The following is a 115,343-nucleotide window of genomic DNA, read 5'->3' on the forward strand; positions in this document are numbered from 1 at the left end:
CTTCTCGATACTTTTTTGGCTTAACACTAACCTCTTTCAAAACAAATCCTTTCAAGCCAAAAACACTCGAAGAGACGATTGTTATCATAATCGCATAAAGTCATCAAATCCATAGCCGTCAGTTCGAGTGATTTTTAAAGCGAATAAAATCTTTATTTTATAAAAAATCCCAACCGCTTTAAAAATTGTATCGAGAACCGTTGTGCATCCAAAACTTCTCGATACTTTTTTGGCTTAACACTAACCTCTTTCAAAACAAATCCTTTCAAGCCAAAAACACTCGAAGAGACGATTGTTATCATAATCGCATAAAGTCATCAAATCCATAGCCTGCCCTGAGTTTTTATCGAAGGGTCAGTTCGAGTGATTTTTAAAAATTGCGATTAGCTATTCTAAAAAATGGTATCGAGAACAATCGAAGAGGCGGATTCTGTAACTTTAAACTTTTGACCTTAGACTTTAGACTTCAAACAAACAGCTAAACTTTCCTTATATTCCGGAACACTAACCCCATACACCCGCTTAATTTTACTTTTATCCAATAAAGAAAAGGCAGGACGCTTTGCAGGTGTTGGATAAGCCGATGAAGGAATACCGTTCACTTCACAAGTATACCCTCCAATTTCTTTAATCGTTAACGCAAATTCATACCAGCTAATTTCCCCTTCATTCGAATAATTATAGATCCCAGGAATCCACTCTGGTGCTGTAACGATAGTCATCATAGCCTGAGCTAAATCGGCTGCATAGGTCGGAGAACCAATCTGATCATTGACCACACTGATACTTTCTCGTTCCTGCAACAATCGTTGCATGGTTTTTACAAAATTGTTTCCAAACCTACTGTAAACCCATGAGGTTCTAATGATAATGGCATCAGGATTTGCTTCTAAACAAGCCAACTCACCCGCTCTTTTACTGGCGCCGTATACATTGATGGGTTGCGTTATAGCCTCCTCGGTCAATGCAACGGATGAGGTACCGTCAAAAACATAATCGGTTGAAATGTGAATTAGTTTTACCGCATTATCTTTGGCATATTGAGCAATAATGGCGACCGCTAAATGATTAATTTTATCCGCAAGATCGTGTTCGGTTTCCGCTTTATCTACAGCAGTATAAGCGCCACAATTTAAAATAATATTAGGATGAATCGCCTCCAACTGGTTCTGTAAAACCTCCAAATTATCCAATGAAACTTGGGTTCTATCCGCAAATATCCATTCAAATTGAGAACAAGTACGGGACAACACTTTCAATTCCGAACCCAATTGTCCGGTAGCTCCTGTTACTAAGATTTTTTTCATTTTTTTTATTTTTCCCCCTCGAAACACTAAATCGCAAGGTTTATTTTAAACTTAAGAAGGAATATTTTTAAGAAGTGTCTCTCTACTTCGCTCGAGATGAACAGTGGAATGGGGATTAGTGAATAAACTACATAAAACTAATAACCGATAACCATCAAAAGACAACTCACAATCAAAAACCTTTGCATTCTTTGCGCCACCTTTGTGAACTTTGCGATTAAATTAAAAATCCCTGACTACAGAAAGTAATAATTAATATGACTGTCCGTAACTAATACCAATCAATTATTCCAGCCACGAATTACACGAATTACCCCGAATTTCTATTTTAATTTTTAAAAAATTGGTGAAAATTAGTGTAATTCGTGGCTAACTTTTTTAAAAATATTTCTCTTTAGTAAATTTAGTCCGCTTAGCGGACAGTCATCATAATTAATACAAAAAGCCAAACAACCATAATGGGATTTTGTTCTGAAAGCCATACTCAATATCGTCTGAGGCGATAAAGGAATTTTCAATACCTTCAATTTGTTTTCTGGATTTATCCTTTCCGCCTATTTCGAAAACATACTTCTCATTTATCAAAAAATCACCCTTGTCAGAATACATGATTTTATGGGTATACCCGAGCTGATTTGCGAAAAATGTTTCTCTTATATTTCCAGTATTAGCAGCACTCGAAGTTAAAGCATACATCAAATTTGAGTTTTCCAAATACACTTTAAGCGGTTTCTGTAGTTTACTAATACCACCCGACTCTTTAAACAAGTTGATAGTAAGACCAATTTCAGCCAAATAATGAAAATACAAAAGCAAAGTACTCCTAGCAATTCCAATTTTTTCACTCAATTTACTCACATTAGGGATAAAAGGTACCGATTCGGAAATAATAAGCAACAATTGCTTTATTTTATGAACATAAGCCAAATCCAAACCTCGCAACAAAGGCAACTCAATTTCAAGCATCATATTAATAACCTCTTCCAAACGAGGCACGTACAAATCTAATTCTTCTTTATAAAAAGGGTAGTACCCCTGCTTGAGATAAGTATCAAAATATTGCAATGGTTTTACCTTGGCATTAATCAAAGTCGATTCTTTTGAGTGATTACTCAAAATAGACCCTAAAGTCAATTTATCAAAATGTTGTCCAGTTTCAATACTAAGATATTCACGAAACGAAAGCCCTTGCATGGTATAAGTAATAGCCCTGCGACTCAAATCAGCTCTAGCGTTCAATATTTGCAACAAAGAAGACCCTGTAAACACGACTTTTAGCATCGGGTAATCATCATAGATATTTTTCAACTCCTGCGACCAGTTGTCATATCTATGTACCTCATCTAAGAAAAGATACTCACCCCCTTTTTTTACAAAATCATCCGCTAAATCGACCAGTGTGTTATTGCTAAACCAAATTGAATCCAAAGACACATACAATGTCTTATCTAACACCTTCGTCAGATTCATTTTAATATGCTGCAAGAGCATTGTTGTTTTTCCAACACCTCTTGCCCCTTTAACCCCTATTAATCTTGCGTTCCAATTAATATCACTCCCCAAACTCCTAACGAAATCCGTTGAAGTAAGACTTAATTTAAAACGAAATTTCTCAACTAACTCTTCCATATTGTTTTGTTTACAATACAAAAATACTTATTTTTGTTCAGCAGACAATACAAAAAAAACTTTATTTTGTTCTATCAACAATACAAAATAATAAATTATTGTTCAATCTATCTAACAAAGCATGACTATTCAGGTTCGTTTTACCACTAAGAAATCAAATAATATTGCCGCAAAGTCTCAAAGACACAAAGAAAAATAACACTACGCTTTGCGTCTTTGCTCCTTTGCGAGAAAATAATACAAAATAAATTTTGCCTTTGAACTTAATCAGACATCATGATATAGAGTACAAAAACACTTGAAAATTCATTATACACTATACAATATTCGAATTATTTTATACACCCCAATAGACAAACTCTAAAATCTAAATTCTAAATTCTGAAATCTAAAACTCCCAGTCTATTTCATCAAACCCCGGCAATATTAAATCCTTTTCAGAAACAATCACCTCCTCCGGATGCACCCGCCAATCAATAGCCAAAATACGGTCATCATAACGAATGCCTCTTTCGCTCTCCTTATGATACAATTGATCTACTTTATATAGCACCGAGGCAGTTTCGCTTAAAACCGAGAAACCGTGTGCAAAACCATGCGGCACCATCAATTGCTTTTTATTTTCGGCACTTAATCCCACACTTACATGTTGCCCGTAAGTAAGCGAATCTTTACGCAAATCGACGGCCACATCCAGGATTTCCCCTTCCAAGACCCGAACCAATTTCGCCTGGGCAAAAGGATTAATCTGCAAATGCAAGCCACGAATCACCCCTCTTTTAGAAAAAGACTGATTATCCTGTATAAATTGATAATTGATACCATTCTCCAGGAATTTCGCCTGATTGTAGGCCTCAAAAAAATACCCACGTGAATCCTCAAATACGGTGGGGTTGATGATAACTAAATCTTGGATTGCTGTTTTTTCAATGGTCATGTTAATTATATATTATGACTGTCCGCTAAGCGGACTAAATTTACAAAAGAGAAATATTTTTAAAAAAGTTAGCCACGAATTACACTAATTTTCACCAATTTTTTAAAAATTAAAATAGAAATTCGGGGTAATTCGTGTAATTCGTGGCTGGAATAATTGATTGGTATTAGTTACGGACAGTCATATTATTTTTTATGACTGTCCGTAATGCGGACTAAAATCATTTCGAATACAATTTTCGTCGTTTGTACATTTATAAAGCATAAATAGTAGCCCACAGATTGTACAGATTATACCGATTTACACGGATTTTTTTACTCGGTGAATCAAACTGTTTATTTAAATCTGTGCAAAATCCGTTCAATCCGTGTTATCTGTGTGTCCTATTTTATCCTTTGGAACATATTGCGGACTGTCATATTATTTTTTTAGCCACTAATTTTCACAAATTTCACGAATTAGTGTTTAATTTTTCTTTTAAGGATAAAAATTCGTGACAAATTCGTGAAATTTGTGGCTAAATTTTTCTTTAGTATTATTTACGGATAGTCATATTATATCTTTTCAAGATTTATAATTTATTCAATTCGAAAATGAATATTAAATAGCTATTCCCAAGCTGTATCTTTTATCTCATCGTACACTTTTTGGATTCCTTCAGCCAAAGAAATTTTAGCCTTCCATCCCAAACCATTTAATTTACTCACATCCATCAATTTACGAGGAGTTCCGTCTGGTTTAGAAGTATCTGTTACGATATCCCCTTCAAAACCCACCACTTCTTTAACTAATCGAGCCAAATCCAAAATAGAAATATCTTCTCCGATTCCAATATTAACCAATCCCGCTTCATTATAATTTTCCATCAGGAACAAACAGGCTTCGGCCAAATCATCGGCATGTAGAAATTCTCTTTTCGGACTACCAGTCCCCCAAATGGTTACGGATGCATCCCCATTACGCTTGGCCATGATAAACTTTCGCAACATCGCCGGCAACACATGAGAAGTAGTAAGATCATAATTATCATTGGGTCCATATAGATTCGTAGGCATTACGGAGATAAAATTACAACCATATTGATCTCTATACCCATCGCACATTTTAATTCCGGCTATTTTGGCTATCGCATAAGGTTCGTTGGTTGGTTCCAAAAGCCCCGTCAACAAATAATCTTCCTTTAAAGGCTGTGGAGCCATTTTGGGATAAATACAGGAAGAACCAAGGAACATCAATTTCTTAACGTTATTGACATAGGCTTGATGGATCACATTATTCTGAATCATCAAATTCTCATAAATAAAATCCGCTCTATAAGTATTGTTAGCTATAATTCCCCCAACCTTAGCAGCTGCCAAAAACACGTAATCCGGTTTTTCCTTAGTAAAAAAATCAGTCACTACCTGTTGATTCCGTAAATCCAATTCAGCAGAAGTACGCAACAGAAAATTGGTATATCCCTCAGCCTGCAAAGCTCTCAAAATAGCAGACCCCACCATACCCCGATGACCCGCTATATATATTTTATCTTGTTTGTTCATGTCTGTTGAACTATATCTTTAAAATTTCTATTTTTTATTTTTATCTTGCAAAACCTCTTTTGCATTCAATCCTGTTACAACTTTTTTACCTGTTCTAGCTTCCAATTCTTGGAGAGCCACTTTGGCAACATTACCTCCTTGTTGAGCGACTTTTTTACTTTCCTCAAACGTTTCTGGATTTACGGCTTGCGAAATATCTTTAGTAGAAGCCTCCGCAAGCATATTCAAAATCAATTCCGTATTAGTTCACCCCGTTTGATAATTCTTTAATCGCTCTTTTATGTATCTTTTGCCCCATGATGTTTTTAGATATTTTTCTCTATGTGTTGCATCTTGCTGATTTAGACATCCTTCAAAATAAACCAATTTTAGCGGCATTCTATTTTTTGTAGAATTCACCTTACCCGAATTATGCTGACGAAGCCTCTCTTCTAAATCACTTGTATAACCCGTATAAAACATCCCGTCTTTCTCCGATTGTAAAATATAAATATAAAAGTACATCTTTAACATTTTAAGTCCACAAATATCTAACGGGGTCAATATTATCTCTCAGGTTTTCTTTTTTCAATCCCTTCAAAATTTTATACTCTTTAGTAGTTTTATCTGACCATGCCTTGGAAATGATATCGGTCAGTGTGGCAAATTGCATTCCTTCTTTTAATCCTCTGCTTTTCCACTCATCAGTCAGTTCTTTGCGTATTTCAATACTTTTCAGCCGCTGATTAATCCAATTTTCAGAATACCCTAATTGCAAATATTGCTCTAACGCACGGTCGATAGTTAATTCTGGATCTTGCATCTCGTCCAAGCGTTCCGAAGCTATTTGTGCCAGCCAAAGTTTGAACGGTTCCGCCTTTGGCGAAGGTATGGATTGTATCAGCCTAAAAAGTTGTTCGGTATCCGCAACATCTGTTTTATAATATTTCCCATCCGAAGATTTCATTTTCAGTTGTACGATAGTATCGTACAACTGACTTCCCTCTTTAGAAAGTTTCTTTTTTAAATCCGACCAATACCTTTTGGGAATAGAACTACCAGTCAAAACCTCAATAGCATCCACAATTGAGAAATACCATTTTTCTTGTTCTGCATCCCAAAGAGTCCTTACTTTTTTGTCTTCAAACAACTGCAATGCTTGGCATTTTGTCATAACCGAAAATTTAAAATTTTACATTTACAAAGTATGATGGTCAAATATATTGGTTTACTATTATGATTCTACTATGATTAGTATGAATTTCTTTACGCCCCCGATTACTGATAGTTATCGATACAAACTTTCGAAGCAATGACAAGCCAAACTTGAAAACTGTGACTGATCACTCGAAAACTGATCACTGAACACTTTCTCCTATTTACTCAAACTGATTCTTAATAAAATAACCCGCTTCTTTTAACATTTTTTCTTTTTGGAAATGCTCCACATCCGAGGCCATCATTTCTTTGACTAACATAGGCAAATCATATTTAGGTTTCCAGCCTAATTTGGTATTCGATTTCGTTGGATCACCAATTAACAAATCTACTTCGGTTGGGCGGAAATAGGCAGCATCAACGGCCACCACTTCTTTTCCTATTTCAATTTGATAATCAGGATTGGAACAAGAAACCACATATCCTTTTTCATCCACTCCTTCTCCTTTAAATTCGATAGCAATACCAACCTCAGAAAATGACATCCGCACAAAATCACGAACGGTAGTAGTAACACCGGTAGCAATAACATAATCTTCCGGCTCCTCTTGTTGCAAAATCAACCACATCGCTTCAACATAATCTTTGGCATGTCCCCAGTCACGGCGTGCATCCAGGTTTCCTAGAAACAAATTATCTTGTAATCCTAATGCCATTTTAGATACCGCTCTAGTAATTTTTCGAGTTACAAAAGTTTCTCCTCGCAACGGACTTTCATGATTGAACAAGATTCCATTACAAGCAAACATACCATAAGCTTCCCTATAATTTACCGTGATCCAATACGCATACATTTTGGCAACAGCATAAGGCGAACGAGGGTAAAAAGGAGTAGTTTCTGATTGTGGAACCGCTTGAACCAAACCGTACAACTCTGATGTGGAAGCCTGATAAATCTTTGTTTTCTTAGTTAAATTCAAAATACGCATCGCTTCCAACAAACGTAATGTACCAATACCATCCGCATTAGCGGTATATTCCGGGGTATCAAAACTTACTTTTACATGGCTCATGGCTCCCAAATTATAAATCTCATCCGGTTGAACTTCTTGAATGATACGAATTAAGTTCGTAGAATCACTCAAATCACCGTAATGCAATTTAAAACGTACATTTTTTTCATGCGGATCTTGGTACAAATGATCAATACGATCTGTATTAAACAAAGAACTACGACGTTTGATGCCATGTACTTCATATCCTTTTTTCAATAATAAATCAGCTAGATAGGCACCATCTTGTCCTGTAATTCCTGTTATAAGGGCTATTTTCATTTTTATGATTTTAATATATGTGTTTTATTATGTCTATTTTAATTCGTACAACAAGTAAAATTTATTTCTGTATTTGAAAAGAATGAATTGTTTTTAGTAAACCTTCTCTCGCTGATATGGGAAGTTGTTTTTTTAATTCCTTTTTAATTTTATCATTACTCACCACATAATTCTCTGTTAATTTCTGTAATCGTTCTGAATTTAGAGGCAAATACAAATAATCTCCCAATTTAGCTATTGATTTAACAAAAGAAGACTTAATATTCCAAATGCTACTTTTTTTATCTAAACTCGTTCCAAGTAATTGAATCAATTCATTGGTTGATAACGACTCATCATCTGCAACATGATAAACTCCAGACGGTATCGTTTTGTTATCTAATAACTCTTTAATGAGAAAACAAAGGTTTTCTATACTCAAAAAAGAACGCTGATTATGGAAAGCTCCCAAGGGCCATGGCACTCCTTTGACAACTAACTGATACAATAAATTCAAATTTCCTTTATTTCCAGGACCATGAATCATACAAGGTCTTAGGATATAAACTCTTTTTCCTTGTGGTAATTCCTGAGATAAAATATACTGTTCTGCTTGCTGTTTGGCTATCCCATAATGAGTTTTAGGATTAGGGACAACATCTTCCGTTAGTATTTCACCCACAGTATCTGCAACAGCTTTCACGGTACTCATAAATATAAAAACAGAAGCTTTAGATATTAAGAAAGAATCAAACAATTGTTTCGTCAATTCAAAATTAGCTTCGTAATAATCTGTTGGATGATTTACCTTTTTCAAATCGTGCGCTTTGCCTGCCAAATGAATTATCGCATCTGCTTTAAAATCAAACTGCTGGTTGGAAATATAACGCACACTCATAGCGTTCCAATCATATGAGTCTTTTAAATACTCGTGAAGATTAGTTCCTACAAAACCAGAAGCACCAGTAATTATAATTTTATTTCGCATTAATTTTTATATAAACTTAAATATGCTTCTGACATTTTCTCTCTGGCAAACAATTTCACACGTTCTAAAGAATTTGAAGAAAAATGTTCATATAATGGTTTATCGCTAATTATTTTTTCTATCGCCAATTTTAAACCTGCTGTATTTTTGGGTTCAACTGTAATTCCAGAATAATTATTTAAAGAAACGAAAGGAACTCCTGAATCTAAATTTGTATTAATAACTGGTAACCCATTTGCCATTGCTTCCAATTGTACTACGCCGAAAGCTTCCGCTTCATTAATAGATGGTAAAATAAACAAATCAGAAGAACTATAGATTTCGGTTAATTTTTCGTCGCTTGCGTTCGTAATAAAACAAACTTTATCCTTTATATTTAATACATTTACTAATTCTTCTAAATTAGACTGTTCTTCTCCATTGCCAACAATTGTCAATTTTACATCTAGAGTCTCGATTGCCTTTATTAAATACTCAACCCCTTTATATTTTCTTAATTTACCTACAAAAAGCAATTGAAAACATCTATTTTCAGGATATTTTTTACTTTCATATAAGGAATATTTTGAATCAAAACTTAATGGAATAACTTTAACTTTATGCTGATATTTTTTTAAGATATCTGACGCTTCTAAAAGTTGGGGTGATGTTACAATAATTGCATCAGCTCTTTCTAATAATTTTTCAATCATTGGATTGTAAATATGTTCTATCCAACTCCATCTGGAATTTCTAATATTTGCATGCCATGTAATTATAAATTTTTTATTACCAATTTTTTTCAAATACCTTAATAAAGTGAACTCCATGGTTGGAAAAGGATAATGATGGTGTATAACATCATTATCTTTTATTAATTTCTTTAATGACGGATATCTTAAATTTAAAGGTTGGCTTTTTAGGTAAAAAGGTGTCGCTTCTTTCACAACAACAATCCTGTTAAATAGCTTTGTTTCTTTACTAAAATTTCTTAGATGATTGTTAGAATAAACGGTAAAATTAGATTCATCTGAAATCTCAACTACACCTTCAACTATATTTTTCACAACTGATTCCATCCCACCCTGACATGGATCGTAATATTTAACTATTTGAAGAATTTTCATATATAATTTTTACTCAACTGTTTTTGCTTTCTAATTAAATTAATGATTTCCTAAATATAATTTTTTATAAAAATTAATTAACATGAAACTATTTTTTACCCAAACATTTTTTAGGATAATTCATAGTTTCAATATTTTGACAATATAGAAGCTTAAATTACAAAAAAGAGTTTTCAAAAGTTGAATCTACGGAAATAAATGTGCTTGTTTGTTCATATCTAATTAGTGATGCCAGATAAAAAATGTTTGAATTGAAAGACCCAACACAAACAGGAGCTTTTCTTAACATCTCCAATTCATATAGAAAAAAATAATAAGAATCTATTTTAGTATCTATTTCTAAATCATTGAAATCAGCTTGTAAATACCCCTCTTGATTAGGATTAGCAAATGAGCGTATATCTGCATTAGGGTAAAACACTTCTAATCTTTCTTTTATTAATTTGAAATACGAATAAGTATCCGTCATCACATAAATCTTAACATTCGTTTTATCAATTTTTTTTAATTCATCTAAACAAATATCTAAATAATTATCAACTAGCGCTGGCTTAACACCCTGACTTAAAGACTCTTCAATTTTGTCACCACCCCGTATTTGTATAGATAAGTTTGGTTGAAAATCTTGACACTTAAAATCTTGTTCAAATTTCTTAAAAACATCTTTTATTTCAAAATTATACTTCCAACAAACCTTCATTGAATTTTCAGCATATTTAATATAATTGGAAGAAAAAAAAGAATTTATCTCTGAATCTAGATTAAAATTTTTTATAAAAAAACCTGACTTCATTCCAGTTAAATAACAAAATGAATACAAAACTTTTTCTCTTCTAGTGTACTTCCCAAATAGATTAAATTTTACCAAAGATTTGAAATTTTCTACAGGAATAGTTATAATTATATTTGTTCTTTGAATAAAATCAGGAAGCTCAATTACAGAAAAAAGATTAAATTCTTTCCCAATCGAATTATTTCTATCTTGTAGAATAAGGTTATAATTATTTTGGTGGCAAAACATCGCCGACTTCAAATAATTAACAATATTACTTCCAAAGCCCCATTCCCTCGTGCAAAAATATTTATTCTTTACGGACATGTTTTTATTATATTAGTTTTTTGATTTACTATTTAAAACATCAATATATAGGGATTCTGTCTTTCTGCACATGGATTCAGATGAAAACGATATCCTATGAAAATTTTTTGTATTCTCCGAAAAATTTAAATAATTCACATCCTCAAATACGGATAGTAAATATTTAACTGCTTCGTTAATATCTCCAATAGTATATAAGAATCCCGTTTCGCCTGACTTAACCAAATCTATATTCCCTATAACCTTAGTAGCCACAACTGGCAATCCAACAGCCATTGATTCCAAAATTGCCATTGATAGACCTTCCCATCTGGCTGTAGAAAGATAAACATCCGCAGCAGCAAAATAATTTAAAGGATCCGGAACATTCCCAACAAATAGAACATTACTTATTCCTGTAGTTTTACAAAAAAACTCACAGTGACTCTTTTCTTCTCCTTCTCCTAAAATAACAAAAGTAAACTCAGGTAATTTGTCCGCTATTTTACAAAACTCAATAGTGTTTTTTTGAAAATCAAATCTGGAAGCAGTAATAATAACTTTTTCTAAAGTCCAATTCATTTGTTCCCTTTTTTCAGCTCTCCATTCAGATTTTTGATCAGCTAAAATAACCTTCGTGCCATTATTTATAATATGACCAGGTATATTAGACCAAATTTTTAATTGCTGTGCATATTCAAACTCCGTTTTCGACACATAAACAATAGCATTAATTAAAAAACTAAACAATCGTTCAAATTGAATGTAAATTTTATTTATTAAACCTATTTCAATTTTTTGATTTATTCCGTGTGGAGTATGAACAACAGGAATCCGAATAAAGATGCTCAGTAATCTACAATAAAATCCGGCTCCTTTGCCATGCCCATGCAATAAATCAATCTTATTAGTTTTAATATAATTATAAGCCGAAATAAGATAACTGATACTAAATTTACGATGTGGCAATAGAACAACCCTATTAGATGTTATTTTAAGAAATTTTCCATAATAAGATCCTCTTTCGGGACAAGCAATATGTGATTCAAATTCCAAAGGCATTCCTGACATTAATTGAAAGATATGTTCAGGCCCCCCTCCAATTTCACTAGATATTGTTAAGTGCAGTATTTTTTTCAATGGATAATTTATTTTGTTTTTTTATAGCGAAAGAAATAATGAGAACCATTAATGGATAAGCAAACATAGAAAAATAATTACTCCCACCAATGGCATTACCAAGTAATATAACAATACTGATTGAATAAATTTTATATTTATAATCATAATAGATCGACTTAATTAATATCCAAATAGATCCTAATAATAATATTAATCCTCCTTGCATAAATGAATTCACAATAAAACTTTCATAAAACCCTTCCCCTGTTGCAGCTGATAAAGAGGCCGAGCTTAATCCAAAACCTAAAAAAAAAGATTCAGGATTCTCCAACATAATTTGCACCGAATTAGAATACAGAATCAACCTTTTACCAGCTGAGCCATCTAATTCCCCTTCATTAGCAGTGAATGATTTCAAAAAAACTATATAACTTAGTAATATTAATAATATTATTGCAAAAATTGCTGATATTTTTTTAACATTAATTTTTTTAGCATAAACAATAACTATAGATAAAATTGATGCTCTTGATGTAGTACCTATTGCACTTAACATAAAAACAATCTTTTTGTAGTTTGAACCCATAACCGAAGGTATACATAAAATCAAAGCCAACATATAGCCAATTGGTACTTGTGATGATGCAGCTCCTTCAGGCTCAAAAGGAGATCTTATCCTATAAGAATCTGAACCATAAAAAAAGTTAATTATATCGAATGGATTTACTAAAATATTTAATATTATCCTTGTTATACTGAGAAAAAAAAATGTTAAATATAGAATAATAACAACTTTTAATATTTTTTGCATTTGGAAATATTCAAAACCTGTGAAACTAAGAGCCGCAACTACAAATAATAATGTTCTACCCCCAATTAAAAAACCTTCAATATCATTCTTTATGAGATAAAAAATACCTAAAAAAAATAAAAAAAAGGCAAAAAATAAATCCGCGAAAAAAATTCGTAAAATTATTCTATTTATTTTATATCGGTAACAAATTAATAACAATGCTGCAATTTCCTGAATCCCTACATTAAATCCTCCTACAGATATTTTAGGAAGTAACCAACCACAAATAAATGATATTGATATAAAATTTTTTACCCCTTCTAAAGAAATACTAAAATGCTCGTTTTTATACATTCGAAAAATAAAGTAAAAAAATATTAAAATTTCAAGATATTAACACAAAAAAATCATGATATTGATTTGAGATTACCCCCAAATTATAGCTATCATATACTTGTTTAGAAAAATCAATTTTGAAATTTTCATTTGAGGAATTTAATTTTAAATCTAATGCTTCAATTAATGTCGCTTCATCATATACAATCGAACCAAATCGTCCATTTTCTAAAACCTCATAAGCAACTTGAAAATTAAAACTTATCACTGGTTTCAAAAGAAACAAAGACTCTATGAGAACTAAACCAAATCCTTCAAATTTAGATGGATGTATCAATAAATTGGATTTTGAAATAAATTTATACGGATTTAAATCATAGCCAATTAATAACACATTTTCATTTAAAGAATATTCGTTTATTTTATATTGCAAATTATTTTTTTCATTTCCATCCCCAATAATAAGAAGCACCAAATTATTTTCAATTAAATAGTTTTTGAGCGATTGAATTAAAAAACCATGGTTTTTTAAAATTTCAAGTCTTCCTATTGTCACAATATATCTTCTTGTAGCTATGAATTCATTTACTTTTAAAGGTAAAGGTTCCTTTGATAATAATCTTATAGAATCAAAATCTATCGGATTATAAATCACATGGCATTTATTACTTCTAATTTTGAATTTATTTATTAAATCATCTTTACTTGTCTCTGAAACACAAACAATTAAATCTGCATAATTATATAAAAATTTAATTAAAAATTCAGTTATCTTAAAACTGTAATGTCTTAATGTTTTTATATAATAACTGGTAATACTATGTTCAACAATAATCAATTTAAATGAAGACAGAATTTTGAGCAATAAACAATGAATATTTGCATGAGTAAGATGTGAAACAACAAGTTCAATTTTATTTTCCTGAATAACTTTCTTAATATTATGAAGGCGAATGAAAATATTCCTTCCTGAATCAACATGTAGAATTGATATTTTACTATCAATTTCCCTTATCCAAGATGAATGAGTTGCATCGGTAATTAAAAAATAGTTATCTTTCTGATTTAATGACAACTGCTTAAGTAAATTAATAATTACCTTTTCGGCTCCGCCAACATTTAATATTGGAATATAAAAAGCAATTCTCATTTTCTTAAACATTTCTTTATAGTTAATAAATTATTTAAAGAGAATCTAATGTGTAATAAATTACAAAACATAAATAAAATTATCCATGAAAAAATATATTTCTTTGTTCGTTTCAAAATCATCCTTAAAAACAATTGACTTCTTCTGAATTTACCAATATTATTCAACTTAATTGCCTGAATCAACATCAATTTGAAATAGCTATATTTAAAACTATCCCAATATAATTCCTTGTTTTTTTTTGCATAATCTTCATAAAGTGAAATACAATCTGAAATTTTATAATTTTCTTTTATCTCAAGAAAAGTACCTTGTTGATTATGTGTCCTATAATTAATTAAACGTTCATTAACAATATATAAATCACCTCTTTGTAATATCTCAAACCACATTCCATAATCCGCAGAAGATTTATATTTGCTATTGAACTTAGAATTATCCTTATAATATTTTGACCTTGTCATGATACTTGGTGTAATCAAAAAAAATGGTCTTTGTGATAATATTTCTGAAAAGACAAGGGTAAAAGGAAGTGATTTCTTTTTTTCGAAGTTTTTTGGTAAAATAAAAGTTGAAAGTACATTATCATTATCATCTATACTATTCCCCATTGTCGACACCATACTAATATTTGAAGCATTTTCTAATACAGTAACTGATTTTTCAACTATTTCAGGTTCATACATGTCATCTGCATGATATAAAGCAACATATTTGCCATTGGCCAATTCTATCAGTCGACTCATATTATTTAGTGCCCCGATATTTTCGGTGTTCTGTTTAATCTTCCAATTCAAACGCCCATTGTAAGCCTGTAATAATTGAAAAGTATTATCTGTAGAAAAATTATCAGAAATGATTACTTCAATATTTTTATAGGTCTGGTTAATAACGGTAGAAAGCATTTTGTCGATATACTTTTCACTATTATAGGTTGGTATACAAATTGAAACTAATGGTAATTCATTCATCATGTTAATTAAATTATTGCATCTTAAATAATTGGAATATGTCTTTAAACAATTTTTTATTCAATAAGAATTGAAATAAAAGAAATAATGATATATATATAAATACAATTAATATCTTCCAAAATAATCTATATTCATTAGCGTTTAATAAATATAAACTAAGAAGCATTATCACATAAAAAAAAAGACTAATAATAAATTTATTTAAAGGAAAAGAAAGCTCAAGTTTTTTATTTTTATTTATTAAAAAAGGTAAAAAAACTAAAGGTCCCGATATCGAACCAATCAATGTCCCAAGAGCCACGCCTTCTGCTCCTAGAATTTGCACAAAAAAAACAGACAATAACAGATTGACAATAGCCTCTATAACTGTCACATACACTAGCCCTTTGACCAAATTTAAACTTGTAAGCAAGTTAAACATGACACCAACATAAGCTAAAACTAGCCCATAAGCTCCTAAAACAAAATACAAATGAGAGCCTGCATAGAGTTTGTAATCTCCCAACCACAAAAAAATAATATCCCTCGCAAATAACCAACCTACTAACCAAACACAAATAGCAATAAATGGAATGACAATAATATTAAAATTAAAAAAGTTTTGTAATTTACCCCAATCCTTCTGACCGAAAAATTTTCCATAATAAGGTATAAACACTCCATAAATCAGACCAAAAGTCATATACGCAAAAGAAAACAATCTAAAAGCAGTTGAATAAATTGCTACTTCTTGAAATCCCAAAAACTTTGAAATAATAATATTATCAGTATTCCAAACAATTATAGCTCCCATTCCAGAAGCAAACAGTGCAAGTCCAGGTCTATAAATCGCTCTAGCCTCTATTGGTTTTGGTGATTTTTGGCAATTCTTGATTCCTAAAATTTTTAAGGCATTTAAAAAACTAACACTATTAAGGATTAATAAAAGAATTCCAGATAAAACAGCAAGAAATATTAGATTTTGCTTAAAATAAACCAATGCCAGAAGTGATAGAAAAGTAATGAAAATTGTAAGAAATTCATAAATTTTTGCTACATATATTTTATTATCAGCAATAAATGCAGCACTTGATATCTGAAAAGGAATCCTCAAAATAAAGAAGACTATAAGTATTAAACTTGAAGTCTTCATTTCATAAGTAAGGCTATTCAACCAAGAAGTTAAATGTAATATTGTAAAAAAAGAAATTAAACTAAATAAAAATAATACAAAACAAATTAATAGTAAAATTTTAAATCCTTTTATTAAAATATCACATTTTTCAATATAATTATCGGATTGGCACATCAAATTAGTTACAGCAGTTGGTATACCAAAGTTTGCCATAGTTAGAAAATTAACAAAGGTTTGCAATACAATCCAAACACCATATCGTTCTACTCCTAAATAATGTAATGCAATAGGTATGTACATTATATTCATAAATACCGATAAAACTATATGTGCATATGATGACCCAATATTTATGAAAACATTTTTAAACTGCATTATTTTCTCTTTAAAGTATTTCTTTGCTCATAAATATATTGACATAACCAACGAGGAGATACTAAAGCAGGAAAATCAATTATCCAAAATGAAGGGAAAGATCTATAACAGGAAATAAAATCAAAAATTAAATTTAAATTAACTTTAAGACCTTTAGCTTTAGCTTTTATAATCTCTTTTGGATAACTACTCTTGATTATCAATTTAGCCTCTTTTTGAACTTTTTTAGAATAATTAAGTTGATTCATATTTCTAAACAATTTAATCAAATTAAGCATAACAACTAAACTACTCCCTTTTGAATCCCAACTTTTATTCAGACTTGCAGAGCGCGGGTTTTCATCTATTAATTTATTTTTAATTACTATGGATTCGAAACTATTTACAATATTCATTATAACCCCAAAATGTATCCATCCTGAATCAAAAAAAGAAGACGGATTACTATTTAGCCAAGTTTCGCGTTTTATAATATTTGAAGAAACTCCTCCTGACTGAAATTTAGAATCAATCAAAAAATTTTCTCCATTATAGAAATTATATTCATTATTTAATTCTTGATTACCTCCAACATGAATCAATGCTACTTTCGGATTAGTTTCTATTAAATTTATAATTTTATTAATTGCGCTTTCTGACGTTATTATATCATCTGCAGCAATTGTCCATACATATTTTCCGGAAGCCTTTAGAAAGATATTTTGTAAATTTCTATCGTATCCAACATTTTCGATATTTTTTAAATATTTCACAAAAGAAAATCCTTTTACGATTTCTGTAGTTTTATCCGTAGAACAGTTGTCACTAACTATGATTTCAACTCTATCTTCTATCTCTTTTGGAACATGAATTGACTTAATTGTATCTTCAATAAATGCTTCTCCATTATAGACTGGAATACCAATAGTTAATATAATTTTATTCTCTATCATAACTATTATTAACTGTTATTATTTCATCTAGAATACCCTTAAGAAGGGTATTTGAAAAATTATTATTACTAAACTGATTATCAATTTTACTGTCTATAAATTTTTGAATATTTGTTAAATATTTTTGATAATCTTGTTCTGACATTGACTTTATATATAAATAGACATCCTCAAAAGAATCAAAATCTCTTCTATCAATAAAACAATCATTCGGAATATATTTATCTATATTATCCGCACCTAAATAGATAGGTACACACCCTGCAAAAAAAGAATCAAATATTTTCTCTGTTATATATCCTGGTATATCTTTTACATTTTCATAACATAATGAGAATGAATATTTCTTCAATACAGCATTTTTCCTTAGAACACTCCCTTTATATGTCCTATATTGTTTGTTAAATATCTTAAGAGGTATTTTTAATTTATTTACCACTCTTTCAAGCAAAGAATTTCCAAGTACAAAAAAATCCCATCCTAAACCATAAAAGTCAAATTCTTCAGGGTGATTTTTTTCCATATAGTTAATTACATTTTTTCTTGAGCTATAAAGTTCATTTGAAAAATTAGAATTTTTATTCCCCGATATTAAAGTCATTAATTTTTTACTCTCTTTAAGGGAAAAAGGAATATTTATTGGGAAATTGAAAGAATAATTAATTTTAATATATTTATTGTCGTTCGTCCCTAACAATTCGTCACTCCATGTAAATACTTTTTTAAATTTACTATGATTAGAAATCATATAATTTTCAGGCATAATAATAGGGCTTTCCAAAGTAATTAAAAACAAGGGTTTACCTGATTTAACTGATTCTATATAGAACGGATCAGATTGCTTAGGCAACTCAACAAATACTATAGCATCTATTTCATTGAATTGAATATTAAATGAAGTACAAACAAAGATTTCTTTTTCTTTTGCCTTTTCTGCAATACTTAAAAAAGGAGATAATAAATCATCTCCTATTTCAGCATTTGATTTTTTAAACAATAAATTATCATCATTATATTTATCATAATAACTATGGAAAACTATTTTCATACTAAGCGTTTAAATATCCCCTAATCACATTGGCAATATAATCATAATGCGTTTCATTCAATCCTGGCCATACGCCCAACCAAAATGATTGGTTCATAATGATATCAGTATTAGTCAAATCACCCACTACTCGATGTTCGATATTCGCATAAGCGGGTTGTCTCAATAAGTTACCTCCAAACAACAAACGTGTTCCGATTTTATTTTTCTCCAAATGTTGTACCAACATGTGACGGTCGGCAGCATCGCCTTCTCTCAACGTCAACAAGAATCCAAACCATGACGGATCAGAATTTGGTGTTGGTTCCGGCAAGATAAATACATCTTCAAATTCTTTCATACGTTCGTATAAAGCAGCGTAGTTCTCTCTTCGTCTTTGTACAAATCCATCTATCTTTTTGATTTGCGATACTCCAAATGCCGCTTGCATGTCGGTCACTTTTAAGTTAAAACCAATATGAGAATAGGTATATTTATGATCATATCCATAAGGCAATGTTCCTAATTGTTGCCCAAAACGACAGCCACAAGTATTGTCTTTCCCTGGTTCACAATAGCAGTCACGACCCCAGTCACGGAAACTTTCGGCAAGCTTTGATAATACTGGATTATTGATTAAGACCGCTCCTCCTTCACCCATAGTGATGTGGTGAGCAGGATAAAAAGAAAAAGTAGAAATATCTCCAAAAGTCCCTGTTTTTTGTCCTTTGTAAGTCGCTCCAAGTGAATCACAATCGTCTTCCACAACCCAAAGATTGTATTTTTTAGCCACCCGCATCACTTCATCCAAATCAAAAGGATTTCCCAAAGAATGAGCAATCATAATGGCTTTCGTTTTAGGACCAACAGCCGCTTCCAACATATCCGCTTTTACGTTATGAGTTGCAATATCAACATCAATAAAAACAGGAATCGCCCCAAATTGGATAATCGGGTTAATCGTAGTAGGAAAACCTGCCGCAACCGTAATTACCTCATCGCCTGGTTTGATGGCACGTTCTCCTAATTTTGGAGAAGTTAAAGCATAAAAAGCAACCAAGTTCGCTGATGATCCTGAATTCACCAATAAGGCTCTATGAGCTCCAAAATAGTGGGCAAAATCTTCTTCAAATTTATTGGCAAAACGACCTGCTGTTAACCAACCATCTAAGGCGGCATCAACTCCCATTAAAATATCCTCTTCATCTAATACCTTACCTGTAACAGGAATGTAATTTTCTCCAGCAATAATGACTTGTGTCGATTTCTTTTTTGCTATTTCTCTTAAACTATTTAGGAGAGTAGCGTCTGTTAAGTTTTGTAACATCTAAATTTGTTTTTTAATAGTATTTTTAAATAAATTAAGTCGCTTCCATTGCAATTGGTTTTGCAAAAGGTTCCATTTCTGTAATGGGCCTTCCAAAAGCAATTTTAGGATAGGTGTTGGTATGTGGATCTATCATTACCTGCAACAACTGTGGCTTAGTACAATTATCATCGTTCCACAACCACTCTACTGCATTTGTAATTTCATCAGGATTTTCTATAGTCATTGCATCGATACCATAAGCAATGGCAACTTTAGCAAAATCAGGTGCATCATAGCCCCAATAAGTGGATTGGTAACGGGATTCAAAATAACTGTCTTGAAATTGTCTTATCATTCCCAAGGTCTTGTTGTTTAAAACTACAATCTTGACAGGAAGTTTATTCCGTACTATTGTTTGTAATTCCTGAATATTAATTTGCATACATCCGTCTCCAATAAGAACTACAACTGGCTCTTTGTTCAACGCAATACTGGCACCAATTCCTGCTGGCAATGAAAACCCCATTGCTCCCATACCTCCAGAGGTTAAAAAATGCTGATTTTTATTTAATTCTAATGATTGTGCCGCCCACATTTGATGGCTTCCAACATCTGCTAAATAGGCTCTTGCTTTTTTAGATTGACTAGAAAGCGAATGCATAAAAACATTTGGATTAATTCCCTTAGGGGTAAGTTCTTTGGTATCTGGCCAAGTTTGTTTTAAATCATTAATATGATTCATCCAGGAATTAGGCAAATCAAAAGAGACATTTGCAGTACATTCCTGAAATTTAGTAAAGAACACATTAAGATCCGTTACAATTGCTTTGCAGCCCTTAACACGATTATTTATTTCCGCTTTTTCACAGTCGATATGAAAAATCTTTCTGTCTTCAATAAATTTTGTATCGGCACCCGTTTGTCTGATATCTAATCTACTTCCTAAAACGATTAACAAATCACATTCCCCAAAAGCGATATTTGCCCATCTGTTGCCATAACTTCCAATAAAACCAACACGTTGCATATGATTAAAAGGAATAGTATCTAATCCAAGTAGCGTAGTAATAACTGGAACTTTAGTCTGTTCAAGAAACAGGTCAAATTGTTTTTGACATTGACTTGCTTTTATGCCCCTGCCTGCCAACACAAGCGGTCTTTTGGCTTGTTTGATGTCTTGTATTAAATTTTCTAAAACTATTGAATCAATCGCTTCTTCTGTGATTATATCCGTTTGAAAAAACTCCGGTTCTATTTGGATGCGTTGTACATCCATCGGAATATCTATAAGAACGGGACCAGGTCTTCCTTCTAAAGCGATTGCAAAAGCTTTTTCAAAAATGGCTGGAATATCATTGGGTTCGCTAATATGGAAACAAGCTTTCGTAATAGGCATTGCCATGGAAACAATATCAGTTTCTTGGAATCCCAATTGTCGTATTCCCCTGTCTCCTTTTAACTCGTGCCTATTTACTTGTCCTGTAATGAAAATAGCCGGAGTCGAATCAAAATAACAGCTGCCAATTCCTGTCAGCAAGTTCGTGGCACCCGGACCAGATGTCGCTAATGCTATTCCCGGCAGACCAGTTACTCTTGCATATCCTTCTGCAGCGAAAGCAGCTGCTTGTTCGTGATGCATCGTGATAATATTAATATCTGTTTTTTGATTCAATGAATCGAGTATATGTGTTATCATACCTCCCGATAACTCAAAAATACTTTGAATTCCTTTTTTTTTCAAAAATTCAGCTATAAAATCGGATACTTTCATTAGAATTTTATTTTTTTAAATAATAGTTTAAAGTATCCTGTAAAGCAATACTATAATCTGTAAATTCAATTTTACCTATTTGTGATGATATCTTTGTTATGTCTCCTTCGATATGCATGGATTGATTAGCACGGTAATCTAGTGCTCCAAAATTCAAAATATAATCCGGATTAATATGGTTTCTTATATCTTCTATCAAAGACTTGATAGTTCTAATTTCATTAGATGAGATATTATAAATACCAGATTGAACAGATGCAACAATAATTTTATTAATTATCACCGCAAAATCTTTAACATAGAGATAAGCGTATTTCTGCTTTCCTGAAGTAAAATCTTTCTGACTATCGACTTTCATTGATTGAATCAAAGACGGAATAAGCCAGCTTTCATTTTCTTTTTCGCCGAATAAAGAGAATAATCTTAACCAAATCCAGTCTATTTCGTTTATTTTACAAAAAGTCTTTAAAATTTCCAGACAAGCTAACTTAACACTCCCATAAGCAACCAAAGCCTCTGCAATATGATTTTCGTTAATTTTTCCGTTAATTTTTCCGTATTCTGCTTGTGACCCTAAAAAGATGAATTTACCAACACCAACTTCTTTAGCAATATCTAAAAGTTCGACCAAAAATGGAATATTTTTAGTTTGCTGGATCCAATTATCTCTTTCATTCGATTCAACACCAATCCAAGCTCCATGAATAATTGTATCAAATGAGCATTCAATTAATTGTTTTTTATAAAGCCCATCCTCATCAATATCAATCCATTGAATTTTATCTTTAAAACCATCACAACGCCAGATATCTGATTTTTTTCTCTTTAGCCCTATAACTTGAATATTATTTTTGATTAAATTTTCAGCTATATGAGATCCTAAAAATCCTGTAATACCAGTTATTAATACTTTATGCATTTAAATAATCAGTTATTTGCAACAATGTAAATTGATTAATTCCATTTTTATTTTTGACAAATTCACTATACCAGTCCATTGTCATTGAAACTGCCATTTTTGCATTCATTTTAGGTAGCCATTTCAATTCGGAAATGGCTTTACTAATATCCAGTTTCAATAGTCCAGCTTCATGTGGTTGTCCTTCTTCTTTTTCGACAATATACTCGCCTTTTCCCCAACTATGAATTGCTAGTTTTAGCATCTCTTCAACCGAAAGTGCATCGGATAGGTGTGGTCCAAAATTATAAGCTTGGCTAAATTTAATAGGCTCTGAAGCTAAATTCGCTCCCAACAATAAATACCCAATAACAGGCTCTAAAACATGCTGCCATGGTCTAACGGAGTTTGGATTCCGTATCACAACGGGATTTTCAGCAGCAAATGCTTTAGCAATATCTGGAATTAAACGGTCTTGTGACCAATCTCCGCCGCCAATAACATTTCCAGCTCTTGCTACCGCAATAGCTTTATTATGTGCTGCGTATGTTTTTATATTAAAAAAAGAATTACGGTACGAATCAATCACCAATTCAGCACAAGCTTTACTGGCGCTATAGGGATCATACCCCCCTAATCTGTCGTTTTCTCTATAAGGATATATCCATTCATTGTTATGATATACTTTATCAGTAGTAATTAGAACTACTGTACAAGGTTTTACTAATAAACGAACTCCATCTAAAACATTTGCCGTTCCAATAACATTGACTTCAAACGTTTCTGCAGGAATTCCATAAGACAAACGCACCAAAGGTTGAGCCGCCAAATGAAAAACAAAATCAGGCTGAAAACTGACAATTGCTTCTTCTAAACTTTTTTTATCTCTTAAATCGGCTATAACCGAAGTACATATTGCTTCTCCGTCAATCAAGTGAAACAAATCGTTTTTGGTTTGTGGCGCTAAGGCATAGCCTTTAACTTCTGCTCCTAAAAGCGATAATGTTTTTAACATCCAAGCGCCTTTAAAACCAGTATGTCCCGTTAAAAAAACTTTTTTTCCTTGGTAAGTTTGTTTTAGCTTATTAAATATTGCTTTTTCTACCATGTTTTCCACTTTGCATTACCAGAATTCCATAAAGCCTCTAACTCTACCCTATCTCTTAAGGCATCCATACATTTCCAAAACCCATGATGCTTGTAAGCTGCCAATTGTTGGTCTTGGGCAATGGCTCCTAATGGTTCTTTTTCCCATTGAGTGTCTTCCACATTCCCTTCAAGGTATTTAAAAATTCCTGGCTCCAAAACAAAGAAACCTCCATTAATCCACATTCCATCACCTGTCGGTTTTTCTACAAAACTATCGACTTCACCTTGGGGTTTAATTTCTAAATTACCAAAACGTCCCGGAACTTGTACACTAGTTAAAGTAGCCAATCTACCATGCGATTTATGAAATTTAAGTAATTCTAATAAATCAATATCAGCGACACCATCACCGTAAGTCAACATGAAAGTTTCGTCTTTAACATATTTTTGAATACGTTTTAGTCTTCCAGCCGTATTAGTATACAAACCAGTATCTATCAAAGTTACTTTGAAAGATTCTGTTTCCGAATAATGAACATTGATGTTATTATTGGCCAATTCAATAGTAACATCCGAATTGTGTAAATAATAGTTATAAAAATATTCTTTGATATAGGTCGCTTTATAACCCAAACAAATAACGAATTCATTGTATCCGTGCTGCTCATACATTTTTAGAATATGCCATAAAATAGGTTTACCACCAACTTCTACCATAGGTTTAGGTCTAGCTTCTGTTTCTTCCATAAGGCGAGTTCCAAAACCACCTGCAAAAATTACTACTTTCATATTTTTTTTGTATTTGTATATCGTATTTTATAAACTAAGTTTTAGAACTGCTAATTCCCTATTTCCACATAAACATTATCTGTCAAGGGATAACTACAACACAATAAATAGTCTTCTTTTTCCAAATCATCCCGATCTTTAGCCAATCCTATCATGCGCATTTTTCCTTCTTTCAATTTTCCTTTGCAGGTATTACAGCTCCCGGTTTGACACGAATAAGGCAATTCGATTCCGGCATCCAAAGCCGATTCTAAAACACTTTTCCCTTTTAGTACTTCAACTAAAGTATCGTTTCCTTGAAAACGAATGTTAACGTGCTGCGTAAGTATATCCTCAAAATCCTTTGGATCTTTTACCAATTCGAAATCTTCTGAAAAAATAGTTGCCTTGGGACATTCTAAAACAGCCAAAGCTTCTTTTATCGTGTTTTTTAAATCAACTGGACCGCAAATATAATGAGCCGTTTTTTCAATAGCTACATCTTTAAGTAAATTAAGTATGAACTCTTGGTTAATTCGACCACTTTTTACAAAATGATGCTTTTCGTCATGAGTGTATTGCGTATGAAAATGCCAAACTTTTAGTCGACTTGTATATTGCACAAGTAATTGATTAATTGTATCCAAAAATATAGTCGATTCAAAATTTTTATTTCCATAGATTAGATTCACTTGAACCAATGGATTTGAAATCAAAACTTCCTTAATTATCGATATCAACGGTGTTATTCCACTACCCACACCCCAAAAATAAATTTCGTTAATAGATTCGTCATTCGTATGTACAAAATCACCCATAGGTTCCATCACTTCTACTATGTCACCAACTTGTATGCTATCATGCACATAATTAGAAAAAACACCCTCAGGAACTCGTTTTATAGTTGTTTCTAAAAAAGCATCTGCCGAAGGAGCAGAAGAAAAAGAATAAGGTCTTGTATATTTTCTCCCGTTAATTCGGAAAGACAACGTCAGATACTGCCCCGCTTGATATTTGATTTTGCGCAAACCTGGCTGTTTGAAACAAAGCGTTATGGTATCTTGTGTTTCTTTTTTAACATCGTGAACTTTTAAAGTATAATTTTTCATTCTATAAAACAAATTACGATATTCTGTTATATCATCTTTAATATCCGTCTCACAATCAAACCAAATACCACTAAAAAACCCGCTAAAAACCCACCTAATACTAAGCCTTTTGCTTTCCCAAATTTTTCTTTCGCCAAAGGCAAAATAGGTCGGTCAATTACTTGAATCAACGGCGTTTCCTTACGCAAAGTAACTTTAGCTAATTCCGTTTGTTTGACTAACTCGGTCAAAATCGCCGTATTCGCCTGTACATCGACCTGTCTGCGGGCAGAAGGAGCACGACGTACATTTAATGCTGGATTCAAATTAAAAGTATTGTCATTGGCAACCGCCACACCCGTAATGGCTCCGTTGAGTTCACGACGAATAGAATCTGTTTGTCGTTCCAGAATATCCATATTCTCGCGCGCTTTCTTACTTTTGGTAGCGACATAAAAATCAGACACTTCTTTAACTAGGGCTTCAGTAAAATATTTGGCAAACAATTCATCAGTAGAATTAACATCTATAGTAATAATGGCTATTTTTTTATCTTTTTGCCCCACAGCCAATCCTGTTTTTGACAAATCTTGATATATCGCACCCAAGATACTGTCATGTACTCTGGTAAAATACTTGCGCTTGGTATCCGGTAAAAACTGGATAGCCTTAAATTTTGGTTTATCGTTCCATTTGTCTCTCCAACCATTATTCTGAATATACATTTCAGCCAAAGAAATAATCTTGTCATTGAAAGTAACAGGACTCAACAAAGTTTGCTCCACCATAGCGCGGGACTTGAACAACTCCGTCAAATTGGATCCGGTAAAGACACTACCTCCCCCTCCGCCAAGGTCAATACCAAACGAACTTGCCAAACCCAATGCACCTCCTAATCCACCACCTTTTTCGTCTTCTAAGGCAAAGGATAATGTAGCGGTATACACCGGTTTTTTACTAAAAGAATACATTAACCCTAAAGCAGCTCCTATTATTCCTGCCAGTACAATTATTTTCCATTTCGAAAGTAAATAAGCGAACCATGCTGCCGCTTTGTCTATTAATTCCTTTAGGGATATTTCGTCGTTTTGATTTTGTTCGTTCATTGTATCAAGATTTTACGCTTGTATTTAGTTTATTATGAGGCATTCTGTTTAAAAACGGTTATTAATAATAACCTGCTGTCTATTACTTCTTTTCGATTCTAAAACTTCAAAATTCAACTCCGGATAACTCAATGTCATTAAGTTAAGAGGTTTTACAAGTCACTTCGAGTGATTTTGAATAGTAATGCGATAGCTTTACTATTCAAAATAGTATCGAGAAGTCTTTAATATCAAAAGGTTCTCGATACTTTGTATAAATTTTCTATCGCAAATTTTTTCTCTCCCGAAGCGTCGGGACGAACTGACGAATCCTTAACTTAATAACATTGCCAGATAGCTATCGGGACGTTAATCATCATTCAACATTCAAAAAATAGTTGTCGGTTTTCTGTAGCTCTTCCCTCCCGACACTTCGGGATTGAGAGTCCCGAAGAGCTTCGGGATAGGGGTGTGTTTTAACATTTCAAAAAAAAATCAAAATCCATAAAACCTAGAACAGTAATGTAAAACCTCGTCCTTTTGGTGGTTTATTCATATCCTCAAACTTTTGAATTTCGGCTGTAAGCAGCCTTGCATATTCATTGGTCATAAATGCTTTGAAAATTTCAATATCGTCTTGTTCACGAGTCGCTATCAAAACTTCAATGTATTCCGCTTTTGACTCATTATGAACAATCGCAAGAGGCAAACCATAATAGGCTTGTATATAATTCATTAACAACCTTGATGTCCTGCCATTGCCATCATAAAAGGGATGTATGCTTACCAAATTAAAATGAGCCACAAAAGAAAGATGCAATTGCTCTAAAATTGATATGGGTTGTTGCATTTGCCCCTGAATGGCTTGTGCCATTTTTTGGGTAAGAGCCGCTACTTTATCAAAATTAGGGAAATAACTGGAGCCTGCTGTCACATTTCCTTTTCTAAAGGCACCAGTACTAGCATCAATTGTTCCAAAAATAGTATTGTAAATTCGCGCCGTATTTTTAACTACAGATGAATTAATCTCTTGTATCAATTCAGTAGAAACAACTCTTTTTGTTTTTGCTTCCTGTAAAGTAAATAACAAAGCGGCATAATGATCCGTAACCATCAAACTGTCCTGCAAAGGTTTCCCTTTGGGTGTAAGTCCATCCGATAACAAAACTTGGGTTTCCACTTCGGTCAAAGTAGAACCTTCAATCTTGGTGGAATGATGCACAATTGAAATATGATTAAACTTTTCATGGTCTATCACCTCATCAATTGCTAACGCTTTGTATCTATTGACTAATTGTACTAAATCCATTGTCTGTTTTCGTCTATTTTATGTGATACTAATGTAATCAACTATAACTATTTTGGTTGTCGAAGAACTGTAAACTGTAAACTGCGACTGAACACTGTAAACTGCTATCTGTAAAGCTATCTGAAATCTGCTATCTGCCATCAGTTGTCGGCTACTTCAATTGTTCTAAAAAAGGAGCTATTGGTAGCTGCAACTTGGAGAAAGCAAACCATTTCTTTCCTAAGTCTTTTAAGGAAGCACCTATATGATAGAGTACTTCATTATCAATGACAATAAATCGATCATGTGCCTTTTTGAACACTTCAATGGTTATCGGGGCATACTGTTGGTTGTGTTTATCCAAGTCCAATTGCAAAGGGAGCTCTATTTTATGCGTATATATCGTGGCGTCTACTTTTGGCGCTCTTTTTGAAAGCAGTACCAATACACTTTCATCACAATAATTATCTACCAGAATAATAGATTTTTTGGCCGATTTAATAATCTTGGCTATAAGTTCATAAGCATCAAAAATTTGTCCATCATAGAAAATGCCCTGATTAGGAGGCAAGTTTGTTTTTAGGATTAAATCGAACTCATTATTCTTTATTTCAAGCGAATTCACTTTTTTCTCTAATACTTCCATTCTATGGCCAATAGCGTATCCTTTTAGGAGATAGTCTTTTAATATCGCATTCGCCCAAATACGAAATTGCGTTCCGCGTTGCGACTTTATTCGATAAACAACCGAAATAATCACGTCGAGATTGTATATTTTAGTTTTATATTTTTTCCCATCTGCAGCAGTTGTCAAGGAATACTTGACAACTGAATCTTCTTGCAATTCCCCTTCTTTGAAAATATTATATGACTGTCCGGTACTTGTACCAAGCTACATCTTATGAATAAATTTAGCTGTCTTGTCATTTCGACGAAGGAGAAATCACATAACGAGAGCAACTAATGAGATTTCTCCTTCGTCGAAATGACAAAATTAATTACATTGGTATTAGTAACGGACAGTCATAAAATATTATTAATGTGTAAACTAATATTTTGTTTAGTAGCTTAAAACAGATCTACCATAAGCATTTGTGTTAGCCATACTGTTTCGTCTTCAATCCGAACGGCAATGTGGCTTGAAAGTGTATCCGATTGATATAAAATGATTTCGTTGGTATTCATTAAAATTCGGTTGTCGGTTCTCCGTTTTCGGTTAATTTTCGTCACTTCGAGTGATTTTATAAAATAGCGACAGCTTTTTTATAAAATTGTATCGAGAAGTCGGTTATCCGTTTTTCTGTTATCTGTTATCGAGTAACTGTATATAGTATTCTGTAAACTGTAAACTGCGACTGAACACTGATCACTGATTACTGAACACTGATTACTGAACACTGATCACTGAATACTAATCACTATTACCTGATTAAAGCGATGACTATTCCCGCCAAACTCGCCAAAACCCCTGCAATACTGACGAACTCACCTGTACTCATCTTTTTGACCTCTGGTTTTTCCGGTACTATAATTTGTGATCCTGGGGTCACTTTAGGATACGTTCTTATAAATAAGAAAGAACCCGCTACATCCGCTTTACCATTTGGATAAATAATATAGGCTTTTTTCTTCCACCCTTTGGCATCCACCCCACCAACAGCATTCAAATAATAATTAAATCCTTTCCCTTTAGTATAAGGAATCTCAGAAGTCAACAATACATTTCCCGCCACTTTTACGCCTTCATTGTAAGCAGCCACTTCAATTTCATCACCAGGAAATAGGGTCACATTGGTATTACTCTCCGGATTTTTAACAATGGCCTTCCAATCTACCGGTATGGTCGCAAATTTTAAATCTTCTTTTAATTTTTTGGTTAATTTGTTTTGAATACTGTCTTTTTTACCCAAATTCAAATTCACATTTTCCAACGCTTCAATTTGTTTGGCTTGAATGGGTCTCTTGATTTTTACCCCTTCTATATTCGCCACAGCAGTCAAACCGCCTGCTCTTTGGACAATATCATATACTTTATCTTTCTTGTTGGCCAAAACATATTTCCCTGCATAATGCACTGCTCCGCTTATTACTACCATTTCCGGCTTGTCATAGATGGCCATTTTACGAATATTCACTACATCAAAAGGCTGCAACTCAAAGTTTTTTAATTGTTCATTGTTGGCTGCCGTAATTTCGATATTGAACAGTTGCGCTTTATTGGGATTTGCATCATCTATTTCTTCCGATTTGATCATTCGGGCTACCTCCACTCTTTTGGAAGCCGAACCGGTCAAGCCGCCTGCCTGAACCAATAAATCATTCAAAGTAAGATTCTCATGATACTCATAAACCCCCGGATTTTTAATTTCACCGTCAATCGTTATTTTATACTCTTCCACGAAATCTAAAATTGAATACACCGTTACGACGTCTTCTTTATGCAATGCAACATCCGCTTCCAGATCCCCTTCTAAGGCTTTAGCCAAATTCACATTGACGATTTCCGTAGTCAAATCAGGTTTTAATCGTATAATCCTGGCTCTATTGCTATACGCATCTTCTTTTAACCCATCCGCTTTTGCAATCAGATCGGAAATGCGCATGCCTTCATAAAAGGAGTAGGTATCCGGTCTGAAAACCGCACCGTCAATTTTGATTCGGTTTTCAAAGCGGTTCAATATTTTCGACACACGGAACACATCCCCTGACAAAGGCTTATATGTGTTAAATTCTGCCTGTTTTACATCCCGAACTTTAAATTCTTTGTCTGTTTTTTGCAATACATTTACTGATGCCGTGTAAGCAAATTCATTGAACCCTGACGCAAAAGCTAATAAATCAGAAAATGTTTCCCCCTTCTTCATCTCAAAAATCCCGGGACGTTTTACCTGCCCTTCAAGAGTGACTCTTTGATTGTAAGCGGGGATTCGAATGACATCATTATCCTTTAAACCCACATTATCCGATTGATTCCCATTGACAAGGAAGCGATAAATATCAATGTTTTTGTATACTTTATTATCTCTCAACAACTCTATATTTCTATAACTGCCATTCTTCCCGGGGCCTCCACCTAAAAATAAGGCATTATAAACCGTTGCCAAAGAAGATATCGAATAATTACCCGGTTGTTTACTGCCTATTATAGTCACTCTAATGGTTCTGATACGGCTCAAAGTTACTGCGACTTGAGATTGCCCCGATCCTACCGTACTATATACCTTTGCAATGGCTCCTTTTATTTTTTGGGTAGCGGCTTCAATCGTCATTCCCGAAACCGGAATCTGTCCCACATATTGAATGGTTACTTTACCCTCTGTCGATACCGGCACACTGGCATTAAATTCTTGCACCCCATACACGCTAATTTGCAATTCATCACCCGGTCCCAAGACATAATTTACAGGCGTGGCTAATTTCAAATTGGGCTCAAAATTCAACGTAGGATTATCAAACAGTTCTGATCCGAAAATCAAGGCATTTAGGGTATCTTTTACTTTAGTGTTGACAATTTTTTCTTGTTTTCTGGTTAGCTCTTCCGATCCTTCACCTTTCGAGTCATCTTTTTCACCACCCGCCGAACCATTTTTTATTCCTCCCAAACGGATTTTCAATTTAGCAAACTCGGCCGCAGGCATTCCTTTTGCCAATGCCATTGGTTCCGCTTGTTCAATGGTTACATTATTAGCTTCTAACTGCGTTTTTATTTTTGCAATTTCATTATCTGATAAATAATCCACTTTTAAGGTAGTCAAATCATTGCTTTTTAACAAGTCCTGCGCTACTGTATTGGAAGATTGAAAAAGAGCAAACAACAATAAAAGGGTAGTAATTATTTTTCTCATAAGTAATGTATATTGTATTTTATGAATGTCCGCTAAGCGGACTATAGTTTTTTTAGCCACGAATTCCACAAATTTGACACTAATTTTCATATTGAAATAAAAAATCAAACACTAATTCGTGTCAAATTTGTGGAATTCGTGGCGAAATTCTTCTTTGGTATTATTTACGGATAGTCATATTGTATTTTTTAATTCGAATGTCTTTTTTAATTCGAATGTACTTTTAAAAACGTCAGTTCGAGTGTTTTTTGTGGAGTAAAACGCAACAAAAAATGTATCGAGAACCGTTTTAATTCTAATTTTCGTCAGTTCGAGTAATTTTCTCCCGAAGCCTCGGGAAGAAAATTGTATCGAGAACAAGAAAATTAGAATTAAAAACTAATTACACTCAACGGATTACATTAGTTATTTTTTAATTAAAAAAACCAAAAGAATGCAGCATTTTTATGGCTTCGCCGTGGTAAGTCCCATTGGGGTCACCAGATTTTATTACCGACTGCAAATCTATGTCAAAAGGTTTAATCAACAAATTTATTAAACGCTAAAATCACATCCGATGATCTGTATTATTTTATTTTTACTGTAACAGGTCTGGATTCTCTCTCTCCAACTGATTATAAATATTCTTAACATCTTGAGAATTCTCTTTTTGCAGAATCAAATTAGCGGTTTCCGTAGAAACGAAAATGGTATTTTTTAGTCCAACAAAAGCAGTATAATTATTGGTGCCAATAACCATATTCCCATTATTATCAACGGGATGTCCAGTGGAAACCAGATAATCATAGACGGACTCAAAAGAACCTAAATCAGACCAATCGAATGTGGAAGAAACAACCTTAATTTTTTTACTTCGTTCCATAACAGCATAATCGATGCTTATAGAAGGTATTTCCAGCGAAAGGGCTAAATCTAAATTCCCATTGACATTACTGTCCCAAGCTATTTTGGATTTTTCGTATACTTCAGGTTTAAACGCTTTTAATTCTTCCAAAAACACTCCTGCTTTGAAGCAAAACATGCCGCTGTTCCAAAGAAAATTTCCTTTGGCAATAAAATCCTTTGCCGTAACTTGGTTTGGTTTTTCCCGAAAAGAAAGCACATCATCCCCTTTGCGTTCAATATACCCATAACCGGTTTCAGGCTTCGTAGGAATAATTCCGAAAGTCACAATATAGCCTTTTGAAGCTTTATCTATCGCTTCCTTTATCGCTTCTTCATATTGCTCCATTGCATCAATAATATGATCCGATGGTGTGACAATTAAAATAGCATCCGGATCAGAAGCAAAAGCAGCAAAAGCTATTGCAGCAGCCGTATTTCTGGGGGTTGATTCTATTATGTCTATATAGGGAGTACTTGATTTATCCATCACTTTTCTGCTCAGGTGGCAATTATCAATATTGCCTACTACCATAATTTTGTCCGCTATACTACGATTGCGTTCCACAGTCATTTCAAACAACGACTTACCATCAAATAAATCGAGATACTGTTTGGGTTGGCTTTTTCGTGATAATGGCCATAACCGGCTACCTACTCCACCGGTAAGAATCACATGTGTAATTGAAGGTTTATTTTCCATGCTTTATTTTTAAATCTTTGCTATGTATGCTTTTTTGATTCTATACAATTTATAATCTCCCATCAACTGCATCACCCAAAATCCCTTTTACGTCATACAGCAAGCTATTAGTATTTTGTACTAACGACAAATTGATCTCTAAAAATTGGTTATGTGCCACTCCTAAAACTACCGCATCAAATTTTTGATTCGGCAATATATTGATGGTTATTAAACCATATTCTTTTTCAACCTCAACAGGATTAGCTAAGGGATCGTATGTAGTTACTGTAATTCCATAATCCGTTAAAGCAGCGATGACATCCACAATTTTTGTATTGCGAACATCGGGACAATTCTCTTTGAAAGTGATTCCAAGCATCAGGAGCGTAGCGCCATTAACAGAAATTCCTTTTTTAATCATCCCCTTGACCACTTGTGAAGCCACATAATCACCCATGCTGTCGTTCAATCGTCTTCCTGCCAAAATAATTTCAGGATGATAGCCAAATTCTTGGGCGCGTTGGGCTAAATAGTAAGGATCTACCCCGATACAATGCCCGCCAACCAATCCCGGTTTAAAAGGCAAAAAATTCCATTTGGTTCTTGCTGCTTCCAAAACGGCATGGGTATCAATATTCATTAAATTGAATATTTTAGCCAATTCGTTTACAAAAGCAATATTGATATCGCGTTGTGAGTTTTCAATTACTTTGGCGGCTTCGGCAACTTTTATCGAAGGCGCTAAGTGTGTTCCTGCAGTAATGACTGATTGATATAACTCATTTACTTTTTGTCCAATTTCTGGTGTAGAGCCTGAAGTCACTTTTAAAATCTTCTCTACGGTGTGTTCCTTGTCTCCCGGATTAATTCTTTCAGGTGAATAACCTGCAAAAAAATCAACATTGAATTGTAAGCCGGAGACCTTTTCCAATACCGGCACGCATTCCTCTTCGGTTACACCGGGATAGACAGTAGATTCATAAATTACAATATCTCCTTTTTTCAAAACACTTCCTATCGTTTCGCTCGACTTGTATAAAGGAGTCAAATCAGGACGATTATTTTTATCCACCGGAGTGGGAACGGTTACGATGTAATAGTTACAGTCCGCTATATCAGCTAAAACTGAAGTACAATACAACCCAATGGCATCACCGGGTTTTTCCAGCAATACGTTTTGCAATACTTCGTCGGTTACTTCAAATGTGGTATCAGTACCGGATTGCAAGGAAGCGACTCTGGTCTGATTGATATCAAATCCTACAACAGCATATTTCGTGGCAAATAACCGAGCCAGTGGCAAACCCACATAACCCAAACCAACAACTGCTATTTTTATATTTGACCTCATTTATTAAACCAATTTTAATCAACTATCGTTAATTTCAATCCACCGCTTCGCGATTCCAACTCACAGAAATGAGTCGAAATCGGGATAATTTTTGTGTGCAAATATAGTCACAATAAACTATTCTTTCTAAAATTTTAAGCCATCTGGAATCTCAAAATACGAATAACAAGAATAAAAAACAGGTAATCAACTAATAGTCAATTAAAAAAAGGAAATGAACGGCCTGTTTTCTTTAAAAAATCACCTAATTTAGTGATGCCAAAAATGCTAAAAAAGAGGTATTCTAAGCAATAATACCATTTACGTTTAGAATTTACTGGAGTATATTTCTATAAATTTGTCATTGCTTCGTCGGACACGAGCGATCAATGTCATTAAGTTAAGGATTCGTCAGTTCGTCCCGACGCTTCGGGAGAGTAATAATTTGCGATAGAAAATTTTTACGAAGTATCGAGAACCCTTACGTTTTGAAGGCTTCTCGATACAATTTTAAACATTAAAGCTATCGCATTAATGTTCAAAATTACTCGAAGTGACGGTTGAAACAGCTTAACTTAATGACATTGCACGAGCGATAGCGAACTGGCGAAGCAATGACAAACAGACGGCTTATTTATTCCAGTAAAAACAAACTTAAAATGGTATTACAGGAACGCATTCCCCTCTTGAGAGTCCCGAGGCTTCGGGTTAGAGGTGTGTTTTATCATAACACCTTTAGAACTTTAGAACATCCTATATAAAGACAAAATCATTCAATTTACCTATACGCATTCCCCTCTTGAGAGCTACCGTCTGGACACAAATATTCAGACGAAATTTTAGCCGCGAATTTCACTAATTTTCACGAATTAATTAGAGTAAATTAGTGAAATTCGTGGCTGTCTTTTTTATAATATCATAAAATCTCTGCAAATCTTTTTAATCTGTGTCCTATTTTAAACCTGTGTCCAGACGGTAGCTCTTGAGAGTCCCGAGGCTTCGGGTTAGAGGTGTGTTTTATCATAACACCTTTAGAACTTTAGAACATCCTATATAAAGACAAAATCATTCAATTTACCTATACGCATTCCCCTCTTGAGAGCTACCGTCTGGACACAAATATTCAGACGAAATTTTAGCCACGAATTTCACTAATTTTCACGAATTAATTAGAGTAAATTAGTGAAATTCGTGGCTGTCTTTTTTATAATATCATAAAATCTCTGCAAATCTTTTTAATCTGTGTCCTATTTTAAACTTGTGTCCAGACGGTAGCTCTTGAGAGTCCCGAGGCTTCGGGATAGGGTGTGTATTTATTTGTATTTCATTTTCAAGACACATCCCAATGATTCCAAAACAAGTACATAATGGGTGTTATTTACTTCTTGAACAATGGCCGTCTGCGTTGAAAACGGCCCTGAATCCAATGCTATCTTGTCACCAACCTGAAACGGAACTACTGAAACTTCACAACTATCGGGTCCATCCAGTCCTTTCTTAATGATATTAATTTCCTCATCCCTCACAATTGCAGGTTTCCCCAGCCAAAATAAATAACGCACTACACCAACTGACTGAAACACTAAATTTCGGTCAGTGTCTGGTAATTGAACAAAAACATAAGAATTAAAAAGTGGCACTTCCACCTTTTTTTTTCGATCAGACCATTGACGTACTACAGTAATCAAAGGACAGTAGCATTCTATTCCAAACTTTTTTAATTGTTCCGCTACTTTTTTCTCCCATTTAGGCTTTGTATAAACGACATACCAATTCATCTTACGTGTTGTATTAAAATAAAAAGATGACCCTTTATTTATTTGTACTTTCTTTTGAGTATTGTTTATAAAAAACAATAATGTACATGTAGATTCTTAAATCAATTATTATTATAACCCGTTGAGGTGTAATTATTAAAAACGTCAATTCGAGTGTTTTTTGTGCAGTAAAACGGAACAAAAAATGTATCGAGAATCGTTTTTAATGAAATTTTTCTTGTTCTCGATACGATTTTCTATCGAAAATCACTCGAACTGACGAAAAATTATCATCAAAAACTAATTACACCCAACGGGTTATTATACTATAAATGTATCCTTACTTATGAGCCTATCCCCTGATAAACAAACCCAATCGCTTCCAGAGCCGGACCATCAAGGATGTTTCTTCCATCAAAGACAAACGCTGGTTTTTGCATGGAATCATATATTTTTTGCCAGTCATACTGAACGAATTCATCCCACTCAGTAAGTATCGCTATAGCATGTGCGGCTGCACAGGCTTCATAAGGATCATCAAACGACATAATACGATCTGAATTGGTTGAGGCCGCTCTGGTTTCCAAATAATTTAAATCCGCCAGCACTTTCTTTCTGGACACTTTAGGATCGTATACCGCAATTTTCGCATGCTCGTTTATCAAATCATCGGCAACATAAATGGCTGCCGATTCACGGGTATCATTAGTATCTTTTTTGAAAGCCCAACCCAGAAAGCATATTTTTTTATCAGAAACGGTATTGTAAAGTGTTTGAACGATATTATTGGAGAAACGCCTCTTTTGATGATCATTCATTATAATTACCTGTTCCCAGTAATCGGCCACTTCGTTCAATCCATACGATTTTGCAATGTAAACCAAATTCAATATGTCTTTTTGAAAACAAGAACCCCCAAATCCAACCGATGCTTTCAGGAATTTCGGTCCTATTCTGCTATCCATTCCTATGGCCTTGGCCACTTCATTTACGTCAGCGCCTGTTTTTTCACAAAGCTCTGACATCGCATTAATAGAAGAAATTCGTTGTGCTAAAAAGGCATTGGCAGTTAATTTTGATAATTCTGACGACCATACATTAGTGGTCAATATTTTATCTGCAGTAACCCAATTCGAATAAACGCCAACAAGTGCTTGTATCGCTTTTTGTCCTTCTTCCGAAGGATCTCCACCGATTAGTATTCGATCCGGATTCAATAAATCCTGAACTGCAGTTCCTTCTGCCAGAAACTCCGGGTTAGAAAGAATTTGAAACTGAACCCCATTACCGGTATGGTCCAGAATACTTTTAATAGCTTCAGCAGTTCGTACCGGAAGTGTTGATTTCTCAACAACTATTTTATTGTCTTTTGCCACATTGGCGATTTGCCTGGCACACAATTCAATATATTTTAAATCAGCAGCCATCCCTTTTCCTTTACCATAGGTCTTTGTAGGCGTATTTACGGATATAAAAATGATTTGAGCCTCATCTATTGCTTTTTCCACATCGGTGGAGAAAAACAGATTTCTTCCTCTGGCTTCTGCAACAATTTTATCTAATCCAGGTTCATAAATGGGAATATTGTCTATATTTTCATCGTTCCAAGCCGCTATGCGTTCTTCATTCAGGTCAACTACAGTAACTTGTATTTGTGGACATTTTTGGGCAATAACTGCCATTGTGGGGCCACCAACATATCCAGCGCCGATGCAACAAATTTTTGTGATTTTCATTTTATAATTTTCAATTCGCAAATATACTTTATTTCATCAACCTCCTTTTTCCAAAAAAAGGTTTTTTATTTAAGATTATCCCAATACCAATTAATCGCTTCTTTCAAACCTGCTTGCATGGAATATTTTGGGTTATACCCCAATAATGCTTTCGCCTTATCAATACTTGCTAAAGAATGTGGAATATCACCCGCTCTATTCGGTCCATATTCTACTGCAACATTCGCTATCCTTTGATCATATTCAGACAAAAATTCTTTCAAATAATCAACCAGATTGTTTAACGTATTTCGATCCCCATAGGCTGTATTATAAACAGTGTTGACTGCTTCAGGATTTTTTGCCAGCATCGCCAACTCGTTCATTTGAATCACATTATCAATATAGGTGAAATCACGGGAATAGTTTCCGTCACCATTTATTTTTGGACTTTCCAATTGCATGAGTTGCATTACAAATTTTGGAATAACTGCCGCATAGGCCCCATTAGGATCTTGCTTTCTTCCAAAAACATTAAAATAGCGCAGCCCGATAGTTTCCAGACCATACGTTCTGCTAAAATTTTCTGCATACAATTCGTTTACATACTTTGTTATTGCATAAGGAGAGAGTGGTTTCCCAATTACGGCTTCTACTTTTGGCAATCCAACGGAATCCCCGTAAGTCGAGGAACTGGCCGCATATATGAATCGTTTTACTTTGGCATCACGAGAAGCCACGAGCATGTTTAAAAAACCAGAAACATTGACATCATTGGTAGTAACCGGATCAATTATAGAACGTGGTACGGAACCTAAAGCTGCCTGATGCAGCACATAATCTACTCCCTTTACCGCATTTTGACAATCAGTGGCATTACGAATGTCTCCTTCGATTACACGAAAATTCGGATTATTGATAAAATCCTTTAAATTATGTCGGTATCCTGTCGCAAAATTATCCAAACAAACCACGTCATGTCCTTTAGACAAAAAATATTCGCAAAGATTAGAACCTATGAATCCTGCACCTCCAGTAATTAATATGGTACTTTTTATTTCCTCTATCATCTTTTTTAATTTAGAACAATCAATTACTTCGTTTGTTTTTTACGAAATTTATCCACTACTTTTTCAAAAATATTTTTGGGCCTGTCCTCTTCATGATACCCACTGGAATAGGTTCCGTATCCGTAACCATAACCATATCCGTACCCGTAACCTGCACCGTATTTAGCTTTATTCTCAAACCCGTTCAAAATAATACTGGTGTTATTCAACTCTCCGCGCTTCACTCTGTTGTTCAGCAGCGTAATCATTTCTTTTTTAGTAAAATTCTGTCTCACAATATATAAAGTAACATCACAATACTGGGCTAATTCCAGGGCATCGGATACCAAACCAACTGGCGGTGTATCCAATATAATATAATCGTATTTCTTCTTTAATTCATCAATTAACTCTTTCATTCCCTCGCTCATAATCATCTCAGCCGGATTAGGGGGAACTGGCCCGGAGAGAATAACATCCAGAAAAGGAATGTGAGTGTGATTTATGATTTCATCAACTGTTTTATGCTTAATCAGATAATTTACAACTCCAACTTCATTGGACAAATTAAATTCAGTGAACAGCTTAGGTTTTCTTAAATCAAGACCAATTACTACTGTCTTTTTCTCGCTTAACGCAAATACTGTTGCAATATTTACAGAACAAAATGTTTTCCCTTCACCACTCACCGATGACGTTATCATTAGTGTCTTGGCTCCGCCCACATTTTGCTGTTTATATAAAAACTGAAGTGAAGAGCGAATGGCTCTAAAGGATTCAGATAAAGCCGATTTAGGTTTGTCATATACTGCTAAATTAGTGTCATCTTTACTCAGTCCAACGACTCCTATTAAAGGGATTTGTGTCAGCTTACTGATATCCTCCGTATTTTGAATCGAATTATTGACAAAGAAAATGGCAAATACAAAAAGTAACGGAAACAATATCCCCAGAAACAATGCCAACACATAATTTACGGATGTTTTTGGTCCAATAAGCCCACCACCAACATCCTTTGCCGGGTCGATAAAATGAATATCTGACAAATTTGCTGCTTTAACAATATCGGCTTCACTTCTTTTTTGAAGAAATGTGCTATAAATATTGTCGCTTAAATCATATTTTCTTTTAATTTTTATTAACTCTTGCTGGTCTTCCGGAAGTTGTTTTATAGTGCTTTCCGTTTCATTAATTTTACTGCTAACCATTGCTAAATCATACTGCAAAGAGGCTTTTGCCGTTGCTATGTTTTCTAACAGCACTTTTTTAACAGCTTCCATCTGATTGTCAAAATCCTTGAATATCTTGTCACTTTTTACCGCATAAGCCATTTCAGATCTTTGGGTAGACAAAGCAATCAATTTTGAAACATTTACAACAACATTAGGATCTTCAATCCCAGCCACTGATGGCGCTGGAAGTTTAGAATAGTCAACACTATTCTTTAAGTATGCTTTTAATGAATTATAATAGGCCAGTTTACGCGTAACTTCGTCTTTCTTGACATCAAACTCCAGAATCTTATCCGAAAACTTAGCTCCGCCCTCTTCTATATCATAGATGTTTTTATCTTTTCTAAATGATTTCAGTTCATTTCCTGTTTCCTTTAGTTGGGATTCCATTGTAACCAATGTGCTGTCTATAAACGCAATGGTATTAGTTGCAAATTGATTTTTGCTGTCCAATTGTCTTTTTATAAGCATTTTTACAGTCGAATTCAAATATTCAACCATTCTCGCTTTATTAGTTCCTTGCATACCCAAGGTAATTATAGACCCCCCTTTATCATCTGATTTAACATTTATCCCTTTGTATGAAGATACTGTCCCGTCAAAATCATTAAACCGTACAAAATATTCATTCCCTTTATAAAAACCTGGATTGTCTTTTATTTGCAATTTCCAATTTAAAAAAGGTAATGCTACCTGCTCTCCTACGGTATATCTTTTTACAAAATCACCCGTTTCAACAGCAGTATTGCTGTATGAATTATTAGAATACGTTATTAATGGCGCCTTTTGATTTGCAAAAGGAATTCTGATTTCATATACATTTTCACTCAAAAATTTAATCCTAATCAGATTTCCTGCTAATTGACCTTTTGATTTATCAATAGTTACATAGAAAGGAACAGCACCATAGGCATCTTCAAGAGTGTATTTTCCCTGAACTAAATAGTTAATATAATATTGCAGCTTATCAACAACCAACTCATTATGAGATCTGGATTGCAACGTAGTTGAAATGGTTTGAACCTGATCTGAAGTTCCACCCCAATTAAAAACCAAACTGGTATTAGAGGTAAAAAGAGGATTACTTTCTTCCTTTACAGAAATAAGCGTTTCCATACCGTAAATTTTTGCTTTACGAATATTTACTTGATAGGCAATCGTGAAAGTGATTAATAAGCTCAGCAAAAACCATTTCCAATAACTTCCGATTTTTATCAAGAATCCCTTAAAGTCAAAACTTACTTGGTTTTCAAAAATCGAAAAATCTTTTATATCTAACATTTTTTGAATTCTGTTTTAGTTTTTTAATAGTAAATAGGTAGTTGTTGCCAATGATAACAGTGTAATAATGGTTCCCAGCGATTCTATTCCTGTTTTTCCGGTTCCCCAAGTTTTTTGTTTGAGTGGTTTTACATAGATATAATCATTTGGTTGCAAATAATAATAAGGCGATTGCATCACATTTATGTCTGTAAGGTCTAAATCCTGCATTTGAACTCCAGTGGGCGTTTTTCTCATGACAGTAACCGCTTTTCTGTTTCCGGTTATAGTAATATCTCCCGAATTTGCAACAGCTTCCATGATAGTTACATGTTCTTGAAATAAAGTTTTAGTTCCTGTACTCCCCACTTCTCCATTGATAGTATATCGGAAACCCGCTAATTTTACGGTCACAAAAATATTAGCTTCGGTATTGAAATATTCCGCTAATAATTGCTTCTCAATTCTGACTCTTATTTCATCCAGGGTGTAACCAATAACATTTAACTCTCCCAAAACCGGAACTCTGACATTCCCATGATCATCCACCGTAAAACCATCAAAATACAATCCTGACTCTGATTTACCCCCAGAAACACCTTCATTTGTAGGGCTAAAAATAGCTGCTAATTTTGGATCTATTGCTTTTATGGTGATACTCAAAACATCATTAGTTTGCAATCTGTAAGGCTTTGATTCCACTGCAGAAATAGAAGTTCCTTCTTGTGAGTTATTCTTTTTCTGAAGATAAATTAAATCCTGGGTTGGAATACAAGAAGAAACCATCACACTAATAATTAGCAACAAATAGAGTACAGATTTGCTCATTTTCAATATTTTTAAAGACAAATATAGCTTTTCATTTACGATTTAAAAAGCATCGCTATTCATTAAATGGATTAATTATTTTTAAAAGACTTTTCAAAAGGAACTCTTTGCAATATACTTCTTCCCAAGGTAACTTCATCAGCATATTCCAGTTCATCACCCACCGAAATTCCTCTCGCAATTGTCGATATAATTATTTCGCAATCAGCGATTTGTTTGTAGATATAAAAATTAGTGGTGTCGCCTTCCATGGTGGAGCTTAAAGCAAAAATGATTTCGTTTACGCTTCCTGATTTTACTTTTTCGACCAATGTAGTAATATTTAACTGACTGGGTCCAACGCCGTCAATAGGCGAAATTTTACCTCCCAAAACATGATAAATTCCTCTAAATTGACCTGTATTTTCGATAGCCATTACGTCGCGGATATCTTCTACGATACAAATGATTTGGTGGTTTCTGCTTTTGTTGGCACAAATTTCACACAGCACACTATCCGAAATATTATGACAACTGTTGCAATACTTAATATCTTCCCGCATAGCGACCAAAGCCTGCGACAAAAAACCCGTTTGTTCTTTGGGCTGTTTCAATAAATGCAACACCAATCGCAGCGCCGTTCGTTTACCAATTCCCGGCAACTGAGACATTTCATTGACTGCTTTTTCTATTAATTTAGAAGAAAATTCCATAAATGCAAATGTAGTAATTTGTTTATTTGTTTATTCGGTTAAATGGTTAAACGAATAAAACAGTTAATCAAATAAAACGATTAAACAAAAAATCGTATTTTAGACACTTTAAACTCGAAAAATGACCCCCAGCACCATTCTACTACTTATAATCGTTTATTTTGGAATTTTATTTTACATCTCTCATGCTGTAAGCAAAAAAGACAGTGGAAATGATGCGTTTTTTAAAGCCAATAAAAACTCAAGATGGTATTTGGTAGCCTTTGGGATGATTGGAACGGCACTTTCCGGAGTGACTTTTATTTCGGTTCCGGGAGAAGTGGGCGCACCAAGCGGCGAACAATTTAAGTATTTCCAGTTTGTCTTAGGAAATGCTATTGGTTTTGTCATTATTGCAAAAGTGCTGTTGCCATTGTATTATCGAATGAATTTGACTTCGATTTATGGTTATATCGAACAGCGGTTGGGAATTTATTCCTACAAAACAGCAGCGACTATTTTTCTAATCAGCAGAACGATTGGTTCTTCCTTTAGATTGTATCTGGTTGTGATCGTTTTGCAACGTTATGTTTTTGATTTTTATGGAATCCCGTTTGCTTTTACGGTTTTGATTTCGCTGGCTTTAATATTTGCTTACACGTATCGAGGTGGATTAAAAACCATTATTATTACAGATACTTTACAAACCTTTTTCTTAGTTTCTTCTGTCTTTTTAACGATTTTCTTTATTTGCAGCAGTTTAAATCTGAATATTTTTGAAGCTTTTGAGGAAGTAAAAAACAGCAATTATTCTAAAGTATTCTTCTTTGACGATTTTGTATCGAGTAAATTTCATTTTGTGAAACAGATTCTTGGAGGAATTTTTGTAACCATTGCCATGGTAGGTCTCGATCAGGATTTAATGCAGAAAAACCTGAGTTGTAAGAACATTGGCGAAGCCCAAAAAAACATGTTTACTTTCACTGGAATATTTGTACTTATCAATATCTTTTTCCTTAGCGTGGGTGCTTTACTTTATATTTATGCCAATAAAAACGGAATTGAAGTGCCAACCGATTTAGTTACCGGAAAACCCAGAACCGATTTACTTTTCCCAGAAATTGCTTTTCATCATTTGGCATTAATCCCTTCGGTTATTTTCTTGTTGGGATTGACAGCGGCTACCTTTGCCACAACAGATTCCGCCTTAACGGCACTTACGACTTCGTTTTGTGTTGATTTTTTAGGAATGGATAAAGCAGAAAATGTAAACAAACCAAATATAGTACGAACCAGACATTTTGTTCACATTGCCTTTTCGTTTTTGATGTTTCTGGTAATTGTTTTCTTTAATGCGATCAATGACAGCTCTGTAGTAGGAATGATTTTTAGGGTTGCTTCCTATACGTATGGTCCGCTTTTAGGGTTGTATTGTTTTGGATTGTTTTTAAAGTCAAAGACTGTTAAAGACAAATTTGTTCCTATAATTTGTTTCTTATCTCCTGCTGTAACTTTCCTTATCAGCGAAAATTCGAAAGCATTGTTTTTTGGATATGTATTCGACAACGAACTGATTATCGTAAACGGACTAATCACTTTTCTTGGATTGTTATTGATTAGCAAGAACGCCACTTCAACAACGCGGTTTTAGATTTTTAGCCCATCCCGAAGTTTCGGGAGGCAGCGGCATCCTTTCCCGTCCTGAACTTGTTTCAGGATCCTGAAACAAGTTCAGGACGGGAAAGATATAGCGAACAGCTGACACGAGCGAAGCGAACTGACGAAGTAAATAGCTCCAAAAAAACTAATATTGATTGGTTGCCAACATAACCAGCGTACACCCTATCTCGACTTTGATATCATTTAATTTCAACAATTGAAAGAACTCCGGATTCTCAGTACCCGGATTAAAAATAACACGTTTTGGTTGTGCCTCAACGATATAATTGTAGTAATCACGCTGACGTAAAGGATTTAAATAAAGAGTAACTGTATCGATATTTTTTAATGGAATAGCTTTAGTTTGGATTTTTATTCCTGCCACTTCACCTGCATTTTGACCTATGGCAAGAACCGAATGCCCTTTATTAACCAATTTTTCAATTGCTAAAAAAGAATATCTGCTCGGTTTTGTTGAAGCTCCAAGAACCAGCGTTTTTTTATTTTTTATCATTTTATGTAATTATATTTTGCAAAAGTAATCAAAAAGGTTCATGAGTTTAGCAATTATTAGGTTTAGTTACAAAAGCAATCAAAACAATATCCTAACATTTGCACCTTTCATAGCGCAAAAAAAAAGAGTATTTTTGCAGCATTAAATCAGAATAACATGGATCTTTTTATTTACCTGTTTGTTGCCCTTTTTTCAGTATTAAACCCTATTGGAACGGTTCCTATATTTGTTGGTCTCACGCAAGACGACACTAAACTGGAGCGTTCCAGAATTTCTTTATGGACTGCGATAAATGTTTTTGCGATACTGATAATCTCCTTTTTTATAGGACAATATGTTTTGATATTTTTTGGCATCAGCATTGACGCGCTTCGAATTGCAGGGGGAATAATCATTGTGAGTTCCGGATTTTCATTGCTTTCAGGGAAGTTCAATAAAAAAAGAGGCATTAATAAAAAAGTGGAAACCGATGCCCAAAAAAGAAATGATATTGCCTTGACACCTCTCGCGATTCCTATGCTTGCGGGTCCCGGGTCCATTTCTTTACTTATCGCATTTTATCAGGAACACAACGCAACCAGCGATATTATCATATCTTCACTGGCCATTCTTGCTATCGCTATTGCTATTTTTATTATTCTTAGAAGCGCCCATTATTTAGCAAAAATACTTGGAGCATCCGGAATAGTTGCAATATCGAGAATCGTTGGTTTTATCGTAATTGCAATTGGAATTCAATATATTGTTAGTGCTATTATCAATATTATTAAAGGCAATTTAATATAAATACAACATTTTTTTAACTCTGACAAGGCTGAGAACCTTGTCAGAGTTAAAAAATTAATTTTTAGGCAAGAAAATTTCTGCCATCATACATCTGGCACTTCCACCGCCACAAGCCTCGATAGTATCCAAACTGGAACTTAAAATTTCAGCGTGTTTTTCCAGTTGTTCAATCTGTTTTGGCGTTAGACTTTGATGTGCAGCTGCACTCATAACCAAATATCTTTTATCATTTGCGCCACGAACTTCAAGCATATTTCCTGCAAAATTGTTCATTTGGGCTTCGGTAATCAGAATGATTTCTTTTCCGTTTTCTTTTAGATTCTCCAAAACCATTTTGCGTTCTTTTTTATCATCGATGCAATCCGCACAAATCACCGCAAAAGTTTCTCCCACGCACATCATTACATTCGTGTGATAAATCAGTTTTCGCTCCGAATCGACTGTTTGAAAAGCTTCAAAAATTACGGGTGCATAATCAAAATCTTCACAGAATTCGATAAACAATTCTTCATCAGCTCTGGGAGATAAAGCACAATACGCTTTCGCATTGGCTCTGTCCAGAACTAAACTCCCTGTTCCTTCCAAGAAAAAACCATCTTCCTCAGCCGATGTGTAATCCATTATATTATTGATTACAAAACGGTTGTCTTCCAGAATATCCAAAATATCTTCACGACGTTCCTGACGACGGTTTTCGGCAAACATAGGATACAATGCTACATCCCCGTTTTCGTGAAAAGAAACCCAATTGTTTGGAAAAATGCTATCCGGTGTATCTGGATTTGAAGTGTCGTCAACAACTGTAACGTCAACACCAACTGCTCTTAATTTCTCAACAAAAGCATCAAATTCTTGTTGCGCTTTGGCATTTACGGTTGCCGGCAAAAGTCCGTCTAATACTTTTTGGTAATAATTGTTTACTGCCGTTTGTTCGTTCATTCGAAACGCCACCGGGCGAATCATCAATATGGAATTTGTTGTCTGTTTCATTTTTTATTTATTTTTTTGCAGAGACGCATAGCAGTGCGTCTCTAAAGTAAATTTAATCTCTAATTAAAGGTAAGGTAGAACATCGCAATAATCCTTCTTGTTTTGCAATTTCCGCATAGGGTATTTCTTCCACTACAAAATCATTGGCTCGCAACCAATTGTTTAATCTGGTAAAGTTTTTTTCGGAAACAACAACATTCGTATCTATGGAAAAAACATTAGAATTCATATGATACATTTCGTTTCTTGTAATGTGAAACAAGTTTTCTTTTCCAAAAAGATTCACAAGAAACATGTAATCTGCTTCTTCGCGGAATCCACTTTTGTAAATAATTCCTTTATCATTACCAACAGGCTGAAAACAACAATCCAAATGCAAAGCATTGTCACGGGCTTCAATTTTTGATTTCACTAAATCGAATTCTTTAACAATTTTATTTGGAAATAACTCTTTGATGTATTGAACTCCTTGCACATTCGTTCTTGCCGTAATATAATCTTTGTAATCGCTCCCTTTGTAAGTTCCAAGAAATATGTAGTCATTCCACAAAATCACGTCTCCGCCTTCAATATGCACTTCTTCTGGAGGGCGAACGACTTTTTTGGGATCAACTTGATCAATAATATAGTGTATCGCATCTAACTCCCGTTCTCTGTCGGGCAATATATTGGATTTAATAAAAATATCATCTATAACAAAACCAATGTCCCTTGTAAATATCTGATTGTAATTGGCAATCATTTCCGGACGAAAAACAGTCACATTGTATCTCTTCAGCACTTTATTAAAGGCGTCCATCTCAGCAACCATATCCGCTTCTTTGGGATAAGTACCCGCTAAAATATGCTCTAAGGATTTTGGATCATACGCTTCATCAGCCTTTGGTGTTGGCCCATTATTGATTGCCGAACCTAAAACTACGACCCTTAATCTTGAAGTTTCATTCTTTATATGTAACGCTAGCATGTATTTTCACTTTTGGCAAATATAAAAAAAGCTTCACAGATTAGTGAAGCTTTTTGAATTGAAATTTATCTTTTGTCAGAGGAGACAAAGTCTCTCAAAGGACTACCAGTATAGATCTGTCTTGGTCTTCCGATAGGTTCTTTATTTTCTCGCATTTCTTTCCACTGTGCAATCCAGCCAGGCAAACGACCAATGGCGAACATTACGGTAAACATATCTGTAGGAATTCCTAATGCTCTGTAAATAATTCCAGAATAGAAATCTACATTTGGATATAAGTTTCTTGATTTGAAATATTCATCTTCTAAAGCCGATTCTTCCAGTTTCTTAGCGATAGCAAGAATTGGATCTTCCACTCCTAAAGTTGCCAAAACTTCGTTAGCCGCTTTTTTAATGATTTTCGCTCTTGGATCGAAATTTTTATAAACTCTGTGACCAAATCCCATCAATCGGAAAGGATCATTTTTATCTTTTGCTTTAGCTATATATTTCTCAGCGTCACCCCCATTTTTGTGGATTTCTTCCAGCATTTCAAGTACTGCTTGATTAGCACCGCCATGTAAAGGCCCCCAAAGTGCAGAAACTCCTGCAGATATTGAAGCAAATAATCCAGCATGAGAAGAACCCACCATTCTAACTGTCGAAGTGGAACAATTTTGCTCATGATCCGCATGAAGAATAAACAATCTATCTAATGCATCAATTACAACAGGACTTGCTTTATAAGGCTCCGTTGGCAATTCAAACATTAAACGCATGAAATTCTCTACATATCCCTTTGTATTATCATAATAATTTAAAGGATACCCCATACTCTTTCTGTACGTCCAAGTTGCAATTACCAAGAATTTACCCATGGTTTTGCAAACTGCTTCATACATCTCTTTATCATTTTCAACATTCACCGACTTTGGATTAAATGCTGTCAAAGCACTTGTCAAAGCAGCTAAAACACCCATTGGATGAGCTGTTTTTGGAAAACCGTCAATGATGTTTTTCATTTCCTCGTTGACCAAAGTATATTTTCTAATATCATTTTCAAATTGCTCTAACTGAACTTTAGTTGGCAATTCTCCAAAAATTAAAAGATAAGAAACTTCTAAAAAATCTGCCTTTTCAGCTAAATCTTCTATTGAATACCCTCTATAACGCAAAATCCCAAGTTCTCCATCAAGGAAAGTAATTTCGCTTTTACAAGAACCTGAATTTTTGTAGCCCGGATCAATAGTAATTGCACCCGACAAATCACGTAATTTGTTAATATCGATAGCAACTTCATTTTCAGTTCCTACAATGATAGGAAGTTCAAATTTTTCGCCATCTATTTCTAATGTTGCTGTTTTTGACATAATATAATTGGAAATAAAACTTTTAAAATAATAATTTACCAAATCTAGGGAATTTCAAATTAATTAAAAAATGAATAACACAATGAAATTGTTAAAACTCACAAAAAAAGCCACTCACTTTACGTGAATGGCTTTTTTTTAAAAATTATTATGAAATTATTTTATTTTGAAAGCGTTTTTACCTGGAAAATAAGCTGTATTTCCTAGTTCTTCCTCAATTCTTAATAATTGGTTGTATTTAGCCATACGATCTGAACGAGAAGCCGAACCTGTTTTAATTTGACCACAATTCAAAGCTACTGCTAAATCTGCAATGGTGTTATCTTCTGTCTCTCCTGAACGGTGTGACATCACTGAAGTATACCCTGCATTCTTAGCCATGTTAACCGCTGCAATAGTCTCCGTCAAAGTTCCAATTTGGTTTACTTTTACAAGGATTGAATTAGCGATTCCTTTTTCAATACCTGTAGCCAAACGCGTCACATTGGTAACGAATAAATCATCTCCAACTAACTGTACTTTATCGCCAATTTTTTCCGTAAGCAATTTCCATCCGTCCCAGTCATTCTCATCCATTCCGTCTTCGATAGAAATGATTGGATATTTAGCCACTAATTCTGCTAAATAATCTACTTGCTCTGCAGAAGATCTGATCTTACCCGTTTCGCCTTCAAATTTAGTATAGTCGTATTTTCCATTTACATAAAACTCTGCAGAAGCACAGTCTAAAGCAATCATGATTTCATCTCCAAAAGTATATCCTGCAGTTTCAACCGCTTTTTTGATCGTATCCAAAGCATCTTCAGTTCCTCCAGGAAGATTTGGTGCAAAACCACCTTCATCACCCACTGCAGTTGAAAGCCCTCTGTCGTGTAACACTTTTTTCAAACTATGAAAAATTTCCGTTCCCATTTGCATTGCATGTGAAAAAGAAGTTGCTTTCACAGGGAAAATCATAAATTCCTGAAACGCGATAGGCGCATCAGAATGAGAACCTCCATTGATGATATTCATCATTGGAACTGGCAATGTATTCGCAGAAACACCACCTACGTATCTATATAAAGGTAAACCTAGTTCATTCGCAGCAGCTTTTGCAACCGCTAGAGAAACGCCTAATATTGCATTTGCTCCTAAGTTAGATTTATTTGGAGTACCATCTAAATCAATCATCATTTGATCAATAAGATTTTGTTCGAAAACTGAAACTCCAACAAGTTCTTCAGAAATAATGGTATTAACATTTTTCACAGCATTCAAAACTCCTTTTCCAAGAAATGCTTTTCCTCCATCACGTAATTCAACTGCTTCGTGTTCTCCAGTTGAAGCTCCAGATGGTACAGCCGCTCTTCCTAAAACACCATTGTCTGTAATTACATCTACTTCAATTGTAGGATTTCCTCTTGAATCGAAAATTTGTCTTGCGTGAATTTTGATAATTATACTCATAATACTAAAATTTAAATTTTAAAATACAAATATATTCTATCTTTTGTAATCATTTAATGAAAATAATGAATGTTATTAACGAAAACGTTATATTTTTTTATCAAACACAACATTTAAGCTATTTTAATAATTTATTTTTACATTATTTACTATTTTTTACGATTCCCTTACCACCAAAACAAACCAATTGGCAGCACTTTTTCCAAAACCTGGTCCTGCTAATTTCATACTAAAATCCATTAATTAAAATCAACAAATCTGTCAAAATCAATCTGATTATCAATAATATAGAGTAACTTTATATTCATTTTTTTAATCATAAAAACACCCTTTATTTCGTATCTTTCTTAATTGGAAATTTTTACTATTCAAGCTATAAATTAAAAAAAATAAAAACGCGATGGACCCTTTAAAAAACCGTAACAATTTAAATAATTCTAGTGAAATTGTAGCATTATTGAACAAAACGTCTTCTCCATTGGAAAATACAGCAGATTTAGATCCATTAATCGATTATATCGGAGACGCAAAATATGTCCTTTTGGGCGAAGCCTCACATGGAACACATGAATATTATACTTGGAGAGCTAAAATTACACAACGACTGATAAAGGAAAAAGGCTTCTCTTTTGTAGGAGTCGAAGGCGACTGGCCAGATTGCTACCGTTTGAATCGGTATGCAAAAGGATATTTAAATTCCGGAAAAGACATCTTTAGTGTCATGAATGAATTTAAAAGATGGCCAACGTGGATGTGGGCTAATTGGGAAACTGCAGCATTCATCGATTGGCTGAAGGTTTATAACGAAGATTTATCCGCTGATAAGCGAATCGGATTTTATGGGTTGGATGTATACAGCTTCAGAGAATCAATGAATTCCATTATTCAATATTTAGAAAAAAATGATCCCAAAGCACTGGCAGTTGCAAAAACAGCCATGAAATGCTTCGAGCCTTACGGCAAAGACGAAGGCCAAACGTACGCCAGAGCCTCTTCATACATACCGGAACTATGTGAAAAAGAAATCCTGCACATGCTTACGGAAATAATAAAAAATATCCCCAACTACAATCATGATCCAGAAAATGTTTTGAGTACCGAACAAAATGCATTCATTGCCAGAAATGCTGAAAAATATTATCGCGCCATGATAAAAAGAGGTTCAGCCTCCTGGAATATTCGGGACGAGCACATGGTTTCCACTATAGAACGGCTTATGAAATTCCACGGAAAGGAAGCGAAAATAATAGTCTGGGAACACAACACGCACATTGGCGACGCACGTGCTACAGAAATGGCGTCCGAGGGTATGGTAAATGTGGGGCAGTTAGTAAGAGAGCAACATTTGAGTGATGGAGTAGTTGCGGTAGGATTTGGTTCATACAAAGGAAGTGTGGTTGCCGGAAGAGAATGGGGCGATTCCATGCGAAAAATAAAAGTTCCGGAAGCAGTCGAGGGAAGTTGGGAACATGCTTTTCATCTTGCAGGTAACGGAAAAAATAAATTAGTATTAATGAATAAAATAAAGGACGAAAAATGTCTTTCTACCTATATAGGACATCGTGCAATTGGGGTAGTTTATAATCCAGAGCATGAAAGATTCGGAAATTATGTTCCCACAATCTTACCAAAAAGATATGATGCTTTCATATTTCTTGACGAAACAAGCGCCTTGCATCCCATACACATCCAACCGGATGGGAACCAAATCCCTGAAACTTATCCTTTTGGCATGTAAGCTTTACATTATTTTATAAAAATAGGGTTTGACTTACTTAAAAGTCAAACCCTACTATTTTAAATTTTCGTGCCATATTAGATGATATCTAGCAGCATTCTTAACCTTTTATATTTTCTATAAACTGATCAAATAAATAGGAAGCATCATGTGGTCCCGGACTTGCCTCAGGATGGTATTGCACTGAGAAACAATTTTTGTTTTTCATTCGCATTCCTGCAACAGTACCATCATTAAGATGAAGATGTGTAATTTCTAAATCAGGATGATTTTCCAACTCTTCTTTATTTACGGCAAAACCGTGATTTTGAGAAGTGATTTCTCCTTTTCCAGTAATGATGTTTTTTACAGGATGGTTTATTCCTCTGTGACCGTTAAACATTTTATAAGTCGAAATTCCGTTAGCCAAACCAATTACTTGGTGTCCAAGACAGATTCCGAATAATGGATTGTTGTTTTCAAGAATTTCTTTCGCAACTTGAATAGCACCGGAAAGAGGCTCAGGATCACCAGGTCCATTAGATAAAAAATACCCATCTGGATTAAATGCCGCTAAATCTTGGTAAGAAGAATCAAAAGGAAACACTTTGATATAGCAATCTCTTTTGGCAAGGTTACGAAGAATATTCATTTTAATTCCTAAGTCAAGAGCGGAAATCTTATACGTTGCATTCTCATCACCAAAAAAGTAAGGTTCAGTAGTAGAAACCTTAGAAGCTAACTCTAGTCCTTTCATATCCGGAACTTTTGCCAATGCAATTTTTAGTTCTTCAATTGGTGTTTCATCTGTACAAATTACAGCATTCATAGCACCGTTGTCACGTATATAGCTCACCAAAGCACGCGTATCTATATCTGAAATGCAGATAAGATTTTGTTTAATAAAATAGTCTTCCAAACTTCCTGAAGCATCTTCGCGAGAGTAATTGAAGCTAAAGTTTTTACAAACCAAACCTGAAATTTTAATGCTATCCGATTCAATTTCTTTCTCATTTACCCCATAATTTCCAATATGAGCATTGGTGGCTACCATTAACTGTCCAAAATAAGATGGATCCGTGAATATTTCCTGATACCCTGTCATTCCTGTGTTAAAACAAACTTCCCCAAAAGTGGTTCCACTGATTCCAATAGATTTACCATGGAATATGGTTCCGTCACTTAATAGAAGAATTGCTTTTTGTCGTGTTGTATATTTCATTCGTTGATTTCTATTATTTTTTTAATAGTCTCATGTAACTCGAATAAACTCGTTTCATGTGTAGTTAAATATTGTGCAAATTTAATTCTTTAATGCAATGGATGCAATCTTTTTGAAATTTATATTTTTAAACAGAAAGCACACACAATTAAAAAGAAATATAAGTTTTAAACTCTCGATTATATTTTTTGAAAACTTCTTAGAAAAACAATCGTTCTAAGTAGCCCTGATTACTTCACTTAGCCTCTATTTTTCATAGGAGTTCAATGAACTTCGTTTGAAGCGGTATCCTTTTCTTGTCCTTCTGACGAAGGAAGAATGGCATGAAAAGATATAGCGAAAAGCAGGTGGAAAGTTCCTTTAAATGTATAATGTTGTGCTCCTCAAATTAAAAAAAATCAAAAAAAAAGGATAAACTAGTACTAGCTTATCCTTGATTTTATTGAATGATTATTTTCATAACTATTCAGCAGTCTCTGTAGTTGTTTCAGTTTGCTTCGCCTGTTCGCTAGCGCTCGAGTCAGCAGCTGGAGCTTCAGTAGCTTCATCTTTCTTAGCTTTACCACCACGACGGCTTTTTGCTTTTTTAACTTCTTTTTTACCACCATTGTAAAGTTCATTGAAATCTACTAATTCGATCATTGCCATATCAGCATTATCTCCTAAACGATTTCCAACTTTAATGATACGCGTGTATCCACCTGGACGGTCTCCTACTTTAGCAGCTACGTCTCTGAACAAGTCAGTTACCGCATATTTGCTACGTAAGTATCCAAAAACGATACGACGATTGTGCGTTGTATCAGCTTTAGATTTTGTTATTAAAGGCTCAACGAATTGTTTAAGCGCTTTTGCTTTAGCAACAGTAGTGTTAATACGTTTGTGCTCAATAAGAGAACAAGCCATATTAGCTAACATAGATTTTCTATGTGCAGTCTGTCTGCTTAAGTGATTGAATTTTTTTCCGTGTCTCATTGCTTTATGAAATGTAATCCGCCAAGGCGGATTAGATTATTCTTTATCTAGTTTGTATTTTGCTAAATCCATACCGAAGTTTAAATTTTTAACTGCAACAAGCTCATCAAGTTCAGTTAAAGATTTTTTACCAAAATTTCGGAATTTCATTAGGTCATTTTTATTGAACGATACTAAGTCACCAAGTGTATCAACTTCAGCCGCTTTCAAACAATTTAATGCTCTTACAGAAAGATCCATATCAACAAGCTTAGTTTTAAGCAATTGTCTCATATGTAATGACTCTTCATCATACGATTCTGTTTGTGCAATTTCGTCAGCCTCGAGTGTAATTCTTTCGTCAGAGAATAACATGAAATGGTGAATTAAAACTTTTGCAGCTTCAGTAAGGGCATCTTTTGGATTGATAGAACCATCAGTTTTTATTTCAAAAACTAATTTTTCATAATCTGTTTTTTGCTCTACACGGAAGTTTTCAATCGCATATTTTACATTTTTTACCGGAGTAAAAATTGAATCTGTAAAAATAGTTCCAATTGCAGCATTCTGTTTTTTGTTCTCTTCAGCAGGAACATATCCTCTACCTTTTTCGATCGTTAAATCGAAATTAAGTTTGATCTTACTGTCTAAATTACAGATAACCAGTTCTGGATTCAAAACTTGGAAACCTGAAATAAATTTTTGAAAATCACCAGCTGTTAATTGATCTTTACCTGAAACAGAAATAGTAACTGATTCATTATCTATATCTTCAATTTGACGTTTGAAACGTACTTGTTTAAGATTAAGAATAATTTCGGTAACGTCTTCAACAACTCCTGAAATAGTAGAAAACTCATGATCTACACCTTCAATGCGAACAGATGTAATTGCATAACCTTCTAATGCTGAAAGCAAAACTCTTCTAAGTGCATTACCAACGGTCAATCCGTATCCTGGTTCTAAAGGTCTAAATTCAAATTTACCTTCAAAATCGGTTGAATCGATCATGATAACTTTATCGGGCTTCTGAAAATTAAATATTGCCATAAATTTCGACTAAGTCAATTATTATTTGTTGTACAACTCTACGATTAATTGTTCTTTAATGTTTTCTGGAATTTGAAGTCTAGCTGGTACAGAAACGAAAGTACCTTCTTTGATATCATTATTCCAAGTAATCCATTCATAAACATGACTTGAATTAGATAAAGAACGTTCGATAGCTTCTAAAGATTTAGATTTTTCACGAACAGCAACTTTATCACCAGGTTTAAGGTGGTAAGAAGGAATATTAACCACTTCACCGTTTACGGTTACATGTCTGTGAGAAACGATTTGACGCGCACCTCTTCTAGAAGGAGCAATACCCATTCTAAAAACAACGTTGTCTAATCTTGCTTCACACAATTGTAATAATACTTCACCAGTAACTCCTTTAGTAGCTGATGCTTTTTCGAATAAGTTTCTGAATTGTTTTTCTAATATTCCGTAAGAATATTTAGCTTTTTGCTTTTCCATTAACTGGACAGCATATTCAGATTTTTTTCCTCTTTTTTTAGCCATCCCGTGTTGTCCAGGTGGGTAATTTCTTTTTTCGAAAGCTTTATCGTCTCCGAAAATTGCTTCGCCAAATTTACGAGCGATTTTGGTTTTTGGACCAGTATATCTTGCCATTTTAAAAAATTTAAGGTAGAGATTATGAATTCAGGTCATATCCTCCGATAATCTATATTCTACCTATGTTATACTATATAATATTTTGAGTATTAAACTCTACGTCTTTTAGGAGGACGACATCCATTGTGAGGCATTGGAGTAACATCGATAATCTCAGTCACTTCAATTCCACCATTATGCAAAGAACGGATCGCAGACTCACGTCCGTTTCCTGGTCCTTTTACATAAACCTTTACTTTTTTAAGTCCAGCTTCAAGAGCTACTTTACTACAATCTTCTGCTGCCATTTGGGCTGCGTATGGAGTGTTCTTTTTAGAACCTCTAAAACCCATTTTACCAGCTGAAGACCAAGAAATAACTTCACCTTTTTTGTTTGTCAAAGAAATGATGATATTGTTAAAAGTAGCAGAAATATGAGCTTCTCCCGTTGATTCAACGATAACTTTACGTTTTTTTGCAGTTGCTTTAGCCATATTACTTATTATTTAGTTGCTTTTTTCTTGTTGGCAACAGTTTTTCTCTTACCTTTTCTTGTTCTAGAGTTGTTTTTAGTTCTTTGTCCTCTTAATGGAAGACCAGATCTATGACGGATACCTCTATAACATCCAATATCCATTAAACGTTTGATGTTTAAAGAAACTTCAGAACGCAATTCTCCTTCAATTTTGAAAGTTGATACTGCTTCACGAATTGCTCCGATCTCATCATCATTCCAGTCTTGAACTTTTTTATCTTGGCTAACTTGAGCTTTTTCTAAAATCTCAATAGCTCTACTTCTTCCTAATCCGAAGATATAGGTAAGTGCTATAACACCTCTCTTATTTTTTGGGATATCTACCCCTGCTATTCTTGCCATAACTATCCTTGTCTTTGTTTAAATCTAGGATTCTTTTTGTTTATTACGTACAATCTCCCTTTTCTTCGCACAATTTTGCACTCGGGACTTCTCTTTTTTACTGAAGCTCTAACTTTCATTTTGAATATCCTTTAATATCTATAAGTAATTCTTGCTTTTGACAAATCGTAAGGGCTCATTTCTAGTTTCACTTTATCACCAGGTAATAATTTGATGTAATGCATACGCATTTTTCCAGATATATGTGCGATTACAATATGTCCATTTTCTAACTCTACACGGAACATTGCATTTGATAATGCTTCAATGATCGAACCGTCTTGTTCTATTGCTGATTGTTTTGCCATAAGTTAAGCTACTGCTTTTCTATTTTTACCAGTCTTCATTAAACCATCATAATGTCTGTTTAACAAATATGAATTGATTTGCTGCATCGTGTCTATGGCAACTCCAACCATAATAATTAATGAGGTACCTCCAAAAAACATTGCCCAAGATTGTTGAACATCCATAACGCTTACAACAATTGCTGGGAACACAGCGATTAAAGCAAGAAATAAAGATCCTGGGAAAGTTATCAAAGACATCACTTTGTCAAGATAATCAGAAGTTTCAACTCCAGGTCTAACACCAGGAATAAAACCACCGCTTCTTTTTAAATCATCAGACATTTTGTTTGTAGGAACGGTAATGGCGGTATAAAAGAAAGTAAACACAATTATTAAAGTTGCGAAAACTAAATTATACCAAAAACCGAACATATTACTAAAAGCGCCAACAATTGATTGTGATGCATCTGATTTTGACAACCCTGCCACAGCAGCAGGTATAAACATAATTGCCTGAGCAAATATAATAGGCATAACCCCTGAAGCGTTAAGCTTTAATGGAATCCATTGTCTATTACCACCCATAACATCTTGTTCATAATCACCTGAAGATGTACGACGAGCATACTGAACAGGTATTTTGCGGACTGCCATTACTAATAATACACAAGCTATAATAACCAGTAACCAGATAATAACTTCGATAACCAATAACATCGGCCCACCATTATTATTAGTCACACGGGTAGTAAATTCTTGAATAAAAGCTTGTGGAAATCGAGCTAAAATACCTACCATAATCAACAATGAAATACCGTTTCCGATTCCTTTGTCAGTGATTTTTTCTCCTAACCACATGGCAAAAATTGTACCTGTAACCAAAATAATTACTGAAGAAAATAAGAATTCAAAAGAATTAAATCCCAATAAAAACGCATTACTAGGTAATGTTCTATAAAGATTATAGATATAAGTTGGTCCTTGAACTAAAGTAATACCTATTGTTAACCAACGAGTAATTTGATTAATCTTTTTTCTACCACTTTCTCCATCACTTTGAAGTTTCTGCAAATAAGGTATTGCAATTCCCATTAACTGAACAACGATTGATGCAGAAATGTAAGGCATAATACCCAAAGCAAAAACTGAAGCTTGAGAAAATGCACCTCCGGTAAACATGTCAAGAATAGAACCGATTCCATCCTTAGTCTGGCCGGCTAAATTCGCTAATTGTGTTGCATCAATACCAGGAAGAGTTACTTGAGCTCCAAAACGATATACTAAAAGCAACCCTAAAGTGATTAGAATTCTATTTTTCAGTTCCTCAATTTTCCAAACATTACTTAATGATTCAATAAATTTCTTCATCTTAATAGAAAAATTATATTGTTACAGCTTCTCCACCAGCAGCTTCAATAGCAGCTTTTGCAGTAGCAGTAAATTTGTGAGCGGTTACCTTTAATTTTGCTGTCAACTCTCCTCTTCCTAAAATCTTAACGATTTCGTTTTTAGTAGCCAAACGGTTAGCAACGTATACTGTCATATCAACAGCATCAGTTACCACACCATTGTCTACCAACAATTGAAGCGTATCAAGGTTTACACCTTCGTATTCTTTACGATTGATGTTTGTAAAACCAAACTTAGGCACACGTCTTTGAAGTGGCATTTGACCACCTTCAAAACCAATCTTTTTAGAATAACCAGAACGAGATTTTGCTCCTTTGTGACCTCTTGCAGAAGTACCACCTTTTCCAGAACCTTCTCCTCTACCTAATCTTTTATTTTGATTGTGTGTAGAACCTTCAGCAGGTTGTAAGTTACTTAAATTCATAACAGTATTTGTTATTTAGTTTCTTCAACAGAAACTAAGTGTTTAACTTTATTTATCATCCCAAGGATTGTAGGGTTTGAATCATGCTCTACAACTTGTCCCATTTTACGTAGACCTAAAGCTTCTAATCCTCTCTTTTGAGTAAGAGGACAGTTGATTTTGCTTCTAACTTGTTTTACTAATAATTTAGCCATAATTTCCTTGAATTAACCTTTAAAAACTTTTTCTAAAGAAACGCCTCTTTGTTTCGCAACAGTATAAGCACTTCTCATTTGCAATAAAGCATCAAAAGTTGCCTTAACTACGTTGTGAGGATTTGATGATCCTTGTGATTTAGATAATACATCATGAATTCCTACTGATTCAAGAACTGAACGAACAGCTCCACCAGCAATAACTCCTGTACCATGAGACGCAGGAATTAAGAAAACACGTGCACCACCAAATTTACCTTTTTGTTCGTGAGGAACCGATTGACCATTCAAAGGAATTTTTACTAAATTTTTCTTAGCATCTTCTACTGCTTTCGCAATTGCTTCAGAAACGTCTTTAGATTTTCCTAATCCATGTCCAACCACTCCATTTTCATCACCTACAACTACAATAGCAGAAAAACCAAAAGCTCTACCACCCTTTGTAACCTTAGTAACACGATTCACACTTACCAAACGATCTTTTAATTCAAGACCACTTGGTTTTACTAACTCTACATTCTTGTATTTACTATTAGACATACTATATTAGAATTTAAGTCCAGCCGCTCTTGCGCCTTCCGCTAATGATTTAATACGACCGTGATATAAATAACCTCCTCTATCGAAAGTTACCACGTCTATCCCAGCTTTTAAAGCTTTTTCAGCAACTAGTTTTCCAACTGCTGTAGCCACTTCAATGTTCGTACCGTTACCTATTTCTTTTTCTCTTGAAGAAGCCGCCAATATAGTAACTCCGTTTACGTCATCAATAAGTTGAGCGTAAATTTCTTTGTTACTTCTAAATACAGATAGTCTTGGATTAGTAGCAGTACCACTAATTGTTTTTCTAATTCTGAATCTAATTCGTTGTCTTCTTTCAGGTTTTGTTAATGACATAATCTTATTTTTTAAGCTGATTTACCTGCTTTTCTTCTTAATACTTCACCTACAAATTTAACACCTTTTCCTTTATACGGCTCTGGCTTACGGAAACCTCTGATTTTCGCAGCTACCTGTCCTAAAAGTTGTTTGTCAAATGATGTTAATTTCACGATAGGGTTTTTACCTTTTTCAGATATCGTTTCCAAAGTTACTTCTGGAGCAATTTCTAAAACTATATTGTGAGAGTAACCAAGTGCTAAATCTAATTTTTGTCCTTGATTTGAAGCTCTATAACCAACTCCTACCAATTCTAAAGATTTTGTAAAACCTTCATTTACACCAATAATCATGTTATTGATTAAAGATCTGTATAAACCATGTTTTGCTCTTTGGTCTTTGTGATCAGACGATCTGTCCACTTGAACCTGACCGTCTTCAACTGTTACAGTAACGTCCGAAAACTCCTGTGTAAGTTGACCATTTTTTCCTTTTACTGTAATAATACCATTTGCAACTTCAACAGTTACACCAGCAGGGATTACAACCGGATTTTTACCTATTCTTGACATCTTCTACTATTTTAATGATTAGTAAACGTAACAAATTACTTCACCACCAACATTTAACTGTCTGGCTTTCTTTCCTGTCATCAAACCTTTTGATGTAGAAACAATAGCAATTCCTAATCCGTTAAGGATTCTTGGAATAGATGAAGAACTTGAATACTTACGTAAACCTGGTTTACTAATTCTTTGGATATCTTTAATTACTGACTCTTTAGTATCTTTATCATACTTCAAAGCGATTTTGATTGAACCCTGAACAGCGTTGTCTTCAAATTTGTAACTCAAGATATAACCTTGATCAAATAAGATCTTAGTTATTTCTTTTTTTAGATTAGATGCAGGAATTTCGACAACTTTGTGGTTTGCAGCCACAGCGTTACGAACTCTTGTCAAATAATCAGCAATGGGATCTGTATACATGTGTATTAATTTGCGGTTTTGGTTTTCAACAAACTATTTGCCGAACCTGAAACCAATTTATAAATGTTTATGATACAGACAAAACTTACGTTAAGTCTGTATCAGGACGCAATAAATTACGTCTTACCAAGATGCTTTTTTAACACCGGGTATCAATCCGTTATTTGCCATTTCACGAAATGTAACACGTGAAAGACCGAATTGACGCATATACCCTCTTGGTCTACCTGTTAATTTACAACGATTGTGCAAACGAACTGGCGAAGCATTTTTTGGTAACTTTTGCAAACCTACGAAATCTCCAGCTTCTAACAAAGCTTTTCTTTTCTCAGCATACTTAGCTACTGTTTTTTCTCTCTTAACCTCGCGGGCTTTCATTGATTCTTTAGCCATGTCTTAATTCTTTTTAAAAGGTAATCCTAATTCTGTCAATAGAGACTTTGCTTCTTTATCTGTTTTTGCACTAGTTACAAAAGAGATATCCATTCCTGAAATTTTGTTTACTTTATCAATATCAATTTCCGGGAAAATGATTTGTTCCAAAACTCCAAGGTTGTAATTTCCTCTTCCGTCAAATCCAGTAGCTTTAATACCACTGAAATCTCTTACACGTGGCAAAGCTGAAGTAATAAGTCTATCTAAAAACTCATACATTCTTTCTCCACGCAAAGTAACTTTTGCTCCAATCGGCATCCCTTTTCTCAATTTGAATGACGCAACGTCTTTCTTTGAAATAGTAGATACTGCTTTCTGTCCAGTGATCTTTGTCAACTCATCAACTGCATAGTCGATTAGTTTTTTATCAGATACAGCTGCACCAACTCCTTTACTTAAAACGATTTTTTCCAATTTTGGAACTTGCATTACGTTTACGTATCCGAATTCCTCTTTAAGAGCAGCAATTACTCTGCTCTTATATTCTTCTTTTAGTCTAGGTATATACGCCATTACTATAGTACTTGATTAGATTTTTTTGAAAATCTTACTTTCTTATCTCCTTCTACTCTAATACCAACTCTAGTTGTTTCCTTAGTTTTAGGATCAATTAAAGAAATATTAGATATTTGTATAGAAGCTTCTTTCTTTACGATACCACCTTGAGGGCTTTTTGCACTAGGTTTCGTATGTTTTGAAACCATGTTTACACCTTCAACAATCGCTTTGTTTTTCTCACGGTACACACGTAAAACTTTACCTTCAGCACCTTTATGGTCTCCAGCAATTACTCTTACGATGTCACCTGATTTTATTTTTAGCTTTATCATCTTAAAAACGAATTAAAGCACTTCTGGTGCTAATGATACAATTTTCATGAATTGTTTTTCACGAAGTTCTCTTGCTACCGGACCAAAAACACGAGTTCCTCTCATTTCACCAGCAGCATTCAATAACACACATGCGTTGTCATCAAATCTAATGTATGAACCATCGGCTCTTCTTACTTCTTTTTTGGTACGTACAACAACTGCAGTTGAAACAGCCCCTTTTTTAACGCTTCCGTTAGGAGCAGTATCTTTGATAGAAACTACAATCTTGTCACCAACAGAGGCATACCTTCTTTTGGTACCTCCTAAAACACGGATAGTTAAAACTTCCTTTGCTCCAGTGTTATCTGCTACTTTTAGTCTTGATTCTTGTTGTACCATAATTATTTAGCTCTTTCTAGGATTTCAACTAACCTCCAACATTTTGTTTTACTCATAGGACGCGTTTCGCTAATCCTTACAGTATCTCCAATGTTGCAGTCGTTCTTTTCGTCGTGTGCGTGATACTTTTTAGTTTTCAACACGAACTTACCGTATAACGGGTGTTTAACTTTACGCACTTCAGCAACAACAATAGATTTATCCATTTTGTCCGAAGTAACAACACCAACTCTTTCTTTTCTTAAATTTCTTTTTTCTTCCATCTTTCAGCAGAATACAGTTATTGTAACTCTCTTTTAGTAAGTTCTGTAGCTAATCTTGCAACTGTTCTTCTTACACTTCTAATTTGAAGTGGGTTCTCAATTGGAGAAATAGCGTGAGCCATTTTTAGGTCGGCATATGCCTTCTTAGTCTGGCTAAGTTTTTCTTGCAACTCCGCTGCAGAAAGATCTTTTATTTCTGATTGTTTCATAATATCTAATTAATTATGCTTCGAAATCTCTAGCAACAACGAATTTAGTTTTTACCGGAAGCTTTTGAGCTGCAAGACGTAACGCCTCTTTTGCAACTGACAAAGGTACTCCTCCAACTTCAAACATAATTCTTCCGGGTTTAACAACGGCAGCCCAATACTCAACTGCACCTTTACCTTTACCCATACGTACCTCAAGAGGTTTCTTAGTAATTGGTTTGTCTGGAAATATTTTGATCCATAATTGTCCTTCTCTCTTCATAAAACGAGTTGCAGCAATACGTGCAGCTTCAATTTGACGAGAAGTTAAGAACATTCCATCTTCATGTACAGATTTAATACCAAACATTCCATTAGAAAGTTCATGTCCTCTTTGAGAATTTCCTTTCATTTTACCCTTTTGTACCTTACGGTATTTTGTTCTTTTAGGCTGTAACATTTTTCTTTAGTTTAAAAATTTACTTTCTTTTACGAGCGTCTGGTTTTCCACCTTTATTAAAAGGCTTTCTATCTCCTCTAGGAGAATCGCCACCTTTACCACCACCAGTTCCGGATTGTTTTTTATCCATTCCTGCAAGCGGGGAAAGATCTCTCTTTCCATAAACTTCACCTTTCATGATCCATACTTTGATTCCCATTCTACCATAAGTAGTATGAGCTTCAGCCAAAGCATAATCAATGTCAGCTCTGAAAGTTGATAGAGGAATTCTACCTTCTTTGAAACCTTCTGAACGTGCCATTTCAGCACCATTCAAACGACCAGAAATCAGAACTTTAATTCCTTCAGCGTTCATACGCATAGAGGCTGCGATTGCCATTTTAATAGCACGTCTGTAAGAAATTCTGCTTTCGATTTGACGACAGATGCTAGTCGCAACTAGATAAGCGTCAAGCTCAGGTCTTTTGATTTCAAAGATGTTAATTTGAACCTCTTTGTCAGTAATTTTCTTAAGTTCTTCTTTTAACTTGTCTACCTCTTGACCACCTTTTCCGATAATGATACCAGGTCTGGCAGTAGTGATAGTAACGGTTACAAGTTTCAAAGTTCTCTCGATGATTACTTTCGATACACTAGCTTTTGATAAACGAGCATGGATATACTTTCTGATTTTGTGATCTTCGGCAAGTTTATCACCGTAATCATTTCCACCATACCAGTTTGAGTCCCATCCTCTGATGATACCAAGTCTATTTCCAATTGGATTTGTCTTTTGTCCCATGCTGCTTAAGAATTGCTTTGTGTGTTATTGATAGCTCCAAGCACGATTGTTACGTGGTTAGAACGTTTTCTAATTCTGTGTGCTCTTCCTTGTGGAGCTGGACGAAGTCTTTTCAACATCATTCCACCATCAACTCGGATTTCCTTAACAAATAAACCAGCTTCTTCCATATTAGCTTCAGGGTTTTTAGCTTGCCAGTTGGCAATTACTGATAAAACCAATTTTTCTAATTTTCTTGAAGCTTCTTTAGAACTGAATCTTAAGATGTTAAGTGCTCTTTCTACCTTCTGACCTCTTACTAGATCTGCTACTAAGCGCATTTTTCTAGGTGAAGTAGGGCAGTTATTTAACTTTGCAAAAGCCAATGACTTGTTAGCCTCTTTTCTTGCATCTGCTGTTTCTCTTTTACGAACTCCCATTGCTTCTTATTTTTTACCTTTATTTTTTGCTCCAGCATGACCTCTAAAAGATCTAGTTGGTGAAAATTCTCCTAATTTGTGACCTACCATGTTTTCTGTTACGTAAACTGGTACAAATTGACGACCGTTATGAACTGCGATAGTTTGTCCAACAAAGTCCGGAGTAATCATAGAAGCTCTAGACCATGTCTTAACCACTCCTTTATTTCCACCTGCAATGTTTTCCTGAACTTTCTTGTCTAACTTATAATGAACGAAAGGTCCTTTTTTTAATGAACGTGCCATATCTTAATTATTTCTTTCTACGTTCTACGATATACTTGTTACTCGGGTTTTTCTTAGAACGAGTTCTATAACCTTTAGCTGGTATTCCATTTCTTGAACGTGGATGTCCACCAGAAGAACGTCCTTCACCACCACCCATTGGGTGATCGACAGGGTTCATTGCAACAGGTCTTGTTCTAGGTCTTCTTCCTAACCATCTTGTTCTACCTGCTTTTCCAGATACAACTAATTGGTGGTCTGAATTAGAAACCGCTCCAATTGTAGCCGAACAAGTCAACAAGATTAATCTTGTTTCACCAGAAGGCATTTTAATTGTAGCATATTTTCCATCTCTTGCCATTAATTGAGCAAATGTTCCAGCAGAACGAGCGATTACCGCTCCTTGACCTGGTCTCAATTCAATACAAGAAATAACAGTTCCTAATGGAATTCTGCTTAAAGGCAATGTATTACCAATTTCAGGCTGAGATTCAGGACCAGAAACTAATTTCTGACCAACTTTCAATCCGTTTTGAGCAATAACATATGTTTTCTCTCCATCAGCATACGCTAATAAAGCGATGAATGCAGTACGATTTGGATCATATTCAATTGATTTTACCGTCGCAGGAATTCCTTCTTTTGTACGTTTAAAATCAATGATACGGTATCTCTGCTTGTGACCACCACCCGTATAACGCATGGTCATCTTTCCTTGACTATTTCTACCACCAGAGTTTTTTATCGGCGCTATCAAAGAGCGTTCCGGCTTATCAGTTGTAATGGCGTCATAACCATTCACAACTCTAAATCGCTGACCTGGGGTAATAGGTTTTAATTTTCTTACTGACATTTTATCTTAGATATTGTTGTAAAAATCAATTGTTTCTCCTTCTTGTACTTGAACAATTGCTTTTTTAATTGCATTAGTCTTTCCACTGATTAAACCACTTTTAGTGTATTTAGTAGTTCTATCCGGTCTTACGTTCATTGTGTTAACACTCAAAACAGTTACTCCATAAGCAGCTTCAACAGCTTTCTTAATTTGTACTTTGTTTGCTTTTTTGTCAACAACAAATCCGAAGCGGTTTAAAACTTCACTTTCTTTGGTTACTTTTTCCGTTACTATAGGCTTAATTATGATGCTCATATCCTATTATTTACTTAAATTTTCTTCAATTATCTCCAAAGAACTCTCCAAAAGCACTAAATTATTAGCGTTTAATATTGCGTAAGTGCTTAATTCTAAGCTACTTACCACACTAGAGCCTTTTAAATTGCGTGACGACAAATATACATTTTTATTTGTATCACCCAAGACAAACAGGGATTTTTTATTTTCTAACTCTAAAGCTTTCAAAACGTTGATGAAATTTTTAGTGTTTGGCGTTTCAAAATTAAAGTCTTCCAATACGATAATGTTCGCCTCTTTTGCTTTAATTGAGAAAGCAGATTTTCTTGCCAAACGTTTCAAGCTTTTATTCAATTTGAATGAATAACTTCTTGGTCTTGGTCCGAAAACTGTTCCACCACCTTTAAACAATGGATTCTTTGCACTACCCGCACGAGCAGTACCAGTCCCTTTTTGTTTTTTAATCTTACGTGTACTTCCCGCAACTTCAGCTCTTTCTTTAGCTTTGTGCGTTCCTTGTCTTTGATTAGCAAGATATTGCTTTACATCAAGGTATACTGCGTGATTGTTTGGTTCTATACCAAATACTGAATCAGAAAGTTGAACTTTTCTTCCAGTATCTTTTCCGTTGAAATCTAATACTTTTGCTTCCATTACTTCTGAATGATTACATAAGAGTTGTTACATCCAGGAACACATCCTTTTATAACAAGTAGGTTCTTTTCAGCAACTACTTTTAAAACTCTAAGGTTTTGAACTTTTACATTGTCTCCTCCCATTCTTCCAGCCATACGCATTCCTTTGAATACTCTAGATGGATAAGAAGAAGCTCCTACAGAACCTGGCGCTCTTAAACGGTTGTGTTGACCGTGAGTTGCTTGACCAACACCACCAAAACCGTGACGTTTTACAACCCCTTGAAAACCTTTACCTTTAGATACACCTTGTACATCTACAAATTCTCCTTCTTGAAAAATAGAAACATCTATAAGATCTCCTAAATTTTGTTCAGTTGCGAAATCTCGGAATTCAACGACTTTTTTCTTAGCTACAGTTCCCGCTTTTTTAAAGTGACCTAAAGCCGCTTTTGTGGAATGTTTCTCGTTTTTGTCATCGAAACCAAGTTGCAACGCTTCGTACCCGTCAACACCTTTGGTTCTGACTTGGGTAACAACACATGGTCCAGCTTCGATTACTGTACAAGGAATATTCTTCCCGTTCTCGTCGAAAATGCTAGTCATGCCGATTTTTTTACCAATTAACCCAGACATAATTATTAATTATTAATTATTAAATATAAATATAGAACGCAGCTTTTAACCCAATCCTATTTTTTTAAAGTGGCGCAAAAGTATAACTTATTTACACACAATCCAAAAAAATATTTTTCGGTTAAAAACAGCGTTCCTTTTTACTCTTAAACTACTTAAACTTTGATTTCAACTTCAACTCCACTTGGCAATTCAAGTTTCATTAAAGCATCAATAGTTTTAGATGAAGATGAATAAATGTCAATTAATCTCTTGTATGACATTACTTCAAATTGTTCTCTCGCTTTTTTGTTAACGTGTGGAGAACGCAATACAGTGAAAAGTTTTTTGTGAGTTGGCAATGGAATTGGCCCTGTTACTACTGCACCTGTACTTTTTACAGTTTTTACAATCTTTTCAGCAGACTTGTCTACCAACATGTGATCGTAAGATTTTAGTTTTATTCTGATTTTTTGACTCATTTTCTTAAAGATTAAGCGTTTCCTTTTGCTTTTTTGATAACTGCTTCCGAAATATTCGAAGGAGTTTCAGCGTAATGTGAAAATTCCATTGTTGATGTTGCACGACCTGAAGACAAAGTTCTTAATGTTGTTACATAACCAAACATTTCTGATAATGGTACATCAGCTTTAATGGTTTTAGCACCAGCTCTGTCACCCATGTCATTCACCTGACCTCTACGACGGTTGATATCACCTACGATATCTCCCATGTTTTCTTCTGGTGTAATCACTTCCATTTTCATGATAGGCTCAAGAATAACAGCACCTGCAGCACGACCTGACTCTCTGTAACCCATTCTTGCAGCTAACTCAAAAGAAAGCGCATCTGAATCTACAGGGTGAAAAGATCCGTCTAATAAAGTCACTTTCAAACTATCTACTTGGTATCCTGCCAAAGGACCTGTTTTCATAGCTTCTCTGAAACCTTTTTCAACTGAAGGGATATATTCTTTAGGAACGTTACCACCTTTTACCGCATTAATAAACTGCAATCCAACTGGAGTTTTACCGTCCACAACATCTGCTGGCTCGATTCTAAATACGATATCACCGAATTTACCACGACCACCCGATTGTTTCTTGTACGTTTCTCTGTGTTGAGCAGATTTAGTAAATGCTTCTTTGTATTCCACTTGAGGCTCACCTTGGTTCACTTCAACTTTGAATTCACGTTTCATTCTATCAACAAGGATATCTAAGTGAAGCTCACCCATACCTGATATAATAGTTTGCCCTGAAGCCTCATCTGTTCTAACAGTAAATGTAGGATCTTCTTCAGCCAATTTAGCCAAAGCCATACCCATTTTATCAACGTCAGCTTTAGTTTTAGGCTCAATTGCAATACCAATTACCGGCGCAGGGAATTTCATACTTTCTAAGATAATTGGGTGTTTTTCATCACACAATGTATCTCCAGTTTTAATATCCTTAAATCCAACTGCTGCTCCAATATCACCTGCTTCGATATACTCGATTGGATTTTGTTTGTTAGCATGCATTTGATAGATACGTGAGATTCTTTCTTTATTTCCTGAACGTGTGTTCAAAACATAAGAACCCGCATCTAAACGTCCTGAATAAGCACGGAAGAAAGCCAAACGACCTACGAATGGGTCAGTAGCAATTTTAAATGCTAAAGCAGCGAATGGCTCTTTAACATCTGGCTTACGCAAAATTTTAGTTTGATCTTCTTCTAATAAATCAGCATCATCAGGATGAATCCCTTCGATACCTTCTTTATCCATTGGAGATGGCAAATATTTACATACTGCATCTAACATGAATTGAACTCCTTTGTTTTTGAAAGAAGAACCAGCAATCATCGGAATGATAGCCATATCCATAGTAGCAGCTCTTAAAGCAATGTTGATTTCTTCCTCTGTAATAGAGTCTTCATCTTCCATGAATTTTTCCAACAAATTCTCATCATAATCAGCAACTGCCTCAATAAGAATCGATCTGTATTCTTTCACTTCCGCAACCATATCCTCAGGAATAGGCACGATATCATATGTCGCACCAAGTCCTTCTTCATGCCATACGATAGCTTGATTTTTCACTAAATCAACCACACCTTTGAAGTCGTTTTCTTCACCAATTGGCAAAGTAATAGCAACTGCATTAGATTTCAACATGTCTCTAACTTGCTGACAAACCATCAAAAAGTTAGAACCTTGACGGTCCATTTTGTTTACAAATCCAATACGTGGCACTCTGTATTGATCAGCAAGTCTCCAGTTAGTTTCTGATTGTGGCTCGACACCATCAACAGCACTAAACAAGAAAACCAACCCATCAAGTACACGTAAAGAACGATTTACTTCAACAGTAAAATCAACGTGTCCCGGGGTATCAATAATATTAAAGTGATAAGGCAATGTCTCTGACAAAACTTTACCTTGTTCAGTTGGAAAATTCCATTCACAAGTTGTAGCTGCAGACGTAATTGTAATACCTCTTTCTTGCTCTTGTGCCATCCAGTCCATAGTTGCAGCACCATCGTGCACTTCACCTATCTTATGTGACTTTCCAGTATAGAATAATATACGCTCCGTTGTTGTTGTTTTACCAGCATCAATGTGAGCAGCAATTCCTATATTTCTTGTATATTTTAAATCTCTAGCCATTTCTTACGAATTAAAATCTAAAGTGAGAGAACGCTTTATTAGCTTCTGCCATTTTGTGAGTATCCATTCTCTTTTTAACAGCAGCACCTTCTTCTTTAGCCGCAGCTAAACATTCAGAAGCTAACCTTTGAGCCATAGATTTTTCATTTCTTCTTCTAGAATAAAGTATCAACCACTTCATCGCCATAGAAATTTTTCTGTCTGGACGAATTTGCATTGGAATTTGGAATGTAGCTCCACCTACTCTACGACTACGTACTTCTACGTGAGGCATAACATTGGTTAACGCATCTTTCCAGATTTCTAATGATGGTTTCTCTGCATCTTGTTTTTTAGACTCAATGATGTCAATTGCATCATAAAATACTTTAAACGCTGTCGATTTTTTTCCATCCCACATTAAGTTGTTCACAAAACGTGTTACCAGTTGGTCATTAAACCTTGGATCTGGTAAAAGTGGTCTTTTCTTTGCCGCTCTTTTTCTCATGTCTTTTTTTTAATAAAATGTCATACCCATACAATTGCGATTAACCACATTCCTATGAGAACAACTTTTTAAATTACTTTTTTGCTTCTTTTGGGCGTTTAGCACCATACTTAGATCTTCTTTGCGTTCTTCCTGCTACTCCTGACGTATCAAGCGCACCACGAACGATGTGATATCTAACTCCTGGTAAATCTTTTACCCTTCCACCCCTAACTAATACTATCGAGTGCTCTTGTAAATTGTGTCCTTCACCAGGGATGTAAGCATTTACTTCATTACCATTTGTCAAACGTACACGCGCTACTTTACGCATTGCAGAGTTTGGTTTTTTTGGTGTTGTAGTGTAAACACGCGTACAAACCCCCCTTCTTTGAGGACAAGAATCTAAAGCAACCGATTTACTCTTCTTAGTTATCTGAGTTCTTCCTGTTCTTACTAATTGTTGAATTGTTGGCATAATTAATACTAAAAATTTCTTATTATATTAAATTCCCGCTTTTTACGGGGTTGCAAATGTAGAAAATATTTTTCACTCTACAAACGTTAAACTATTAATTTTCAATAAGATTATTTTGCCGTTTGATTTTTATTACAAACCACAGATATTTGCATTACATTTATTAAAACACTCACTCATTTGAAACCTTTGCTCCTTTTAATTTTATTTTTGAATTTTGGATGGTGTTGTTCTGCTCAAAATTTTCAATTGCAAATAATCGGAAACACTGAATTAGAAACGAAAACTATTGATTCGTTGCAGTATAATTCCAATCACAAAAACACAAAATCCATCCATGACGAAACTATTCGAATGTCCGATAAACTATCTAAAATAGGATTTATTGAAAACAATGTAACTGACAATATCAAAATAAACGATTCCAGCTATATCGCAAAATTAACGCTCGGAAACAGAATCAAATCGATACATATATATAGGTAGAAATATCGAATTAAAAAACACGATTGCTCCTAACAAAACAAAAGACACCATCGCTATTCGATATGAAGAAACAGAAGCATTCTTAAACAAGGCTTTACAAAAGTTAGAACAAAAAGGATTTGCATTAGCCAAATTAAAACTGACAAATATCCAAAACAAAAACAAAGCTCTTTACGCAGATTTAGAATTCACAGCTGACAAAAAAAGAGAAATAAACGCAATAGTAAGTAACAGGAACGATATATTGTCGTATTTTATAGGGTCAAACCCTCAATGACTATGTAGTTTGCCTCTAAAAACATATACGACATTATTTTAATAAAATTACTTAATTAAATATGCCGAAAAGGAAAACAAAACAAACTTTCCGAAAGGACATATAGCCCAAATCAATCGAAAATACTACAACAAAACTTTCAACCAGAACATTGTTGAACAAGTGCATAATGAATTCGAAAAATTCAGATTCGTAAGTCAGGTAAAATATCCAGAAATTTTACTCACAACAGACACTACAAAAATATATGTCTACCTAGAAAAAAGAAAATCAAATACTTTTGACGGCTTTATAGGCTTTTCTAACAATGAGAACAAAAAAATAGTATTTAATGGTTATTTAGATATAAACCTCGAAAACACTTTACGAGTCGGAGAACAATTTTCATTGTATTGGAAAAGCGACGGAAACAAACAAAAAACGTTTAGAACCAGCATAGAATTACCGTATTTATTCAAAAGCCCAGTCGCACTCAAAGCCAACCTTACCATTTTCAAACAAGACAGCACCTATCAAAACACAAAAACCGGAATCGACTTAGGTTATTTCATCAATTACAACACCCGAATTTATCTGGGCTACCTGTCAACCGAATCCAGCGACATTCAGAATACCAACAGCGAACAACTGAGTGATTATAAAAATTCGTTTTTGACTTCAGCTTTCGAATACACGAAAAACGACAACAACAATTCTAAATTTCCAAAAAAAACAACAATCTCCCTTACCATTGGACTTGGAAAAAGAGATTCCAACAATGCGTCCGAAGCAACAACCGCGAACCAACAATTTTACGTCAATCTGGAAATGATGCATAATTTTTATTTGAATAAAAAAAACAGCATCAATATCAGAAGTCAAAATTATTATTTGCAAAGCGACACTTATATTATAAATGAACTATTTCGTTTTGGAGGGATAAATTCGATAAGAGGATTTGAAGAAAACAGTCTGCAAGCGCATTTTTTTACTTCAATTTTAACAGAATATCGCTATGCACTTTCTCCAAATTTATACCTTCACTCCATCTTAGATTATGGCTTATACAAAGAAAAAACAATTCAAGAAGAAAACAATCAAAAAACAAACTTAATAGGCGTGGGACTAGGACTGGGGCTGCAAACAAAAAACGGAACACTAAAACTAGCCTTAACAAAAGGAAGCACGAAAAACCAAAAACTAAATTTTTATAACACTATCATTCACATATGTTATAATGTTAAATTTTGAATGCGTGCATAAAAAATCATTTCAAATGTTAGGAAAGTTAACAAATTATTAAGATTTTTGTCCCACTAATTCAAAATATTTAAAAATGAAACTAAAGTTCAATGGATTCTTAGTGCTATTAGTAGTACTTGTGGCGCAACTAACTTTTGCGCAAGAAAGAGCTGTTTCAGGAACTGTTTCCGACAATGCAGGATTGCCTTTACCAGGCGTGAGTGTATTAGTGAAAGGAACTAAATCCGGAACACAAACTGATTTTGACGGAAAATATTCTATCAAAGCAACATCAAGCCAAGTCTTGATTTTTAGCTACATTGGGATGAAAACCCAAGAAGTAATGGCTAGTTCATCAACTGTAAATGTAAAATTAACAGGTGATGCATTAGAACTTGAAGGTGTTATTGTAACCGCTTTAGGGATCAAAAGATCAGAAAAAGCAATAGGCTATGCTGCCCAAAGTGTAAAAGGTGAAGCACTGACTGAAGCAAGAGAAAGCAACTTAGTAAATGCCTTGAGTGGTAAAATTGCCGGAGTTCAAGTAACGAATAGTTCAGGAGCAGTTGGGGCATCTTCAAGAGTAGTATTACGTGGTAACTCTTCAATTACCGGAAATAACGAAGCTTTATTTGTTGTTGATGGTGTTCCTTTTGATAATTCATCCTACAGTAAATCAAATGCAAATGGAGGAAATGATTTACCAAATGGTGTAGCCAGTATCAGTCCTGATGACATAGAGAGCATGACCGTACTAAAAGGACCAAATGCCGCTGCATTATATGGTCTTAGAGCAAGTAATGGGGTAATTATTATTACAACAAAATCTGGTAAATCCGGAAAAGGAAAAAGTGTAGTTTCATTTAACACAAACACTACATTCTCAAATCCTTTGGTAGTTCCAAATTACCAAAATTCATTTGGCCAAGGTGCAACTTCAGATTATTTTGAATATGTTGACGGTGCTGGTGGAGGTTATAATGACGGTGTAGATGAAAGCTGGGGCCCTGCCTTGGACAAAGGATTGTCTTTTGTTCAATGGGATTCATATAAAGTAGGTGGCGCTCCGTTGCCATGGGTTTCTCATCCTAATAACGTAAGAAATTTCTACGAGACAGCTGTATCAACATCTAATAACCTGTCTTTATCTTCAGGTAATGAAGACGCTAACTTTAGAATGTCCGTTGGTAATACTAATGAGAAAGGAATGTTGCCTTCAACTGACTTTAAAAAATTAAGTGTTAGTTTAAATGGAAATATCAAATTAAACGAAAGACTTTCTTCCGGTGTATCATTAATGTATTTTAATGATAAAAGTAATAATTTACCAACTGGTGGATATGATAATGAAAATGTGGCTCAACAGTTTATCTGGTCTGCAAGAAATGTAAATTTCACTGATTTAAGAGATTTTAATAATTTGCCTCTATCTCCCGAAAACACTCCTGCTGCCGGAACTCCACTCAACTGGAACAATAACTTCCAAAACAATCCGTATTGGGTTTTAGCCACTAATAGAAATACATTTGACAAAGACAGGCTTACCGGTTCAGCATTTATGACCTATGAACTTGCAAAAGATTTTACAGCAACCGGCAAAATGTCCTTAGATCATTACTCTCAAGTAATTACTAAAAGACAAGCATGGGGTTCAAATTCAGCCCCTGATGGAACTTTTAGTGAAAACACTTTAAGATATTCTGAAATAAATTCAGAAATGCTTTTAGGGTACAAAAATAATATTACAGAAGACATTGCCTTTAACATAAATTTTGGTGCCAACCAAATGAGAAGAAAAACAACTCAAACATTTGGAGCCATTACAGCTTTGGAATTACCCAATTTTTATAATTTATCCAATATAAAATCAGGAACCACTCCTCAATTTGGAAATAATTATAATGAAGTTAGAATTGGATCTTTATATGGTTTTGGACAAGTTTCTTATAAAAATTATTTCTACGTTGATTTTTCAGGAAGAAATGACTGGGCAAGTGTACTGCCAGCACATAATAATTCATTTTTCTATCCTGCAGTATCAGGGTCTTTAATACTATCTGAGATTTTTAATACAACTGGCTCTGCTGTTAATTACATTAAATTAAGAGGAGGATGGTCAAAAGTAGGAGGAACGGGTGCTTTAAGTGCTTATAATATAAACTCTACTTATGCCCTGGCAAATAGTGGATGGGGAAATCAAGCTTCAACGCCGAATACTCAATTTAATCCAAATTTAAAACCTGAAACCGTTGTTGGAACAGAGGTGGGTATTGATATAAATGCTTTCCAAAACAGATTGCGTTTTGCGGGTACTTATTACACTAAAGTCAGTTCTGATCTGCTAGTGCCGATTCAAGTTTCAGCTGCAACAGGATTTACAAGTGTTTGGGATAACATTGCCTCCATGGAAAATAAAGGGATTGAATTGCAATTAGGAGTTACTGCTTTGAAAACTAAAGATTTTAGTTTTGATATCGATTTAAACTTTGCCAAGAATGATAATACTGTTACTTCACTTGGTGGATTAGATACTTATATTCTAGGGCAACAATGGGGTATTACTTTAGAGGCCAGAACAGGTGAATCCTATGGTTCTCTTGTTGGTAGAGGGTTCTCAAAAGATACTGATGGTAATGTAATTTACGAAAATGGATTGCCTGTTATCGAAACTGACAAAAAAATATTAGGTAATATCACTCCTGACTGGACAGGAGGAGCAAACTTCACAGTAAAGTATAAAGGTTTCGATTTTAGCACATTAATTGATGCTAAAGTTGGTGGAGATGTTCATTCCATGACGTATGCATGGGGTAGATATGCTGGTACATTAGAAGAATCTTTAATTGGACGTGAAACTGGTCTTGTAGGTAACGGAGTTATGTCTGATGGTGCAGGTGGCTATATTCCTAATAATGTTGTTGTAAGTGCAAAATCATTTAATCAAGCAGCATATGGTAATACTATTGAAGAAAGTGCTATTTTTGATGCAACTTATGTTAAATTAAGACAAATGTCTTTAGGGTATTCATTCCCAAAACAGTGGTTAAATGGCACAGCAATTACGGACTTCAAGTTTTCATTAGTTGCTAGAAATTTAGCGATTTTATACAAAGAGGCCCCACATATTGATCCGGAAACTGGGTTTGGTAGTGGTAATGGCGTTCAAGGTATGGAATTTGGTCAAATTCCTTCAGCAAGGTCTTATGGGTTTAACATATCAGTTAAATTTTAAATCTAATAATTAGAAAATCATGAAAAAAATATCAATTTTATTTATTGCATTGATTGCGCTTTCGGGTACAAGTTGTGATAAAGACTTCGAAGCAGTAAATACAGATCCAAATAATTCAGTTTCAGTTCCTGCTCATTTATTATTGGGAAATATTGTTCGTATCAACCAAAATACTATTTATGGTATGCAACAAGGTGGAGATATGGGAATGGTTTGGGCTCAACATTTGTCTAAGGTACAATACAATGACGAGGAAAGATATATTCCCAGAAGAGGAGCTATAGACGGCGTATGGAATAACTTGTATGCCTCTGTAATTGCCGATGCACAATCCATGTACACTTTGGCCGATAAAGAAGGAAACAGCAATCTTAAAGGAATTTCATTAGTGCTTCAGGCCAATGGATTTCAAATTTTGACTGATCTCTATGGTCCAATTCCGTTTACGGAATTTAATCAGATTGGTAATTTAAAACCGGTTTATGATAGTCAGGAAGTTGTTTACGATGGTATAATCGATATGTTAACTCGTGCAGATGCGCTTTTGGCAAATGGCACAGGTGATGTTCCTGCCACTTCTGATTTAGTGTATGCCGGAAACGCTTCAAAATGGAGAAAATTTGCTAATTCATTAAAATTAAAAGTCTTAATGAGAATTTCAAAAGCAAAAAATGTCAGTACCCAACTTCAAGCATTAGTAAGTGCGGGACAATTAATGTCTTCTACCGATGATAGTGCACAAATACTCTATTTAGCAGCACAACCGGATGCAAATCCTATTTATGAAACTGTCATTTTTGGTACACGGTCTGAATATAAAGTGAGTTCTGTTTTAGTTAAAAAATTACAAGCTCTGGCAGACCCTAGATTACCTGTTTTTGCACAAAAAAATAACGCAGGTCTTTATGTTGGAAATATACCCGGTCAGGAAAATTCTGGAAATTATAATGGATTTTCATCTTTAGGAACCTTTTATTTAAATCCTACATTACCGGGTGTAATCTTATCGTATGCACAGTCAGAATTTTTATTGGCTGAAGCGATCAATGAAGGATATGTATCCGGAGGTAATGCAGCCGCATTACTACATTACAAGAACGGGATTACTGCTAACTTTAAATTCAACGGAATTGAAGGAAGTGCCGCTGCTTATGTAGCGCTGCCTAACATTGAATTTACAAATCAGGCTGATGCAAGAGTTAAAATTGGCGAACAAGTATGGTTTGCTCTTTTTGGTCAGGGTTTTGAAGCATGGACAGAATGGAGAAGAACAGGTTATCCGGCTTTATCTCCAGTTGTTCAAGCAGCTGAGGCTAGTATTCCTTCAAGATTATATTATAATTCACAGGAAATTTCACTTAACAGAGTAAATTATGATGCTGCAACCGCAACATTAACGGGTGGAGATAAATTAACATCTCGTCTTTGGTGGATGAAATAATAATATTTAAAAAGAAAAAAATGAAAAAATTTAAATTATATTCTTTAGCTCTTTTAGTCTTAACCGGTCTTCTTTCATGTGAGAAAGATAGCGATATGCTAACGGGTGGAGCAAAAACAGGTGGTTTATTAACTGTAAATTCAGGATTAATAGGCTATGTGGTTGGAAACGGTAATGATTTCAAATATCCAGCAAAAGTTACGGTTTTTCAAGGTGATGTTTTAACTTCTAAAATTGAAATTTACAAATCATTCACAAACGTGGCTGGAGTAAAAAGCAATGAGGTATTATTCAAAACAATTGATATTCCAGCTACACCCAAAAATCAAACTATTGATTTTACAGTGACATACAATGAGTTAAAAGCCGGTCTGACTGTAGGTGGTCAACCACTTCCAACAGATGATAGTTTATTAAAAATAGGAGATGCATGGACTTTGAGATATGTAACTACAACCTCTGAGGGAACTGTACATAATAATTCCAAAAGCACTAAAGTTGCTGTAGGAACTCGTTTTGCAGGAACATATAGAGTTATTGATAGTAATTACTGGAGACTTGGTGTTAGCAATGGTGGATGGAATGGAGATATTCGTATAGTAGAATCAGTTGATGCAACAACTTACAGATTTGTTGATTATGCTGGTCCTTTTCAAGCGGCTACAAATACACACTATTTTACAATTGATGCCGCAAGTGTAGTTAACACACCACAAACCTATAAAGGAGCAGTACAGTTGTTGAATGGATGGCCAATAATTAACTGCACATCTAACCCTATAGACATGAAACTTTCATGTGGATATGCGGGACCTCAAAACACGGTAACTAAAGATGATGTTAATAATAAAGACAGAATCTACAGGACCTATGGTTATTATACTGGTGCTGGTGCCAAGGGACCACGTGAATTTTATGAAGCTTTAGAAAGAGTAGTCAACTAATAAAAAAAGATAATGAAAAAAATAACCAAACAATTTATATTTTCAGCACTTTCAATGACTGCACTACTTTTTGTAGGATGTCAGGATGAACCTGAACTTACTGGACAAAGCACTATTGAGGTTGCTCAAAATGTTACAGGTACTGTTGCTTTTGTTGCACCATTGGCAGCAACACAAACAGTGAATGAAAAAAATGAAGGAAAATATCAGTATAAACTTAACATTTCTAATGCCCAACCAGTCGACATCTTTGTAAAAGTGAAGATAAAATCCGGAACAGCCACTAGAGGAACGGATTATGACTTTGATGACCAACTTGTAATTAAAGCATATGCTACTTCTGTAACGGGAAATATAAGTATACTAAATGATGCCGTTTTTGAACCAACTAAAAATTTCGTTTTAGAAATTGGCGGTGATGTAAATATATCTAATGCTTCAATTCCTGCAAGCACTATATCATTTAGTATTCTTAATGGTTTATCAGATGATTTAGAATTAGCCTTCAATTTTAATAAAGCTTTTTCAGACGGTGGAGTAGCCAAAACTTTATGTGGTATCGGATATGATATGGATTTTTATGTATTAGATTCAAATGGTGATGATACTGGAATTTACGATGCAGCAGCAAGTGGATGTCCTGAACATTTAACAGTTTCTCCTGCTAATTTCCCTAATGGATCTTACGATATCTATTATGACATTTATCGAACTAAAGGTCTTAATACGATGAATACTCCTGAGTTTGTAATTCCAATTACTGTAGATTACTCTAGAGAAGGTAGTAATGTTTCCGGAACATTTAATCAAGAAGCACAATTTGCCCCTACTTCAAAAACCGTTCAAGGAAGCAGGTTTGAATTTGTTGTTACTATTGTAGTTAATAACGGGGTTTACACTTTGAAAAATAGTGTTCCTATAGACATAGCTACTCTTAGAAAAGTAAACAATACACTCGAGGTCATGAAGCAAGCCAGAATGAATAATAAAAAATAATAACTAGTTAATAATACTCCGTTTAAGTAAACTGTATTTTTAATTAAATTTGAAAAACCATCCCACTATTCGGGGTGGTTTTTTTTTATATCTTTGCACCATGGAAAAAGAACACCAAATATTCGGGATTAGAGCAATAATTGAAGCCATACAAGCGGGCGCAACTGTAGACAAAGTCTATATTCAAAAGGAAGCCAGCAGCGAACTGATGAAAGACTTGATGAAAGTGATGAAGCGTGGTAATATTAACTTTTCTTATGTTCCTGTTGAAAAACTAAACAGACTTACGCCTAATAACCATCAAGGTGCAGTGGCGACCATCTCTCCCATCTCCTTTTTTGATTTGGAATCTCTTATAGAATCAGTACTTGAGAATGGAAAAAAACCGTTGTTTTTAATTTTGGACCAAATATCGGATGCACGTAATTTTGGTGCAATAATCAGAACTGCTGAATGTACCGGAGTAAATGGAATTATTGTCCAAAAAGCAGGTTCTGCTCCTGTCAACGGTGACACCGTAAAAACATCGGCTGGAGCTGTTTTTAACATTCCTATCTGCAAAGTAGAACACATCAAAGATGCTATTTTTCTTTTACAGGCCAGTGGTATTAAAACTGTTGCTGCAACTGAAAAAACAGATCAAAATATTTATGACATTTCGCTAAATGAACCTGTCGCCATTATTATGGGATCAGAAGATCGCGGGGTAAACCCTTCGGTTTTAAAAATTGTTGATGAAAAGGCAAAACTACCTATGTTTGGAACTATTGGTTCTTTAAATGTATCGGTGGCTTGCGGTGCTTTTTTATACGAAGCGGTAAGACAAAGAATCCCATCCCCAACCCTTCCCTAAGGGAAGGGAGCCTAGATAAACAAATAAAACGAATCAAGACTGCGGTTTTGATTCGTTTTTTTTATCTTCTACAATAGTATAACTAACAGGGAAACTTGAGGAATAATAAGAAACTAATTCCTCAATTGTTTCTTCTTTTGGAAGATTCATAAAGTTTCCATTGGCATCAAAACGTTGCATGAATGGATCTTCCTCAGGATTATAATCTGGTTTTTCCCAATCGTATTTAATTAACTTTTTATACTCTGGTGTTTTATAAATCAAAGAAAGAGCAAAACCCGTTATCAATCCAGCCAAGTGACCTTCCCAAGAAATTTTTTTGTCTCCCGAGGTCTCGGGACTAGGAAAAGCATACCAAACTAAACCACCATAAATAACAATAACAGCAAGCGACAAAGCGACCAAGCGATAATATTTTGTTTGTATTCCTTTGAAAAAAATAAAGCTCACCAAGACATAAACCAATCCGCTAGCTCCAATATGGTAATTATCCCTTCCAATAACCCAAGTAATAATTCCCGAAAGTAAAATTCCAAATCCAATGACTCTTATAGACTGATTCGCATAAAAAAATTGCAAAGCTGCCAATAAGATTAATAATGGAATTGAATTATTATACAAATGCTCAATATCACCATGAATGAAAGGGCTGAATAAGACCCCTTGTAAGCCGGAAAGTTCTCTTGGATAAATACCATTTTCAACAAAATCAAAATCAAATCGGATTTCAAGCCAAAAAACAAACCACAGGAATACCACAAAAAAAAGTGGAAGTCCAACAACCGAATTAGTAAATTTGAAATGATTATCCATTAGTTTTAGTTTCGTGTTCTTTTTAAATTAAAATCAAAAATTTATCCAAAAGCAATTTAATGCTATTTTGTCATACTAAAACTAAAAAGACATTTTAAATTGTGATGCCTAGCCCAGATGGAAACGGCATCCTTTTTATGTCGTTTTTTAACGAGATAAAAAGATATAGTGGACAGCTGGAAATAGCTCCTAAAAAAAATTAGAAACTAAAACAAGTTCAGTTTGAAAAATAGTAATTTTACAAAATGGAAGCACCACTTGCAGAACGCATTCGACCACAAAAATTAGAAGACTATATCAGTCAGTCCCATTTGGTAGGATCAAGCGGATCATTGACACAACAAATTACAAAAGGAATAATTCCTTCTCTGATTTTTTGGGGACCGCCAGGAACGGGAAAAACGACTTTGGCACAAATTATTGCGCAAGAATCTAAGCGACCGTTTTATATTTTAAGTGCTATCAATTCAGGCGTGAAGGATATTCGTGATGTTATTGAAAAAGCAAAACAAAGCGGTGGATTATTTACTGCAAAAAACCCTATTCTTTTTATAGACGAGATTCATCGTTTTAGTAAATCCCAACAAGATTCATTATTAGCTGCCGTAGAAAAAGGCTGGATTACATTAATAGGCGCCACTACTGAAAATCCGAGTTTTGAGGTTATTCCCGCATTGCTTTCGCGTTGCCAAGTTTATGTTTTGAATGCTTTTACTAAAGCTGATTTGGAAACCTTATTGGAACGCGCCATGAAAACGGATGAATTTCTAGCAACGAAAAACATTGTTTTGAAAGAAACAGAGGCACTTTTGCGACTTTCTGGAGGTGATGGACGCAAGCTATTAAATATTTTTGAACTGGTCGTAAACGCTTCGAATGAAGCTGAGATTATAATCACCAACGATCGGGTTTTTGAATTAGTGCAACAAAATACCGTTTTATATGACAAAAGTGGTGAACAGCATTATGATATTGTTTCGGCTTTTATAAAATCAATTCGCGGAAGTGATCCAAACGGAGCTGTATATTGGCTAGCTCGAATGATTGAAGGCGGGGAGGATGTAAAATTTATAGCCCGACGCATGCTTATTCTATCGAGCGAAGACATAGGAAATGCCAATCCTACCGCTTTTATTATGGCCAATAATGCATTTCAGGCAGTTTCAACTATTGGTTATCCTGAAAGCAGGATTATATTAAGCCAATGTGCCATTTACTTAGCAACATCCCCAAAAAGTAATGCTTCTTATCTTGCGATAGGAACGGCACAACAACTGGTGAAACAAACAGGCGATTTGCCAGTTCCGATTCATTTGCGCAATGCTCCTACCAAATTAATGAAAGAATTGGGTTATGGTGACGAGTACAAATATTCGCACGATTTTGCCAATAATTTTACTGAACAGGAATTTCTACCTAATGAGATCAGCAACAAGCCCATTTATAATCCGGGAAATAACTCCCGAGAAAATACCATTAGGGAATTCTTGAAAAATCGTTGGAAAAACAAATATGGGTATTAAAATTATCGAGTTACTTACATAAATACCAATGCTAAATCTAATGAACTCGTACTTGGTCTATTTTTTTTTAACAGCTGTGATAACTTTACACTAATATCATCAAATGGATATTTTTCTTTAAAAACAAAAAACACACCCCTAACCCCTCTCAAGAGGGGAATTCGACCTTGCTAACATTAAACCTTTAGTTGTTTTTTATGTAAATAAGTCGAAAAAATTAAAAGCGATGCAGTGCATCGCTTTACAAAATTATATCTTTAAAAATCTAAAATTTAACTTCTATTTTTTCTGAAATTAATTTGTCATTAAGATAATATTCAAAAAACCACTGATTGTCTTTTGCAATTAAAACACCTTGGATATTTCCCTTTGCTGCAATGAAACAATCTTTTCCAGAAGTATTAAATACTTTCATAATAACTTTTGGTACACTATCGATTAGTTGAAAACCAGTAGCTGTAGGCTGTGCGTATAGCATTTTCGAATTATCAACAATTACATTCTGTGAATTATCAGCTTCGTCTATAGGTAAAGCCACTGGCGCCACTTGGGAAACTGGTGACGGACTTGGTTTAGAAACTGCAATTGGATTACTATTCCCAGCGTCATTATATTTATATTGTAAAGCATAAACAGATATAAAAGCCTTGTTTAATGCTTCGGTATAAGCCAATTGAAAGTCTTTTTCTTTGCTTATACCAATATCAGATTTGAAAATGATTTTCCCATTACAATCCTTGAAAGTGATATACAGTTTCGTTGTTAAAAATGATTTTTCTTTCACAACATCAAAATACAACAAACTACACCTATCATTATTTTCTTTTGGCAATGGCTCATTATCATAAAACCCTTGAAAACCAGCTTTGCTTAAATTAAACTTAGACAAAGTGGCGAGTCGATATTGATTATCACTTTTTACAAAATCAAATTTTAAAGGAACAAGTACCGCTTTATAATCATTTACGGATTGCGAGAAACAGTAACTCGAAATTAATACTGCCAGAAACAGGAATCGTGTTTTCATACGTAGATAATATTTGTTTTTAATGGAATATGGTATCGCCATTCTTCATTTATGATTGTGTTTTTTGAATCATGGCGATTTCATAATTTATAAATATTTTTTTAATTCTAACAAATGATTGACTTGTTTAATATTCTGTTCTACAGGAACGTTACTTTCGTTAAAAAAAATCGCATCTAATCCTGCATCAAGAGCTCCTTGAACATCCGCTTCAATACAATCCCCAACCATAATACTGTTTTCTTTTTTGGCTTTGGCCAAATCAAGAGCATATTCAAAAATAATAGGATTTGGTTTTTTCACTCCTGCCATTTCCGAATTGGTAATCGTTTGAAAGTAACTCCCAATATTTGAATTATTTAATTTTTTAAATTGCACTTCAGCAAAACCATTAGTAATGATATGAAGTTTATATTTTTGATTTAAATAATCCAAAACCTCAAAAGTCCCGTCAAAAAGATGGTTGCTTTCAGGCAATAACTGAATGTATTCTTGAGCAATACTTTCTATCTCTTCATCGGAAATAGCGTAGTTCAATGCATCGAAAGAATGTTTCAATCTATTGTAACGCAATTCATCATGGGAAATTTTATCGTATTGATATAATTTCCAACACACTTGATTTATGGGAACATATTTTTCAATGAATTCTTTGGTTTCAATTGCGGGATGCTTTCTATTAAAAATAGTCTCAAATGTCAACTCCGAATTTTTATCAAAATCCCAAAGCGTATGATCTAAATCAAAGAATATATCAGTAATTTTATTTTGAAACATGAATACGATTATTTAAAAATTCTTTTATCGAAAGGAAAGTCATTTTGCCCTATAATTTTAATTTTATTAAAATCTTTATGATTCGGATTTATTAAAAAATTAAAATCTCCTTTCACAACTGCTGATGGCACTTTCATTACGCAAGCCTCATTTTTTTTTACAAAATCATCCCCTAGTAACGGTGTTTCAAATGTACAAGGAAAAACATTCCAATCCTCTTTTAAAACTGTCGGATTTAAAATTTCAATAGAAACAGCATCTGGAATATGAATAGTTAACATTACAAAATCATTTGGCAATATAGCTAATGAAAGATGAACAACTACCTCCGCCATTGCCAAGGCTCTACTTTGTGCACAATAAATTATTTCTGTCCCTTTTGAATTCCAACGAGCACCTATTATTGAAGCTCCTTTTCCTGACAATTCAATAGGATATTTTTTGCGAGCTAGTCGAAAAACTTCCATTATACAAAAACCCCTTGATCTATTTTACTTAACTCATTAATCACCATTTCTTTTCCATAAGAATCTCTAAGTAATTCTATGGGTTTCAAATTCCCAAGAGCAAAAGAAGGTATGTTTAGCCACAAATAAAATTGCTCTTCTGTATCAAAAACGTCCTTTCCTAGCGAAGTAACTTCCGCTAATTCTAAAATCTTTTCGGATTGTAATGATTTGAATACAAAATTTACTTTGACTTTATTTCTTTGAAGTGATTTTGTAGAAATCCCTAAAAAAGACGCCCAATCCTCTTCATTAAAAGGAGTTCTTTCTTTTATTAGATTAAAAAATTCATAAGGAATTCCCTCACGAATAGAATGAATAATTAACATTCTATTTTTTAGAAATTCATCATAGGTTATATTTTTATTGATGAGCGTATACCCTCTATCACGCTCTACTTTATTGACAAAAACTCTAACTGCTTTATCAATTGCTATTCCTGATTTAATTTTCACAGCTCCCATAAAAAGACATTTGACCTCAAATATAAGACAAATGTCTTGAATAAACAAATTTTCTAAAATATTCCTTCATCAACAAAGCTAAAATAATTAGTTTCAGTCACGATAAGATGATCTAAAACTTTTATTTCTAAACTCTCTCCTGCTAATTTTAGCTTCCGTGTAATTTGTTTGTCAGCATCACTAGGTATCAATGTTCCCGAAGGATGATTGTGACACAAGATTAATCCCGTAGCACCCATTTCAAGTGCAGTTTTGAAAACCAATCTCACATCGACCAAAGTTCCTGTTATTCCGCCTTTACTCAATTGTGACTTTGAAATGACTTTATTTGAATTATTCAAATATACGATCCAAAACTCCTCATGTGGCAATTCACCAATAATAGGTTGCATGATTTCGAAAATTGTTTTGCTGGAAGTAATTTTTGTTAATTCTACTGCATCCTCTGCCCTTCTTCGTCTTCCCAATTCCATTGCTGCGATTATTGAAATGGCTTTGGCCTCCCCTATTCCTTTAAAGTTCATTAACTGTGTTATGGATAATTTTCCTAACGCATTCAAATTATTATTGACACTCGCTAAAATCCTTTTACTCAAATCAACGGCTGATTCATTTCGGCTTCCTGATCCGATCAAAATCGCAATCAGTTCCGCATCACTCAAAACACTTTTGCCTTTTAGCATCAATTTTTCTCGTGGTTTGTCGTCTTCGGACCAATTGGTTATTGGAAAAAAAGAATTTTCAGGCATAGGCTTATTTCTTAAATTTGTTTTTTCATGCAAATACTATTTTCTAAACCCACGTAAGGTTCATAGTTATCAACAATAGTATATCCTACTTTTTGATACAAACCGATAGCTTCTTTTTGTTTATACAACGTTTCCAGTACAGAAAAAGAAAACCTTAACTCATGTGCCCAAACTTCCAGTTCTTGTAATATTTTTTGGGCAAAGCCCATTCCTCTTGCTTCGGGAGAAACAAACATACGCTTTAATTCAATTGTATTTTTATCATACTTCTTGAAACAACCGCAGGCAACAGCTTTATTATCAAGATAAACAATAACAACATTAGGATTAAACTCAATGATATTATTTCCCCAATAATTTGTTTTTAATTCTGGATAACACTCCCACAAACTGGCATCTAATGCCGCAATGAGATCAATAAAATCTGGATTCTCACTCGTAGTTTTAGCAATTTCAATTTTGTTATTCATATCTTTATTAAGCTAAAACTCCTTTTACATCATTACAATTCAATTTTAATAAATAACCTCAAACCTTCTTGGTCTTTAACCATTTGCCTATAAGACATGAAAAAGATATTTTGCAGCGACTTTTATTAGCAATTTACTAAAATCAATAATTTATTTTTTTAACCATTTCTTCATAGAAAACAGTATTACCATAATTATAACTTATTTTTTAAAAATGCTGTGAGAATTATTTCATCGTATTTAGTTAAAACCCAATCCATAAGTTTTTCTCTATATTCAAAATTTATATTGATTCCTTTTTGAGAAAACCATTTACTTTCAATAGTGGTTAATTTGTCCAAGAAACCCAATTTATCAGTCAAATATAATTCTTCTTTATATAGATAGACCAACTCATAATCTGTATAGCAACAAATATTTTCAATCATTTTATTAAAACTTTTTTCAGAAAATAAAACTTTAAAATAAAACACAACCGCTTGTTTATTTTTGTCAAAACTCCTTTTAGCTTTACCCAATAAATTCGACCTAAATTTTTTAAATTCCAACGCTGGAATCGTCTCTTTTATCATCAGATAATCATCAAAATTAAAATCGATATTTACTGTATTCATTAATATAGCTACTAGCTTTTTTTCATTCTCTTGTAGAGTATAAATAGTTTTTAAACGTTTCCAGTATTCAAAATTAAATTCTACATAATAATTATTAGCTACTTGCTGAGTGGCATAATTTTCAGCTAAGGAAATTTGATTTATTGCAATCAAACTGTCTATTAAAGTTAGATTAAAATCATTTTCATATCTAACAGGCTTAAAATACTGGAATAATTCTTCGAAAAGATTATTTTCTGTAATAACCTCTATTACGAAATTAGAAATAGCAATACCTAATCTTATTTCATTTTTATTTACGTACAAGAAAAATTCCTTTAGTTTTTTAGCATAATATTTTTTCCGTTCTATATTAGATTCTTCTTTTCTATAAAGTGAAACCATATAATCAAAAATCATATTACTTATAGATTGTTTAGAATCATAAAAAATAATTTTAAAATTCAAATCAACAACATCTTCCCATTTATTTTCATCAGTAATCGAGGTGATTTCAGCAATTATTTCATTAGGAATTTTCTCTATATAGCGAATCAATCGCACACTAGTAGTAAAAATTCGATTATTAAAATCTATAAGCCCCTCAATAACAAACAGTATCATCTCTAATCTTTCTTTATTAGAAAGATCTGCTTTGCAATATTCTATTACAGGTTTTAAAGTGATCTCTAATAATTCAATTATTTTTTTTAGTTCATTAATTTCAACATTTTTCTTGTTCTTTATAACAGATTTTATAGAATTTTCAATCAATAATTTAACATCAGATTTGCTATATTCTACTTTTGAAATTGAAAATTCATTGACAAAAAGCAACTCTAAATCTTTATTCTTTTTTAATAATTGAATTACCCAATTTCTCAAAGCATTTTGGTCTAACTCTTCGATAAGTTCTTCTGATTGAGTACGTTTCTTCTTTCTGGGAGATTTGACTTTTTTTGCATTTTTTTTGGATAAATAATTTAAAAATGCGATTTTATGAATGCAAAAACCTTTACTATTACATTCACAACTTGAATTTATTATTTCATTTTTATCAGAAACTTCAATTGCAACATCATAACTATCCTTATCTTGATCGACATAGGCAACAAATGAATTTGGTTTTTCTTCATCTATATCCCTAACTATAAGTTTTTCGCTTTTTTTTAATAAAGCAGAACTAATTTTTTTTGAAAAATTTAGAAATGTTAATCTTTCTTCCATAACAAAAATTTACTCTATCAAATCCTTCACTTCATCAAAATTCAAACCACCGTAATTACCAGAACTCATCAGCAACAAAGCAGAATTATCAAGATCTAAATTAAACAGATACTCTTTAAAATCTTTTGGATTCGTATAAATGATTAAATCTTCTCTATTGAAAGCCTGAGCAATTTGTTCGTAAGTCACTTCTTCGAGTTGCTTAATTTTGACAGCATCTGGTGAATAAAAAACAACGGCTTTATCCGCATATTCTAATGCGCCTTCGTATTCTTTTAAAAATTCAGCATTCAGGCTACTGTACGTATGCAATTCTAAACAAGCGACCAAAGTTCGGTTTGGATATTGTTCTTTTACGGCTTTTGTAGTTGCAGCCACTTTACTTGGAGAATGGGCAAAATCTTTATAGGCAACTTTAGTTTTGCTTTCGGCAATTTTCTCCAAACGTTTTGAAGCGCCTTTGAAACTGGCAATAGCTTCATAAAAATCAGCCTCATCGACACCCATATTTTGGCAAATCCATTTGGCTCCAGCCAAATTATTAAGATTATGCGCTCCAAAAACTTCAATTGGCATGTCGCCTTCAGGAGTTTCAAGAAGCGTCACTCCATCGCTTACTGTGTATTTTGGTGTATGATACGCTAATTTTCGGATTGGGTTCGTAGCGGCTTCGGCGACACGTTTCACTTCAGGATCCTCTTCATTGTAAACTAAAATTCCACCATTGGTAATTTTACCAATAAAAATTTCAAACTGTTCCACATAATTCTCATACGTTGGAAAAACATTAATATGATCCCAAGCTATACCACTAATCAAAGCGATATTAGGCTGATACAAATGAAACTTTGGTCTTCTGTCTATTGGTGAAGACAAATATTCATCCCCTTCTAATACGATAAAATCATTTCCTTCAGTAAGATGCACCATCGTATCAAATCCTTCCAGTTGTGCGCCAACCATATAGTCTACCGCTATATCATGGTAATGCATCACATGAAGAATCATTGAAGTAATGGTCGTTTTCCCGTGAGAACCACCAATTACTACACGTGTTTTATTTTTGGATTGTTCGTAAAGGAATTCGGGATAAGAATATATTTTCAAACCTAATTCCTGTGCTTTCAACAATTCTGGGTTATCCGCTTTGGCATGCATTCCCAGAATTACTGCTTCAATATCCTTAGTTATTTTTTCAGGAAACCAACCCAATTCCGGAGGCAAAATTCCTTTTTTATCTAATCTTGATTTTGATGGTTCAAAAATAGCATCGTCACTTCCTGTAACTTGATATCCTTTGTTGTGTAATGCTAAAGCGAGATTGTGCATGGCACTGCCACCGATAGCTATAAAATGTGTACGCATTTTAGTTTATGGTTTATAGTTGTTGTATTCGAAATAAGTCAAAATCAATTATTTATTAACTCATTTATCCTTTTTTATTTTTATATTCTGCTAAAACAGATTTGGCTTTTTCTGGTTCGTTCATTTTATTTTTGTACAAATTAGCTAACTTTAGATAACTTGCTTTTGATCCGCCTACAGTTATTGCCCTTTTATACTGATGTTCTGCAACTTTATATCTTTTAAAATATTCGTCAATATGCCCTCTTGACAAATAACCATCAACGGGTGATAATCGCAATAATTCATTTGAATATTTTATAGCTTTAGACTCACTGCCCCCAACTATCCTGGGCAACTGAATATACAATTCTATTAATGCCCAGCGTGCTTCAATATGCTTAGGATTGAAAGCTATTGCTTTTTCAAAAGACCCCTTAACTTCGTCAATCATGCCAAGTGCTTTGAATTTATTGACCTGAGTAGCTTTCATCCCAAGAGCCCCTCCATATTTATAATAATAATTGGCTTCCGAAGGTTTCGATTGTTTTAGCTTTTTATAATAACCAATCGCTTTATCCCAAGATTTATTTCGTCCGGCTATGTCTCCCAGATATTCAATGGTTTTCAAATCAGAAGGGTTAGTCTTTAAAATTGATTCAAAAATTGACTGTGCCTGATCAAATTTTTCTTCTTTGAAAAATTTCTCTGCTTTATCAAAATTGGATTGAGACCAAATCATCAAAGGAAGTAATAAAAAGAAGTATGCCATTTTTTTCATCTTTCAAAAATAAGGAAATTTTAAAGTATTAAACAGCTTTTTTTAATCTTAAAAAAGTTAACAAACCAAATCATCTTGAGAGAAATAATAATACATAAGAAACATTGCCATAACATAGAGTAATTAATTTCGTCAAAACAAATTATGAAAAGAAAGAGAAAAATTCCTTTAGTTGTATTAAGCGATGTGCACTTAGGAACATATGGCTGTCAAGCCAAAGAATTACTCCAATATTTAAAATCAATTCAACCAAAAATGTTGGTTTTAAATGGGGATATCATTGATATGTGGAATTTTAGCAAAAGCTATTTCCCTGCCTCACACATGAATGTATTGAGACAAATCATAAAAATGTCAAATCAAGGAACCCGTGTTATTTATATTACCGGAAATCATGATGAAGCTTTGAGAAAATATTCCGATTTTATTTTAGGAAATTTTGAATTGGCAGATAAATTAATTCTGGAATTAGACGGAAAAAAAACTTGGATTTTTCACGGAGATGTCTTCGATTCCTCTACAAAAGGGTATGCAAAAATATTGGCCAAACTTGGCGGAAAAGGATATGATTTATTGATTTTGATCAATAGCTTTATCAATTGGGTTTTAGTGCTTTTGGGAAAAGAGAAAAGAAGCTATTCTAAAATGATTAAAGACAGTGTCAAGAAAGCGGTTTCATTTGTGTCCAATTTTGAAACTACCGCAGCAGAAATTGCCATCCAAAAAAAATACAGTTATGTAGTTTGTGGACACATACACAAACCTCAAATGAAGGAAGTCGAAAACGAACATGGGAAAGTTATGTATTTAAACAGCGGCGATTGGGTTGAAAACCTAACGGCATTGGAGTACAAAAAAGAGAAGTGGAGTATTTATCAATACAAAAAAACCGACTATTTACACCATGAGAACAAAGAAGAGAAAATTGTCAATGACATCATCAGCAAAATTTTATCCTAGCTATTTCAGGCACCTTACTTATCAAACCATTAAGTTTTCTTATTCTAACGATACATTTTTGAAATAGAAATTTGTATTCAATACAATCTAAATAAAGCACATGAAAATATTTTATGCTATTCAAGCGACTGGCAATGGACATATCAGCAGAGCGATTCAATTATACCCTTATTTACAAAAGTTTGGCACCGTGGATTTTTTTATGAGTGGAAATAATGCCAGTCTGGATATTGATTTACCCGTTAAGTACAAAAGCGACGGCTGCAGCCTGCATTACAGTAAATGTGGCGGTTTGAATTACTGGGATATTGCAAAAAACATCAAACCGCTACAGATGTTCAACGATGCAAAGTCACTGCCTTTAAAAAATTATGATGTTGTGATTAATGATTTTGATTCCATTACTTCGCTTGCCTGTAAATTACAAAAAGTACATTCGGTACAATTTGGACACCAAGCCAGTTTTATTTCAGAATCGACTCCAAGACCGGAAAAGAAAAGTATTATGGGAGAAATGATTCTGAAACATTATGCCCCTTCTCCACAATATATTGGATTGCATTTTGACAAATACGACTCTTTTATATTTCCTCCAATTATCAAAGATGAAATCGTAAATGCCGAACCCAAAAACAAGGGCCATATTACTGTTTATTTACCTTCTTTTCAACAGGATTGCTTAGAGAAGGCATTCAACAAACTACCTAATTTATCTTTTCACTGGTTTTTGAATGATGTACAAACCAAACACACTATAAAAAACGTCACCTATTATCCCGTTAATCAAGAATACTTCAATAAAAGTCTAATAAAGTGTGAAGGAGTTATCACTGGTGGAGGATTTGAAACTCCTGCTGAAGCTTTATATCTAGGAAAAAAAATACTCTCTATTCCTATTCGGAAGCATTATGAACAAGAATGCAATGCGGCTGCTCTCAAAAAATTGGGGGTTCCTGTCCTTTATGATGTTGGTGATGATTTTTATTTAGTAATAGAAAACTGGCTTGATTCCTCTATAAAATACCCGAAGATACAAGCCAATAATATCCCCGAAACCTTGCAATTCTTATTTGACACCTATAACAGTAACTAATCAAATAAATTACAAATAACAAAAAAGGCGCTCTGTTTCCAGAGCACCTCTTTTGTATAAAACATTTGTCGTTAATCATTCAACATTTTCCACAACTTGTCTTTTAACTCTGTCAATCCTTGTTGAGCCACAGAAGAAATAAACATATAAGGAATATCTTTGAAAGCAACGTCTAATTCTGTTTTGAGTTCCGCTTTTAGCTCATCATCAAGCATATCGCATTTTGAAATCACCAATAAACGCTCTTTATCAAGCATTTCCGGATTATATTTCGTCAATTCGTTTACCAAAATATCATATTCGGCTTTAATATCTGGCGTATCCACAGGAACCAAAAATAACAAAGTCGAATTACGTTCAATATGACGTAAAAAATAATGTCCTAACCCTTTCCCTTCCGCAGCACCTTCAATAATTCCGGGAATATCAGCAATTACAAAAGATTGAAAATCTCTGTACGCTACAATTCCAAGATTTGGTTTTAAAGTTGTAAAAGGATAATCGGCAATTTTTGGTTTAGCTGAAGTCAATACTGACAACAATGTTGATTTTCCTGCATTAGGAAAACCTACCAAACCAACGTCTGCAAGAACTTTCAATTCTAGAATAACGTCCATCTCTGCTCCGGGTAATCCCGGTTGTGAGTATCTAGGTGTTTGATTGGTTGAACTTCTAAAGTGCCAGTTCCCTAATCCCCCTTTTCCGCCACGAGAAAGTATTTGTTTTTCACCATCTTCGGTAATTTCAAATAATATTTCTCCGGTTTCTTTATCTTTTACGACAGTTCCTAGTGGAACCTCGATGTATTTATCATCTCCATCAGCACCCGTACTTCTGTCTCCACTACCATCTCCACCATTACCTGCTTTGATGTGTCGTGCAAATTTAAGGTGAAACAATGTCCAAAGACCTTTGTTTCCAACCAAAAAAACATGACCACCACGACCACCATCACCACCATCAGGACCACCTTTTTCAATAAATTTTTCTCTATGCAAATGCGTAGATCCTTTTCCTCCTTTTCCGGAAGAAACATATATTTTAACGTAATCTACAAAATTCCCTTCAGTCATATTTTTTAGTATTCAGTATTCAGTCACAGTGTTCAGTTGTAGTGTTCAGTATAACAATACTGAAAACCGAGACTGGGACTAAAAATTTTTATTGTTATTTAAGTGCTTTCACCATCACTTTATCAATCTTCACGCCATCCATATCGATGACTTCTAACTCAAATTTTTGCCATATTAATTTCTCTCCTTGTTTTGGAATATGAGAGAGTTCCGTCATTATTAATCCACTCACCGTGGTCACTTCGTAATCATTGATTAATTCATCTAATTCAAAGTAAGTTAAGAAATCATGCAACGAATAATGTCCGTCAACCAACCAAGATCCGTCTTCTCTTTCAATCAATTGAAAATCATCTTTATAAAAGTCAGATGCATCACCAACTAAGGCTTCCAAAATATCATTCAAAGTAATTACACCTTGAAAAACACCATATTCATCAGAGACAAATGCATAATGAATGCCTGTTTTTTTGAAGTTTTCCAAAGCTATATATGCCGTAGTTTGCTCCATCATAAAAGGAGCTTCTGTCATTATATCCGCTAAATTGAAATTTTCATTTTCAAAATGAGCAAAAATATTTTTTAGGTTAACGACACCTACAATATCATCATAATTTTTATCAAAAACAGGATAAATAGAATGTAATTCCTTAAGCATAAACTCCTTAACCTGTTCTTTATCAGAATGCAAAGGTAAAAAAACCACCGACTTTCTGTGCGTCATCAATGAGTTTATTTTTCGGTCTCCAATATGAAAAACGCGCTCCACAATGTTTTGCTCTATTTCCTGTACTTCTCCTCCTTCAGTTCCTTCTTTGATAATTGCTTTTATTTCTTCTTCGGTTACTTTACCGTCAGCGGTGGGTTTTATTTGCAAAACATCCAATAAAAAATCAGTTGAATGAGTCAACAACCAAATAAATGGCGCTGTAACAATCGAAACAATTTTCATGGGTAATGCCACGGCTTTGGCGATGGATTCCGGATGATTCAAGCCTATTCTTTTAGGTAACAACTCTCCTAAAACCAAAGAGAAAAAAGTCAAAACCACAACAACTAAACCTACGGCAACAGAATGTGCATAAGGTTTTATCATTTCGAGTCCTATTATAAATGCTTCTACATCTTTGGTTATTTTATCACCACTGTAAATACCGGTAAGAATTCCTATCAGGGTGATTCCTATTTGTACTGTTGACAAAAATTTATTTGGTGAATTCGCTAAATCCAATGCGATTTTAGCGCTTTTATTTCCTTTTTTTGCCGCAGTCTCTAATCTATTCTTTCGTGCTGAAATCAATGCGATTTCTGACATAGAGAAAACCCCATTTAATAGTATTAGGAAAAATATTATTAGTATTTCCAATTTTTTAGTTGATTCGTTTTTTTATTAAAATCTGATTTCTGGATTTTTACTTTCTGAAATCTATTGTCTACAATCTGGATTTTTAGCCCAGATGGCAGTGAAAAGCCCGGAGTTAAAAAGGCTAATTTTTCTTGTCAAAAAAGAGCGACCAAAGGAAGCTCCTTTTATGACTTAGAAAAATAGTTTTTTAACGAGGACTTGTAATGTACAGCTGGAATTGCTCCTATAAATTATCAATCACATTACTTAAGCGTTCCGTAATTTCCTGAATAGTTCCTATTCCATTTACTGCGTAGAACTTCTCTTGTTCATTGTAATACCCCATTAATGGCGCTGTTTTTTCGTTGTATTCCTGGTAGCGATTTCTGATTTTTTCTTCATCTTGATCGTCAATTCTACCACTTGTTTTTCCTCTTTCCAGCAAGCGTTGAATTAAAATTTCATCATCGGCTTCGAGTGCAATTGTTGCAGCCACTTTGGAACCAATTGAAGTAAGAAATGCATCTAAAGCTTCGGCTTGTGAAATTGTTCTTGGGTAACCGTCAAACAAAATTCCGTTTGTATCCGGATGTTTATTTACCTCATCAATCAGCATCTTTGTAGTCAATTCATCTGGTACTAAATCGCCAGCATCCATGTATACTCTTGCTTGTTTGCCAAGTTCTGTATCGTTTTTTAAATTAAAGCGAAATACATCACCAGTGGATATATGCGTTAATTTATATTTTTCTTTCAAAAATTCTGCTTGAGTTCCTTTTCCTGCTCCTGGTTTTCCAAATAAAACAATGTTAGTCATAATGTTGTTGCGTAGTTATTCTTTTAGTTTATATACTTCGGGTAAATTTCTTCCTAAACCATCATAGTCTAAGCCATATCCTACAATAAATTTATTAGGAATTCTAATCCCAACGTAATCTATCTTCATGTCTTTTGTGTAGGCTTCCGGTTTGAAAAAAAGTGTCGCAATTTTAAAATGCTTTACATTTTGCTTTTTGAATAATTCTTTCAGCTCTACTAAAGTATTTCCGGTATCTACAATATCTTCTATTATAATAACGGTGCGTCCAGTCAAATCTTGGTTCAACCCAATTAATTGTTTCACTTCGTTTGTGGAAGAAGTCCCTTCGTAAGAAGCCATTTTTATAAAAGATACCTCGCATGGTTTTTTATACAGTTTCATAAAATCAGAAACCACCATAAAAGCGCCGTTTAATACCCCAACAAATACTGGTGTTTCATCAGCAAAATCGTCTTCTATTTGCGTAACCATTTTTGCGATTGCAAAGTCAATTTCTTTGGCAGAAATAAACGGAACAAATTGTTTATCGTGAAGTTGTATCATTATTTTCGTGTTTAAAATAATGCGCAAAGATACAGAATTCGGATTTGACAATTGATAAATGGGCATTAATTTGTAATTTTAAGTAAATTTCACAAAAAACCAACTTAAAATGTATCAAAAGTAATAAATGATGCAATATAAATTCCGAAGAAAATAAAATAGCATTTTCCTATTCAATCATTATGAAGTATCTTTGCTCTTAACAAACAACAACATAATGAATTATTTTTCTTCTGATTTCAAACTGGGAATTCTCGGTGGCGGACAACTCGGCAAAATGCTGTTGTTTGATACCCGAAAATTCGACATACAAACTTATGTTCTTGATCCAAGTAATGAAGCTCCATGTAAAATAGCCTGTGATAAATTCTTCAAAGGCGATTTAATGAATTTTGAAACCGTGTATAACTTTGGCAAAAAAGTTGACGTTTTGACTTTTGAAATCGAGTTGGTTAATCTTGAGGCTTTAGTGAAACTCGAGGAAGAAGGATTAAAAGTATATCCTTCTCCTAAAACATTGAAACTGATTCAAAACAAAGGAATTCAGAAAGATTTTTACACAAAACATGCTATTCCAACAGCAAATTACAAACGATTTGCCAATTTAAAAAGCTTAATTGTTAACATTCTCGATTCCAAATTAAAATTACCTTTTGTATGGAAATGCACTGAATTTGGTTATGACGGAAATGGCGTAAAAGTCATTAGACAAATTTCAGATTTAGACAATTTAGCCAATGTAGAATGTATTGCTGAAGAAATGGTTCCATTCAAAAATGAATTGGCGGTTATTGTTTGTCGCAATCCATCAGGTGAAATAAAAACTTATCCTGTAGTAGAAATGGAATTTCATCCAGAAGCAAACCAGGTAGAATATGTGATTTGTCCTGCTAGAATTGATGCAAAAGTTGCTGAAAAAGCAAGAGCAATCGCCCTGAATGTTTCTGAGAAGTTCAATCATGTAGGTCTTTTAGCCGTAGAAATGTTTCAAACAGAAGATGATGAAATCCTAGTTAATGAAGTCGCTCCCCGCCCGCACAATTCTGGGCATTATTCTATAGAAGCCAGTTACACCTCACAATTTGAAAATCATTTACGAGCTATTCTTGATTTACCCTTGGGAAACACAGATAGCAAAGTTGCCGGTATTATGGTAAATTTATCTGGTGAAGAAGGCTTTTCTGGAGATGTAGTTTACGAAAATATTGAAAAAATATTAAGTTGGGATGGCGTTACGCCTCACATTTATGGCAAGAAAGAAACACGTCCCTTTAGAAAAATGGGGCATGTTACTATTGTAAATAAAAATATTGATGAGGCAAGAAAAATTGCTGAAAAAGTAAAAAACACGATTCGAGTAATTTCAAATAATTAAAAAAATTTAATAATTTAAAGATTAAAAGATTTTCATCAAACTTGATATTAATTTTTCAATCTTTAAATTTTTCAATCTTTAAATAAAATATAATGAGCAAAGTAGCCATAATAATGGGAAGCATTTCTGATATGCCCGTAATGCAAGAAGCCATAGATATTCTAAAAGCATTTGACATAGAAACAGAAGTTGATATTGTTTCTGCGCACAGAACCCCAGAAAAATTATTCGATTTTAGTAAAAATGCACATCATCGTGGGATTTCGGTTATTATTGCTGGTGCTGGTGGCGCCGCACATTTACCCGGAATGGTGGCTTCGATGTCTCCACTTCCAGTAATTGGCGTTCCTGTAAAATCCAGTAATTCAATTGATGGCTGGGATAGTATTTTATCTATTCTTCAAATGCCAGGCGGTGTTCCTGTAGCGACTGTTGCGTTAAATGGAGCCAAAAATGCTGGAATTCTTGCCGCTCAAATCATAGGAAGCCACAACAAAAGTGTCCTTGACCGAATAATATTATATAAAACAGGATTGAAAGAAGCCGTAAATATTGCCTCCGAAACTCTCAATAAATAAAAAAAGCTCCGTAATGGCTACTGTCTGGACACAAGTTTAAAATAGGACACAGATAACACAGATTGAAAAGATTTACACAGATTGAGAAAATTTTATGATATTATAAAAAAGACAGCCACGAATTTCATTAATTCGAGTAAATTCGTGAAATTCTATCTAACTCTTTTCAAATGGTTGGTATTAAGAATTCGAAATAATATTACGGCACTATAAAATCTGCTGAATCTGCGTGCTAAAAATTTTTCACGCAGATTTTGCAGATTCAGCAGATTAGTGTTGTGGAAAATCTGTTTTTTATCAGTATTTCGCTTTAGCGAACCTATTTCATCTGCTTACGGTTGACAACGCTTTTCTGAGTTAGCAACTATTTGTCAAAGTACCCAACTTTCTTTAAATTCGTGGCTAAAATTTCGTTTGAATATTTGTGTCCAGACGGTAGCCGTTTGGGGATTTTTTTGTGCCGATATGAATCATGAATTATTTATTCTACACTCACTGTTACTTCTAGAACTCCTTCAAATTCTGAAGCAATGATATCTTCTTTGTTTAACCAGTATTCCGAAGTTGTCAAAGTATAATTTACATTATCCGAAGTTGTTAAATCCCATAAAATATCTTCTGCTTCTGGAAAAGGTGCATTTTCATTCATAGCGTGATCAAACAATCTTTTGATAAGATTACTGCCTGACAATCCATTGCTTAATAATTTCAGCACATTTTCTTTCGTTAATTCAATTTCACTTTCACCTTCTAATAGTGTAATACTACACTCGATAATTGTGGCTTTTGCATTAGGAAATTTCCCGTTATATGCTTTAAAAAGCAATTGATTGACATGAAAAAGAGTCGAATGTAAACCTATTTCAGGATATTCTTCACAGACTTTGTCTAAAAACATATCGTTTGAAATTTGTTGAATCTGACCTTCATTCAATTGTTCCGATAATTTGTATTCCAATACAATTACGGCAGCATCTTTGGGTTCAAAATCGGAAATTGCCATAAATAACAATTCTCTTAAGCTGGCTGCATCAGAATCCGAAGCATCTGGATAATCGAATTTTTCAAGCAATTTGATATAGTCTTCATTTGTCCAATATTCCTCGATTTGATCTACTGTATTTGCGCTCTTTATTGTAATTTGATAGTTCATATTTTCTTTACTATATTATTTATTTTTTTTGATTCGTTTCTTTAAAAACCAATCTTTTTTTACAATTTAAGGCTTTATTACTGCGGAACGAAATAAATAACATTTATATAACACAATCACCTGAGACATTTTGGAACAAATCAATTCCTTTAGCAATTCCGTTTTTTTCAATAAATCCCTACCTTTGTTATCTTTAAACATCGAATTTTTTCTATTAAAAAACACAAATGAGTATCCTAACCCACCATTTCAATACAAAGTATAATACAGCCCCTTTTTCGAAAATCAAAAACGAAGATTTTCTTCCTGCTTTTCAAAAAGGAATCGAATTGGCAAAAGCTGAAATCGATGCCATTGTACGAAATCCTATAAAACCAACTTTCCAAAACACTATTGAAGCATTGGCATTTAGTGGCGATGTTTTGGATAGAATTTCAAGTATTTTTTTCAACTTGAATTCAGCAGAAACAAATGATGAGATTCAAAAAATCGCTCAAGAAGTTTCTCCTTTATTGTCTGAATTTGGAAATGATGTTCGTCTTAATCCTGATTTATTCGCGCGAGTAAAGACGGTTTACGAGCAAAGAGAAAAACTGAATCTAAATCCCGAGCAAACCACACTTTTAGATAAAAAATACAAAAGTTTCTCCAGAAACGGAGCTAATCTGCCGGAAGACAAAAAGAGCCAATTAAGAGAAATCGACAAAGAATTATCGAAATTGAGTTTGCAGTTTGGCGAAAATGTTTTGGCTGAAACCCATGCTTTTCAATTGCACCTTACCAATGAAAGCGATTTAGCTGGTTTGCCGGAAGGAACTATAGAAGCCGCTCATTCATTGGCCAAAAGCCAAGAAAAGGAAGGCTGGATTTTTACTTTAGATTACCCGAGCTATGTTCCGTTTGTGACGTATGCCGATAATCGGGAATTGCGCAAGAAAATGGCAATCGCTTTTGGTGCCAAAGGTTTTCAAAACAATGAATTTGACAACCAAGAAATCGTGCTTAAAATTGCTAAATTGCGTTTTGACAGAGCACAAGTTTTAGGATATGCCACTCACGCCCATTTTGTACTTGAAGAAAGAATGGCAGAAAGCCCGGAGAAAGTGAAAACATTTTCGAATGACTTATTGGAAAAAGCCAAGCCGGCAGCTTTGAAAGAATTTGCACAATTAACCACTTTCGCAACAGCGTTAGACGGCATTGAACAATTGGAGAAATGGGATGGCGCCTATTATTCGGAGAAATTGAAACAGCAGTTATTCAATTTAGATGATGAAATATTAAAACCTTATTTCCAATTAGAGAAAGTGTTGGACGGTGCTTTTGCAGTAGCGCAAAAATTATATGGAATCACTTTCGAAGAAATTTTCGAAGTGGATAAATACCATGAAGAAGTAAAAACCTACGAAGTAAAAGATGAAGACGACCAATTAGTTGCCGTATTTTATGCTGATTTCTTTCCAAGAAAAGGCAAACGTAACGGAGCCTGGATGACGTCGTTTAAATCGCAATACATAAAAAAAGGAATCAACGAAAGACCACACATTTCCATTGTGTGTAATTTCACAAAACCTACAGAAACAAAACCATCATTATTAACTTTTAATGAAGTCACAACCTTGTTTCATGAATTTGGTCACGCTTTACACGGCATGTTAGCGAACACAACTTATCCAAGTTTATCTGGAACAAGTGTATATTGGGATTTTGTGGAATTACCAAGTCAGATTCTGGAAAACTGGTGTTACGAACCGGAAGCATTAGCTTTATTCGCTTATCATTATCAAACTGGCGAAATGATTCCAATGGAATTAGTCCATAAAATTAAAGAAAGCGCCAGTTTTCAGGAAGGTATGGCAACGATGCGCCAATTGAGTTTTGGATTGTTAGATATGGGATGGCACGCACAAGATCCTTCAAATATTAAAGACATCAAAGTTTTTGAAACCGAACAATTTGCCGCTACACAACTATACCCTGATGTAAAGGAAAATGCGATGAGCACTTCCTTTTCTCATATTTTTCAAGGTGGGTATTCTTCTGGATATTACAGTTATAAATGGGCAGAAGTTCTCGATGCTGATGCTTTCGAATATTTCCAGGAATGCGGCATCTTCAATAAAGAAGTGGCCACCAAGTTCAAGGAAAATGTACTTTCTAAAGGCGGAACAGAACACCCGATGATTTTGTACAAACGTTTTAGAGGACAAGAACCAAAACCGGAAGCGTTGTTAAAAAGAGCGGGATTGGTTTAAACAACAACTATTTAAAACCCGAAGTTCAAGTGCTTCGGGTTTTTTAATTTTTCTGAAAATTAAACGTAAAGAAACTATGAGTTTTCTAAAAGCCGAATGGAATAATTTAGCAATGATTAATTATGAAGTTAATCCTCAAATATTAGAAAAATATGTTCCAAAAGGAACCGAAATAGATCTCTATAACGGCAAATGTTATGTTAGTTTTATTGGTTTCCTATTTGAAAACGTGAGATTTTTAGGAATGAAAATCCCTTTTCATTCTGATTTTGAAGAGATCAATCTTCGGTTTTATGTGAGACGCTTTGAAAATGGAGTTTGGAAAAGAGGTACGGTTTTTATTAGTGAAATTGTCCCAAAATACGCCATATCATTCGTGGCAAATACCTTCTACAACGAGCATTATCAGACTTTACCCATGAAACACACTTTGAAAGTTAATGAAAACACCATGGAATTTATTTACCAATGGAAAGTGAATAATAACTGGAATACCATTCATGTAGAAACCAATAAAAATCCCATTGCGATTGAACCAGGCTCTGAAGCTGAATTTATCACCGAGCATTATTTTGGTTATAACAAAATAAATGAAAACGAAACTTTTGAATACCAAGTTACTCATCCCAGATGGCGACAACTGGAAGTAATCAACAATTCATCCTTGATTGATTTCGAAAGCGTTTATGGAAAAGAATTTGCTTTTATTAAGGATTTAAAACCTACATCAGTCTTTCTCGCTATTGGCTCGACAATCACCATTGAAGACAAACGAAAAATCTAATTTTTGATAACAAAAATAAAATTAAGAACTAAAATAAACGCACCAATACAAACTGTTTTTGATGTATCAAGAGATATTGATATACACCGGCAATCTGCAAGTCCTACTAAAGAAATGGCTATTGATGGAATCACTTCCAGATTAATCAATTTCAATGAAACGGTGACTTGGCGGGGCAAACATTTTGGCATTTATTTGACCCATAAAATTCAAATCATTTCGACATGAACCTGTTTTTTATGAAAAAAATGGCGTCACCACAATGAAGGACAAATTGTATTATGAAATGCCCTATGGATTCCTTGGCGAACTATTTGACTTTTTGTTTTTAAAAAATCATCTAATCAATTTTCTTATCGAAAGAAATAAAATTTTGAAAAATTTATCTGAAAACGAGCAGTAACGAACGCCAAACAAATTGGTACGCTTTCTAGCCAAAAAGACGATACTATTTAAATTTACTTCAAAAACTCCCTGAAATTTTCCTTGCTTATCACCAAAAAATTCGGTTGATACGCTTCTTGAAATGATTTAGGCAACTTCGCTTTTTTAGCGGAAGACCATTTAAATTCAAAAGCACTCACTGCATCAGCATTAGTTTCAACATAATCTATTTCCTGTTGTTGTGTGGTTCTCCAAAAAAAAGGTTTCGACAAACTTTGAGAGTAGGACAACTGTTTAAATCGTTCTGAAACTAGAAAATTTTCCCACAATGCCCCTTTATCCTGCCTAAATTCTAAGGAATTAAAATTTCCAATCAACATATTCCGAACACCATTGTCGTAGAAATAGATTTTTCTGTTTGCCTTTATTTCATTTCTCAAGTTTTTGCTAAAACTATTTAATCTAAAAATCACAAAAGCTTTCTCCAACAAATCGATATAATTATTAACCGTATTTTTATCTACACCAACTAATTGTGCTATCTCATTATAACTTACCTCACTACCAACCTGAAAAGCTAAAGCTTGTAATATTTTTTCTAAAACTTCCGATTTCCTGATACCCGCTAAACTCAAAACATCTTTATATAAGTAGCTGGAAACAAGGTTTTTTAAAATTTCATATTCATTACCAAAATTATTGATCACATCAGGATACATTCCGTATAACAATCGCAATTCCAATTGCTGTTGTGCTTTCATATAACCAACATTTCCTTCAAATTCATTCCAGGAAATGGGATACAAACGGTATTCAAATTTGCGTCCCGTTAATGGTTCTTGTGTAGCATGATTAATATCAAAAGCCGAAGAACCACTAACAATCACTTGCACATCTTTGATTTGATCAACAATAATCTTTAGTTTTAAACCAATAGCAGGAATACGCTGAACCTCATCAATAAAAACGTATTTATAATTTCCAATAATATTTTTTAAGATTTCGGTATTTGCATTTGCTAAAGTATCAGCTACAACCACATCATCACCATCAAGAAATAGAAACGGAATATCCTTTAATAAAGCGTTAATCAATGTAGTTTTACCAACTTGTCTCGGACCTATTAATACAATAATTTTTCCCTTTCCTAAATTCTTCTCTATTATTGGCGTTAAATCTCTACTAATCATAACCGTAAATTTTAAACAAATATAGTATAATTATCTAATATTCACCAAATTTATAGTGTTTTTGGTTATTATATTCACCAAATTTATAGTGTTTTTGGTGAATATATTCACCAAATTTGAATTTTATCAGAACAACAAAACCATCAACCACCACAAAATCGGTATACTTTCCACCCAAAAAGAAGTATAATATTTCGAGCGTTTTTCATTGGCAAAAAGCAGAAATAACGCAATCATAACCACTACTATAAAGTTGACAATTAATTGATTTTCATCAAAATTACTTTTTAGAAATTCCAGAAAATAAAACGGAATTAAAAGTAACAATCCCAATATTTTGGTTCGCTTTACTCCTATTTGTTGCGGTACGGTTTGCAAATGCGGATCATCATTGGCCAAATCAATAATTTCAAAAATAAGCACCAATACAAAAATCAAGATAAATCGCTGAATGCATTTTAGATAGAAATCAAGCGTTATCGACACATCGGCATTCAAAATGGGCAAAGCCAAAGTTACTCCTACCCAACACAACGCCACAATGTAGATTTTTACGCCAGCCCAGTTTCTGGCATTTTTTTTATTTGGAAAAAATGGTAGCGTATACAACAAAGTGATACTCAAAAAAGCGATTGCTACGATTTGGGTGATCCGTTGCAGCTGAAAAAAATAAAAACCAACCAAAAGAAGCGCGAAAAAACTAAATACGGCAATTATTTTTAACTCCTTGCGCATCATTAGTTTTTTGGCCCTGGCCAAAGCATCATATTTTACGAAATTATACCCTACAATTGTTCCAAAAAAAACAAAATTAGCTATTGGTTCATCCGAAGAAATGTGGAACATGTGCTGTGTCATTCTCACTAAGGCATAACACGACAATCCCACGTGAATACTGCTATTGATATAAAAATTGAATAGTTCTTTGAAAATCTTCATGAGACAAAATTAATCAATTGTGAGCAAATCTGTCATTTAGCTGAAAAATTGATAAAAAAGGAGACCCAAAATACCTTTTAAATTATTAATAATACTTAATTTTGCACCACTAAAAAAAAAAACACCTACATTTTTATATGAAAACAGATGCTTTTGCTTTAAGACACATTGGTCCAAGAGAAAACGACCTACAACATATGTTGAAAACCATTGGAGCGGAGACGCTGGATCAATTGATTTTCGAGACAATTCCTAGTGATATTCGTCTAAAAGCTGATTTGGATTTAGATCCTGCAATGACCGAATATGAATTTGCAAATCACATTCAAAAATTAGGGAATAAAAATAAAGTTTTTCAATCCTACATTGGTTTGGGTTACAATGCAGCCATTATTCCTGCGGTTATCCAAAGAAACGTTTTTGAAAACCCAGGATGGTACACTGCTTACACACCTTATCAAGCAGAAATTGCTCAAGGTCGTTTAGAAGCAATTTTGAATTTCCAAACTATGGTTATCGAATTAACCGGAATGGAAATCGCCAATGCTTCTTTATTGGACGAAGGAACAGCTGCAGCAGAAGCAATGGCATTACTTTTCGATGTTCGCTCTCGTGATCAAAAGAAAAATAACGTTTGTAAATTCTTCGTTTCAGAAGAAATCTTACCACAAACTTTATCGGTTTTACAAACGCGTTCTACGCCAATTGGTGTTGAATTAGTAATTGGAAACCATGAAGATTTCGACTTTTCAACGGAATATTTTGGAGCTATTCTTCAATATCCAGGGAAATTTGGACAAATTCATGACTATGCCGATTTTATCGCTAAAGCTGCCGCAAACGAAATAAAAGTGGCTGTTGCTGCTGATATTTTGAGTTTAGCAAAATTGACTCCTCCGGGAGAAATGGGTGCTGCAGTAGTTTTAGGAACTACACAACGTTTCGGAATTCCGTTAGGTTACGGTGGTCCACATGCTGCCTATTTTGCTACAAAAGACGAATACAAAAGAAGCATGCCAGGAAGAATCATCGGTGTAACTGTTGACACTAATGGCAATCGTGCGTTGCGTATGGCGTTGCAAACGCGTGAGCAACACATTAAACGTGATAAAGCAACTTCAAATATTTGTACCGCACAAGTTTTATTGTCAGTTATGGCAGGAATGTATGCGGTTTATCATGGCCCAAAAGGCTTACAATATATCGCTAATAAAGTACATGCTTCGGCAGCTACATTGGCAAACGAATTAGAAAAATTAGGTTTCCAACAAACTAATACTGCTTTCTTTGACACTATTGTTGTTAAGGCTGATGCCAAAAAAGTGAAAGCTATTGCTGAACAAAACGAAATCAACTTTTATTACATTGACGAAAATACCGTTTCTATTTCTTTGAATGAAACGACAAGCGTTGCTGATCTAAATAAAATTATTGCTGTTTTTGCTTCCGCAAAAGAGACTCAGGCAACAACAATTGAAAGTTTATCAGAAACCAATCATTTTCCAGAAAGCGTAAACAGAACATCAACGTTCTTACAACATGATGTTTTCAACAAATTCCATTCGGAAACCGCTTTGATGCGTTACATCAAAATGTTGGAACGAAAAGATTTGGCTTTGAATCATTCGATGATTTCATTAGGTTCTTGTACCATGAAACTGAATGCAGCTTCAGAAATGTTGCCTTTAAGCATGCCGCAATGGAATAACATTCACCCATTTGCACCACTTGATCAAGCACAAGGATACCAGGAAATGTTAGCCAAACTAGAACAACAATTAAATGTTATCACCGGTTTTGCAGGAACGACTTTACAACCCAATTCAGGTGCTCAAGGAGAATATGCAGGATTAATGGTAATTCGTGCGTACCACCAGTCAAGAGGAGATCATCATAGAAACATTGCTTTAATTCCATCATCAGCTCACGGAACTAATCCGGCATCAGCAGCTATGGCGGGAATGAAAGTTATTGTTACCAAAACTTTAGAAAACGGAAATATCGACGTAGAAGATTTACGCGAAAAAGCAATTCTTCACGCAGCCAATCTTTCTTGTTTGATGGTAACGTATCCGTCAACTCACGGTGTATTTGAAAGTGCTATTAAAGAAATCACACAATTGATCCACGATAACGGCGGACAGGTCTATATGGATGGTGCCAACATGAATGCACAAGTAGGATTAACAAATCCTGCAACTATTGGTGCTGATGTTTGTCACTTGAACTTACACAAAACGTTTGCTATTCCTCACGGTGGTGGTGGACCAGGTGTAGGACCAATATGTGTTGCTCCACAATTAGTACCATTTTTACCATCAAACCCAGTAATTCCAACGGGAGGAGAAAATGCTATTACGGCTATTTCTGCAGCTCCTTGGGGTTCCGCTTTAGTTTGTTTAATTTCTTATGGTTACATTTCAATGTTAGGTGCTGAAGGTTTGAAACAATCTACTCAATATGCGATTTTAAACGCGAACTATATTAAAGAAAAATTGAACGGTCATTATGATACGTTATATTCCGGAGAAATGGGTCGTGCAGCTCACGAAATGATTTTGGAATGTCGTCCTTTCAAACAAAAAGGAATTGAAGTTACTGATATTGCAAAACGTTTAATGGATTATGGTTTCCATGCCCCTACCGTTTCTTTCCCAGTTGCGGGAACATTAATGATTGAACCAACTGAAAGTGAAAACTTAGAAGAATTAGATCGTTTTTGTGATGCGATGATTTCAATACGTAAAGAAATTGAAGCTTCTACTCTGGAAGACAAAAATAATGTCTTAAAAAATTCTCCACATACTTTAGCCATGCTAACTACTGATGTTTGGGACTTCCCTTACACTCGTGAGCAAGCAGCTTTCCCATTGGATTATATTGCTGAAAATAAATTCTGGCCAACTGTTCGCAGAGCAGATGATGCTTATGGCGATAGAAATTTGGTTTGTTCTTGTGCGCCCATAGAGGCCTATATGGAAAATTAATTTTTAAATTAATTCAAAAAAATGTCTCGAGAAATCGGGACATTTTTTTTATACCTCAAAATTTATACAAAATTCAGAAAATAGTACAATGCAAATTCTTAAAATATCCATTTTATCAATCGCAACAATTAGTAAAGAAATATCGCATCGATTTTTGCCATTTGTAAAAAAATAATCAATATTTTTGCCAATAAATTATTATTTCATAATTATATGCATGCATAGTAAATATTATGAGTGTAATAACTTTTTAATCATTAAATTAGCCTGAATTTTTGGAAAAATAACCCGATGAAAATAAAAATAACTGGAATAGGAAGTTATATTCCTGAGAAAAAAGTAAGTAATACAGACTTTGGCGAACATGTTTTTTTAAACGAAGATGGAACCGCCTTTGGTTATCCTAACGAAGTTGTCATTAATAAATTTAAGGGAATAACAGGAATTGAACACAGACGTTATGCCGAAGATCAGTACACCTCATCTGATTTAGCTTTTTTTGCCTCCCAAAAAGCAATAGAAAATGCAGGAATTGATCCGGAAACAATAGATTATATCATCTTTGCACACAACTTTGGTGATGTAAAATGCGGAACAAATCAATCCGATATGATTCCAAGTTTGGCCACCCGTGTGAAACACAAACTACAAATAAAGAACCCAAAATGTGTTGCCTATGATATCCTTTTTGGATGCCCAGGTTGGATAGAAGGCGTAATGCAAGCCAATGCTTTCATCAAATCAGGAATGGCAAAACGTTGCTTGGTAATAGGTGCCGAAACCCTATCCAGAGTGGTTGATGCTCATGACAGGGATTCCATGATCTATTCTGATGGCGCAGGTGCTTCTATAATTGAAGCTTCTGATGATGAAACAGGAATGTTGGCTTATGAAAGTGCTACTTATGCTAATGACGAAGCCAATTATTTGTTCTTTGGTAAATCATACAATCCTGATTTAGATCCAGACATTCGTTACATAAAAATGTATGGTCGCAAGATTTATGAATTTGCATTAAGCCAAGTTCCGGCTGCAATGAAAAGTTGTTTGGACAAAAGCGGATTAGGCATTGACGACGTAAAAAAAATCCTTATCCATCAAGCCAATGAAAAAATGGACGAAGCGATAATCCAACGTTTTTACAAATTATACGACAGACCCGTACCCAAAGACATCATGCCAATGAGCATTCACGAACTGGGAAACAGCAGTGTGGCAACCGTTCCTACCCTTTTTGACTTGTTAATTCGTGGAGAAATAGAAAACCAATCCATACAAAAAGGCGACGTTCTTATCTTTGCATCCGTTGGAGCGGGAATGAATATCAACGCATTTGTTTACAGATATTAATCATTATAATGAATTTGGTAATCAGGAGCTAATCCGGCTATACATTACAATTCCTCACTACAAAACTTGTTTTTCTAAGGTGTAAGAAAGCTTCTTTTAGTCGCTTTTTACACCTTGAAAAACTACATTTTGAAGCTCCGGGATTTTCATTCCTATCCGGGCTAAAAAACAATGTCCAAAAACACATTTATTACTATATTTGTGCCTTCGTGTCCTTGCGGCAAAATCAAAAAAACATGTACGAAAAAACGTTTCCCAATAAAAGATTCAAACACACTTTAGAATTTCTAAAAAAACACATCTCTTCGAATGAGACCATATTAGATTTAGGTGTCGAAAATCCCTTCTCTAAAATAATGAAATCAGAGGGATTTGCTGTTAAAAACACAACAGGAGAAGACTTAGATACCGACCAAACCGTACTTTCAAATGAAAAACAGGATGTCGTAACTGCTTTCGAAATCTTTGAACATTTACTCAATCCGTTTACCATTTTAAAAGAAATAAAATCCGATAAGCTTTTTATATCTATCCCAATGCGTTTGTGGTTTTCACCAGCATATCGAAGCAAAACAGATATGTGGGACAGACATTACCATGAATTTGAAGATTGGCAATTGGACTGGCTATTGGAAAAAACAGGCTGGAAAATAATCGACCGAGAAAAATGGACCAATCCCGTTAAGAAATTTGGCATTCGCCCCTTATTACGTAAGTTCACCAACCGATATTATATTGTTTACGCTGAAAAAATAAAATAACACCTTTGTCAAAGTTTAAAACTTTGACAAAGGTTATTCAAAAATAAAATAATGAATTATTATATCGTCATTCCGGCTCATAACGAAGAAGCATTTATTGCTTTAACATTGCAATCCTTGATTTCTCAAACTGTTTTACCAAAAAAAGTGGTGGTGGTCAATGATAATTCTACCGACAAAACAGCCGAAATCGTAACAGCTTTCGTCAAAGAAAATCCGTTTATTACTTTGGTAAACAAAACTTCAAGTGCGATACATCTTCCGGGAAGTAAAGTCATTCAGGCGTTTCACAAAGGTTTTGAAACATTGGACGAAGAGTATGACGTCATAGTAAAACTGGATGCCGACTTAATTCTACCTAACAATTATTTTGAAACTATTTTAAACATTTTCGAAAAAGATCCCAAAATAGGGATGGCCGGCGGATTTGCCTATATCGAAAAAAACGGCGAATGGATTCTGGAAAACCTAACCGATAAAGACCATATTCGAGGCGCATTCAAAGCCTATAGAAAAGCATGTTTTCAACAAATAGACAACTTAAAACCTGCAATGGGTTGGGACACCGTTGATGAATTATTGTCTAAATTTTATGGCTGGAAAGTAGTTACTGATGCTTCATTAATCGTAAAACATCTAAAACCAACCGGAGCTAATTATAACAAAACAGCACGTTACAAACAAGGTGAAGCTTTTTACACCTTAGGTTACGGTTTTTTAATCACGGCGATTGCCTCGGCAAAACTGGCTATGATGAAAAAGAAACCTTTCCTTTTTTTAGATTACATCAAAGGTTTTTGGAAGGCCAAAGCTGCTAAAACCCCTTTATTGGTAACTGCAGAACAAGCAAAATTCATTCGGAATTATCGTTTGAAGAAAATGAAAGAAAAAATTTTCTAACGAAAACTACGAACTCAAAACTTATAACTCATAACTATTTTTGTAATTTAGCCCATAATCGCAAAACTATGATGCTCATTCGATATATAACGCAGATAGGAAGATACTTCTTAATGCTGAAAGAAATTTTCAATAAACAGACTAAATGGTCTGTGATGAGAAATCTAATTTTCAAGGAAATTGACGATTTAATTATTGGTTCTTTGGGTATTGTGGCTTTCATTTCTTTCTTTGTTGGAGGTGTTGTTGCCATTCAAACTGCCTTAAACTTGACCAATCCATTAATCCCAAAATATCTTATTGGTTTTGCAACCAGACAATCGGTAATATTAGAATTCGCACCCACTTTCATCTCGGTGATTATGGCTGGAAAAATGGGTTCTTTTATCACATCAAGTATTGGAACCATGAGAGTGACAGAACAAATTGACGCACTAGAAGTCATGGGCGTTAATTCGTTAAACTATTTAGTTTTTCCAAAAATAATTGCCTTACTATTATATCCATTTGTCATTGGAATCAGTATGTTCCTGGGAGTATTAGGTGGCTGGATGGCTGGTGTTTATGGTGGTTTTACCTCAAGCGCCGAATTTATAAATGGTGCGCAATTGGATTTTATTCCATTTCATATCGTTTATGCTTTTCTAAAAACATTGATTTTCGCGATGTTATTAGCAACCATTCCTTCTTTTCACGGATATTACATGAAGGGCGGTGCACTTGAAGTAGGAAGAGCAAGTACCGTATCATTTGTTTGGACATCGGTTTCAATAATTTCTTTCAATTATATATTAACACAACTGTTATTAGGCTCATGATAGAAGTAAAAAATGTAGAAAAATCATTTGGCGGCATCAAAATTCTTAAAGGTGTTTCGACAGTTTTTGAAACCGGAAAAACAAATTTAATTATTGGACAAAGTGGATCTGGCAAAACCGTTCTGCTAAAAAGTCTTTTAGGCATACATACACCCGAATCTGGAACAATTTCATTTGACGGTAGAATATATTCTGAATTAAGCCCAGAGGAAAAACGAGATTTACGAACTGAAATAGGAATGGTTTTTCAAGGAAGTGCCTTGTTTGATTCCATGACCGTAGCGGAAAACGTAGGTTTCCCGTTAAAAATGTTCACCAAAGACAATAATTCAAAAATTCAGAAACGCGTAGATTTTGTATTAAAAAGAGTTAACCTTACTGACGCACATAAAAAATTACCTTCGGAAATTTCAGGAGGAATGCAAAAACGTGTGGCAATTGCCCGCGCTATCGTAAACAATCCGAAATACCTGTTTTGTGACGAACCCAATTCTGGATTAGACCCAAACACGGCTATATTGATAGATAATCTTATCAAAGAAATTACCGAAGAGTACAATATCACAACCGTAATAAACACGCATGATATGAACTCGGTTATGGAAATTGGGGAGAAAATTTTATTCTTGAAAGATGGTTTAAAAGCTTGGGAAGGAACTAAAGAAGAAATTTTCAGAACCGATAACGAAGCTGTAGTGGACTTTGTCTATTCTTCGAATTTATTCAAAAAAGTACGAGAAGCTTATTTGAAGGAATAAAAATTACGCCAAATTTAACTTGTTTTTAATAACTCTACCTCCGCATTTGGATTAAAAAGATAGGTTTTCCCTGAACTCACTTCAAGGCATTCAAAACGCTTGGTTCTTATGGCTATTTTCTTGAAAATCTTTCCGTTTTGGATTCGAAAAACACTGCCGTAAGGAATTTCGAACACATAATTTTTGTCGTTTTGCTGGTCAAATTGCTTCAATGCCAATGCTAAAGTAGCATCGGTATCGCTACTGGCTGTTGGGTTTTTGAAATGTCTCGCCAACAACGGCAATAAATGATTTGGAAAAATCTCTGGACGAATGTATGGAATCATCAACCTTTGAAATGAATACTTCCACTCGTTTCCATGAGGCTTAATATTCCTTCCAAATTTTTCAAACGCAACCAAATGAGAAATTTCATGAATCAGCGTAATCAGAAACTTGTATTTATTCAGGTTTGAATTTACCGTGATTTCATGCTTCCCATTTAAGCCTTTTCGATAATCACCATGACGCGTTTGTCTTTCATTTACAATCTTAAGATGCACTTGATTGACAACAATAAGTTCAAAAACTGGTTTTACAGCATGTTCTGGAATATATCTTGCTAAGGTTTCGCTCAAAATAGTTATGAGTTAGGAATTATAAGTTATGAGTTTTTCTTTGAGGTTATTATAATACTTCGTATAATTTTCAAAACTTCATTATTCTGTTTGTAAATTGATTCAAATTCTATCTCGGAAATATAATTGGTTTCTTTTAAAACCTCTAACCAATAAAGAGATTCATTACATTCTTTCTGAGCTATTGACAACTTATGAATAAAATCAGGCTTGCTTTGCGCATTTACCGCTTCACGGACATTTGCTCAAACAGAAGTAACTGAACGCAAAAATTGTTTACTCATAATATATTCTTTCTTTTCAGCGACCAAGTATTTGTAAAAATTTACACCTCTAATTGCCAACTCAAAACTCTTTGTTTTTACAATACTTTCACTCATAATTCATAACTTAAAATTTATAACTCTAAGTTACGGATTTGTAGAAGACACTTGCAACACTTTTCCGTTGAAATATTTATTTCCCGTCAACGTAAAATTAAAAATATAATCCGCCATTTCACTCGCTGTAATTGGAGCTTGATAGCCTGGAAAAGCTTCAGCTAACATTTCTGTTTGAACCGAACCTAAAGCCAAAACATTAAAAGCAATACCTCTTTCTTTATATTCCTCAGCTAATAATTCTGATAATGTAATAACAGCACCTTTACTGGAACTATAAGCTGCAAGTCCTGCAAATTTCAAACTTCCCTGAATTCCGCCCATAGAACTTATTGTTACTACATGGCTTCCTTTTTGTAAATAAGGCAAACAAATGCGAGTCAAATTAGCAACTCCAAAAACATTGACTTTATAGATATTTTCGAAATCTTCCTGAGTTGTTTCTGAAAATGGTTTCAACAATAAACTTCCTGCATTATGAATGACCGCATCAATTTGTTTCCAAGACTTAGAAAGAAAATCTTGCACTTTCTCTAATTCTGATTCATTAGATAAATCAACCGAAAGGCAAGTGATATTTTCATTCCCTAATAAAGCTTGCGGAATTTTTCTTGAAATGGCTAACACTTGATGTCCAGCCTTGGCAAATTGCAATGCCAACTCATATCCTATCCCTCTACTAGTTCCTGTAATAATAATATTTTTCATGTAGCAAAAATAAACAAAAACACTAAAAAAAGCATCATTTTAGCTGTAGGTATTGTTTCAAATATAAAAATAAG

115 protein-coding genes and 2 pseudogenes are annotated in these 115,343 nt (G+C 34.2%); 23 read left to right on the top strand and 94 right to left on the bottom strand.

Translation table 11 applies throughout. The features are described 5' to 3' along the window. Positions 1-452: 452 nt before the first annotated feature. The 36 genes and pseudogenes from rfbD to recR form a co-directional block, all read right to left on the bottom strand. A complete protein-coding gene (gene rfbD, locus ACNO7W_RS05490; RefSeq protein ID WP_417937336.1) occupies positions 453-1,307 on the bottom strand; it encodes a dTDP-4-dehydrorhamnose reductase in 855 nt (284 codons plus the stop codon). Positions 1,308-1,739: 432 nt separating this feature from the next. Continuing rightward, positions 1,740-2,936: an ATP-binding protein gene (locus ACNO7W_RS05495; RefSeq protein ID WP_417937337.1), complete on the bottom strand. Its 1,197-nt coding sequence runs from the start codon at positions 2,934-2,936 to the stop codon at positions 1,740-1,742. A 388-nt stretch (positions 2,937-3,324) separates the two neighbouring features. After that, positions 3,325-3,873, bottom strand: a complete 549-nt coding sequence (gene rfbC, locus ACNO7W_RS05500; protein ID WP_417937338.1) for a dTDP-4-dehydrorhamnose 3,5-epimerase — start codon at positions 3,871-3,873, stop codon at positions 3,325-3,327. 608 nt (positions 3,874-4,481) lie between these two features. Then, entirely contained in the window at positions 4,482-5,414 is a 933-nt protein-coding gene (gene fcl / locus ACNO7W_RS05505; protein ID WP_417937339.1) for a GDP-L-fucose synthase, read from the bottom strand. A 27-nt stretch (positions 5,415-5,441) separates the two neighbouring features. Next, complete coding sequence (locus ACNO7W_RS05510) at positions 5,442-5,642, bottom strand: hypothetical protein (protein ID WP_417937340.1); 201 nt, start codon at positions 5,640-5,642, stop codon at positions 5,442-5,444. 18 nt (positions 5,643-5,660) lie between these two features. Continuing rightward, complete coding sequence (locus ACNO7W_RS05515; RefSeq protein WP_126767864.1) at positions 5,661-5,918, bottom strand: GIY-YIG nuclease family protein; 258 nt, start codon at positions 5,916-5,918, stop codon at positions 5,661-5,663. A 37-nt stretch (positions 5,919-5,955) separates the two neighbouring features. Then, positions 5,956-6,567, bottom strand: a pseudogene (locus ACNO7W_RS05520) (Bro-N domain-containing protein); the annotation flags it as partial. A 205-nt stretch (positions 6,568-6,772) separates the two neighbouring features. Next, positions 6,773-7,885 (bottom strand): GDP-mannose 4,6-dehydratase, encoded by a 1,113-nt coding sequence (gmd, locus tag ACNO7W_RS05525; protein ID WP_417937341.1) that lies wholly within the window; start codon positions 7,883-7,885, stop codon positions 6,773-6,775. Positions 7,886-7,946: 61 nt separating this feature from the next. Next, complete coding sequence (locus ACNO7W_RS05530) at positions 7,947-8,852, bottom strand: NAD-dependent epimerase/dehydratase family protein (RefSeq protein WP_417937342.1); 906 nt, start codon at positions 8,850-8,852, stop codon at positions 7,947-7,949. Next, entirely contained in the window at positions 8,852-9,958 is a 1,107-nt protein-coding gene (locus tag ACNO7W_RS05535) for a glycosyltransferase (RefSeq protein WP_417937343.1), read from the bottom strand. Before ACNO7W_RS05535 ends, ACNO7W_RS05530 begins: the two co-directional genes overlap by 1 nt. A 157-nt stretch (positions 9,959-10,115) precedes the next feature. Further along, positions 10,116-11,057 carry a hypothetical protein gene (locus tag ACNO7W_RS05540; protein WP_417937344.1) on the bottom strand — a complete coding sequence of 314 codons (942 nt, stop codon included), beginning with the start codon at positions 11,055-11,057 and terminating at the stop codon, positions 10,116-10,118. Positions 11,058-11,069: 12 nt separating this feature from the next. Next, positions 11,070-12,176 (bottom strand): glycosyltransferase, encoded by a 1,107-nt coding sequence (locus ACNO7W_RS05545; RefSeq protein ID WP_417937345.1) that lies wholly within the window; start codon positions 12,174-12,176, stop codon positions 11,070-11,072. Continuing rightward, positions 12,145-13,305, bottom strand: a complete 1,161-nt coding sequence (locus tag ACNO7W_RS05550) for a hypothetical protein (protein WP_417937346.1) — start codon at positions 13,303-13,305, stop codon at positions 12,145-12,147. The genes ACNO7W_RS05545 and ACNO7W_RS05550 overlap by 32 nt, the downstream gene beginning before the upstream one ends. Before the next feature lie 31 nt (positions 13,306-13,336). After that, the gene (locus tag ACNO7W_RS05555) at positions 13,337-14,449 is read right to left on the bottom strand and encodes a glycosyltransferase (RefSeq protein ID WP_417937347.1); all 1,113 of its coding nucleotides are present in this window, start codon (positions 14,447-14,449) and stop codon (positions 13,337-13,339) included. Continuing rightward, positions 14,434-15,411, bottom strand: a complete 978-nt coding sequence (locus ACNO7W_RS05560) for a glycosyltransferase (RefSeq protein WP_417937348.1) — start codon at positions 15,409-15,411, stop codon at positions 14,434-14,436. The genes ACNO7W_RS05555 and ACNO7W_RS05560 overlap by 16 nt, the downstream gene beginning before the upstream one ends. Before the next feature lie 10 nt (positions 15,412-15,421). Beyond that, positions 15,422-16,900, bottom strand: coding sequence for a lipopolysaccharide biosynthesis protein (locus ACNO7W_RS05565; protein ID WP_417937349.1), 1,479 nt, complete (start codon positions 16,898-16,900; stop codon positions 15,422-15,424). Continuing rightward, on the bottom strand, positions 16,900-17,832 hold the full coding sequence (locus ACNO7W_RS05570; protein WP_417937350.1) for a glycosyltransferase family 2 protein: 933 nt from the start codon (positions 17,830-17,832) through the stop codon (positions 16,900-16,902). Before ACNO7W_RS05570 ends, ACNO7W_RS05565 begins: the two co-directional genes overlap by 1 nt. Then, positions 17,819-18,880 carry a glycosyltransferase family 10 domain-containing protein gene (locus ACNO7W_RS05575; protein WP_417937351.1) on the bottom strand — a complete coding sequence of 354 codons (1,062 nt, stop codon included), beginning with the start codon at positions 18,878-18,880 and terminating at the stop codon, positions 17,819-17,821. The genes ACNO7W_RS05570 and ACNO7W_RS05575 overlap by 14 nt, the downstream gene beginning before the upstream one ends. 1 nt (position 18,881) lies before the next feature. After that, complete coding sequence (gene rfbH, locus ACNO7W_RS05580; protein WP_417937352.1) at positions 18,882-20,186, bottom strand: lipopolysaccharide biosynthesis protein RfbH; 1,305 nt, start codon at positions 20,184-20,186, stop codon at positions 18,882-18,884. 34 nt (positions 20,187-20,220) lie between these two features. Continuing rightward, complete coding sequence (locus ACNO7W_RS05585) at positions 20,221-21,939, bottom strand: thiamine pyrophosphate-binding protein (protein WP_417937353.1); 1,719 nt, start codon at positions 21,937-21,939, stop codon at positions 20,221-20,223. Between the two features lie 7 nt (positions 21,940-21,946). Further along, a complete protein-coding gene (locus ACNO7W_RS05590; protein ID WP_417937354.1) occupies positions 21,947-22,858 on the bottom strand; it encodes an NAD-dependent epimerase/dehydratase family protein in 912 nt (303 codons plus the stop codon). Then, positions 22,851-23,945, bottom strand: a complete 1,095-nt coding sequence (rfbG, locus tag ACNO7W_RS05595) for a CDP-glucose 4,6-dehydratase (protein ID WP_417937355.1) — start codon at positions 23,943-23,945, stop codon at positions 22,851-22,853. The genes ACNO7W_RS05590 and rfbG overlap by 8 nt, the downstream gene beginning before the upstream one ends. Further along, a complete protein-coding gene (rfbF, locus tag ACNO7W_RS05600) occupies positions 23,939-24,715 on the bottom strand; it encodes a glucose-1-phosphate cytidylyltransferase (RefSeq protein WP_417937356.1) in 777 nt (258 codons plus the stop codon). Before rfbF ends, rfbG begins: the two co-directional genes overlap by 7 nt. 50 nt (positions 24,716-24,765) lie before the next feature. Further along, a complete protein-coding gene (locus tag ACNO7W_RS05605; protein WP_417937357.1) occupies positions 24,766-25,803 on the bottom strand; it encodes an FAD-binding oxidoreductase in 1,038 nt (345 codons plus the stop codon). Between the two features lie 26 nt (positions 25,804-25,829). Further along, positions 25,830-26,888: a Wzz/FepE/Etk N-terminal domain-containing protein gene (locus ACNO7W_RS05610; RefSeq protein ID WP_417937358.1), complete on the bottom strand. Its 1,059-nt coding sequence runs from the start codon at positions 26,886-26,888 to the stop codon at positions 25,830-25,832. 490 nt (positions 26,889-27,378) lie between these two features. Further along, complete coding sequence (locus ACNO7W_RS05615; protein ID WP_417937359.1) at positions 27,379-28,176, bottom strand: Fic family protein; 798 nt, start codon at positions 28,174-28,176, stop codon at positions 27,379-27,381. 151 nt (positions 28,177-28,327) lie between these two features. Continuing rightward, a complete protein-coding gene (rhuM, locus tag ACNO7W_RS05620; RefSeq protein ID WP_417937360.1) occupies positions 28,328-28,999 on the bottom strand; it encodes a RhuM family protein in 672 nt (223 codons plus the stop codon). Between the two features lie 577 nt (positions 29,000-29,576). Continuing rightward, positions 29,577-32,000 (bottom strand): SLBB domain-containing protein, encoded by a 2,424-nt coding sequence (locus ACNO7W_RS05625; RefSeq protein WP_417937361.1) that lies wholly within the window; start codon positions 31,998-32,000, stop codon positions 29,577-29,579. 577 nt (positions 32,001-32,577) lie between these two features. Further along, a complete protein-coding gene (locus ACNO7W_RS05630; protein ID WP_417937362.1) occupies positions 32,578-33,585 on the bottom strand; it encodes a mannose-1-phosphate guanylyltransferase in 1,008 nt (335 codons plus the stop codon). 49 nt (positions 33,586-33,634) lie between these two features. Next, positions 33,635-34,918 (bottom strand): nucleotide sugar dehydrogenase, encoded by a 1,284-nt coding sequence (locus ACNO7W_RS05635; protein ID WP_417937363.1) that lies wholly within the window; start codon positions 34,916-34,918, stop codon positions 33,635-33,637. Positions 34,919-36,210: 1,292 nt separating this feature from the next. Continuing rightward, entirely contained in the window at positions 36,211-36,675 is a 465-nt protein-coding gene (locus tag ACNO7W_RS05640; protein WP_143387603.1) for a UpxY family transcription antiterminator, read from the bottom strand. Between the two features lie 323 nt (positions 36,676-36,998). Continuing rightward, the gene (locus ACNO7W_RS05645; protein ID WP_417937364.1) at positions 36,999-38,390 is read right to left on the bottom strand and encodes a nucleotide sugar dehydrogenase; all 1,392 of its coding nucleotides are present in this window, start codon (positions 38,388-38,390) and stop codon (positions 36,999-37,001) included. A 65-nt stretch (positions 38,391-38,455) separates the two neighbouring features. Further along, on the bottom strand, positions 38,456-39,439 hold the full coding sequence (locus ACNO7W_RS05650; protein WP_417937365.1) for an SDR family oxidoreductase: 984 nt from the start codon (positions 39,437-39,439) through the stop codon (positions 38,456-38,458). 23 nt (positions 39,440-39,462) lie between these two features. Next, positions 39,463-41,931 carry a polysaccharide biosynthesis tyrosine autokinase gene (locus ACNO7W_RS05655; protein ID WP_417937366.1) on the bottom strand — a complete coding sequence of 823 codons (2,469 nt, stop codon included), beginning with the start codon at positions 41,929-41,931 and terminating at the stop codon, positions 39,463-39,465. Positions 41,932-41,946: 15 nt separating this feature from the next. After that, positions 41,947-42,738 (bottom strand): polysaccharide biosynthesis/export family protein, encoded by a 792-nt coding sequence (locus tag ACNO7W_RS05660; protein WP_144064350.1) that lies wholly within the window; start codon positions 42,736-42,738, stop codon positions 41,947-41,949. A gap of 71 nt (positions 42,739-42,809) precedes the next feature. Then, on the bottom strand, positions 42,810-43,430 hold the full coding sequence (gene recR / locus ACNO7W_RS05665; RefSeq protein ID WP_143387607.1) for a recombination mediator RecR: 621 nt from the start codon (positions 43,428-43,430) through the stop codon (positions 42,810-42,812). Between the two features lie 121 nt (positions 43,431-43,551). On the opposite strand from recR, the gene ACNO7W_RS05670 reads away from it, so the two are divergent. Continuing rightward, complete coding sequence (locus ACNO7W_RS05670; protein ID WP_417937367.1) at positions 43,552-45,060, top strand: sodium:solute symporter; 1,509 nt, start codon at positions 43,552-43,554, stop codon at positions 45,058-45,060. Between the two features lie 153 nt (positions 45,061-45,213). On the opposite strand, the gene ACNO7W_RS05675 is transcribed toward ACNO7W_RS05670, so the two are convergent. Next, entirely contained in the window at positions 45,214-45,579 is a 366-nt protein-coding gene (locus ACNO7W_RS05675; protein ID WP_143387710.1) for a CoA-binding protein, read from the bottom strand. A gap of 159 nt (positions 45,580-45,738) precedes the next feature. On the opposite strand from ACNO7W_RS05675, the gene ACNO7W_RS05680 reads away from it, so the two are divergent. Beyond that, complete coding sequence (locus ACNO7W_RS05680) at positions 45,739-46,368, top strand: MarC family NAAT transporter (RefSeq protein ID WP_143387712.1); 630 nt, start codon at positions 45,739-45,741, stop codon at positions 46,366-46,368. 54 nt (positions 46,369-46,422) lie between these two features. On the opposite strand, the gene ctlX is transcribed toward ACNO7W_RS05680, so the two are convergent. The 4 genes from ctlX to eno all read right to left on the bottom strand — a co-directional run bounded on the left by ctlX (position 46,423) and on the right by eno (position 51,123). Then, the gene (gene ctlX / locus ACNO7W_RS05685; protein WP_144064348.1) at positions 46,423-47,358 is read right to left on the bottom strand and encodes a citrulline utilization hydrolase CtlX; all 936 of its coding nucleotides are present in this window, start codon (positions 47,356-47,358) and stop codon (positions 46,423-46,425) included. A gap of 52 nt (positions 47,359-47,410) precedes the next feature. Then, entirely contained in the window at positions 47,411-48,325 is a 915-nt protein-coding gene (locus ACNO7W_RS05690) for a dimethylarginine dimethylaminohydrolase family protein (protein ID WP_143387610.1), read from the bottom strand. Positions 48,326-48,390: 65 nt separating this feature from the next. Then, complete coding sequence (locus tag ACNO7W_RS05695; RefSeq protein WP_143387611.1) at positions 48,391-49,674, bottom strand: citrate synthase; 1,284 nt, start codon at positions 49,672-49,674, stop codon at positions 48,391-48,393. Between the two features lie 156 nt (positions 49,675-49,830). After that, complete coding sequence (gene eno, locus ACNO7W_RS05700; RefSeq protein ID WP_417937368.1) at positions 49,831-51,123, bottom strand: phosphopyruvate hydratase; 1,293 nt, start codon at positions 51,121-51,123, stop codon at positions 49,831-49,833. Between the two features lie 400 nt (positions 51,124-51,523). Here eno and ACNO7W_RS05705 point away from each other — a divergent pair, with 400 nt between their 5' ends. Continuing rightward, entirely contained in the window at positions 51,524-52,861 is a 1,338-nt protein-coding gene (locus ACNO7W_RS05705) for an erythromycin esterase family protein (RefSeq protein WP_417937369.1), read from the top strand. Between the two features lie 100 nt (positions 52,862-52,961). Here the strand turns inward: ACNO7W_RS05705 and carA are convergent, their stop codons facing one another. The 33 genes from carA to rpsL form a co-directional block, all read right to left on the bottom strand. Continuing rightward, the gene (gene carA / locus ACNO7W_RS05710; protein WP_417937370.1) at positions 52,962-54,062 is read right to left on the bottom strand and encodes a glutamine-hydrolyzing carbamoyl-phosphate synthase small subunit; all 1,101 of its coding nucleotides are present in this window, start codon (positions 54,060-54,062) and stop codon (positions 52,962-52,964) included. A gap of 462 nt (positions 54,063-54,524) precedes the next feature. Next, a complete protein-coding gene (gene rplQ, locus ACNO7W_RS05715) occupies positions 54,525-55,037 on the bottom strand; it encodes a 50S ribosomal protein L17 (RefSeq protein WP_143387615.1) in 513 nt (170 codons plus the stop codon). A gap of 36 nt (positions 55,038-55,073) precedes the next feature. Next, complete coding sequence (locus ACNO7W_RS05720) at positions 55,074-56,066, bottom strand: DNA-directed RNA polymerase subunit alpha (protein ID WP_039110214.1); 993 nt, start codon at positions 56,064-56,066, stop codon at positions 55,074-55,076. Positions 56,067-56,087: 21 nt separating this feature from the next. Further along, positions 56,088-56,693, bottom strand: a complete 606-nt coding sequence (gene rpsD / locus ACNO7W_RS05725) for a 30S ribosomal protein S4 (RefSeq protein WP_143387616.1) — start codon at positions 56,691-56,693, stop codon at positions 56,088-56,090. Positions 56,694-56,785: 92 nt separating this feature from the next. Then, positions 56,786-57,169, bottom strand: a complete 384-nt coding sequence (gene rpsK, locus ACNO7W_RS05730; protein WP_024981527.1) for a 30S ribosomal protein S11 — start codon at positions 57,167-57,169, stop codon at positions 56,786-56,788. A gap of 8 nt (positions 57,170-57,177) precedes the next feature. After that, complete coding sequence (gene rpsM, locus ACNO7W_RS05735) at positions 57,178-57,552, bottom strand: 30S ribosomal protein S13 (protein ID WP_143387617.1); 375 nt, start codon at positions 57,550-57,552, stop codon at positions 57,178-57,180. Between the two features lie 2 nt (positions 57,553-57,554). Further along, the gene (gene ykgO / locus ACNO7W_RS05740; protein ID WP_008992256.1) at positions 57,555-57,671 is read right to left on the bottom strand and encodes a type B 50S ribosomal protein L36; all 117 of its coding nucleotides are present in this window, start codon (positions 57,669-57,671) and stop codon (positions 57,555-57,557) included. A gap of 12 nt (positions 57,672-57,683) precedes the next feature. Continuing rightward, positions 57,684-57,899 (bottom strand): translation initiation factor IF-1, encoded by a 216-nt coding sequence (gene infA, locus ACNO7W_RS05745; protein WP_007136545.1) that lies wholly within the window; start codon positions 57,897-57,899, stop codon positions 57,684-57,686. Between the two features lie 3 nt (positions 57,900-57,902). Beyond that, on the bottom strand, positions 57,903-59,249 hold the full coding sequence (secY, locus tag ACNO7W_RS05750) for a preprotein translocase subunit SecY (RefSeq protein ID WP_417937371.1): 1,347 nt from the start codon (positions 59,247-59,249) through the stop codon (positions 57,903-57,905). Positions 59,250-59,262: 13 nt separating this feature from the next. Then, on the bottom strand, positions 59,263-59,715 hold the full coding sequence (rplO, locus tag ACNO7W_RS05755; RefSeq protein ID WP_143387619.1) for a 50S ribosomal protein L15: 453 nt from the start codon (positions 59,713-59,715) through the stop codon (positions 59,263-59,265). 11 nt (positions 59,716-59,726) lie between these two features. Continuing rightward, on the bottom strand, positions 59,727-59,909 hold the full coding sequence (gene rpmD, locus ACNO7W_RS05760) for a 50S ribosomal protein L30 (RefSeq protein ID WP_035668100.1): 183 nt from the start codon (positions 59,907-59,909) through the stop codon (positions 59,727-59,729). A 12-nt stretch (positions 59,910-59,921) separates the two neighbouring features. Next, positions 59,922-60,449, bottom strand: coding sequence for a 30S ribosomal protein S5 (gene rpsE / locus ACNO7W_RS05765; RefSeq protein WP_035668102.1), 528 nt, complete (start codon positions 60,447-60,449; stop codon positions 59,922-59,924). Positions 60,450-60,455: 6 nt separating this feature from the next. Then, positions 60,456-60,806: a 50S ribosomal protein L18 gene (rplR, locus tag ACNO7W_RS05770; RefSeq protein WP_113636694.1), complete on the bottom strand. Its 351-nt coding sequence runs from the start codon at positions 60,804-60,806 to the stop codon at positions 60,456-60,458. 11 nt (positions 60,807-60,817) lie between these two features. Beyond that, on the bottom strand, positions 60,818-61,360 hold the full coding sequence (gene rplF / locus ACNO7W_RS05775) for a 50S ribosomal protein L6 (RefSeq protein WP_099713441.1): 543 nt from the start codon (positions 61,358-61,360) through the stop codon (positions 60,818-60,820). An 18-nt stretch (positions 61,361-61,378) separates the two neighbouring features. Beyond that, positions 61,379-61,777: a 30S ribosomal protein S8 gene (gene rpsH / locus ACNO7W_RS05780; protein ID WP_417937372.1), complete on the bottom strand. Its 399-nt coding sequence runs from the start codon at positions 61,775-61,777 to the stop codon at positions 61,379-61,381. A 123-nt stretch (positions 61,778-61,900) separates the two neighbouring features. Beyond that, on the bottom strand, positions 61,901-62,170 hold the full coding sequence (gene rpsN / locus ACNO7W_RS05785; RefSeq protein WP_007136553.1) for a 30S ribosomal protein S14: 270 nt from the start codon (positions 62,168-62,170) through the stop codon (positions 61,901-61,903). A gap of 3 nt (positions 62,171-62,173) precedes the next feature. After that, positions 62,174-62,725, bottom strand: coding sequence for a 50S ribosomal protein L5 (gene rplE, locus ACNO7W_RS05790; protein ID WP_091173704.1), 552 nt, complete (start codon positions 62,723-62,725; stop codon positions 62,174-62,176). 2 nt (positions 62,726-62,727) lie between these two features. Continuing rightward, the gene (gene rplX, locus ACNO7W_RS05795) at positions 62,728-63,042 is read right to left on the bottom strand and encodes a 50S ribosomal protein L24 (RefSeq protein WP_035668111.1); all 315 of its coding nucleotides are present in this window, start codon (positions 63,040-63,042) and stop codon (positions 62,728-62,730) included. A gap of 12 nt (positions 63,043-63,054) precedes the next feature. Beyond that, entirely contained in the window at positions 63,055-63,423 is a 369-nt protein-coding gene (gene rplN, locus ACNO7W_RS05800; protein ID WP_026717863.1) for a 50S ribosomal protein L14, read from the bottom strand. Between the two features lie 2 nt (positions 63,424-63,425). Continuing rightward, the gene (gene rpsQ / locus ACNO7W_RS05805) at positions 63,426-63,686 is read right to left on the bottom strand and encodes a 30S ribosomal protein S17 (RefSeq protein WP_039110222.1); all 261 of its coding nucleotides are present in this window, start codon (positions 63,684-63,686) and stop codon (positions 63,426-63,428) included. 17 nt (positions 63,687-63,703) lie between these two features. Next, the gene (gene rpmC / locus ACNO7W_RS05810) at positions 63,704-63,895 is read right to left on the bottom strand and encodes a 50S ribosomal protein L29 (RefSeq protein ID WP_035668115.1); all 192 of its coding nucleotides are present in this window, start codon (positions 63,893-63,895) and stop codon (positions 63,704-63,706) included. Positions 63,896-63,908: 13 nt separating this feature from the next. Continuing rightward, positions 63,909-64,334 carry a 50S ribosomal protein L16 gene (gene rplP, locus ACNO7W_RS05815; protein WP_007803637.1) on the bottom strand — a complete coding sequence of 142 codons (426 nt, stop codon included), beginning with the start codon at positions 64,332-64,334 and terminating at the stop codon, positions 63,909-63,911. 19 nt (positions 64,335-64,353) lie between these two features. Further along, positions 64,354-65,115, bottom strand: coding sequence for a 30S ribosomal protein S3 (gene rpsC / locus ACNO7W_RS05820; RefSeq protein WP_039110223.1), 762 nt, complete (start codon positions 65,113-65,115; stop codon positions 64,354-64,356). A 5-nt stretch (positions 65,116-65,120) separates the two neighbouring features. Next, positions 65,121-65,534 carry a 50S ribosomal protein L22 gene (gene rplV / locus ACNO7W_RS05825; RefSeq protein WP_035668120.1) on the bottom strand — a complete coding sequence of 138 codons (414 nt, stop codon included), beginning with the start codon at positions 65,532-65,534 and terminating at the stop codon, positions 65,121-65,123. 6 nt (positions 65,535-65,540) lie between these two features. Beyond that, complete coding sequence (rpsS, locus tag ACNO7W_RS05830) at positions 65,541-65,819, bottom strand: 30S ribosomal protein S19 (RefSeq protein WP_007136562.1); 279 nt, start codon at positions 65,817-65,819, stop codon at positions 65,541-65,543. Positions 65,820-65,826: 7 nt separating this feature from the next. After that, positions 65,827-66,651: a 50S ribosomal protein L2 gene (gene rplB / locus ACNO7W_RS05835; RefSeq protein WP_059114053.1), complete on the bottom strand. Its 825-nt coding sequence runs from the start codon at positions 66,649-66,651 to the stop codon at positions 65,827-65,829. Positions 66,652-66,657: 6 nt separating this feature from the next. Next, positions 66,658-66,948: a 50S ribosomal protein L23 gene (gene rplW, locus ACNO7W_RS05840; protein WP_104000023.1), complete on the bottom strand. Its 291-nt coding sequence runs from the start codon at positions 66,946-66,948 to the stop codon at positions 66,658-66,660. A 6-nt stretch (positions 66,949-66,954) separates the two neighbouring features. Further along, positions 66,955-67,584: a 50S ribosomal protein L4 gene (gene rplD, locus ACNO7W_RS05845; RefSeq protein ID WP_073018943.1), complete on the bottom strand. Its 630-nt coding sequence runs from the start codon at positions 67,582-67,584 to the stop codon at positions 66,955-66,957. Next, positions 67,584-68,201 (bottom strand): 50S ribosomal protein L3, encoded by a 618-nt coding sequence (gene rplC / locus ACNO7W_RS05850; RefSeq protein ID WP_039110224.1) that lies wholly within the window; start codon positions 68,199-68,201, stop codon positions 67,584-67,586. The genes rplD and rplC overlap by 1 nt, the downstream gene beginning before the upstream one ends. 155 nt (positions 68,202-68,356) lie before the next feature. Then, positions 68,357-68,662: a 30S ribosomal protein S10 gene (gene rpsJ / locus ACNO7W_RS05855; protein WP_011963470.1), complete on the bottom strand. Its 306-nt coding sequence runs from the start codon at positions 68,660-68,662 to the stop codon at positions 68,357-68,359. Between the two features lie 11 nt (positions 68,663-68,673). Next, positions 68,674-70,830 (bottom strand): elongation factor G, encoded by a 2,157-nt coding sequence (gene fusA / locus ACNO7W_RS05860; RefSeq protein ID WP_417937373.1) that lies wholly within the window; start codon positions 70,828-70,830, stop codon positions 68,674-68,676. Positions 70,831-70,840: 10 nt separating this feature from the next. Then, a complete protein-coding gene (rpsG, locus tag ACNO7W_RS05865) occupies positions 70,841-71,317 on the bottom strand; it encodes a 30S ribosomal protein S7 (RefSeq protein ID WP_035668130.1) in 477 nt (158 codons plus the stop codon). A gap of 73 nt (positions 71,318-71,390) precedes the next feature. Then, on the bottom strand, positions 71,391-71,774 hold the full coding sequence (gene rpsL / locus ACNO7W_RS05870; protein WP_007136570.1) for a 30S ribosomal protein S12: 384 nt from the start codon (positions 71,772-71,774) through the stop codon (positions 71,391-71,393). Positions 71,775-72,699: 925 nt separating this feature from the next. Here rpsL and ACNO7W_RS05875 point away from each other — a divergent pair. From ACNO7W_RS05875 to rlmB, 6 genes are all read left to right on the top strand, one after another. Then, positions 72,700-73,767 (top strand): BamA/TamA family outer membrane protein, encoded by a 1,068-nt coding sequence (locus tag ACNO7W_RS05875; protein ID WP_417937374.1) that lies wholly within the window; start codon positions 72,700-72,702, stop codon positions 73,765-73,767. An 85-nt stretch (positions 73,768-73,852) separates the two neighbouring features. Next, a complete protein-coding gene (locus tag ACNO7W_RS05880) occupies positions 73,853-76,990 on the top strand; it encodes a SusC/RagA family TonB-linked outer membrane protein (RefSeq protein ID WP_417937375.1) in 3,138 nt (1,045 codons plus the stop codon). Between the two features lie 19 nt (positions 76,991-77,009). Then, complete coding sequence (locus tag ACNO7W_RS05885; RefSeq protein WP_417937376.1) at positions 77,010-78,431, top strand: SusD/RagB family nutrient-binding outer membrane lipoprotein; 1,422 nt, start codon at positions 77,010-77,012, stop codon at positions 78,429-78,431. A 20-nt stretch (positions 78,432-78,451) separates the two neighbouring features. Continuing rightward, complete coding sequence (locus tag ACNO7W_RS05890; RefSeq protein WP_417937377.1) at positions 78,452-79,375, top strand: hypothetical protein; 924 nt, start codon at positions 78,452-78,454, stop codon at positions 79,373-79,375. Positions 79,376-79,387: 12 nt separating this feature from the next. Continuing rightward, entirely contained in the window at positions 79,388-80,371 is a 984-nt protein-coding gene (locus ACNO7W_RS05895; RefSeq protein WP_417937378.1) for a hypothetical protein, read from the top strand. Positions 80,372-80,471: 100 nt separating this feature from the next. Beyond that, entirely contained in the window at positions 80,472-81,224 is a 753-nt protein-coding gene (gene rlmB / locus ACNO7W_RS05900; RefSeq protein WP_417937379.1) for a 23S rRNA (guanosine(2251)-2'-O)-methyltransferase RlmB, read from the top strand. Between the two features lie 33 nt (positions 81,225-81,257). On the opposite strand, the gene ACNO7W_RS05905 is transcribed toward rlmB, so the two are convergent. Continuing rightward, complete coding sequence (locus ACNO7W_RS05905) at positions 81,258-82,037, bottom strand: rhomboid family intramembrane serine protease (protein ID WP_417937380.1); 780 nt, start codon at positions 82,035-82,037, stop codon at positions 81,258-81,260. A 245-nt stretch (positions 82,038-82,282) separates the two neighbouring features. On the opposite strand from ACNO7W_RS05905, the gene ACNO7W_RS05910 reads away from it, so the two are divergent. Continuing rightward, positions 82,283-83,560, top strand: coding sequence for a replication-associated recombination protein A (locus tag ACNO7W_RS05910; protein WP_417937381.1), 1,278 nt, complete (start codon positions 82,283-82,285; stop codon positions 83,558-83,560). A 265-nt stretch (positions 83,561-83,825) separates the two neighbouring features. On the opposite strand, the gene ACNO7W_RS05915 is transcribed toward ACNO7W_RS05910, so the two are convergent. From ACNO7W_RS05915 to ACNO7W_RS05955, 9 genes are all read right to left on the bottom strand, one after another. Then, complete coding sequence (locus ACNO7W_RS05915; protein WP_417937382.1) at positions 83,826-84,587, bottom strand: hypothetical protein; 762 nt, start codon at positions 84,585-84,587, stop codon at positions 83,826-83,828. An 87-nt stretch (positions 84,588-84,674) separates the two neighbouring features. After that, positions 84,675-85,364 carry a YjjG family noncanonical pyrimidine nucleotidase gene (locus ACNO7W_RS05920; RefSeq protein WP_417937383.1) on the bottom strand — a complete coding sequence of 230 codons (690 nt, stop codon included), beginning with the start codon at positions 85,362-85,364 and terminating at the stop codon, positions 84,675-84,677. 8 nt (positions 85,365-85,372) lie between these two features. After that, positions 85,373-85,831: an RES family NAD+ phosphorylase gene (locus ACNO7W_RS05925; protein ID WP_417937384.1), complete on the bottom strand. Its 459-nt coding sequence runs from the start codon at positions 85,829-85,831 to the stop codon at positions 85,373-85,375. Then, positions 85,831-86,334 (bottom strand): antitoxin Xre/MbcA/ParS toxin-binding domain-containing protein, encoded by a 504-nt coding sequence (locus ACNO7W_RS05930; protein ID WP_417937385.1) that lies wholly within the window; start codon positions 86,332-86,334, stop codon positions 85,831-85,833. Before ACNO7W_RS05930 ends, ACNO7W_RS05925 begins: the two co-directional genes overlap by 1 nt. 53 nt (positions 86,335-86,387) lie before the next feature. Further along, positions 86,388-87,083: a RadC family protein gene (gene radC, locus ACNO7W_RS05935; RefSeq protein WP_417937386.1), complete on the bottom strand. Its 696-nt coding sequence runs from the start codon at positions 87,081-87,083 to the stop codon at positions 86,388-86,390. Positions 87,084-87,094: 11 nt separating this feature from the next. After that, on the bottom strand, positions 87,095-87,553 hold the full coding sequence (locus ACNO7W_RS05940; protein WP_417937387.1) for a GNAT family N-acetyltransferase: 459 nt from the start codon (positions 87,551-87,553) through the stop codon (positions 87,095-87,097). 194 nt (positions 87,554-87,747) lie between these two features. After that, positions 87,748-89,373 (bottom strand): hypothetical protein, encoded by a 1,626-nt coding sequence (locus ACNO7W_RS05945; protein WP_417937388.1) that lies wholly within the window; start codon positions 89,371-89,373, stop codon positions 87,748-87,750. Positions 89,374-89,382: 9 nt separating this feature from the next. After that, positions 89,383-90,738: a UDP-N-acetylmuramate--L-alanine ligase gene (locus tag ACNO7W_RS05950; RefSeq protein WP_144064336.1), complete on the bottom strand. Its 1,356-nt coding sequence runs from the start codon at positions 90,736-90,738 to the stop codon at positions 89,383-89,385. 64 nt (positions 90,739-90,802) lie between these two features. Continuing rightward, positions 90,803-91,498, bottom strand: coding sequence for a tetratricopeptide repeat protein (locus ACNO7W_RS05955; RefSeq protein WP_417937389.1), 696 nt, complete (start codon positions 91,496-91,498; stop codon positions 90,803-90,805). 144 nt (positions 91,499-91,642) lie between these two features. On the opposite strand from ACNO7W_RS05955, the gene ACNO7W_RS05960 reads away from it, so the two are divergent. Together ACNO7W_RS05960 and ACNO7W_RS05965 are read left to right on the top strand one after the other, a co-directional pair. Continuing rightward, positions 91,643-92,458, top strand: coding sequence for a UDP-2,3-diacylglucosamine diphosphatase (locus ACNO7W_RS05960; protein ID WP_417937390.1), 816 nt, complete (start codon positions 91,643-91,645; stop codon positions 92,456-92,458). Positions 92,459-92,558: 100 nt separating this feature from the next. Further along, entirely contained in the window at positions 92,559-93,551 is a 993-nt protein-coding gene (locus tag ACNO7W_RS05965; RefSeq protein ID WP_143387651.1) for a glycosyltransferase family protein, read from the top strand. Between the two features lie 71 nt (positions 93,552-93,622). Here the strand turns inward: ACNO7W_RS05965 and obgE are convergent, their stop codons facing one another. The 4 genes from obgE to hpt form a co-directional block, all read right to left on the bottom strand. After that, complete coding sequence (obgE, locus tag ACNO7W_RS05970) at positions 93,623-94,624, bottom strand: GTPase ObgE (RefSeq protein WP_143387653.1); 1,002 nt, start codon at positions 94,622-94,624, stop codon at positions 93,623-93,625. 94 nt (positions 94,625-94,718) lie between these two features. After that, the gene (locus ACNO7W_RS05975; RefSeq protein WP_417937391.1) at positions 94,719-95,990 is read right to left on the bottom strand and encodes a hemolysin family protein; all 1,272 of its coding nucleotides are present in this window, start codon (positions 95,988-95,990) and stop codon (positions 94,719-94,721) included. 223 nt (positions 95,991-96,213) lie between these two features. Beyond that, positions 96,214-96,786, bottom strand: coding sequence for an adenylate kinase (locus tag ACNO7W_RS05980; protein WP_144064335.1), 573 nt, complete (start codon positions 96,784-96,786; stop codon positions 96,214-96,216). Positions 96,787-96,801: 15 nt separating this feature from the next. Next, positions 96,802-97,332: a hypoxanthine phosphoribosyltransferase gene (gene hpt, locus ACNO7W_RS05985; RefSeq protein WP_144064334.1), complete on the bottom strand. Its 531-nt coding sequence runs from the start codon at positions 97,330-97,332 to the stop codon at positions 96,802-96,804. 217 nt (positions 97,333-97,549) lie between these two features. Between hpt and ACNO7W_RS05990 the strand changes: the two genes are divergently transcribed. Beyond that, a complete protein-coding gene (locus ACNO7W_RS05990) occupies positions 97,550-98,707 on the top strand; it encodes a 5-(carboxyamino)imidazole ribonucleotide synthase (RefSeq protein ID WP_417937392.1) in 1,158 nt (385 codons plus the stop codon). Positions 98,708-98,799: 92 nt separating this feature from the next. Then, entirely contained in the window at positions 98,800-99,285 is a 486-nt protein-coding gene (gene purE / locus ACNO7W_RS05995; RefSeq protein ID WP_417937393.1) for a 5-(carboxyamino)imidazole ribonucleotide mutase, read from the top strand. Positions 99,286-99,766: 481 nt separating this feature from the next. Here the strand turns inward: purE and ACNO7W_RS06000 are convergent, their stop codons facing one another. Next, positions 99,767-100,438 (bottom strand): hypothetical protein, encoded by a 672-nt coding sequence (locus tag ACNO7W_RS06000; RefSeq protein WP_417937394.1) that lies wholly within the window; start codon positions 100,436-100,438, stop codon positions 99,767-99,769. 227 nt (positions 100,439-100,665) lie between these two features. Here ACNO7W_RS06000 and ACNO7W_RS06005 point away from each other — a divergent pair, with 227 nt between their 5' ends. The 3 genes from ACNO7W_RS06005 (at position 100,666) to ACNO7W_RS06015 (ending at position 103,705) form a co-directional block, all read left to right on the top strand. Further along, a complete protein-coding gene (locus ACNO7W_RS06005) occupies positions 100,666-102,693 on the top strand; it encodes a M3 family metallopeptidase (RefSeq protein WP_417937395.1) in 2,028 nt (675 codons plus the stop codon). Positions 102,694-102,769: 76 nt separating this feature from the next. Then, positions 102,770-103,477 carry a YqjF family protein gene (locus ACNO7W_RS06010; RefSeq protein WP_417937396.1) on the top strand — a complete coding sequence of 236 codons (708 nt, stop codon included), beginning with the start codon at positions 102,770-102,772 and terminating at the stop codon, positions 103,475-103,477. Between the two features lie 3 nt (positions 103,478-103,480). After that, entirely contained in the window at positions 103,481-103,705 is a 225-nt protein-coding gene (locus ACNO7W_RS06015; protein ID WP_417937397.1) for a hypothetical protein, read from the top strand. A 230-nt stretch (positions 103,706-103,935) separates the two neighbouring features. Here the strand turns inward: ACNO7W_RS06015 and ACNO7W_RS06020 are convergent, their stop codons facing one another. Together ACNO7W_RS06020 and ACNO7W_RS06025 are read right to left on the bottom strand one after the other, a co-directional pair. Continuing rightward, positions 103,936-105,051, bottom strand: a complete 1,116-nt coding sequence (locus ACNO7W_RS06020) for an ATP-binding protein (protein ID WP_417937398.1) — start codon at positions 105,049-105,051, stop codon at positions 103,936-103,938. 126 nt (positions 105,052-105,177) lie between these two features. Further along, positions 105,178-105,990, bottom strand: a complete 813-nt coding sequence (locus ACNO7W_RS06025) for a hypothetical protein (protein ID WP_417937399.1) — start codon at positions 105,988-105,990, stop codon at positions 105,178-105,180. A gap of 137 nt (positions 105,991-106,127) precedes the next feature. Between ACNO7W_RS06025 and gcvP the strand changes: the two genes are divergently transcribed. The 6 genes from gcvP to ACNO7W_RS06055 all read left to right on the top strand — a co-directional run bounded on the left by gcvP (position 106,128) and on the right by ACNO7W_RS06055 (position 113,564). Beyond that, the gene (gene gcvP / locus ACNO7W_RS06030; protein WP_417937400.1) at positions 106,128-108,977 is read left to right on the top strand and encodes an aminomethyl-transferring glycine dehydrogenase; all 2,850 of its coding nucleotides are present in this window, start codon (positions 106,128-106,130) and stop codon (positions 108,975-108,977) included. Positions 108,978-109,268: 291 nt separating this feature from the next. After that, positions 109,269-110,327 (top strand): ketoacyl-ACP synthase III, encoded by a 1,059-nt coding sequence (locus ACNO7W_RS06035; protein ID WP_314897491.1) that lies wholly within the window; start codon positions 109,269-109,271, stop codon positions 110,325-110,327. A gap of 236 nt (positions 110,328-110,563) precedes the next feature. Then, complete coding sequence (locus tag ACNO7W_RS06040) at positions 110,564-111,088, top strand: methyltransferase (RefSeq protein WP_417937401.1); 525 nt, start codon at positions 110,564-110,566, stop codon at positions 111,086-111,088. Positions 111,089-111,139: 51 nt separating this feature from the next. Beyond that, positions 111,140-111,988 carry a glycosyltransferase family 2 protein gene (locus tag ACNO7W_RS06045; RefSeq protein ID WP_417937402.1) on the top strand — a complete coding sequence of 283 codons (849 nt, stop codon included), beginning with the start codon at positions 111,140-111,142 and terminating at the stop codon, positions 111,986-111,988. Between the two features lie 68 nt (positions 111,989-112,056). Beyond that, complete coding sequence (locus tag ACNO7W_RS06050; RefSeq protein WP_143387675.1) at positions 112,057-112,806, top strand: MlaE family ABC transporter permease; 750 nt, start codon at positions 112,057-112,059, stop codon at positions 112,804-112,806. Next, positions 112,803-113,564, top strand: coding sequence for an ABC transporter ATP-binding protein (locus ACNO7W_RS06055; protein ID WP_143387677.1), 762 nt, complete (start codon positions 112,803-112,805; stop codon positions 113,562-113,564). Before ACNO7W_RS06050 ends, ACNO7W_RS06055 begins: the two co-directional genes overlap by 4 nt. A gap of 14 nt (positions 113,565-113,578) precedes the next feature. Here the strand turns inward: ACNO7W_RS06055 and ACNO7W_RS06060 are convergent, their stop codons facing one another. The 3 genes and pseudogenes from ACNO7W_RS06060 to ACNO7W_RS06070 all read right to left on the bottom strand — a co-directional run bounded on the left by ACNO7W_RS06060 (position 113,579) and on the right by ACNO7W_RS06070 (position 115,269). Further along, positions 113,579-114,181 carry a SprT-like domain-containing protein gene (locus ACNO7W_RS06060; RefSeq protein ID WP_143387679.1) on the bottom strand — a complete coding sequence of 201 codons (603 nt, stop codon included), beginning with the start codon at positions 114,179-114,181 and terminating at the stop codon, positions 113,579-113,581. 26 nt (positions 114,182-114,207) lie between these two features. Then, positions 114,208-114,561, bottom strand: a pseudogene (locus tag ACNO7W_RS06065) (four helix bundle protein). A 30-nt stretch (positions 114,562-114,591) separates the two neighbouring features. Further along, positions 114,592-115,269, bottom strand: a complete 678-nt coding sequence (locus ACNO7W_RS06070) for an SDR family NAD(P)-dependent oxidoreductase (protein ID WP_143387682.1) — start codon at positions 115,267-115,269, stop codon at positions 114,592-114,594. Between the last annotated feature and the right edge of the window lie 74 nt (positions 115,270-115,343).

It is taken from the genome of Flavobacterium sp. ZB4R12, assembly GCF_048276375.1.
GTDB classification, from domain to species: Bacteria; Bacteroidota; Bacteroidia; order Flavobacteriales; family Flavobacteriaceae; genus Flavobacterium; species Flavobacterium gawalongense.

Coding starts and splice junctions, on each gene's coding strand:
- gmd (WP_417937341.1), bottom strand. CDS start 7,885: ATGAAAATAGCCCTTATAACAGGAATTACAGGACAAGATGGTGCCTAT.
- ACNO7W_RS05565 (WP_417937349.1), bottom strand. CDS start 16,900: ATGCAGTTTAAAAATGTTTTCATAAATATTGGGTCATCATATGCACAT.
- rplF (WP_099713441.1), bottom strand. CDS start 61,360: ATGTCAAGAATAGGTAAAAATCCGGTTGTAATCCCTGCTGGTGTAACT.
- fusA (WP_417937373.1), bottom strand. CDS start 70,830: ATGGCTAGAGATTTAAAATATACAAGAAATATAGGAATTGCTGCTCAC.
- ACNO7W_RS06035 (WP_314897491.1), top strand. CDS start 109,269: ATGAAAATAAAAATAACTGGAATAGGAAGTTATATTCCTGAGAAAAAA.
- ACNO7W_RS05515 (WP_126767864.1), bottom strand. CDS start 5,918: ATGTACTTTTATATTTATATTTTACAATCGGAGAAAGACGGGATGTTT.
- rpsM (WP_143387617.1), bottom strand. CDS start 57,552: ATGGCAAGAATAGCAGGGGTAGATATCCCAAAAAATAAGAGAGGTGTT.
- ACNO7W_RS05945 (WP_417937388.1), bottom strand. CDS start 89,373: ATGGAAGAAAGATTAACATTTCTAAATTTTTCAAAAAAAATTAGTTCT.
- ACNO7W_RS05645 (WP_417937364.1), bottom strand. CDS start 38,390: ATGAAAATCACAAAAATTTGTTGCATCGGCGCTGGATATGTTGGTGGC.
- rpsG (WP_035668130.1), bottom strand. CDS start 71,317: ATGAGAAAAAGAGCGGCAAAGAAAAGACCACTTTTACCAGATCCAAGG.
- ACNO7W_RS05880 (WP_417937375.1), top strand. CDS start 73,853: ATGAAACTAAAGTTCAATGGATTCTTAGTGCTATTAGTAGTACTTGTG.
- ACNO7W_RS06005 (WP_417937395.1), top strand. CDS start 100,666: ATGAGTATCCTAACCCACCATTTCAATACAAAGTATAATACAGCCCCT.
- ACNO7W_RS05680 (WP_143387712.1), top strand. CDS start 45,739: ATGGATCTTTTTATTTACCTGTTTGTTGCCCTTTTTTCAGTATTAAAC.
- rplV (WP_035668120.1), bottom strand. CDS start 65,534: ATGGGAGTTCGTAAAAGAGAAACAGCAGATGCAAGAAAAGAGGCTAAC.
- ACNO7W_RS06070 (WP_143387682.1), bottom strand. CDS start 115,269: ATGAAAAATATTATTATTACAGGAACTAGTAGAGGGATAGGATATGAG.
- rlmB (WP_417937379.1), top strand. CDS start 80,472: ATGGAAAAAGAACACCAAATATTCGGGATTAGAGCAATAATTGAAGCC.
- rpsQ (WP_039110222.1), bottom strand. CDS start 63,686: ATGGAAGAAAAAAGAAATTTAAGAAAAGAAAGAGTTGGTGTTGTTACT.
- ACNO7W_RS05885 (WP_417937376.1), top strand. CDS start 77,010: ATGAAAAAAATATCAATTTTATTTATTGCATTGATTGCGCTTTCGGGT.
- rpsJ (WP_011963470.1), bottom strand. CDS start 68,662: ATGAGTCAAAAAATCAGAATAAAACTAAAATCTTACGATCACATGTTG.
- rfbC (WP_417937338.1), bottom strand. CDS start 3,873: ATGACCATTGAAAAAACAGCAATCCAAGATTTAGTTATCATCAACCCC.
- rfbH (WP_417937352.1), bottom strand. CDS start 20,186: ATGTTACAAAACTTAACAGACGCTACTCTCCTAAATAGTTTAAGAGAA.
- eno (WP_417937368.1), bottom strand. CDS start 51,123: ATGAGTATAATTATCAAAATTCACGCAAGACAAATTTTCGATTCAAGA.
- infA (WP_007136545.1), bottom strand. CDS start 57,899: ATGGCAAAACAATCAGCAATAGAACAAGACGGTTCGATCATTGAAGCA.
- ACNO7W_RS05605 (WP_417937357.1), bottom strand. CDS start 25,803: ATGAAAAATTATACTTTAAAAGTTCACGATGTTAAAAAAGAAACACAA.
- ACNO7W_RS05960 (WP_417937390.1), top strand. CDS start 91,643: ATGAAAAGAAAGAGAAAAATTCCTTTAGTTGTATTAAGCGATGTGCAC.
- ACNO7W_RS05585 (WP_417937353.1), bottom strand. CDS start 21,939: ATGAAAGTATCCGATTTTATAGCTGAATTTTTGAAAAAAAAAGGAATT.
- ACNO7W_RS05690 (WP_143387610.1), bottom strand. CDS start 48,325: ATGCTAGCGTTACATATAAAGAATGAAACTTCAAGATTAAGGGTCGTA.
- ACNO7W_RS05535 (WP_417937343.1), bottom strand. CDS start 9,958: ATGAAAATTCTTCAAATAGTTAAATATTACGATCCATGTCAGGGTGGG.
- ACNO7W_RS05890 (WP_417937377.1), top strand. CDS start 78,452: ATGAAAAAATTTAAATTATATTCTTTAGCTCTTTTAGTCTTAACCGGT.
- ACNO7W_RS05635 (WP_417937363.1), bottom strand. CDS start 34,918: ATGAGGTCAAATATAAAAATAGCAGTTGTTGGTTTGGGTTATGTGGGT.
- ACNO7W_RS05905 (WP_417937380.1), bottom strand. CDS start 82,037: ATGGATAATCATTTCAAATTTACTAATTCGGTTGTTGGACTTCCACTT.
- carA (WP_417937370.1), bottom strand. CDS start 54,062: ATGAAATATACAACACGACAAAAAGCAATTCTTCTATTAAGTGACGGA.
- rpmD (WP_035668100.1), bottom strand. CDS start 59,909: ATGGCTAAATTATTAGTAAAACAAGTTAGAAGCAAAATCAACTGTCCT.
- ACNO7W_RS05555 (WP_417937347.1), bottom strand. CDS start 14,449: ATGTTTAAGAAAATGAGAATTGCTTTTTATATTCCAATATTAAATGTT.
- rplC (WP_039110224.1), bottom strand. CDS start 68,201: ATGTCTGGGTTAATTGGTAAAAAAATCGGCATGACTAGCATTTTCGAC.
- ACNO7W_RS05630 (WP_417937362.1), bottom strand. CDS start 33,585: ATGGAAAATAAACCTTCAATTACACATGTGATTCTTACCGGTGGAGTA.
- ACNO7W_RS05955 (WP_417937389.1), bottom strand. CDS start 91,498: ATGAAAAAAATGGCATACTTCTTTTTATTACTTCCTTTGATGATTTGG.
- ACNO7W_RS05920 (WP_417937383.1), bottom strand. CDS start 85,364: ATGTTTCAAAATAAAATTACTGATATATTCTTTGATTTAGATCATACG.
- ACNO7W_RS05625 (WP_417937361.1), bottom strand. CDS start 32,000: ATGAGAAAAATAATTACTACCCTTTTATTGTTGTTTGCTCTTTTTCAA.
- ACNO7W_RS05965 (WP_143387651.1), top strand. CDS start 92,559: ATGAAAATATTTTATGCTATTCAAGCGACTGGCAATGGACATATCAGC.
- ACNO7W_RS05660 (WP_144064350.1), bottom strand. CDS start 42,738: ATGAGCAAATCTGTACTCTATTTGTTGCTAATTATTAGTGTGATGGTT.
- rplW (WP_104000023.1), bottom strand. CDS start 66,948: ATGAGCATCATAATTAAGCCTATAGTAACGGAAAAAGTAACCAAAGAA.
- ACNO7W_RS05695 (WP_143387611.1), bottom strand. CDS start 49,674: ATGTCAAAAACAGCAACATTAGAAATAGATGGCGAAAAATTTGAACTT.
- ACNO7W_RS05655 (WP_417937366.1), bottom strand. CDS start 41,931: ATGTTAGATATAAAAGATTTTTCGATTTTTGAAAACCAAGTAAGTTTT.
- rplN (WP_026717863.1), bottom strand. CDS start 63,423: ATGGTACAACAAGAATCAAGACTAAAAGTAGCAGATAACACTGGAGCA.
- rpsD (WP_143387616.1), bottom strand. CDS start 56,693: ATGGCAAGATATACTGGTCCAAAAACCAAAATCGCTCGTAAATTTGGC.
- ACNO7W_RS06045 (WP_417937402.1), top strand. CDS start 111,140: ATGAATTATTATATCGTCATTCCGGCTCATAACGAAGAAGCATTTATT.
- ACNO7W_RS05615 (WP_417937359.1), bottom strand. CDS start 28,176: ATGGATTTAGTACAATTAGTCAATAGATACAAAGCGTTAGCAATTGAT.
- rfbF (WP_417937356.1), bottom strand. CDS start 24,715: ATGAAAGTAGTAATTTTTGCAGGTGGTTTTGGAACTCGCCTTATGGAA.
- rpsK (WP_024981527.1), bottom strand. CDS start 57,169: ATGGCTAAAGCAACTGCAAAAAAACGTAAAGTTATCGTTGAATCAACG.
- ACNO7W_RS05720 (WP_039110214.1), bottom strand. CDS start 56,066: ATGGCAATATTTAATTTTCAGAAGCCCGATAAAGTTATCATGATCGAT.
- ACNO7W_RS05670 (WP_417937367.1), top strand. CDS start 43,552: ATGACCCCCAGCACCATTCTACTACTTATAATCGTTTATTTTGGAATT.
- rpsC (WP_039110223.1), bottom strand. CDS start 65,115: ATGGGACAAAAGACAAATCCAATTGGAAATAGACTTGGTATCATCAGA.
- ACNO7W_RS05910 (WP_417937381.1), top strand. CDS start 82,283: ATGGAAGCACCACTTGCAGAACGCATTCGACCACAAAAATTAGAAGAC.
- ykgO (WP_008992256.1), bottom strand. CDS start 57,671: ATGAAAGTTAGAGCTTCAGTAAAAAAGAGAAGTCCCGAGTGCAAAATT.
- rpsN (WP_007136553.1), bottom strand. CDS start 62,170: ATGGCTAAAGAATCAATGAAAGCCCGCGAGGTTAAGAGAGAAAAAACA.
- fcl (WP_417937339.1), bottom strand. CDS start 5,414: ATGAACAAACAAGATAAAATATATATAGCGGGTCATCGGGGTATGGTG.
- ACNO7W_RS06025 (WP_417937399.1), bottom strand. CDS start 105,990: ATGAAGATTTTCAAAGAACTATTCAATTTTTATATCAATAGCAGTATT.
- ACNO7W_RS05590 (WP_417937354.1), bottom strand. CDS start 22,858: ATGCATAAAGTATTAATAACTGGTATTACAGGATTTTTAGGATCTCAT.
- rfbG (WP_417937355.1), bottom strand. CDS start 23,945: ATGGTAGAAAAAGCAATATTTAATAAGCTAAAACAAACTTACCAAGGA.
- rpsH (WP_417937372.1), bottom strand. CDS start 61,777: ATGTATACAGATCCCATTGCTGATTATTTGACAAGAGTTCGTAACGCT.
- ACNO7W_RS06010 (WP_417937396.1), top strand. CDS start 102,770: ATGAGTTTTCTAAAAGCCGAATGGAATAATTTAGCAATGATTAATTAT.
- ACNO7W_RS05650 (WP_417937365.1), bottom strand. CDS start 39,439: ATGATAGAGGAAATAAAAAGTACCATATTAATTACTGGAGGTGCAGGA.
- obgE (WP_143387653.1), bottom strand. CDS start 94,624: ATGACTGAAGGGAATTTTGTAGATTACGTTAAAATATATGTTTCTTCC.
- ACNO7W_RS05925 (WP_417937384.1), bottom strand. CDS start 85,831: ATGGAAGTTTTTCGACTAGCTCGCAAAAAATATCCTATTGAATTGTCA.
- radC (WP_417937386.1), bottom strand. CDS start 87,083: ATGCCTGAAAATTCTTTTTTTCCAATAACCAATTGGTCCGAAGACGAC.
- ACNO7W_RS05540 (WP_417937344.1), bottom strand. CDS start 11,057: ATGTCCGTAAAGAATAAATATTTTTGCACGAGGGAATGGGGCTTTGGA.
- ACNO7W_RS05610 (WP_417937358.1), bottom strand. CDS start 26,888: ATGAACGAACAAAATCAAAACGACGAAATATCCCTAAAGGAATTAATA.
- ACNO7W_RS05570 (WP_417937350.1), bottom strand. CDS start 17,832: ATGATAGAGAATAAAATTATATTAACTATTGGTATTCCAGTCTATAAT.
- ACNO7W_RS06050 (WP_143387675.1), top strand. CDS start 112,057: ATGATGCTCATTCGATATATAACGCAGATAGGAAGATACTTCTTAATG.
- rplQ (WP_143387615.1), bottom strand. CDS start 55,037: ATGAGACACGGAAAAAAATTCAATCACTTAAGCAGACAGACTGCACAT.
- secY (WP_417937371.1), bottom strand. CDS start 59,249: ATGAAGAAATTTATTGAATCATTAAGTAATGTTTGGAAAATTGAGGAA.
- rpsL (WP_007136570.1), bottom strand. CDS start 71,774: ATGCCAACAATTCAACAATTAGTAAGAACAGGAAGAACTCAGATAACT.
- ACNO7W_RS05940 (WP_417937387.1), bottom strand. CDS start 87,553: ATGAATAACAAAATTGAAATTGCTAAAACTACGAGTGAGAATCCAGAT.
- ACNO7W_RS05530 (WP_417937342.1), bottom strand. CDS start 8,852: ATGCGAAATAAAATTATAATTACTGGTGCTTCTGGTTTTGTAGGAACT.
- ACNO7W_RS05560 (WP_417937348.1), bottom strand. CDS start 15,411: ATGATGAATGAATTACCATTAGTTTCAATTTGTATACCAACCTATAAT.
- ACNO7W_RS05980 (WP_144064335.1), bottom strand. CDS start 96,786: ATGACTAACATTGTTTTATTTGGAAAACCAGGAGCAGGAAAAGGAACT.
- rpmC (WP_035668115.1), bottom strand. CDS start 63,895: ATGAAACAATCAGAAATAAAAGATCTTTCTGCAGCGGAGTTGCAAGAA.
- rplB (WP_059114053.1), bottom strand. CDS start 66,651: ATGTCAGTAAGAAAATTAAAACCTATTACCCCAGGTCAGCGATTTAGA.
- rplE (WP_091173704.1), bottom strand. CDS start 62,725: ATGGCGTATATACCTAGACTAAAAGAAGAATATAAGAGCAGAGTAATT.
- ACNO7W_RS05915 (WP_417937382.1), bottom strand. CDS start 84,587: ATGAAAACACGATTCCTGTTTCTGGCAGTATTAATTTCGAGTTACTGT.
- ACNO7W_RS05895 (WP_417937378.1), top strand. CDS start 79,388: ATGAAAAAAATAACCAAACAATTTATATTTTCAGCACTTTCAATGACT.
- rplD (WP_073018943.1), bottom strand. CDS start 67,584: ATGGAAGCAAAAGTATTAGATTTCAACGGAAAAGATACTGGAAGAAAA.
- ACNO7W_RS05950 (WP_144064336.1), bottom strand. CDS start 90,738: ATGCGTACACATTTTATAGCTATCGGTGGCAGTGCCATGCACAATCTC.
- purE (WP_417937393.1), top strand. CDS start 98,800: ATGAGCAAAGTAGCCATAATAATGGGAAGCATTTCTGATATGCCCGTA.
- rplX (WP_035668111.1), bottom strand. CDS start 63,042: ATGATAAAGCTAAAAATAAAATCAGGTGACATCGTAAGAGTAATTGCT.
- recR (WP_143387607.1), bottom strand. CDS start 43,430: ATGGAATTTTCTTCTAAATTAATAGAAAAAGCAGTCAATGAAATGTCT.
- rplR (WP_113636694.1), bottom strand. CDS start 60,806: ATGTCATTAACAAAACCTGAAAGAAGACAACGAATTAGATTCAGAATT.
- hpt (WP_144064334.1), bottom strand. CDS start 97,332: ATGATACAACTTCACGATAAACAATTTGTTCCGTTTATTTCTGCCAAA.
- ACNO7W_RS06000 (WP_417937394.1), bottom strand. CDS start 100,438: ATGAACTATCAAATTACAATAAAGAGCGCAAATACAGTAGATCAAATC.
- rpsE (WP_035668102.1), bottom strand. CDS start 60,449: ATGTCTAATAGTAAATACAAGAATGTAGAGTTAGTAAAACCAAGTGGT.
- ACNO7W_RS06040 (WP_417937401.1), top strand. CDS start 110,564: ATGTACGAAAAAACGTTTCCCAATAAAAGATTCAAACACACTTTAGAA.
- rfbD (WP_417937336.1), bottom strand. CDS start 1,307: ATGAAAAAAATCTTAGTAACAGGAGCTACCGGACAATTGGGTTCGGAA.
- ACNO7W_RS06020 (WP_417937398.1), bottom strand. CDS start 105,051: ATGATTAGTAGAGATTTAACGCCAATAATAGAGAAGAATTTAGGAAAG.
- ACNO7W_RS05705 (WP_417937369.1), top strand. CDS start 51,524: ATGGACCCTTTAAAAAACCGTAACAATTTAAATAATTCTAGTGAAATT.
- gcvP (WP_417937400.1), top strand. CDS start 106,128: ATGAAAACAGATGCTTTTGCTTTAAGACACATTGGTCCAAGAGAAAAC.
- rplP (WP_007803637.1), bottom strand. CDS start 64,334: ATGTTACAGCCTAAAAGAACAAAATACCGTAAGGTACAAAAGGGTAAA.
- ACNO7W_RS05550 (WP_417937346.1), bottom strand. CDS start 13,305: ATGTATAAAAACGAGCATTTTAGTATTTCTTTAGAAGGGGTAAAAAAT.
- ctlX (WP_144064348.1), bottom strand. CDS start 47,358: ATGAAACAGACAACAAATTCCATATTGATGATTCGCCCGGTGGCGTTT.
- rpsS (WP_007136562.1), bottom strand. CDS start 65,819: ATGGCACGTTCATTAAAAAAAGGACCTTTCGTTCATTATAAGTTAGAC.
- ACNO7W_RS05990 (WP_417937392.1), top strand. CDS start 97,550: ATGAATTATTTTTCTTCTGATTTCAAACTGGGAATTCTCGGTGGCGGA.
- ACNO7W_RS06055 (WP_143387677.1), top strand. CDS start 112,803: ATGATAGAAGTAAAAAATGTAGAAAAATCATTTGGCGGCATCAAAATT.
- ACNO7W_RS05495 (WP_417937337.1), bottom strand. CDS start 2,936: ATGGAAGAGTTAGTTGAGAAATTTCGTTTTAAATTAAGTCTTACTTCA.
- ACNO7W_RS05640 (WP_143387603.1), bottom strand. CDS start 36,675: ATGAATTGGTATGTCGTTTATACAAAGCCTAAATGGGAGAAAAAAGTA.
- ACNO7W_RS05575 (WP_417937351.1), bottom strand. CDS start 18,880: ATGAAAATAGTTTTCCATAGTTATTATGATAAATATAATGATGATAAT.
- ACNO7W_RS05930 (WP_417937385.1), bottom strand. CDS start 86,334: ATGGGAGCTGTGAAAATTAAATCAGGAATAGCAATTGATAAAGCAGTT.
- rplO (WP_143387619.1), bottom strand. CDS start 59,715: ATGAATTTAAGTAACTTACAACCTGCTGAAGGTTCTACACACAATCAA.